General features: G+C 75.0%; 118 protein-coding genes (2 of these 118 only partly in view). 64 read left to right on the top strand and 54 right to left on the bottom strand.

Features of this window, described 5'->3' with window-relative positions; translation table 11 throughout:
- Positions 1-268, bottom strand: partial view of a DUF3093 domain-containing protein gene (locus tag ACFPK1_RS14375; protein ID WP_378021614.1) — the 5' portion only. It extends 224 nt beyond the left edge of the window; 268 of the gene's 492 nt are visible here — the first part of the coding sequence; the start codon lies at positions 266-268; its stop codon lies off the left edge, out of view.
- 25 nt (positions 269-293) lie between these two features.
- Here ACFPK1_RS14375 and dut point away from each other — a divergent pair, with 25 nt between their 5' ends.
- From dut to ACFPK1_RS14355, 4 genes are all read left to right on the top strand, one after another.
- Positions 294-797, top strand: coding sequence for a dUTP diphosphatase (gene dut / locus ACFPK1_RS14370; RefSeq protein WP_378021613.1), 504 nt, complete (start codon positions 294-296; stop codon positions 795-797).
- Complete coding sequence (locus ACFPK1_RS14365; protein WP_378021612.1) at positions 794-1,516, top strand: DUF3710 domain-containing protein; 723 nt, start codon at positions 794-796, stop codon at positions 1,514-1,516. The genes dut and ACFPK1_RS14365 overlap by 4 nt, the downstream gene beginning before the upstream one ends.
- A 112-nt stretch (positions 1,517-1,628) precedes the next feature.
- Positions 1,629-2,003 (top strand): OB-fold nucleic acid binding domain-containing protein, encoded by a 375-nt coding sequence (locus ACFPK1_RS14360; protein WP_378021611.1) that lies wholly within the window; start codon positions 1,629-1,631, stop codon positions 2,001-2,003.
- A gap of 193 nt (positions 2,004-2,196) precedes the next feature.
- The gene (locus tag ACFPK1_RS14355; RefSeq protein ID WP_378021610.1) at positions 2,197-2,907 is read left to right on the top strand and encodes a DUF3159 domain-containing protein; all 711 of its coding nucleotides are present in this window, start codon (positions 2,197-2,199) and stop codon (positions 2,905-2,907) included.
- 42 nt (positions 2,908-2,949) lie between these two features.
- On the opposite strand, the gene ACFPK1_RS14350 is transcribed toward ACFPK1_RS14355, so the two are convergent.
- Together ACFPK1_RS14350 and ACFPK1_RS14345 are read right to left on the bottom strand one after the other, a co-directional pair.
- Complete coding sequence (locus ACFPK1_RS14350) at positions 2,950-3,618, bottom strand: potassium channel family protein (protein ID WP_337699654.1); 669 nt, start codon at positions 3,616-3,618, stop codon at positions 2,950-2,952.
- A 22-nt stretch (positions 3,619-3,640) separates the two neighbouring features.
- Positions 3,641-4,309, bottom strand: coding sequence for a potassium channel family protein (locus tag ACFPK1_RS14345; protein ID WP_378021609.1), 669 nt, complete (start codon positions 4,307-4,309; stop codon positions 3,641-3,643).
- A gap of 140 nt (positions 4,310-4,449) precedes the next feature.
- Between ACFPK1_RS14345 and ACFPK1_RS14340 the strand changes: the two genes are divergently transcribed.
- The 8 genes from ACFPK1_RS14340 to ACFPK1_RS14305 all read left to right on the top strand — a co-directional run bounded on the left by ACFPK1_RS14340 (position 4,450) and on the right by ACFPK1_RS14305 (position 14,939).
- Positions 4,450-6,555 (top strand): APC family permease, encoded by a 2,106-nt coding sequence (locus ACFPK1_RS14340; protein WP_378021608.1) that lies wholly within the window; start codon positions 4,450-4,452, stop codon positions 6,553-6,555.
- Positions 6,552-7,760, top strand: a complete 1,209-nt coding sequence (locus tag ACFPK1_RS14335; RefSeq protein WP_378021607.1) for a class I SAM-dependent RNA methyltransferase — start codon at positions 6,552-6,554, stop codon at positions 7,758-7,760. The genes ACFPK1_RS14340 and ACFPK1_RS14335 overlap by 4 nt, the downstream gene beginning before the upstream one ends.
- A 56-nt stretch (positions 7,761-7,816) precedes the next feature.
- The gene (locus tag ACFPK1_RS14330) at positions 7,817-8,998 is read left to right on the top strand and encodes an amidohydrolase family protein (RefSeq protein WP_378021606.1); all 1,182 of its coding nucleotides are present in this window, start codon (positions 7,817-7,819) and stop codon (positions 8,996-8,998) included.
- A complete protein-coding gene (locus tag ACFPK1_RS14325; protein ID WP_378021605.1) occupies positions 8,995-10,317 on the top strand; it encodes a M20 metallopeptidase family protein in 1,323 nt (440 codons plus the stop codon). The genes ACFPK1_RS14330 and ACFPK1_RS14325 overlap by 4 nt, the downstream gene beginning before the upstream one ends.
- A gap of 45 nt (positions 10,318-10,362) precedes the next feature.
- On the top strand, positions 10,363-10,950 hold the full coding sequence (locus tag ACFPK1_RS14320; RefSeq protein WP_378021604.1) for a class I SAM-dependent methyltransferase: 588 nt from the start codon (positions 10,363-10,365) through the stop codon (positions 10,948-10,950).
- A gap of 83 nt (positions 10,951-11,033) precedes the next feature.
- Positions 11,034-13,022 (top strand): 1-deoxy-D-xylulose-5-phosphate synthase, encoded by a 1,989-nt coding sequence (gene dxs / locus ACFPK1_RS14315; protein WP_378021603.1) that lies wholly within the window; start codon positions 11,034-11,036, stop codon positions 13,020-13,022.
- Between the two features lie 51 nt (positions 13,023-13,073).
- Positions 13,074-13,745: a response regulator transcription factor gene (locus ACFPK1_RS14310; protein ID WP_378021602.1), complete on the top strand. Its 672-nt coding sequence runs from the start codon at positions 13,074-13,076 to the stop codon at positions 13,743-13,745.
- 111 nt (positions 13,746-13,856) lie between these two features.
- Entirely contained in the window at positions 13,857-14,939 is a 1,083-nt protein-coding gene (locus ACFPK1_RS14305; RefSeq protein ID WP_378021647.1) for a sensor histidine kinase, read from the top strand.
- Here the strand turns inward: ACFPK1_RS14305 and ACFPK1_RS14300 are convergent.
- The 3 genes from ACFPK1_RS14300 to ACFPK1_RS14290 all read right to left on the bottom strand — a co-directional run bounded on the left by ACFPK1_RS14300 (position 14,927) and on the right by ACFPK1_RS14290 (position 18,187).
- Positions 14,927-16,213, bottom strand: coding sequence for an HRDC domain-containing protein (locus tag ACFPK1_RS14300; RefSeq protein WP_378021601.1), 1,287 nt, complete (start codon positions 16,211-16,213; stop codon positions 14,927-14,929). The genes ACFPK1_RS14305 and ACFPK1_RS14300 overlap by 13 nt on opposite strands.
- Before the next feature lie 203 nt (positions 16,214-16,416).
- On the bottom strand, positions 16,417-17,112 hold the full coding sequence (locus ACFPK1_RS14295) for a response regulator (RefSeq protein WP_116706142.1): 696 nt from the start codon (positions 17,110-17,112) through the stop codon (positions 16,417-16,419).
- A gap of 469 nt (positions 17,113-17,581) precedes the next feature.
- Positions 17,582-18,187 carry a DUF3000 domain-containing protein gene (locus tag ACFPK1_RS14290; protein ID WP_378021600.1) on the bottom strand — a complete coding sequence of 202 codons (606 nt, stop codon included), beginning with the start codon at positions 18,185-18,187 and terminating at the stop codon, positions 17,582-17,584.
- Between the two features lie 96 nt (positions 18,188-18,283).
- Here ACFPK1_RS14290 and hemE point away from each other — a divergent pair, with 96 nt between their 5' ends.
- From hemE to ACFPK1_RS14265, 5 genes are all read left to right on the top strand, one after another.
- Positions 18,284-19,348 carry a uroporphyrinogen decarboxylase gene (hemE, locus tag ACFPK1_RS14285; RefSeq protein WP_378021599.1) on the top strand — a complete coding sequence of 355 codons (1,065 nt, stop codon included), beginning with the start codon at positions 18,284-18,286 and terminating at the stop codon, positions 19,346-19,348.
- Positions 19,345-20,781, top strand: a complete 1,437-nt coding sequence (hemG, locus tag ACFPK1_RS14280) for a protoporphyrinogen oxidase (protein ID WP_378021598.1) — start codon at positions 19,345-19,347, stop codon at positions 20,779-20,781. The genes hemE and hemG overlap by 4 nt, the downstream gene beginning before the upstream one ends.
- A 19-nt stretch (positions 20,782-20,800) precedes the next feature.
- Positions 20,801-22,153 (top strand): DUF2252 domain-containing protein, encoded by a 1,353-nt coding sequence (locus tag ACFPK1_RS14275; RefSeq protein WP_378021597.1) that lies wholly within the window; start codon positions 20,801-20,803, stop codon positions 22,151-22,153.
- Positions 22,154-22,170: 17 nt separating this feature from the next.
- Positions 22,171-22,863: a hydrogen peroxide-dependent heme synthase gene (hemQ, locus tag ACFPK1_RS14270; protein ID WP_378021596.1), complete on the top strand. Its 693-nt coding sequence runs from the start codon at positions 22,171-22,173 to the stop codon at positions 22,861-22,863.
- 82 nt (positions 22,864-22,945) lie between these two features.
- The gene (locus ACFPK1_RS14265; RefSeq protein WP_378021595.1) at positions 22,946-23,260 is read left to right on the top strand and encodes a hypothetical protein; all 315 of its coding nucleotides are present in this window, start codon (positions 22,946-22,948) and stop codon (positions 23,258-23,260) included.
- Here the strand turns inward: ACFPK1_RS14265 and ACFPK1_RS14260 are convergent.
- The 4 genes from ACFPK1_RS14260 to ACFPK1_RS14245 form a co-directional block, all read right to left on the bottom strand.
- Positions 23,250-23,672, bottom strand: coding sequence for a PH domain-containing protein (locus tag ACFPK1_RS14260; RefSeq protein WP_133825183.1), 423 nt, complete (start codon positions 23,670-23,672; stop codon positions 23,250-23,252). The two genes, ACFPK1_RS14265 and ACFPK1_RS14260, sit on opposite strands and share 11 nt — an antisense overlap.
- A gap of 167 nt (positions 23,673-23,839) precedes the next feature.
- Entirely contained in the window at positions 23,840-24,580 is a 741-nt protein-coding gene (locus tag ACFPK1_RS14255) for a class I SAM-dependent methyltransferase (protein WP_378021594.1), read from the bottom strand.
- Between the two features lie 58 nt (positions 24,581-24,638).
- Positions 24,639-25,064, bottom strand: a complete 426-nt coding sequence (msrB, locus tag ACFPK1_RS14250; protein ID WP_274278975.1) for a peptide-methionine (R)-S-oxide reductase MsrB — start codon at positions 25,062-25,064, stop codon at positions 24,639-24,641.
- Positions 25,065-25,092: 28 nt separating this feature from the next.
- Complete coding sequence (locus ACFPK1_RS14245) at positions 25,093-25,440, bottom strand: hypothetical protein (protein ID WP_378021593.1); 348 nt, start codon at positions 25,438-25,440, stop codon at positions 25,093-25,095.
- A 48-nt stretch (positions 25,441-25,488) separates the two neighbouring features.
- On the opposite strand from ACFPK1_RS14245, the gene ACFPK1_RS14240 reads away from it, so the two are divergent.
- From ACFPK1_RS14240 to ACFPK1_RS14190, 11 genes are all read left to right on the top strand, one after another.
- The gene (locus tag ACFPK1_RS14240; protein WP_378021592.1) at positions 25,489-25,971 is read left to right on the top strand and encodes a MarR family winged helix-turn-helix transcriptional regulator; all 483 of its coding nucleotides are present in this window, start codon (positions 25,489-25,491) and stop codon (positions 25,969-25,971) included.
- Positions 25,972-25,983: 12 nt separating this feature from the next.
- Positions 25,984-27,015 carry a non-homologous end-joining DNA ligase gene (ligD, locus tag ACFPK1_RS14235; protein WP_378021591.1) on the top strand — a complete coding sequence of 344 codons (1,032 nt, stop codon included), beginning with the start codon at positions 25,984-25,986 and terminating at the stop codon, positions 27,013-27,015.
- 40 nt (positions 27,016-27,055) lie between these two features.
- Complete coding sequence (locus ACFPK1_RS14230; protein WP_378021590.1) at positions 27,056-27,403, top strand: phage integrase N-terminal SAM-like domain-containing protein; 348 nt, start codon at positions 27,056-27,058, stop codon at positions 27,401-27,403.
- A gap of 403 nt (positions 27,404-27,806) precedes the next feature.
- The gene (locus ACFPK1_RS14225) at positions 27,807-28,223 is read left to right on the top strand and encodes a pentapeptide repeat-containing protein (RefSeq protein ID WP_378021589.1); all 417 of its coding nucleotides are present in this window, start codon (positions 27,807-27,809) and stop codon (positions 28,221-28,223) included.
- Between the two features lie 698 nt (positions 28,224-28,921).
- Positions 28,922-29,197, top strand: a complete 276-nt coding sequence (locus ACFPK1_RS14220) for a LytR C-terminal domain-containing protein (RefSeq protein ID WP_378021588.1) — start codon at positions 28,922-28,924, stop codon at positions 29,195-29,197.
- A gap of 717 nt (positions 29,198-29,914) precedes the next feature.
- Positions 29,915-30,943 (top strand): VOC family protein, encoded by a 1,029-nt coding sequence (locus ACFPK1_RS14215; RefSeq protein WP_378021587.1) that lies wholly within the window; start codon positions 29,915-29,917, stop codon positions 30,941-30,943.
- Positions 30,940-32,136 carry a cytochrome P450 gene (locus ACFPK1_RS14210; RefSeq protein ID WP_378021586.1) on the top strand — a complete coding sequence of 399 codons (1,197 nt, stop codon included), beginning with the start codon at positions 30,940-30,942 and terminating at the stop codon, positions 32,134-32,136. The genes ACFPK1_RS14215 and ACFPK1_RS14210 overlap by 4 nt, the downstream gene beginning before the upstream one ends.
- Before the next feature lie 85 nt (positions 32,137-32,221).
- Positions 32,222-33,145, top strand: coding sequence for a LysR family transcriptional regulator (locus ACFPK1_RS14205; protein WP_378021585.1), 924 nt, complete (start codon positions 32,222-32,224; stop codon positions 33,143-33,145).
- A 113-nt stretch (positions 33,146-33,258) separates the two neighbouring features.
- Positions 33,259-34,374, top strand: a complete 1,116-nt coding sequence (locus tag ACFPK1_RS14200; protein ID WP_378021584.1) for an FAD-dependent monooxygenase — start codon at positions 33,259-33,261, stop codon at positions 34,372-34,374.
- On the top strand, positions 34,374-35,396 hold the full coding sequence (locus tag ACFPK1_RS14195) for an SMP-30/gluconolactonase/LRE family protein (RefSeq protein WP_378021583.1): 1,023 nt from the start codon (positions 34,374-34,376) through the stop codon (positions 35,394-35,396). Before ACFPK1_RS14200 ends, ACFPK1_RS14195 begins: the two co-directional genes overlap by 1 nt.
- 19 nt (positions 35,397-35,415) lie before the next feature.
- Entirely contained in the window at positions 35,416-36,555 is a 1,140-nt protein-coding gene (locus ACFPK1_RS14190) for an alpha/beta hydrolase family protein (protein ID WP_378021582.1), read from the top strand.
- 42 nt (positions 36,556-36,597) lie between these two features.
- Here ACFPK1_RS14190 and ACFPK1_RS14185 read toward each other — a convergent pair whose 3' ends face one another.
- Positions 36,598-37,593, bottom strand: a complete 996-nt coding sequence (locus ACFPK1_RS14185; protein ID WP_378021581.1) for an LLM class flavin-dependent oxidoreductase — start codon at positions 37,591-37,593, stop codon at positions 36,598-36,600.
- 216 nt (positions 37,594-37,809) lie between these two features.
- Here ACFPK1_RS14185 and ACFPK1_RS14180 point away from each other — a divergent pair, with 216 nt between their 5' ends.
- The 7 genes from ACFPK1_RS14180 (at position 37,810) to ACFPK1_RS14150 (ending at position 44,338) form a co-directional block, all read left to right on the top strand.
- Positions 37,810-38,643: an SDR family NAD(P)-dependent oxidoreductase gene (locus tag ACFPK1_RS14180; RefSeq protein WP_378021580.1), complete on the top strand. Its 834-nt coding sequence runs from the start codon at positions 37,810-37,812 to the stop codon at positions 38,641-38,643.
- Between the two features lie 71 nt (positions 38,644-38,714).
- Entirely contained in the window at positions 38,715-39,389 is a 675-nt protein-coding gene (locus ACFPK1_RS14175) for a GntR family transcriptional regulator (protein ID WP_378021579.1), read from the top strand.
- A gap of 104 nt (positions 39,390-39,493) precedes the next feature.
- Complete coding sequence (locus tag ACFPK1_RS14170; RefSeq protein ID WP_378021578.1) at positions 39,494-40,399, top strand: SMP-30/gluconolactonase/LRE family protein; 906 nt, start codon at positions 39,494-39,496, stop codon at positions 40,397-40,399.
- Positions 40,396-41,988 carry a class I adenylate-forming enzyme family protein gene (locus ACFPK1_RS14165; protein ID WP_378021577.1) on the top strand — a complete coding sequence of 531 codons (1,593 nt, stop codon included), beginning with the start codon at positions 40,396-40,398 and terminating at the stop codon, positions 41,986-41,988. Before ACFPK1_RS14170 ends, ACFPK1_RS14165 begins: the two co-directional genes overlap by 4 nt.
- Positions 41,985-42,449, top strand: coding sequence for a MaoC family dehydratase (locus tag ACFPK1_RS14160; protein WP_378021576.1), 465 nt, complete (start codon positions 41,985-41,987; stop codon positions 42,447-42,449). The genes ACFPK1_RS14165 and ACFPK1_RS14160 overlap by 4 nt, the downstream gene beginning before the upstream one ends.
- On the top strand, positions 42,446-42,973 hold the full coding sequence (locus tag ACFPK1_RS14155) for a MaoC family dehydratase (protein ID WP_378021575.1): 528 nt from the start codon (positions 42,446-42,448) through the stop codon (positions 42,971-42,973). The genes ACFPK1_RS14160 and ACFPK1_RS14155 overlap by 4 nt, the downstream gene beginning before the upstream one ends.
- A gap of 39 nt (positions 42,974-43,012) precedes the next feature.
- Complete coding sequence (locus ACFPK1_RS14150) at positions 43,013-44,338, top strand: MFS transporter (RefSeq protein ID WP_378021574.1); 1,326 nt, start codon at positions 43,013-43,015, stop codon at positions 44,336-44,338.
- A 22-nt stretch (positions 44,339-44,360) separates the two neighbouring features.
- On the opposite strand, the gene ACFPK1_RS14145 is transcribed toward ACFPK1_RS14150, so the two are convergent.
- Together ACFPK1_RS14145 and ACFPK1_RS14140 are read right to left on the bottom strand one after the other, a co-directional pair.
- Positions 44,361-44,684 (bottom strand): rhodanese-like domain-containing protein, encoded by a 324-nt coding sequence (locus ACFPK1_RS14145; protein WP_378021573.1) that lies wholly within the window; start codon positions 44,682-44,684, stop codon positions 44,361-44,363.
- 37 nt (positions 44,685-44,721) lie between these two features.
- Positions 44,722-45,021, bottom strand: a complete 300-nt coding sequence (locus tag ACFPK1_RS14140) for a hypothetical protein (protein WP_378021572.1) — start codon at positions 45,019-45,021, stop codon at positions 44,722-44,724.
- Between the two features lie 76 nt (positions 45,022-45,097).
- Here ACFPK1_RS14140 and ACFPK1_RS14135 point away from each other — a divergent pair, with 76 nt between their 5' ends.
- The 4 genes from ACFPK1_RS14135 to ACFPK1_RS14120 all read left to right on the top strand — a co-directional run bounded on the left by ACFPK1_RS14135 (position 45,098) and on the right by ACFPK1_RS14120 (position 50,103).
- Entirely contained in the window at positions 45,098-45,550 is a 453-nt protein-coding gene (locus ACFPK1_RS14135; protein ID WP_378021571.1) for a BLUF domain-containing protein, read from the top strand.
- Between the two features lie 259 nt (positions 45,551-45,809).
- Positions 45,810-47,387 carry an HNH endonuclease signature motif containing protein gene (locus ACFPK1_RS14130; protein ID WP_378021570.1) on the top strand — a complete coding sequence of 526 codons (1,578 nt, stop codon included), beginning with the start codon at positions 45,810-45,812 and terminating at the stop codon, positions 47,385-47,387.
- 60 nt (positions 47,388-47,447) lie between these two features.
- Complete coding sequence (locus ACFPK1_RS14125) at positions 47,448-49,025, top strand: fatty acyl-CoA synthetase (RefSeq protein WP_378021569.1); 1,578 nt, start codon at positions 47,448-47,450, stop codon at positions 49,023-49,025.
- A 13-nt stretch (positions 49,026-49,038) separates the two neighbouring features.
- Positions 49,039-50,103 carry a hypothetical protein gene (locus ACFPK1_RS14120; RefSeq protein ID WP_378021568.1) on the top strand — a complete coding sequence of 355 codons (1,065 nt, stop codon included), beginning with the start codon at positions 49,039-49,041 and terminating at the stop codon, positions 50,101-50,103.
- Here the strand turns inward: ACFPK1_RS14120 and ACFPK1_RS14115 are convergent.
- Positions 50,093-50,842 carry a hypothetical protein gene (locus ACFPK1_RS14115; RefSeq protein WP_378021567.1) on the bottom strand — a complete coding sequence of 250 codons (750 nt, stop codon included), beginning with the start codon at positions 50,840-50,842 and terminating at the stop codon, positions 50,093-50,095. The two genes, ACFPK1_RS14120 and ACFPK1_RS14115, sit on opposite strands and share 11 nt — an antisense overlap.
- 50 nt (positions 50,843-50,892) lie before the next feature.
- Here ACFPK1_RS14115 and ACFPK1_RS14110 point away from each other — a divergent pair, with 50 nt between their 5' ends.
- Positions 50,893-51,333, top strand: coding sequence for a nitroreductase family deazaflavin-dependent oxidoreductase (locus ACFPK1_RS14110; protein ID WP_378021566.1), 441 nt, complete (start codon positions 50,893-50,895; stop codon positions 51,331-51,333).
- A 4-nt stretch (positions 51,334-51,337) separates the two neighbouring features.
- Here ACFPK1_RS14110 and ACFPK1_RS14105 read toward each other — a convergent pair whose 3' ends face one another.
- The 5 genes from ACFPK1_RS14105 to ACFPK1_RS14085 all read right to left on the bottom strand — a co-directional run bounded on the left by ACFPK1_RS14105 (position 51,338) and on the right by ACFPK1_RS14085 (position 56,211).
- On the bottom strand, positions 51,338-52,081 hold the full coding sequence (locus ACFPK1_RS14105; RefSeq protein ID WP_378021565.1) for a TetR family transcriptional regulator: 744 nt from the start codon (positions 52,079-52,081) through the stop codon (positions 51,338-51,340).
- A 74-nt stretch (positions 52,082-52,155) separates the two neighbouring features.
- Entirely contained in the window at positions 52,156-52,995 is an 840-nt protein-coding gene (locus tag ACFPK1_RS14100) for an SAM-dependent methyltransferase (RefSeq protein WP_378021564.1), read from the bottom strand.
- A 64-nt stretch (positions 52,996-53,059) separates the two neighbouring features.
- Complete coding sequence (locus ACFPK1_RS14095; protein ID WP_378021563.1) at positions 53,060-54,451, bottom strand: DNA-binding protein; 1,392 nt, start codon at positions 54,449-54,451, stop codon at positions 53,060-53,062.
- A complete protein-coding gene (locus tag ACFPK1_RS14090; protein ID WP_378021562.1) occupies positions 54,448-55,752 on the bottom strand; it encodes an acyl-CoA dehydrogenase family protein in 1,305 nt (434 codons plus the stop codon). The genes ACFPK1_RS14095 and ACFPK1_RS14090 overlap by 4 nt, the downstream gene beginning before the upstream one ends.
- A gap of 18 nt (positions 55,753-55,770) precedes the next feature.
- Positions 55,771-56,211 (bottom strand): RrF2 family transcriptional regulator, encoded by a 441-nt coding sequence (locus ACFPK1_RS14085; RefSeq protein ID WP_378021561.1) that lies wholly within the window; start codon positions 56,209-56,211, stop codon positions 55,771-55,773.
- Between the two features lie 200 nt (positions 56,212-56,411).
- Between ACFPK1_RS14085 and ACFPK1_RS14080 the strand changes: the two genes are divergently transcribed.
- Entirely contained in the window at positions 56,412-57,722 is a 1,311-nt protein-coding gene (locus tag ACFPK1_RS14080) for an acyl-CoA dehydrogenase family protein (protein WP_378021560.1), read from the top strand.
- Positions 57,723-57,743: 21 nt separating this feature from the next.
- Here the strand turns inward: ACFPK1_RS14080 and ACFPK1_RS14075 are convergent, their stop codons facing one another.
- From ACFPK1_RS14075 to ACFPK1_RS14065, 3 genes are read right to left on the bottom strand one after another with little or no spacing between them, the layout of a single operon-like run.
- Positions 57,744-58,436 (bottom strand): L-2-amino-thiazoline-4-carboxylic acid hydrolase, encoded by a 693-nt coding sequence (locus tag ACFPK1_RS14075; RefSeq protein WP_378021559.1) that lies wholly within the window; start codon positions 58,434-58,436, stop codon positions 57,744-57,746.
- A 13-nt stretch (positions 58,437-58,449) separates the two neighbouring features.
- On the bottom strand, positions 58,450-58,806 hold the full coding sequence (locus tag ACFPK1_RS14070; protein WP_274278993.1) for a Rieske (2Fe-2S) protein: 357 nt from the start codon (positions 58,804-58,806) through the stop codon (positions 58,450-58,452).
- 27 nt (positions 58,807-58,833) lie between these two features.
- Positions 58,834-59,757, bottom strand: a complete 924-nt coding sequence (locus tag ACFPK1_RS14065) for a Rieske (2Fe-2S) protein (protein ID WP_378021558.1) — start codon at positions 59,755-59,757, stop codon at positions 58,834-58,836.
- A 129-nt stretch (positions 59,758-59,886) separates the two neighbouring features.
- Here ACFPK1_RS14065 and ACFPK1_RS14060 point away from each other — a divergent pair, with 129 nt between their 5' ends.
- The 4 genes from ACFPK1_RS14060 to ACFPK1_RS14045 are packed head-to-tail and all read left to right on the top strand — an operon-like array spanning position 59,887 to position 62,826.
- Positions 59,887-60,636 (top strand): IclR family transcriptional regulator, encoded by a 750-nt coding sequence (locus ACFPK1_RS14060; RefSeq protein WP_378021557.1) that lies wholly within the window; start codon positions 59,887-59,889, stop codon positions 60,634-60,636.
- Positions 60,637-60,685: 49 nt separating this feature from the next.
- Positions 60,686-61,630, top strand: a complete 945-nt coding sequence (locus ACFPK1_RS14055; protein WP_378021556.1) for a PDR/VanB family oxidoreductase — start codon at positions 60,686-60,688, stop codon at positions 61,628-61,630.
- Between the two features lie 18 nt (positions 61,631-61,648).
- Complete coding sequence (locus tag ACFPK1_RS14050) at positions 61,649-62,035, top strand: hypothetical protein (protein WP_378021555.1); 387 nt, start codon at positions 61,649-61,651, stop codon at positions 62,033-62,035.
- Positions 62,032-62,826, top strand: coding sequence for a cytochrome P450 (locus tag ACFPK1_RS14045; RefSeq protein ID WP_378021646.1), 795 nt, complete (start codon positions 62,032-62,034; stop codon positions 62,824-62,826). The genes ACFPK1_RS14050 and ACFPK1_RS14045 overlap by 4 nt, the downstream gene beginning before the upstream one ends.
- On the opposite strand, the gene ACFPK1_RS14040 is transcribed toward ACFPK1_RS14045, so the two are convergent.
- From ACFPK1_RS14040 to ACFPK1_RS14030, 3 genes are all read right to left on the bottom strand, one after another.
- Positions 62,807-64,567: a CocE/NonD family hydrolase gene (locus ACFPK1_RS14040; protein WP_378021554.1), complete on the bottom strand. Its 1,761-nt coding sequence runs from the start codon at positions 64,565-64,567 to the stop codon at positions 62,807-62,809. The genes ACFPK1_RS14045 and ACFPK1_RS14040 overlap by 20 nt on opposite strands.
- Entirely contained in the window at positions 64,564-65,127 is a 564-nt protein-coding gene (locus ACFPK1_RS14035; RefSeq protein ID WP_378021553.1) for a TetR/AcrR family transcriptional regulator, read from the bottom strand. Before ACFPK1_RS14035 ends, ACFPK1_RS14040 begins: the two co-directional genes overlap by 4 nt.
- A gap of 87 nt (positions 65,128-65,214) precedes the next feature.
- A complete protein-coding gene (locus ACFPK1_RS14030; RefSeq protein ID WP_378021552.1) occupies positions 65,215-65,943 on the bottom strand; it encodes an AfsR/SARP family transcriptional regulator in 729 nt (242 codons plus the stop codon).
- Positions 65,944-66,349: 406 nt separating this feature from the next.
- Here ACFPK1_RS14030 and ACFPK1_RS14025 point away from each other — a divergent pair, with 406 nt between their 5' ends.
- The 5 genes from ACFPK1_RS14025 to ACFPK1_RS14005 all read left to right on the top strand — a co-directional run bounded on the left by ACFPK1_RS14025 (position 66,350) and on the right by ACFPK1_RS14005 (position 69,812).
- Positions 66,350-67,294 carry a manganese catalase family protein gene (locus tag ACFPK1_RS14025; protein ID WP_378021551.1) on the top strand — a complete coding sequence of 315 codons (945 nt, stop codon included), beginning with the start codon at positions 66,350-66,352 and terminating at the stop codon, positions 67,292-67,294.
- 232 nt (positions 67,295-67,526) lie between these two features.
- A complete protein-coding gene (locus tag ACFPK1_RS14020; RefSeq protein ID WP_378021550.1) occupies positions 67,527-67,736 on the top strand; it encodes an HAD family hydrolase in 210 nt (69 codons plus the stop codon).
- Between the two features lie 149 nt (positions 67,737-67,885).
- Entirely contained in the window at positions 67,886-68,317 is a 432-nt protein-coding gene (locus ACFPK1_RS14015; RefSeq protein ID WP_378021549.1) for a PASTA domain-containing protein, read from the top strand.
- Between the two features lie 100 nt (positions 68,318-68,417).
- A complete protein-coding gene (locus tag ACFPK1_RS14010) occupies positions 68,418-68,657 on the top strand; it encodes a hypothetical protein (protein WP_378021548.1) in 240 nt (79 codons plus the stop codon).
- 21 nt (positions 68,658-68,678) lie between these two features.
- Positions 68,679-69,812, top strand: a complete 1,134-nt coding sequence (locus ACFPK1_RS14005) for a serine hydrolase domain-containing protein (protein WP_378021547.1) — start codon at positions 68,679-68,681, stop codon at positions 69,810-69,812.
- Here ACFPK1_RS14005 and ACFPK1_RS14000 read toward each other — a convergent pair.
- Both ACFPK1_RS14000 and ACFPK1_RS13995 read right to left on the bottom strand, forming a co-directional pair.
- Positions 69,806-70,711: a hypothetical protein gene (locus tag ACFPK1_RS14000; RefSeq protein ID WP_378021546.1), complete on the bottom strand. Its 906-nt coding sequence runs from the start codon at positions 70,709-70,711 to the stop codon at positions 69,806-69,808. The two genes, ACFPK1_RS14005 and ACFPK1_RS14000, sit on opposite strands and share 7 nt — an antisense overlap.
- 153 nt (positions 70,712-70,864) lie before the next feature.
- Positions 70,865-71,530, bottom strand: coding sequence for a GNAT family N-acetyltransferase (locus tag ACFPK1_RS13995; RefSeq protein WP_378021545.1), 666 nt, complete (start codon positions 71,528-71,530; stop codon positions 70,865-70,867).
- A gap of 71 nt (positions 71,531-71,601) precedes the next feature.
- Here ACFPK1_RS13995 and ACFPK1_RS13990 point away from each other — a divergent pair, with 71 nt between their 5' ends.
- Positions 71,602-73,962 (top strand): phosphoribosyltransferase domain-containing protein, encoded by a 2,361-nt coding sequence (locus tag ACFPK1_RS13990; RefSeq protein ID WP_378021544.1) that lies wholly within the window; start codon positions 71,602-71,604, stop codon positions 73,960-73,962.
- Positions 73,959-74,717 (top strand): HAD family hydrolase, encoded by a 759-nt coding sequence (locus ACFPK1_RS13985; protein WP_378021543.1) that lies wholly within the window; start codon positions 73,959-73,961, stop codon positions 74,715-74,717. The genes ACFPK1_RS13990 and ACFPK1_RS13985 overlap by 4 nt, the downstream gene beginning before the upstream one ends.
- Positions 74,718-74,769: 52 nt before the next feature.
- On the opposite strand, the gene ACFPK1_RS13980 is transcribed toward ACFPK1_RS13985, so the two are convergent.
- Genes ACFPK1_RS13980 through ACFPK1_RS13965 form a run of 4 tightly spaced genes read right to left on the bottom strand, consistent with a single transcriptional unit; the run spans position 74,770 to position 77,491 of the window.
- The gene (locus tag ACFPK1_RS13980; protein WP_378021542.1) at positions 74,770-75,441 is read right to left on the bottom strand and encodes a DUF427 domain-containing protein; all 672 of its coding nucleotides are present in this window, start codon (positions 75,439-75,441) and stop codon (positions 74,770-74,772) included.
- Positions 75,438-76,151 carry a 2-keto-4-pentenoate hydratase gene (locus ACFPK1_RS13975; protein ID WP_378021541.1) on the bottom strand — a complete coding sequence of 238 codons (714 nt, stop codon included), beginning with the start codon at positions 76,149-76,151 and terminating at the stop codon, positions 75,438-75,440. The genes ACFPK1_RS13980 and ACFPK1_RS13975 overlap by 4 nt, the downstream gene beginning before the upstream one ends.
- Before the next feature lie 22 nt (positions 76,152-76,173).
- Positions 76,174-76,788: a histidine phosphatase family protein gene (locus ACFPK1_RS13970; RefSeq protein WP_378021540.1), complete on the bottom strand. Its 615-nt coding sequence runs from the start codon at positions 76,786-76,788 to the stop codon at positions 76,174-76,176.
- Positions 76,789-76,810: 22 nt separating this feature from the next.
- A complete protein-coding gene (locus ACFPK1_RS13965) occupies positions 76,811-77,491 on the bottom strand; it encodes an SMP-30/gluconolactonase/LRE family protein (protein WP_378021539.1) in 681 nt (226 codons plus the stop codon).
- Positions 77,492-77,648: 157 nt separating this feature from the next.
- Between ACFPK1_RS13965 and ACFPK1_RS13960 the strand changes: the two genes are divergently transcribed.
- On the top strand, positions 77,649-78,209 hold the full coding sequence (locus ACFPK1_RS13960) for an RNA polymerase sigma factor (RefSeq protein WP_378021538.1): 561 nt from the start codon (positions 77,649-77,651) through the stop codon (positions 78,207-78,209).
- Positions 78,206-78,820: an Asp23/Gls24 family envelope stress response protein gene (locus ACFPK1_RS13955; protein ID WP_378021537.1), complete on the top strand. Its 615-nt coding sequence runs from the start codon at positions 78,206-78,208 to the stop codon at positions 78,818-78,820. The genes ACFPK1_RS13960 and ACFPK1_RS13955 overlap by 4 nt, the downstream gene beginning before the upstream one ends.
- Before the next feature lie 168 nt (positions 78,821-78,988).
- Here the strand turns inward: ACFPK1_RS13955 and tsaA are convergent, their stop codons facing one another.
- Positions 78,989-79,435: a tRNA (N6-threonylcarbamoyladenosine(37)-N6)-methyltransferase TrmO gene (tsaA, locus tag ACFPK1_RS13950; protein WP_378021536.1), complete on the bottom strand. Its 447-nt coding sequence runs from the start codon at positions 79,433-79,435 to the stop codon at positions 78,989-78,991.
- Positions 79,436-79,466: 31 nt separating this feature from the next.
- Here tsaA and ACFPK1_RS13945 point away from each other — a divergent pair, with 31 nt between their 5' ends.
- A complete protein-coding gene (locus ACFPK1_RS13945) occupies positions 79,467-80,072 on the top strand; it encodes a TetR/AcrR family transcriptional regulator (RefSeq protein ID WP_378021535.1) in 606 nt (201 codons plus the stop codon).
- Here the strand turns inward: ACFPK1_RS13945 and ACFPK1_RS13940 are convergent.
- The 4 genes from ACFPK1_RS13940 to ACFPK1_RS13925 form a co-directional block, all read right to left on the bottom strand.
- The gene (locus tag ACFPK1_RS13940) at positions 80,069-80,488 is read right to left on the bottom strand and encodes an ATP-binding protein (protein ID WP_378021534.1); all 420 of its coding nucleotides are present in this window, start codon (positions 80,486-80,488) and stop codon (positions 80,069-80,071) included. The two genes, ACFPK1_RS13945 and ACFPK1_RS13940, sit on opposite strands and share 4 nt — an antisense overlap.
- Positions 80,489-80,745: 257 nt before the next feature.
- Positions 80,746-81,966, bottom strand: a complete 1,221-nt coding sequence (locus tag ACFPK1_RS13935; protein ID WP_378021533.1) for an acyl-CoA dehydrogenase family protein — start codon at positions 81,964-81,966, stop codon at positions 80,746-80,748.
- Entirely contained in the window at positions 81,963-82,934 is a 972-nt protein-coding gene (locus ACFPK1_RS13930) for an SDR family NAD(P)-dependent oxidoreductase (RefSeq protein WP_378021532.1), read from the bottom strand. The genes ACFPK1_RS13935 and ACFPK1_RS13930 overlap by 4 nt, the downstream gene beginning before the upstream one ends.
- Before the next feature lie 57 nt (positions 82,935-82,991).
- Positions 82,992-84,563: an alpha/beta hydrolase gene (locus ACFPK1_RS13925; protein WP_378021531.1), complete on the bottom strand. Its 1,572-nt coding sequence runs from the start codon at positions 84,561-84,563 to the stop codon at positions 82,992-82,994.
- A 95-nt stretch (positions 84,564-84,658) separates the two neighbouring features.
- Between ACFPK1_RS13925 and ACFPK1_RS13920 the strand changes: the two genes are divergently transcribed.
- Complete coding sequence (locus ACFPK1_RS13920) at positions 84,659-85,729, top strand: ATP-dependent DNA ligase (protein WP_378021530.1); 1,071 nt, start codon at positions 84,659-84,661, stop codon at positions 85,727-85,729.
- Positions 85,730-85,734: 5 nt separating this feature from the next.
- Here the strand turns inward: ACFPK1_RS13920 and amaP are convergent, their stop codons facing one another.
- From amaP to ACFPK1_RS13875, 9 genes are all read right to left on the bottom strand, one after another.
- A complete protein-coding gene (amaP, locus tag ACFPK1_RS13915; RefSeq protein WP_378021529.1) occupies positions 85,735-86,340 on the bottom strand; it encodes an alkaline shock response membrane anchor protein AmaP in 606 nt (201 codons plus the stop codon).
- Entirely contained in the window at positions 86,337-86,870 is a 534-nt protein-coding gene (locus ACFPK1_RS13910) for a DUF6286 domain-containing protein (protein ID WP_378021528.1), read from the bottom strand. Before ACFPK1_RS13910 ends, amaP begins: the two co-directional genes overlap by 4 nt.
- A 3-nt stretch (positions 86,871-86,873) precedes the next feature.
- Entirely contained in the window at positions 86,874-87,341 is a 468-nt protein-coding gene (locus ACFPK1_RS13905) for an Asp23/Gls24 family envelope stress response protein (protein WP_378021527.1), read from the bottom strand.
- Positions 87,338-87,517 carry a hypothetical protein gene (locus tag ACFPK1_RS13900; protein WP_133825242.1) on the bottom strand — a complete coding sequence of 60 codons (180 nt, stop codon included), beginning with the start codon at positions 87,515-87,517 and terminating at the stop codon, positions 87,338-87,340. The genes ACFPK1_RS13905 and ACFPK1_RS13900 overlap by 4 nt, the downstream gene beginning before the upstream one ends.
- Before the next feature lie 54 nt (positions 87,518-87,571).
- Entirely contained in the window at positions 87,572-87,859 is a 288-nt protein-coding gene (locus tag ACFPK1_RS13895; RefSeq protein ID WP_378021526.1) for a hypothetical protein, read from the bottom strand.
- Positions 87,849-88,226: a hypothetical protein gene (locus ACFPK1_RS13890; RefSeq protein WP_378021525.1), complete on the bottom strand. Its 378-nt coding sequence runs from the start codon at positions 88,224-88,226 to the stop codon at positions 87,849-87,851. The genes ACFPK1_RS13895 and ACFPK1_RS13890 overlap by 11 nt, the downstream gene beginning before the upstream one ends.
- Entirely contained in the window at positions 88,223-88,726 is a 504-nt protein-coding gene (locus tag ACFPK1_RS13885) for an Asp23/Gls24 family envelope stress response protein (RefSeq protein WP_378021524.1), read from the bottom strand. The genes ACFPK1_RS13890 and ACFPK1_RS13885 overlap by 4 nt, the downstream gene beginning before the upstream one ends.
- A gap of 118 nt (positions 88,727-88,844) precedes the next feature.
- A complete protein-coding gene (locus tag ACFPK1_RS13880) occupies positions 88,845-89,618 on the bottom strand; it encodes a pyrimidine reductase family protein (protein ID WP_378021523.1) in 774 nt (257 codons plus the stop codon).
- The gene (locus tag ACFPK1_RS13875; protein WP_378021522.1) at positions 89,615-90,142 is read right to left on the bottom strand and encodes a DUF3072 domain-containing protein; all 528 of its coding nucleotides are present in this window, start codon (positions 90,140-90,142) and stop codon (positions 89,615-89,617) included. The genes ACFPK1_RS13880 and ACFPK1_RS13875 overlap by 4 nt, the downstream gene beginning before the upstream one ends.
- A gap of 396 nt (positions 90,143-90,538) precedes the next feature.
- On the opposite strand from ACFPK1_RS13875, the gene gltB reads away from it, so the two are divergent.
- Together gltB and ACFPK1_RS13865 are read left to right on the top strand one after the other, a co-directional pair.
- The gene (gene gltB / locus ACFPK1_RS13870) at positions 90,539-95,146 is read left to right on the top strand and encodes a glutamate synthase large subunit (RefSeq protein WP_378021521.1); all 4,608 of its coding nucleotides are present in this window, start codon (positions 90,539-90,541) and stop codon (positions 95,144-95,146) included.
- Positions 95,139-96,602, top strand: a complete 1,464-nt coding sequence (locus ACFPK1_RS13865; protein WP_378021520.1) for a glutamate synthase subunit beta — start codon at positions 95,139-95,141, stop codon at positions 96,600-96,602. Before gltB ends, ACFPK1_RS13865 begins: the two co-directional genes overlap by 8 nt.
- Positions 96,603-96,770: 168 nt before the next feature.
- On the opposite strand, the gene ACFPK1_RS13860 is transcribed toward ACFPK1_RS13865, so the two are convergent.
- Positions 96,771-97,613, bottom strand: coding sequence for an esterase/lipase family protein (locus ACFPK1_RS13860; RefSeq protein WP_378021519.1), 843 nt, complete (start codon positions 97,611-97,613; stop codon positions 96,771-96,773).
- A gap of 145 nt (positions 97,614-97,758) precedes the next feature.
- Here ACFPK1_RS13860 and ACFPK1_RS13855 point away from each other — a divergent pair, with 145 nt between their 5' ends.
- The gene (locus ACFPK1_RS13855; RefSeq protein ID WP_378021518.1) at positions 97,759-98,481 is read left to right on the top strand and encodes a GNAT family N-acetyltransferase; all 723 of its coding nucleotides are present in this window, start codon (positions 97,759-97,761) and stop codon (positions 98,479-98,481) included.
- Here ACFPK1_RS13855 and ACFPK1_RS13850 read toward each other — a convergent pair.
- The gene (locus ACFPK1_RS13850) at positions 98,478-98,774 is read right to left on the bottom strand and encodes a hypothetical protein (protein WP_378021517.1); all 297 of its coding nucleotides are present in this window, start codon (positions 98,772-98,774) and stop codon (positions 98,478-98,480) included. The genes ACFPK1_RS13855 and ACFPK1_RS13850 overlap by 4 nt on opposite strands.
- 851 nt (positions 98,775-99,625) lie before the next feature.
- On the opposite strand from ACFPK1_RS13850, the gene ACFPK1_RS13845 reads away from it, so the two are divergent.
- Entirely contained in the window at positions 99,626-100,423 is a 798-nt protein-coding gene (locus tag ACFPK1_RS13845; protein ID WP_378021516.1) for a collagen-like domain-containing protein, read from the top strand.
- Between the two features lie 66 nt (positions 100,424-100,489).
- Here ACFPK1_RS13845 and ppc read toward each other — a convergent pair whose 3' ends face one another.
- Positions 100,490-103,267 (bottom strand): phosphoenolpyruvate carboxylase, encoded by a 2,778-nt coding sequence (gene ppc / locus ACFPK1_RS13840; RefSeq protein WP_378021515.1) that lies wholly within the window; start codon positions 103,265-103,267, stop codon positions 100,490-100,492.
- 116 nt (positions 103,268-103,383) lie between these two features.
- Positions 103,384-103,851, bottom strand: coding sequence for an ester cyclase (locus ACFPK1_RS13835; RefSeq protein ID WP_378021514.1), 468 nt, complete (start codon positions 103,849-103,851; stop codon positions 103,384-103,386).
- Positions 103,852-103,906: 55 nt separating this feature from the next.
- On the opposite strand from ACFPK1_RS13835, the gene ACFPK1_RS13830 reads away from it, so the two are divergent.
- Together ACFPK1_RS13830 and ACFPK1_RS13825 are read left to right on the top strand one after the other, a co-directional pair.
- Complete coding sequence (locus ACFPK1_RS13830) at positions 103,907-104,782, top strand: alpha/beta hydrolase (protein ID WP_378021513.1); 876 nt, start codon at positions 103,907-103,909, stop codon at positions 104,780-104,782.
- Positions 104,779-105,345 (top strand): dihydrofolate reductase family protein, encoded by a 567-nt coding sequence (locus ACFPK1_RS13825; protein ID WP_378021512.1) that lies wholly within the window; start codon positions 104,779-104,781, stop codon positions 105,343-105,345. The genes ACFPK1_RS13830 and ACFPK1_RS13825 overlap by 4 nt, the downstream gene beginning before the upstream one ends.
- A 3-nt stretch (positions 105,346-105,348) precedes the next feature.
- Here the strand turns inward: ACFPK1_RS13825 and ACFPK1_RS13820 are convergent, their stop codons facing one another.
- From ACFPK1_RS13820 to ACFPK1_RS13800, 5 genes are read right to left on the bottom strand one after another with little or no spacing between them, the layout of a single operon-like run.
- Positions 105,349-106,575 (bottom strand): RNA polymerase sigma factor, encoded by a 1,227-nt coding sequence (locus tag ACFPK1_RS13820; protein ID WP_378021511.1) that lies wholly within the window; start codon positions 106,573-106,575, stop codon positions 105,349-105,351.
- A gap of 4 nt (positions 106,576-106,579) precedes the next feature.
- Positions 106,580-106,957 (bottom strand): YciI family protein, encoded by a 378-nt coding sequence (locus ACFPK1_RS13815; protein WP_378021510.1) that lies wholly within the window; start codon positions 106,955-106,957, stop codon positions 106,580-106,582.
- A 43-nt stretch (positions 106,958-107,000) separates the two neighbouring features.
- Positions 107,001-107,615 carry a dihydrofolate reductase family protein gene (locus ACFPK1_RS13810; RefSeq protein ID WP_378021509.1) on the bottom strand — a complete coding sequence of 205 codons (615 nt, stop codon included), beginning with the start codon at positions 107,613-107,615 and terminating at the stop codon, positions 107,001-107,003.
- Entirely contained in the window at positions 107,615-108,208 is a 594-nt protein-coding gene (locus tag ACFPK1_RS13805) for a dihydrofolate reductase family protein (RefSeq protein WP_378021508.1), read from the bottom strand. The genes ACFPK1_RS13810 and ACFPK1_RS13805 overlap by 1 nt, the downstream gene beginning before the upstream one ends.
- Positions 108,209-108,235: 27 nt before the next feature.
- On the bottom strand, positions 108,236-108,811 hold the full coding sequence (locus tag ACFPK1_RS13800) for a dihydrofolate reductase family protein (protein ID WP_378021507.1): 576 nt from the start codon (positions 108,809-108,811) through the stop codon (positions 108,236-108,238).
- 245 nt (positions 108,812-109,056) lie between these two features.
- Here ACFPK1_RS13800 and ACFPK1_RS13795 point away from each other — a divergent pair, with 245 nt between their 5' ends.
- Together ACFPK1_RS13795 and ACFPK1_RS13790 are read left to right on the top strand one after the other, a co-directional pair.
- Positions 109,057-110,082, top strand: coding sequence for a glutathione S-transferase family protein (locus ACFPK1_RS13795; RefSeq protein ID WP_378021645.1), 1,026 nt, complete (start codon positions 109,057-109,059; stop codon positions 110,080-110,082).
- Positions 110,083-110,110: 28 nt separating this feature from the next.
- A protein-coding gene (locus ACFPK1_RS13790) for a thiamine pyrophosphate-requiring protein (protein ID WP_378021506.1) crosses the window boundary here: on the top strand, positions 110,111-110,556 show its 5' end (the start). 1,366 nt of this gene lie beyond the right edge of the window; only the first 446 of its 1,812 coding nucleotides appear in the window; its start codon is at positions 110,111-110,113; its stop codon lies beyond the right edge, outside the window.

Here is a 110,556-nt window from a genome sequence, read left to right as displayed (position 1 = left end):
CGGCGCGCAGCTCGGGCGCCTCCCCGGCGTCCACCTGCACGCGCACGCGTCCGAGCCAGATCAGCAGGACCACGGCGAGCGGCAGCAGCAGGACGTAGGGCAGCCAGGCCCGCAGGCCCGGGTGGCCCATGTGGAGCTCCGCCGCGAGCAGGCCGGCCATCAGCAGCGCCGGCGGCCACCACCACCACGGCACGACCAGGCGCTCGGCGAACGCGGCCGGTCCGCGCGGGGCCGTGTCGGATCCCGGTGAGGGGCGCGGGGTGCTCACGACACCCAGAGTAGTCTCGCTCCCCGTGTCGGAGGGTGTGGTGCAGGTCGACCTCGTCCGCCTCGACGCCGGACTCCCCGTCCCGGCGCGGGCCCGCCCCGGCGACGCCGGCGCGGATCTCTGCGCGGCCCGTGACGTCACGCTCGCCCCCGGCGAGCGGGCCCTGGTGGGCACGGGCGTGGCGGTGGTCCTCCCCGCCGGCTATGCGGCGTTCGTGATGCCGCGCTCGGGGCTGGCGGTGCGCGAGGGCCTCGGCCTGCTGAACTCGCCGGGCACGGTCGACGCCGGCTACCGGGGTGAGATCCAGGTCTGCCTGGTCAACCACGACCCGTCGCGCACCGTGGCGCTCCGCCGCGGCGACCGCGTGGCCCAGCTGGTGGTCCAGCGGGTCGAGGAGACCGTGTTCCGGGTGCTCGAGGGCGTCGACGACCTCGAGACGCTCGCGGCCGTCGCGCCGACGGCCCGGGGGGCGGGGGGATTCGGGTCGACCGGGACGAGCGGCACGAGCGAAGGGGAGGAGCAGGCGTGAGCGAGGGACGGCACCGGCATCGCGCCGGGCGCGTCGCGCAGGTGTCGGTGGCCGCCGAGCCCGCGGGCCGGCGCCACCACCAGCGGCAGGGCCCGTGGGACGCCGAGGACGCGCCGCGCGACGGCCGCCTGCGCCTGGACCTGGGATCGGTGCAGCTCCCGATCCCCCGCGGGGCACGCCTCAAGGCCGAGCCCGACCCGTCCGGCCCGTTGCGGGCCGTGCACGCGCTGGTCCCCGAGGGCCGGCTGACGGTCAGCGCCTTCGCCGCGCCGCGCACCGGCGGGCTCTGGCCCGAGCTCGTCGAGGAGCTCGCCGCCCAGCTGCAGAAGGAGGGCGCTACGATCCGGCGCGACCGGGGGGAGTGGGGCCGCGAGCTGGTGGCCCGCAACGGCAACACCGTGGCCCGCGTCGTCGGCGTCGAGGGCCCGCGCTGGATGCTGCGCGGGGTCGGCACCGGCCCCGTGGAGCACGCCCTCAAGCTGCACGGGATGCTGCGCGAGATGCTGCGCGGCACCGTCGTGGCGCGGTCGTCGGACCCGCTGCCCGTGCGCTCGCTGCTGCCCCTCGAGGTCCCCGAGGAGGTGCCCGAGGAGTTCGCCGACTCGCTGGTCGAGTCGATGCCCACGAAGCCCCGCCAGATCACCCGGCCCGAGGGCCCGGTGATCCCGATGATGCTGCCCCAGCGCGCCGGGGCGGGGACCTCGCCGGGGCGCAGCTGACGGGCTCCCGACGGGGCATACCGGCGGGGCGCAACTCGTTTACTCTTCAGGTGTCCGCGGCCGAGGGTGCCCGCTCGGGGTGCCCTCCGCGGAGTGGGTACGGGAGCGATCGATGAGTGCCGAGACCGGTTTCCTGCGCCGCATGGTCCGTCGGCTCACCTCCGACGTCGGCGACCTCGACGCGGACGACCTGTCCGCCGAGGCCGTCCGGTCGGGGTGCGACCGGGCGTGCGACTCGGCCACGGGCGAGGCGGTCACCGTCAAGGGACGCCTGCGCTCGGTGGAGATCTGTCCGCGCGGCTCGGTCGCCACCCTCGAGGCGGAGCTCTTCGACGGCACCGACGGGGTCACGCTGGTGTGGATGGGCCGTCGCCGCATCCCGGGCATCGAGCCGGGCCGCACGGTGCGGGCGAGCGGGCGCGTCGCCGTCCGCGACGGCCGCAAGGTCATCTACAACCCGTACTACGAGCTGCAGCGCGCGCACTGACCGCGCGGGCGGGGCGTGCGCGGCCCGGCCGGGGTCGTACCGTGGCGGTACCGGCCGCCGGCCGGCGCGGGTCCGCCCGCCGTCCCCCCGGGAGACCGCCATCCGACCCGAGACGCGCTCCACCGGCGATCCCGTCGACCCGCCCACCGGGCCGGTCGACCTGAGCCGTGCCGACCCGCCCACGGAGTCGTTCGTGCCCGGGCCCGACGCGGATCGCGACGAGGTCGGGGAGGACGCGCCGGCCCCCCGCACGCCGACGCTGCTGGACCAGATGGGCGGCGTCTCCGGGATCATCGCCTCGGGCGTGCCCGTCGTGGTGTTCGTGGTGGCCCAGGCGCTGTTCGGCAACCTCCTCGCCTCGATCGCCGCGGCGGTCGGGTCGGCGGTGGCCGTGGCGATCTGGCGGTTCGTGCGCGGCGACGCCGTGCAGCCCGCGCTGTCGGGCCTGCTGGGCGTCGCGGTGTGCGCCTTCATCGCCTGGCGCACCGGCGAGGCGCGGGGCTTCTTCCTGCTCGGGATCTGGACGAGCCTCGCCTACGGCGGGGTCTTCCTGCTGTCGGTGATCGCCCGACGCCCGCTGGTCGGCGTGATCTGGCACCTCGTCAACGGCGAGGGCCAGGACTGGCGCCGCGACCCGCGGGTCCTGCGCGGCTACGACATCGCCTCGCTGGCCTGGGTCGTCGTGTTCGGGGCGCGGTTCGTGGTTCAGCGCTGGCTCTACGACTCGGTGTACGCCGACACGTGGCTGGGCTGGGTCCGCATCGCCATGGGTGTGCCGCTCGCCGCGCTCGCCGCCGCCGTGACGGTGTGGGCCATCCGGCGCAGCCGCCAAGCCGCGCACGGCGAAGCGGACCCGGCGCCGAGGCCCCGGGGCAAGAGATCAACGGGGACTTCGCGCGCGTAGAAGCAGCGAACAGCACGTTCGCTGCAGAACCCCGGGCGCCGATCACTCCTCCGGCTCGCCCCGCAGGACGCGCTGGATCTCCTCCTCGACGTCCTCGCCGGCGACGAACATCATCTCGTCGCCCGGTTCGATGGGGTCGTCCGGCTGCGGGACGATGACGCGCCCGCCCCGCAGGATGGCCACGAGGGCGGCCTCGCGGGGCAGGGGCACCTCGCGGACGGCGCGGCCGGCGAGCGGGGTGTTGGCGGGCAGGGTGACCTCGACGAGGTTCGCGGTGCCCTGGCGCAGCGTCAGCAGGCGTACGAGGTCGCCGACGGTCACGGCCTCCTCGACCATGGCGGCGAGCATGCGCGGGGTGGACACGGCCACGTCGACGCCCCAGGCGTCGTTGAAGAGCCACTCGTTGCGGGGGTCGTTGACCCGGGCGACGACGCGGCGCACCGCGAACTCGGTCTTGGCGAGCAGCGAGACGACGAGGTTGACCTTGTCGTCGCCGGTGGCCGCGATGACGACGTCGCAGCCCTGCAGGCGCGCCTCCTCGAGCGAGGCGAGCTCGCAGGCGTCGGCGTGCACCCACTCGGCCTGCGGGACGGCCTCGGGCTCGACGTGGGCGAGGTCGCGCTCGATGAGCATGACCTCGTGGTCGGCCTCGACGAGCTCGGCGGCGATGGAGCGGCCGACCGCGCCGGCCCCGGCCACGGTCACACGCATCGGTCGTACCTCCCGGGCACCCTCACGACTCGCCCCTCTCCGGGGCGGCCGCCGCGGCGGCGGTGACGGCGGCGACGGTGCCGCTCACGGCCGCGGCGTACACGACGTCCTCGGCCTGCAGGACGGTGTCGGCGGTGGGCAGCAGGCCGGTGCCGAACCGGACGATGAACGCCACCCGGCTGCCGGTGGCCTCCTCGATCTCGGTGACCAGCCGGCCCGACCAGTCCTCCTGGAAGTGCAGCTGCATGATCGCGACGGTGCCCGAGGGGTCACGCCATGCGGTGGCCACGCCGTCGGGCAGCAGCATGCGCAGCAGACGGTCGGTGGTCCACGGGACGGTCGCGACGGTCGGGATGCCGAGCCGCTCGTAGACCGCGGCGCGCTTGGCGTCGTAGATCCGGGCGACGACGTGGGAGACGCCGAAGGTCTCGCGGGCCACGCGCGCGGCGATGATGTTCGAGTTGTCGCCGGACGAGACCGCCGCGAACGCCTCGGCGCGGTGGATGCCCGCGGTCGTCAACGTCTCGCGGTCGAAGCCGACCCCGACGATCTCCTGGCCGTGGAAGTCGCTGCCGAGGCGCCGGAACGCCTGCGGGTCGCGGTCGACCACGGCCACGTCGTGGCCCAGCCGCTCGAGCGCCAGCGCGAGGGACGACCCCACCCGCCCGCAGCCCATCACGACGATGTGCACGCCCGCGGCCTCCCGACTCCTGGCTCCCCGACTGCTCCCCGACCCGCCGACCCATGCTGCCCGTCGGCGGTGCGCACCGTATCGCCCGCACCACCTCACCGGGACGCGCCCGCGCGCGTGGACGCGCCTACGCTTTCCGCGTGTCCAAGCTCGCGACGGCGACCAAGCGCCTGCTGCTGGGTCTGCCGTTCCGCAGCGACGCACTGCAGGGCACCCTGCTGCGCAAGCGCATCGCCCTGCCGGTGTTCGCCTCCGACGCCCTGTCGTCGGTGGCGTACGCCCCGCAGGAGGTCCTGATCACCCTGTCGCTGGCGGGGCTGGGCGCCTACGCGCTCTCGCCCTGGGTGGGCGTGGCGGTGATCGTCGTCCTGATCACCGTGGTCGTCAGCTACCGCCAGAACGTGCACGCCTACCCCTCGGGCGGCGGCGACTACGAGATCGCGACGGTGAACCTGGGCCGCTACGCCGGCCTCACCGTGGCGAGCGCCCTGCTCGTGGACTACACGCTGACGGTGGCCGTGTCGGTGTCCTCGGCGGCGGACAACCTCGGCGCGCTCGTGCCGTTCGTCGGCGACCACAAGGTGCTCTTCGCCGTCGCCGCGATCCTCGTCCTCACCGCCGTCAACCTGCGCGGGGTCCGCGAGTCGGGCGTCACGTTCGCCGTCCCCGTCTACTGCTTCATCGTCTGCATGGTCGGCATGATCGTCGTCGGCGTGGTGCGGCTGGCCCTGGGCCAGGACCTGGTCGCCCCCAGCGCCGGGTTCGGCGTGCTGCCCGAGGGCGGGGGCGACTCCACCGACGACCTCACCCAGCTCGCGCTCGTCTTCCTGGTGCTGCGCTCGTTCACCCAGGGCTGCGCGGCGCTCACCGGCGTCGAGGCCATCAGCAACGGCGTGCCGGCGTTCCGCAAGCCCAAGTCGCGCAACGCCGCCACCACGCTCGCGCTGCTCGGGCTGATCTCGGTGTTCCTGTTCTCCGGGATGATCGCGCTGGCCCGCTCGTCCGGCGTGGTCATGGCCGAGCGGCCCGGCGAGCAGCTGGTGGGCGCCCCGGCGGGCTACCGCCAGGAGACGCTGATCGCGCAGCTCGCGCGCTCCGTGTTCAGTGGCTTCCCGCCCGGCTTCTGGGCTGTGACGATCTTCACGGCCCTCATCCTCGTGCTGGCCGCCAACACCGCCTTCAACGGCTTCCCGGTGCTGGGCTCGATCCTCGCCCAGGACCGCTACCTGCCCCGCCAGCTGCACACGCGCGGCGACCGGCTGGCGTTCTCGAACGGCATCCTGTTCCTGGCGTTCTTCGCGATCGTGCTGGTGGTGGGGTTCGGCGCCGAGGTCACCGCGCTCATCCCGCTCTACACGGTCGGGGTGTTCGTGTCGTTCACGCTCTCCCAGACCGGGATGGTCCGGCACTGGACGCGGCTGCTGGCCACCGAGCGGGACGCGGGGGAGCTGGCGCGGCTGCGGCGCTCCCGGTGGATCAGCGGCTTCGGCACGGCGATGACCGGCACCGTGCTGCTCGTCGTGCTCGTGACCAAGTTCGTGGTCGGCGCCTGGATCGCGATCGTGGCCGGGGTGCTGGCGTTCCTCATGATGCTGTCGATCCGCAAGCACTACGACCGGGTCAGCGAGGAGATCGCCGCCCCCGAGGTCATGACCTCGACGCTGCCCAGCCGCAACCACGCGATCGTGCTGGTCTCGCGGCTGCACATGCCCACGCTGCGGGCCGTGGCCTACGCCCGCGCGACGCGCCCCGACGTACTCGAGGCGCTGACGGTCAACGTCGACGACGCCGACACCCGCACGCTCGTCGCGGAGTGGGAGTCGCGCGACATCCCGGTGCCGCTCAAGGTCGTCGAGTCGCCCTACCGCGAGATCACCAAGCCGATCCTGCAGTACGTCAAGCGGATCCGGACCGACAACCCGCGGGACGTGGTCACCGTGTTCATCCCCGAGTACGTCCTCGGGCGCTGGTGGGAGCAGCTGCTGCACAACCAGAGCGCGCTGCGCCTCAAGGGCCGGCTGCTGTTCCAGCCCGGCGTCATGGTGGTCAGCGTGCCCTGGCAGCTGGAGTCCTCGAAGCGCGCCGCGGCCCGCAGGCCCCCGGGTGCCCCTGGTTCGGCGCGCCGCGGCTACGAGCCGCCGCCGGGCGCCGGCGCCACCGGCTCCGCCCCGCCCGACGCCGCCCCGGCGCCCCCGCCGCGGGGGTCGCGGGGGTCGCGGCCCGAGCCGGCCGGGCCGTCGCGGTGAGCGGCGCCGGCACCGGGGCCGTCGACTGGACCGACCGCCTCCTCGAGGTCGACGTCGGCGCCGTCGCCCACGGCGGGCACTGCGTGGCGCGCCACGAGGGCCGGGTCGTGTTCGTGCGCCACGCCCTGCCCGGCGAGCGGGTGCGCGCCGTCGTCACCGAGGACGGCGGCGGCTCGTTCTGCCGGGCCGACGCCGTGGCGGTCCTGCACGAGTCGCCGGACCGTGTCGAGCCCGCGTGCGCCTGGGCCGGGCCCGGCGGCTGCGGCGGCTGCGACTGGCAGCACGCGACACCCGCGGCCCAGCGGGGCCTCAAGGCCACGGTGGTCGCCGAGCAGCTCGCGCGCCTGGCCGGCGTCGAGCGCGACGTGGTGGTCGAGGAGCTGCCCGGGGGTGCGCTGGACTGGCGCACCCGGATGCGGATGGCGGTCACCGACGACGGGCGCCCGGGCCTGCGGGCACACCGCAGCCACGAGGTGCTGCCCGTCGGCGACTGCCCGATCGCCGCGCCGGGCGCGCTGCTGCCGGTGCTGGAGCGGGAGTGGACGCCGACCGCCGAGGTCGAGATCGTCCGCGACGCGGCGGGCGAGGTGCACGCCACCGAGCTGTTCGAGGGCGCCCGGCACCCCGAGCTCGGCAGCGGCACCGCGCACGAGCGCGCGGCGGGCCGGTCGTGGGCGCTGCCCCCCGAGGCGTTCTGGCAGGTCCACCCGCACGCCGCCGACGCCGTGGTCGACGCCGTGCTCGAGGGCGTCGGCGAGCTCACCCCGGGCGCGTGCGCCTGGGACCTCTACGGCGGCGCCGGGCTCATCGCCGCCCCGCTGGCCGGGCGCGTGGGCGACGGCGGGCGCGTGGTGCTCGTCGAGAACGACCCGGCGGCCACCGCGGCGGCGGGGGAGTGCCTGGCCGACCTGCCCGCGGTGCAGGTGGTGCGCGGGCGGGTGGAGAAGGTCCTGGGCGGGCTGCCCGGCCCGCCCGACGTCATCGTCGCCGACCCGCCGCGCAAGGGGCTCGGGCGCGGCCTGGCCGGCGAGCTCGCGCAGCGCGGGGCCGCGCGGATCGTGCTCGTGGCCTGCGATCCCGCCGCGCTGGCCCGCGACGTGGCGGCCCTCGCCGAGCACGGCTACCGGCTCGAGGGACTGCGTGCCTTCGACGCCTTCCCGATGACCCACCACGTCGAATGTGTCGCAACCCTCCTCGCGTCGTGACCGGCTCCGGTACGAAGAGCACAGCAGCGTCGGGGGGATCGTCGAGGGGATCACCGGTGAGCGGCAGCCTGGTCAGCGCAGGACTGGTGCCGGCCGGACCCGTGAGCTTCCTCGACGGCGTCCGGCTCGTCGACCACCACTGCCACAGCGTCGTCTCCGGTCCGCTCGACCGCCCCGGCTTCGAGGCCCTGCTCACCGAGGGCGCCGGCCCGGCCGCGGGCACCAGCAGCTTCGACTCGGCGCTGGGGTTCTCGGTGCGCCGCTGGTGCGCCCCCGCCCTCGACCTGCCCGCCCACACCGCGCCCGACGACTACCTGGCGCGCCGCGCCGAGCTCGGCCCGGACGAGGTCAACCGGCGCTTCCTCGGCGGCGCGGGGGTGGGCGCGGTGCTCGTCGACCACGGGCTCGCGCCCGGCACCCTGCTGCCCCCCGCGGCGCTCGGCGCGGCCGCCGGTGCGTCGGTGGGGGAGGTCGTGCGCCTGGAGGCGGTCGCGGAGGCCCTCGCGGACACCGGCGTCGGCGCCGCCGACTACGGCGACGCGCTGGTCGAGGCCGTCGCGGCGCGCACCGCCGACGGCGGCCACCCGGTGCCCGTGGCCTGCAAGAGCGTGCTCGCCTACCGGGCCGGGCTCGACGTCGACCCGACGCGCCCGGAGGCCGACGAGGTGCAGAAGGCCGCCGACGGGTGGCTGCGCCGCCGCGAGCGGACCGGCGAGCCGCTGCGCGACCCGGTGCTGCTGCGCCACGGGCTGTGGACCGGGATCGACACCGGGCTGCCGCTCCAGCTGCACACGGGATTCGGCGACGCCGACGAGGACCTGCACCGGTCGAACCCGGCGCTGCTGGTGGGGCTGGCGCGCCTCGTCGAGCCGCTGGGCGTCCCGCTGATGCTGCTGCACTGCTACCCGTACCACCGCGAGGCCGCGTGGCTCGCCCAGGTGTTCTCGGTGGTGCACGTCGACGTGGGCCTGGCGGTGCCCTACGTCGGCCCCCGGGCGGCCACGATCATCGCCGAGCTGCTCGAGCTGGCGCCCTACGGCAAGGTGCTCTACTCCTCGGACGCCTTCGGGCTGCCCGAGCTGCACCTGCTGGGGGCGCTGCGCTTCCGGTCGGCGCTGGGTGGTCTGCTGGAGCACCTCTGCGCGACCGACGAGCTCGCGCCCGCCGACGCCGAACGGGTGGCCACCATGATCGGGACCGACAACGCACGCCGGGTCTACGGGCGGATGCCGGTGTGAGCAGGCCCGGCTCCGGGGGCACGGTCCCCGCCGATCCGCCCCGCGTCGACCCCGCCCTGAAGGCGGCCCTCGAGGCCGAGCTGGACGCCGCCGTCGCGCTGCGCCACGCCCTGCACCGCGACCCGCGGCTCTCCGGTGACGAGGCCGACAGCCGCGACCTCGTGCTGGCCGCGCTCGCCGACGTCACGACCGCGCCCGAGCTCGTCGCCGACACCGGCGCGATGGTGCGCCTGGGCGCGCCGGCGCGGGACGGGCGGCCGGCGGTCGCCGTGCGCGCCGAGCTCGACGCCCTGCCCGTCGTCGAGCGCACGGGCCTGCCCTACAGCGCCACCGGGCCCGCGGCGCACGTGTGCGGCCACGACGTGCACGTCGCCGCGCTGGTCGCGGTGGTGCGGGCGATGGCGCGCGTCGGCCCCGAGCACCGCGGCCCGGCCCCGCTGCTCGCCGTGTTCCAGCCCCGCGAGGAGAAGGCGCCGTCGGGGGCGTCCGACGTCGCCACCGACCCGCGGTTCGCCGCCCACGAGGTCGGGGCGATGCTCGGTGTGCACGTCCAGCCGGAGCTGCCGCGCGGCACGGTCTCGGTGCGTGGCGGGCCGGTGAACGCCTCGGCGGACGAGATCGAGATCGAGGTGCACGGCCGCGGCGGGCACGGCGGCTACCCGCACCGCACCCGCGACCCCGTGCTGGCGCTGGCCCAGATCGTCGCCGGCGTGCACCACATCGTGTCCCGCCGCGTCGACCCCATGGTCGCGGGCGTCATCACGCTCGGGCAGATGGAGGCCGGCTCGGCGCCCAACGTCGTCCCCGAGACCGCCACGGCGCGGGGCACGGTCCGGGCCCTGGACGCCGACCGCGACGAGCTGCTCGCCGCCCTGCGCGAGGTCGTCGAGGGCACCGCCCGCGCCTACGGCTGCACGGCGACGCTGACGGTGGTGCCCAACGAGCCGGCGGTGGTCAACGACGAGGCGCTGGCCCGCACGGTGGCGCGGGCGCTGGGCTCGCGCCGCTCGACCGACGCCGGGGCCGACGACGGCGGCGCCGGGATCGGCGGGCTCGTGCTCGACACCACCTTCCGGTCCTGCGGCGCCGACGACTTCTCCCACTACGGTGAGGTCCTGCCGTCGCTGATGCTGTTCGTCGGCACCGCCGCCGCCGGGACCACCCCCGGCGCCGGCCCGGGGCTGCACCACCCGGAGTTCTCGCCGGACGACGCGATGGTCGGCGAGGTCGCCCGGGCGCTGCTCGCCGCCGCGATCGCCGCGGGTGCCGCGCTGGCGCCCGCCGCGGACCCGGTGACGGCGGCGGCCCCGAACGGGTAGTACCCCCGCTCCCCGACCGCGCTGATCCCCACCGGAGTACGAGTCGTGACCGAGATCCAGGCGTTCGCCCGCGAGTTCCTGCGCGACCCCCTCAACGTCGCCGCCCTGGTCCCCAGCTTCGCCCCGCTCTGCCGCCAGGCGGCCGCGCCGCTGCCCGAGACCGGCGACCCGGTCGTCCTCGACCTCGGGGCGGGCACCGGCCAGGTCACCGACGTGATCCAGGAGAAGCTCGGCGGCCGGGGGCGGCACATCGCCGTCGAGTTCAACCCGCGGATGGCCGCGATCCTCGCCGAGCGCCACCCGAAGGTCGAGGTGCTCTGCGACGACGCCCACGCGGTGGTCGAGCGCCTGCTCGCCGAGGGCGTGCGCAGCGACCTCACCGTCTCCGGTCTGCCGTGGCTCGCGACCGCGCCGCGGCGGGGCCGCTCGATCTTCGAGCCGCTGGCGCGGCTGGCCGCCCCGGGCGGGGCCGTGACGCAGCTCGCGCACGCGTGGATCCGCTTCTTCCCGGACGCGCGGAAGGTGCAGCGCAACCTCGAGGCGAACTTCGAGGAGGTCGTGGTCACGCGCACGGTGCTCGCCAACATCCCGCCGGCGGTCGTCTACGTGGCGCGGCGGCCCCGCGTCCGGTGACGAGCGCGACCTGCGGCTCCTGCCCGCGTCCGTAGACTGGCGTGCCGAAGCGCCGTGTCCGATTTCGCCAGCCGAGGTGACCCGTGACGTTGCTCGACCGTGTCCGCACCCCCGCGGACCTGCGGGGTCTCGACGCGGACGAGGTCGTGGCCCTCGCCGCGGAGATCCGTGCGTTCCTGGTGGAGAAGGTGTGCCGCACGGGCGGGCACCTGGGACCCAACCTGGGTGTGGTCGAGCTGACGCTGGCGCTGCACCGGGTGTTCGACTCCCCGCGTGACGCGCTGATCTTCGACACGGGCCACCAGAGCTACGTCCACAAGATCCTCACCGGGCGCTCCGGCGACTTCGACGGGCTGCGCCAGGGCGGGGGGCTCTCGGGCTACCCCAGCCGCGCCGAGAGCGAGCACGACCTCGTCGAGAACTCCCACGCCTCGACCGCGCTGTCGTGGGCGGACGGCCTGGCCAAGGCCGACGCGCTCACCGGGCGCGACCGCGCGGTCGTGGCGGTCGTCGGCGACGGCGCGCTCACCGGCGGCATGTGCTGGGAGGCGCTCAACAACATCGCCGCCGCGCCGGACCGGCCGGTCGTCATCGTCGTCAACGACAACGGGCGCTCCTACTCGCCGACGATCGGCGGGCTGTCGCGCAAGCTGACCTCGCTGCGCCTGCTCCCGCGCTACGAGCAGGTGCTCGAGCACGGCAAGCGCGCGGTGCAGCGGGTGCCCGTCGTCGGCTCGACGCTGTACTCGGCGCTGCACGCGGCGAAGGCCGGCGTCAAGGACGCGCTGAGCCCGCAGCCGCTGTTCGCCGACCTCGGGCTGAAGTACCTCGGCCCCGTCGACGGCCACGACGTCGGGGCCCTGGAGCACGCCCTGGCGGTGGCCCGCGACTTCGGGGGGCCGGTCGTCGTGCACGCGGTCACCGCCAAGGGCCGCGGGTTCGCCCCCGCCGAGGCCGACGAGGCCGACCTCATGCACTCCACCGGCGTGCTCGACCCGCAGACCGGCCTGCCCGTGGGCCCGAGCGCGCGTGACTGGACGACGGTCTTCACCGAGTCGATGCTCGAGCTCGGCCGGGAGCGCTCCGACATCGTGGCGATCACCGCGGCGATGCCGGGCCCGACGGGGCTCTCGGCGTTCGGCGCGGCCTACCCCGAGCGGCTCTTCGACGTCGGTATCGCCGAGCAGCACGCCATGACCTCGGCGGCCGGGCTCGCCGCGGGCGGGCTGCACCCCGTCGTCGCGATCTACTCGACGTTCCTCAACCGCGCGTTCGACCAGCTGCTCATGGACGTGGCGCTGCACCGCGCGCCGGTGACGATCGCGCTCGACCGCGCCGGGGTCACCGGCAGCGACGGCGCGAGCCACAACGGCATGTGGGACCTGTCGATCCTCGGGATCGTGCCGGGCCTGCGGGTGGCGGCGCCGCGCGACGCGGTGACGCTGCGCGAGGAGCTGCGCGAGGCCGTGGCCATCGGCGACGGCCCCACGGCGCTGCGCTGGTCGAAGGGCGCGGTCCCCGCCTCGGTGCCCGCGATCCGCACCCTCGGGCCGGCGAGCGGGCCGGGGCGCGTCGACGTGCTCGCCGAGCCCCAGCGTCCCTCGCGCGCCGCCCCGCGCCCCACCGCCGTCGAGCGCCTCGGCGAGGCCGCGCTGCCGGAGGTCCCGGACGTGCTGCTGGTCTGCGTCGGCGGGTTCGGCGAGCTCGGGGTGCAGGCCGCGGAGCGCCTCACCGCCCAGGGGATCGGCGTCACCGTGGTCGACCCGCGCTGGGTGCAGCCGGTGCCCGAGGCGCTGGCGACCCTCGCCGGCGAGCACCGCCTCGTGGTCACCGTCGAGGACGGCGGGCGCCACGGCGGCGTGGGCTCGGCGCTGTCCGAGGTGCTCTCGGCCGCCGGCGTCGACGTGCCGGTGCGGCGCCTCGGGCTCGACCAGGAGTTCCTCGCGCACGCCTCGCGCGGCCAGGTGCTCGCCGCGGCCGGGCTCACCGACGCCGACGTCGCCCGCCGCGTCACCGAGTGGGTCTCGGGACGCGAGGCGCTCACCGTCCCGGACGCGGATCTCGCACGCTGACCTGGGGTTCTTCTCAGCCACTGCTCAGGTGAGCTGTGGCACCGTGGAGACGTGCGAGTACTGATCGTGGAGGACGAGCAGGCCCTGGCCGACGCCCTGGCGCGTGGGCTCCGGCGCGAGGGGATGGCCGTCGACGTCGCGTACGACGGCGACGAGGGCAGCGAGAAGGTCGGCGTCACGCGCTACGACGTCGTCGTGCTCGACCGCGACCTGCCCGGGCGCTCGGGCGACGACCTGTGCGCCGAGATCGTCGGCGGGGTCACCCGCGTCATCATGCTCACGGCGAGCGGCACGCTGCGCGACAAGGTCGAGGGCCTCGCGCTCGGCGCGGACGACTACCTGCCCAAGCCCTTCGACTTCCCCGAGCTCGTCGCCCGCGTGCGCGCCCTCGGCCGGCGGGCCACCCCCGCCGTGCCGCCGGTGCTGCGCTCCGCCGACGTCGTGCTCGACCCGGCGAAGCGCACGGTCACCCGCCGCGACACGGTGCTCGAGCTGACCCGCAAGGAGTTCGGGGTGCTCGAGGTGCTCATGGCCGCCGGCGGCGCCGTCGTCAGCTCCGAGGAGCTGCTCGAGCGGGTCTGGGACGAGAACGCCGACCCGTTCACCACCACCGTGCGGGTCACGGTCATGACGCTGCGCAAGAAGCTCGGCGAGCCCGGCATCATCGACACCGTCGTGGGCTCGGGCTACCGGGTGCCCGCGGGGACTCCTGCGGTCGTCTAGCCGGCCTTCACCAGGTGCTGCGGCCCGCCCCGTAGCGTCACCGGCGTGACCGCCGGATCGGCTGGATCGTCAGCCCTGCGCCGTGGCCCCGGGCTGCGCGTCCGGCTGACGATGCTCGCCACCGGGCTCGTCGCCCTGGTGGCGGTGCTGCTCGTGTGGCTCGGCTGGGTCCTGGTCGGCGAGGTCGCCGCCGGCGTCCCGCAGCTCCCGCCCGACACGCCGGTGATCGTCGACGGGGTGAGCGTCCCCGCCGGGCAGCTGGCGGACGCGCTCACGAAGTCGGCGCGCGTCGAGGTGCTGCGCCTCGGCTCGGTGGCGTTCGCGATGGTCGTCGTGGCGGCGGCGATCGTGTCCTGGGTGCTGGTGCGCCGGGTCCTGCGCCCGCTGCACGACGTCACGGCCACCGCGCGGCGCCTGTCGGCGGAGTCCCTCGACGCCCGCATCGGGGTCACCGGCCCCCGTGACGAGGTCGCCGAGCTCGCCGCCACCTTCGACGCCATGCTCGACCGGCTGCAGGCGGCGTTCGACGCCCAGCGCCGCTTCGTGGCCAACGCCAGCCACGAGCTGCGCACGCCGCTGGCGGTCCTGCGCACCGAGGTCGACGTGACCCTCGCCGACCCCGACGCCGACGTCACCGAGCTGCGCCGCATGGGCGAGGTGATCCGCGACGCCACCCGCCGCGCCGAGGACCTCGTCGCCGGGCTGCTGCTGCTCGCCCGCACCGAGGCCGCCGAGACCGTGGCCGCCGACCCGGTCGACCTCGCCGAGACCGTGCCCGGCGCGCTCGACGCCGTCCGCGCCGAGGCCCGCGACCGCGGCCTGACCGTGCGCACCGACCTCGCGCCCGCCGCGGTCGCCGGCGATGCCGCCCTGCTGGGGCGCGTGGCCGGCAACTTGCTCGAGAACGCCGTGCGCCACAACGTCGAGGGCGGCTGGCTCGCGGTGCGCACCGGCGTCGAGGACGGGCACGCGGTGCTCGCGGTGGCCTCGTCGGGGCCCGTGGTCGCGCCCGCGATGGTCGCCGAGCTCTTCGAGCCCTTCCGCCGCGGCGCCGGGCGCACCGGCAGCGGCACCGGGCTGGGCCTGTCGATCGTGCGGGCCGTGGCCCAGGCGCACGGGGGCCGGGCACAGGCCGAGCCCGTGGAGGGCGGCGGCCTGGCGGTCAGCGTGCTGCTGCCGTCTCAGGACTCCTGAGGGTCCGGCTCCGGCTCCGGGACCGGGGTCTGCAGCGCCTCCGCGAGCAGGGGCGCGGCCAGCTCGGCCTGCCACGGGCGGGCGCCGAGCTCGGCCAGCGCCGCCGCGACGCCCTCGGCGTCGGCCTGCTCCGGGGGCGCCCAGCACAGGCGGCGCACGAGGTCGGGGGTCACGAGGTTCTCCACCGGCGTGCCGGTGCGCTCCGAGAGCCCGGCCAGGGCGGCGCGCGCCGCGGCGAGGCGCGCGGCCGCCGCGGGGTCCTTGTCGCCCCAGCGGTGCGCGGGCGGCGGGCCGTCGGGCGGCGGGGCGCTGGCCGGCCACCCCGAGCGCGGCAGCGCGCGGGCCCGCTCGATCGCCGACCACCAGCGGTCGGCGAGGCGGCGCTGCGCGCGGCCCCGGAACACGGGCATGGCGACGAGCTCGTCGCGGCGCGCGGGCTCGCGCAGCGCGGCGTCGACGATCGCCGCGTCGGGCAGGAGCCGGCCGGGGGCGACGTCGCGGGCGGCGGCGAGCTCGTCGCGCGACTCCCAGAGCTCGCGCACCACCGCGAGCGCGCCGGGCCGGCGGACCTTGTGCACCCCGGAGGTGCGGCGCCAGGGCTCGGCGCGCGGCAGCGGGGGAGGGGCGAGGCGCACGGCCTCGAACTCCTGCTGCGCCCAGGCCGTCTTGTGCTGGCGCTCGAGGTCGGCGGCCACCGCGTCGCGGAGCTCGACGAGCAGCTCGACGTCGAGGGCGGCGTAGGTCAGCCAGTCGTCGGGCAGGGGGCGGCGCGACCAGTCGGCGGCGCCGTGGCCCTTCTGCAGCCGCACGCCCAGCAGGTGCTCGGTGAGCGGGCCGAGCCCGACACGCGGGTAGCCGACGAGGCGCCCGGCGAGCTCGGTGTCGAACAGGGAGTCCGGCCGCATGCCGACCTCGGCGAGGCAGGCCAGGTCCTGGGACGCGGCGTGCAGCACCCACTCGACGCCGCGCAGGGCCTCGCCGAGCACGGAGAGGTCGCCGCCGCAGGCGATGGGGTCGACGAGGAAGCTGCCGGCGCCGTCGCGGCGCAGCTGCACCAGATAGGCGCGGGCGGAGTAGCGGTACCCCGACGCCCGCTCGGCGTCGACCGCGACCGGGCCGTGACCCGAGGCCAGCGCAGCGGCGGCGTCCGAGAGCGCGGCACGGTCCGCGACGAGTGGGGGCACACCTTCGGCCGGCTCGAGCAGGTCGACGACGGTCTCGTCGCCCGGCGGGTCGTCCTGCCCGCTCTGCGCGGGGTCCGTGTCTGCCGTCACGAAGGACGCAGTCTGCCGCGCGTCGCCCGTCTCCGCGGGAGATACGGCGGAACGCGTGGGCGTGTCGCCGTCCCCGGGGTCCCCGGGCGTGCGGATCGAGGTCGGGTCACGGACCCCGCCGGCGTCACCGGCGGGGTCCGTGGACCGCAGGACCCAGGCCGACCGCCCCGCAGCGGCGGTGGTCGACCTGCGTGCCCTCCCGCTCAGCGGATGACGCCGGCCCGCATGGCCAGCGCGACCATCTGCGCACGGTCGCCCGTGCCGAGCTTGCGCCCGATCCGCGAGAGGTGACTCTTCACCGTCAGCGCCGAGAGGCTCAGCGCGTCACCGATCTCCTTGTTGGAGCGGCCGTCGGCGACCAGCTGGAGCACCTCGACCTCGCGGGCCGAGAGCTCCCGCGGGGTGTTGTCGGTCGCCGGCACGCGGGTGCCCGCCGCGAGCAGGGGAGCGACGGACGGGTCGGCGTACAGGCCGCCCTCGAGGACCCGGCGCACGCCGTCGGTGACGACACCGGGCGACGCCGACTTGAGCAGGTAGGCCTGGGCGCCCGCCTGGAAGGCCGCACGGACCGCCGACGGGTCGTCGGAGGCCGCCAGCACGACGACGCGGTTCCAGCCCTGGGCGCGGAGCTCCGCGATCAGGTCCAGGCCGCTGCCGTCCGGCAGTCCGAGGTCGAGGATCGCGAGATCACACGGCCCGGAGGCCAGTGCCCGCGTGCGGGCCTCGGAGATCGAGGCCGCCTCGTGGACGGTGCCCGCGCCCATCGAGGAGAGCCGCTGTGCGATCGCCTCGCGCAGCAGCGGGTGGTCGTCGACCACCAGCACGGTGAACATCTCTTCCCGCGGATGCGGGACCATGGCCGGCGGCAGCAGTCCGCTCGCGACGCCGCGAAGGGCCATGCCTGGGCCCACGGTTGCCACGTCGAGTACCTCCTAGAAGTCGGTCTTGCCCCCCGACATTCACGCACCGGGCCCCCGAACCATCGACCGCGCCGCCGATCGGACGAGGAAGTGCGTGCGAGAGAAGATATCCCCCCGGGCGAGTTAACGAGAGCATCAGGGCCAACTTCGCTCGGTGGAGTTTCGCGCGTTACGCGGTCGCGGTCACCCTTTGGAGTGGACAGACTCCACGAAATCGTCTCGCAGTAACACTCGGTGTAACTGCGACTACACAGAGTGCCGGGTGGCGCCGACCGTCCCAGGGCGGCTGCAACCAACGCCCCAACCGGTAGGCGTGACGGACGCAGCGACACCGGGCTGATCGGTCGTCACCCTGTGCATCCCTGCGAGCCCGCGCGAGGGCGCATCAGGACCTGCGGAAGTGCGAAAAAAATTCCGACATCGATACCGGTGGTACCGGGAGAATGTGTCAGCCGGAACGGCCCGCGCGCCGGGCGCCGAGCGTCGTGACGCCCTCGGGCGGAAGTCCGGCGGCGATGGCCAGCACACCCGCGAACGCGTCACCGTGCGCTGTCAAGATCTCTTCGGTCGGTGTCCAGGACGCGCGCAGCTCGAGGTCGGTCGCGTGGGTCGGTCCGCTGATGTCGCCGAAGCGCACCGAGGCGGTCTGGGTCACCGTGCCGCCCAGCGCGGTCCACGCCGCGCCGGAGTCGTCGAGCGCGCCCGTGAGCCACGACCACGCCACCTCGGGCAGCATCGGGTCGCCCGCGTGCTCGGGGTCGAGCTCGGCGCGCACGAACGACACCACGCGCAGCGTGCCGTCCCAGGCGTCCTGGCCCTCCGGGTCGTGCAGGAGCACCAGACGGCCCGTCACCACGACCTCGGCGTCGTCGACCTCGCCCGTGCCCGGCGGCAGGGGGGTCGCCAGCACCTCGGCGCTCCACGCCGCCGAGTACGGCGCCAGGCGCTGCGGCGGGCGCATCGTGCGGAGCTCGATCTCCGCGCGCGTCTCCAGCTCGGCGAGGGAGTCCACCGCGCGCCGGAACGTCTCGGGGTGGGTGGTGGGCGCCGTCACCTCGATGACAGTAGGCCGAACGGGTTCCGACGTGTACCTCCCACGCCGAGTGCTCCCCGCTCCCGTCCCCGCGTCCCGTGGGAGGATGGACCCATCATGAGCAGGGCAGGGGTCGTGGGCACCGATCAGCACCGTCGCGACCTCTCGGGGTCGCCCTTCCTGGCCGCGGCGCGCGGCGAGCGGCCGTCGCGCCACCCCGTGTGGTTCATGCGCCAGGCCGGGCGCTCGCTGCCCGAGTACCGCGAGGTGCGCCGGGACACCGGGATGCTCGAGGCCTGCCTGACCCCGGAGCTCGCCTGCGAGATCACGCTCCAGCCGGTGCGGCGCTACGGCGTCGACGCGGCGATCCTCTTCTCCGACATCGTCGTGCCGCTGCGGGCCGCCGGCGTCGGGGTCGACATCGTCGCCGGCACCGGGCCGGTCGTGGAGCACCCGGTGCGCTCGGCCGCCGACGTGGCCGCGCTGCCCGCGCTCGACGCCGACGGGGTCGCCCCGGTCGCCGAGGCGGTGCGCCTGCTGGTCCGCGAGCTCGGCGACACCCCGCTCATCGGGTTCGCCGGCGCCCCGTTCACGCTCGCCTCGTACCTCGTCGAGGGCGGCCCCAGCCGCAACCACGAGCGCACCAAGGCGCTGATGCACGCCGAGCCCGACACCTGGCACGCGCTGTGCTCCGCGCTCGCCGACACCACGCTGACCTTCCTGCGCGCGCAGATCGCCGCCGGGGTGGACGCCGTGCAGCTCTTCGACTCCTGGGCCGGGGCGCTGTCCGAGCGCGACTACCGCGAGCTGGTCATGCCGCACTCGGCGCGGGTGCTGGCGGGCCTCGCCGACGCCGGCGTGCCGCGCATCCACTTCGGGGTCGGCACCGGCGAGCTCCTGGGCGCGATGGGCGAGGCGGGTGCCGACGTCGTCGGGGTCGACTGGCGGGTGCCGCTCGACGTCGCCGCCCGCCGCGTCCCGCCCGGCACGGCCCTGCAGGGCAACCTCGACCCCGCGCTGCTCTTCGCCGGTCCCGACGTCGTCGAGCGCGAGGTCCGGCGCATCCTCGCCGAGGGTGCGGCCGCCGAGGGGCACGTCTTCAACCTCGGGCACGGCGTCCTGCCCGAGACCGACCCCGACGCGCTGGCGCGGGTCGTCGACCTGGTCCACGCCGGTCCGTGACCCGCGTCCTCGTCGTCGGCGGCGGGGTGTCCGGGCTCGCCGCGGCCCACCGCCTGCGCACGCTGCTCGGGCCGGACGCCGACCTCGTCGTCGTCGAGTCCGCCCGCGCGCTCGGCGGCAAGCTCGCCGCCCTCGAGATCGGCGGGCGCCGGGTCGACGTCGGCGCCGAGGCGTTCCTGGCGCGCCGCCCCGAGGCCGCGCAGCGCATCGCCGAGCTCGGCCTGGGCGACCAGCTCGTGCACCCCGGCCGCGCCGCGTCGTCGCTGCAGGTCGGCGGGCGCCGGGTCGCCCTGCCCCCGCGCACGGTCATGGGCGTGCCCGGCGACCCCGACGTCGCCGCCGACGCGCTCTCGCCCGCCGGGCTCGCCGCGCTGCGCGAGGACCGCCCCGGCGCGTGGGAGCCCGGCGGGGACGTCGCGGTGGGCGCGCTGGTGCGGCAGCGGCTGGGCGACGAGGTCGCCGACCGGCTCGTCGACCCCCTGCTCGGCGGCGTCTACGCCGGGCACGCCGACGGGCTGGGCCTGCGCGCCACCGTGCCCGCGCTGGCCGCCGCGCTCGACGCCGACCCGCGCTCGCTGCTCGCCGCCGCCCGCTCCTGCCTGCCCGCCCCGCCGGCGGAGGGCGCGCCGCCGGTCCCGGTGTTCGGCACCCTGCGCGGGGGCCTCGCCGACCTGCCCGCGACCCTCGCGCTCGCCGCCCGCGCGGACCTGCGCCTGGGCCGGACCGTGACGGGCCTGGAGCGCACGCCGACGGGCTGGCGCGCGACGATCACCGACGACGGCCCCGTGGACGCCGACGCCGTCGTGCTCGCCGTGCCCGCACCGGGGCTGCGCCGCCTGCTCGCCGACCACGCCCCGGACGCCGCGCGCGCCGCCGGCGAGATCGAGCTCGCGTCCACCGCGCTCGTGGTCCTCGCCCTGCCCGCCGCCGCCGCGGCGCCGCTGGCCGGGCGCTCCGGGGTGCTCGTCGGCGCGGGGGAGCGGCGCCCCGACGGCCTGCCCTGGACGATCAAGGCGGCCACGTTCAGCTCCGAGAAGTGGCCCCACCTCGCAGCCGGTGACGACCCCGACGACACCGCGGTCCTCCGCCTGTCGATCGGGCGCCACGGCGACGCGGCCTCGCTCGCCGCCCTGCGCCGCGACGACGACGACCTCGTCAGCGCCGCCCGCAGCGACCTCGCCGCGCTCACCGGCATCGAGGAGGTGCCCGTCGAGAGCGCGGTCGTGCGCTGGCCCGGCGGGCTGCCCCAGTACGGCGTCGGGCACCTCGACCGCGTCGCCGCCCTCGAGGACGGGGTGGCCGCCCTGCCCGGGCTCGCGGTCGCCGGGGCCACGCTGCACGGGGTCGGCGTCCCGGCGTGCCTGGCCACCGCCGACGCCGCCGCCCGGCGCGTCGCCGACCACCTGGCGGCGGGGTCGCGGCCGCGGTCGTGACCCGGGGCACACTGCGCCCATGACCGATCTCGCCGCCCACCTCGGGGCGCACGACGACGAGGAGCGCACCCGCGTCGTCGTCGACACGCTCGCCCAGGCGTTCGCCGACCTGATGACCGAGGCGCCCGCGGCGTTCCGGAACAAGTTCCGCAAGATGGCCGCCGAGCCGTTCGCGTTCTACCGGGGCAGCGCGGCGCTCTACTACGCCGACGTCGCCCGCCTCGACGACCCGTGGGTCGACGAGCGCACGCGGCGCGTGTGGATCCAGGGTGACCTGCACGCCGAGAACTTCGGCACCTACCTCGACGGCGACGGCGTGCTCGTGTTCGACGTCAACGACTTCGACGAGGCCTACGTCGCCCCGTGGACGTGGGACCTGCGCCGGCTGGTCGCGAGCGTCGCCCTGCTGGGCTGGTCGAAGGCGTTCTCCGACGCCGACATCGACGCGCTGAACGCCGCCTACCTGCGGGCCTACCTCGAGGCGGTGCGCTCGTTCTCCGGCGGGTCGGGCGAGCACGAGTTCGCGCTCACCCGCCGCAACACCGACGGCCCGATCCGCCAGGCCCTGCAGCGCTCGCGGGAGAGCAGCCGCCGGGCCCTGCTCGACGGGCTCACCGAGATCGAGGGCGAGGACCGGGTGTTCCGCGCCGGTCCCGGGGTGCGCCGCCTCGACGACGACGAGCGCGCCGAGGTCGTCGCCGCCTACGAGGCCTACCTCGACACGATCCCGCCCGCCAAGCGCTGGCCCGCGCCGGCCTACGCCGTGCACGACGTCGTCGGGCGCAGCGGCTTCGGCATCGGTAGCGCGGGCCTGCCCGCCTACAACGTGCTCATCGAGGGGCCGAACGAGGCGCTCGACAACGACATCGTCCTGTCGATGAAGCAGGCGGTCCGCGCCGCGCCGAGCCGCGTCGTCGACGACCCCGAGATCGCGGCCTCGTTCGAGCACCACGGGCACCGCACCGCCCTGTCGCGCCGGGCGCTGCAGGCCCACGCCGACCGGCTGCTGGGCTGGACCGAGATGCGCGGCGTGGGCTACGCCGTCAGCGAGCTCTCGCCCTACGAGAACGACCTCGACTGGGACGACCTCACCGAGCCCCGCGAGCTGCGCGACGTCCTGCAGCACCTGGGACGGGCGACCGCGCGGGCGCACTGCGTCTCCGACGCGGACGCCGAGCTGGGCCTGGTCACCGCGCAGGTCGAGGACGCGGTCCTCGCCGTGGTGGGCGACCGGGAGGACGCGTTCGTCGACGACCTCGTCGCGTTCGGGCGGGCCTACGCGGCCGTGGTGCGCGACGACCACCGCCGCTTCGTCGAGGCGTTCCGCGCCGACCGCGTGCCGGGCGTCTCCAGCACGGAGGAGTCCCTGTAGATGGCACGATGGACGGCGTGGCCAGGCTGAACTACGACGAGCTGAACTCGACGATCCGCTACGCCATGTGGTCGGTGTTCCGCACCGACCCGGCGCGGCTGCCCGAGGACCGCGCGGCCCTCGGCGAGGAGGTCGCCGGCGTGGTCGAGCAGGCCGAGGGCAAGGGCGTCGCCGTGCGCGGGCTCTACGACCTCGCGGGCATGCGCGCCGACGCCGACTGGATGGTCTGGACCCACGCCCCGGACATCGAGTCGCTGCAGGCCACCTACACCGCGCTGCGGCGCACCGCGCTCGGGCGCGCGTCGACGCCGGTGTGGTCGTCGACGGCGCTGCACCGGCCCGCGGAGTTCAACAAGAGCCACCTGCCGGCGTTCGTCGCGGGGGAGGAGCCCAAGGGCTACCTGTGCCTCTACCCGTTCGTGCGCTCGCTGGACTGGTACCTGCTCCCCGACGAGGAGCGGCGCACCATGCTCGCCGACCACGGCAAGGCCGCCCGTGGCTACGCCGACGTGCGCGCCAACACCGTCCCCGCCTTCGCGCTCGGCGACTACGAGTGGATCCTCGCCTTCGAGTCCGACCAGCTCGACCGGATCGTCGACCTCATGCGCGACCTGCGGGCGACCGAGGCGCGGCGCCACGTGCGCGAGGAGGTCCCGTTCTTCACGGGCCCGCGCGTCTCACCGGAGCAGCTCGTCACCTCTCTGCCGTAACGCCCCACCGTCCGGCGTACCGGACGAGCCGTACATCGATCAAGTTCTCGCCTCACGCAACGCGACATGACATATTCCGTGTGTGGCGACCGTCGGCTTCCTGCACGTGGCGGCCGAGCACGTCCGTGAGGCGCGCCGCCTCCTGGCCGAGCACGCGCCGGGTGTCGTCGATGTCCACCTGGTCGACCGCACCCTCCTGCGCCCCGGCCCCGACATCGCCACCCGGGTGGCCGCCCGGGTGGGCGAGCTCGTGGGGCGCGACGTCGACGCCGTGGTGTGCACCTGGCCCTACCTGACCGACCTCGTCGTGCGCGTCGCGCGCGAGCGCGGCATCGCCGCGTGCGGGGTCGAGGAGCTGATGGCCCCGGCCGGTGGGATGCTCGCCCTCAGTCGATGAGGTGCCAGGTGATGAGGTCGTGGATCTCCGCGGCCTGCTCCTCGCCGCGGCAGGTCACCTCGTAGAACGTCCGCCCGACCTGGATGGCCACGGTGCGGGAGAAGATCGGCTCGTCCTCCGACGAGACGTACGAGACCGTCGTGATGCGGCTGTAGGGCGCCGTGATCAGCGCGGCGCGGCCGCCGGGGAAGGCGGTGTCGAGCAGGATGACGCGGCGGTTGGTGATGCCGCACAGCGCGATCCCGGCGCTCTCGCTGGAGTAGACGCCGTCGATCTGCTCCTCGGGCATGAGGCAGTCGCGGATGACGTCGTACTGGACCGTCTCGTCGAAGCGCGGCAGACGGGCGGAGAGCGGGTGCGGGCGGCGCGGGTGGTGGTCCTGTGCGTTACCGGGTCGGAGCGGGTGGCCCATCGACGGCTTCGTCCTCTCTGCACGCGGTGGCTCGGGCGCGAGGCGGGGTGGCCGTCTCCCGACGGTAGTGATCCTGCCGGTCCGTGCCCGCCGTCGGTGGCGTCGGACACCGGTGCCGGCGCCGAAAACCTCGCTGCGGACCCGTTGGCTGCTCCGTTCGGACCAGTTCAGGGGCGGCGGTACTCCAGGAGCAGGTGCTGACCCCAGCGTGCCATCGACAGCGGGCGCACCGTCTCCGGGTGCGCGTCGACCCACTCCCAGACCGCGCGCAGCTCGGCGTCGTGGTCGAAGAGGTCGTCGAAGTAGACGAGCGTGCCGGGCCGCAGGTGGTCCTCGAGCCAGTCGAGGACCTCGCGCGTGCTCGAGTAGAGGTCGCAGTCGACGTTGACCACCAGCTCGTCGTGCGGCGGCAGCTCCCGGCCGGGCAGCGTGTCGGAGAACCACCCGGGCACGATCTCGACCCGCGGGTCGTCGATCCGCGGGACGCGCCCGGTGGCGAAGCTGCCGGCCGGGGCGTCGGCGTGCCAGTCGCCGGGCAGGCCGTCGAAGCTGTCGAAGCCGATCATGCGGGCGCCGGGCGCGGTGAGGTGCTCGCTCCACCAGCGCAGCGTCCGGCCCTCGTGCACGCCGAACTCGAGGTACAGCGGGCGCGGCGAGCCCAGCCGCTCGACGATCTCGCCGAACACCGCGAACCGGTCGCCGCGGTTGGGGACGTGCGCCTCCAGGCCCCCCATCCAGCTGCCCTGCTCGAGGGCGCCGAGCGCGGTGCGCAGCCCCGTCAGCCGGCGGGGCGAGAGCCGCCGGCCGGCGGCCACGAGCAGCCGGCGGGGCTGGACCGGGGCGAGGTGGCGGGCGAGGGCCCGCAGCATCCGGCGGGGACGGTCGCGGGACGTGAGCGCGGCAGTCATCGGCCGGTCACCGTAACGATCGCCCGGGCCGCGGCCACACCCCCGTCGGGCGGGCGCCTCAGGCGGTCGGCTCGAGGCGCAGGCTCACCGAGTTCATGCAGTAGCGCTGGTCGGTGGGCGTGCCGTAGCCCTCGCCGCTGAACACGTGGCCCAGGTGCGAGTGGCAGGTCGCGCACAGGACCTCGACGCGGGTCATGCCCATCGAGCTGTCCTCGCGCAGGATCACGTTGTCGTCGGCGGACGGCGCGTAGAACGACGGCCACCCGCAGTGCGAGGCGAACTTGGTCTCGGAACGGAAGAGCTCGGCGCCGCAGGCACGGCAGGAGTACACGCCCTCGGTGAAGACCTCGTCGTACTCGCCGGTGAACGGGCGCTCGGTCCCGGCCCGGCGCAGCACCTGGTACTCCTCGGGCGTGAGCTGCTCGCGCCACTCCGCGTCGGACTTGCTGACCTTCGGGGTGCCGATCGAGGCGTCACTGCTCATGCATCCAGGCTAATACGGCGCGCACGTCCTAGAGGGCCGTGCCGAAGACCACCTCGAGCACCTCGAAGATCACGAAACCGGTGCCGAGGAGCACGAGCGCCACGAGGACGATCGCCGCGAGGCGACGGGGGCCGTCCGCACGATTGGCGGAGTCGGCGAAGTCGCGGACCCCGGCCAGCTGCCCCTCCACGGTGAACGCGGCCGGTCCGACGTGCTCCATCCGGTCGAGGTGGGCGGCGAAGGCGCGGGCCTCGGGATCGTCCGGATCCAGGCCGACGAGGTCGTCGGCGAAGCGCCCGGGCGGGCCCGGGGGCTCGTCGGCTCCCGACCCGGATGTCCCGGAAACGCCCCCACCTGGGCCTTTCGACGCACTCATCACCCCACGGTAACCCGCACCACTTCCCGTCGGGCCTACCCTGGTGCCATGAGCACGGAGACCCCGGCGACTTCCGCGGCGCCCACGAAGCTCGACGCACAGCTGTGCTTCGCGCTGCACGACGCCTCGCGCGCGATCGCGGCGTCGTTCCGCCGCGGGCTCGCCCCCCTCGGGCTGACGTACAGCCAGTACGTCGTCCTGCTGGTCCTGTGGGAGAACGGCCCCACCACCATGGGCCGGTTGTGCCGCGAGCTGCACCTCGACAGCGGCACCCTCTCGCCGCTGCTGCAGCGCCTCGAGGAGCGCGGCCGCGTCGTGCGGCGCCGCCGCCCCGAGGACGAGCGCACGGTCGAGGTCACCTGCACCCCCGAGGGCGACGCGCTGCGCGACCCCGTGCTGGCGATCCAGCGCCGCGTGGCGGCCGAGACGGGCATGGTCGACGGCGAGATCGACCGGCTGCGCGGCGAGCTCCAGGCGCTGGCCGACCGGCTGCGCACCGCCGACGAGACCGGCGTCACCGGCGAGGACTAGTAGATTGCCGCCGTGGCGAAGTCCCCGGCGGAGGAGATCGACGTCGACGGTCTGACCGTGCGCGTCAGCAATCCCGACAAGGTCTACTTCCCGGACCGCGGGATCACCAAGCGGCAGGTCGTCGAGCACTACGTGGCGGTCCGCGAGCCGCTGCTCGCCGTGCTGTACGAGCGCCCGACGCACCTCAAGAGGTTCGTCGACGGGGTGACCGGCGAGTTCTTCTACCAGAAGCGCGTGCCCAAGGGCGCCCCCGAGTGGGTCGACACCGTCGAGGTGCGCTTCCCCAGTGGCCGCCCCGCGACGGAGATCTGCCCGACCCGCACCGCCGTGCTCCCGTGGGCGGCGAACCTCGGCACCTTCGACTTCCACCCCTGGCCGGTGCGCCGCGGGCAGGTCGACCAGCCCGACGAGCTGCGCATCGACCTCGACCCGCAGCCGGGCACCGACTTCGCCGACGCCGTGCGCGTCGCCGGGGTGCTGCGCGAGGTCCTCGCCGACGCCGGCCTGCACGGGCGCCCGAAGACCTCGGGCGGGCGCGGCATCCACGTGCTGGTGCCCGTGCGCCCCGAGTGGGACTTCGTCGGGGTCCGCCGCGCGGTGATCGCGCTGGCCCGCGAGGTCTGCCGGCGCATCCCGTCGGAGGCCACCGTGGACTGGTGGAAGGAGGAGCGCGGCGAGCGCGTCTTCCTCGACTACAACCAGGCCGCCCGCGACCGCACCATCGCCTCGGCGTGGTCGGTGCGCGGCACCCCGCGCGCGACGGTGTCGATGCCGCTGCGCTGGGAGGACCTCCCCGACGTCGACCCCGACGACTTCGACGTCCTCACCGCCGCGGGCGTGCTGGCCGAGCACGGCGACGCGCTCGCGGGCCTGCACGACGACCCGGGCAGCCTCGAGACCGCTCTGGAGTGGGTGGAGCGCGACCAGCGCGACCACGACCTCGGCGACCTGCCCTATCCGCCCGAGTACCCCAAGATGCCCGGCGAGCCCAAGCGCGTGCAGCCGTCGCGCGCGAACCCTCTGACCAGCGGGAAAGAGGCCTGACAGATGATCGGGTGGCCCGACCATAGCGCTAGCCCACCCGATGACCGGCCCGGTGTCCGATGATGTCGACGCCCTCGCAGCGTCCTTCTGGCGGCACTTCCGGGCCGAGGGGAAGTCGGATCGCACCGCGGCCACCTACCTGCAGACTGTGCGGTTCTTCGCTCGGTGGTGTCGGGAGCAGGGCGACGCACCGACCGTCGAGGCGCTGACGCGCGACCGCATTCGCAACTGGCTGGCGAGCCTCGCTCATCGAGATGGTGATGCGGTGGGCGGTTCGTCGTCGTTGGTCCCCCTGGTCGTAGATCACGTTCGGGTTGTCGATGGCGTTGTGCAGGCCGTTCCGGGTCCACGAGGCCACCTCTTCACCATCACCGGGTGCCGGCATTGAGCGCCCGCTCACTCCGCGAGCGTCCACGCGTCTGATCGAGCGCGACAGCGTGCGCGCGCGGCGCGTCGTCTCGATCCGGAGTCCCACTAGTGCTCTCATGCCCCAGTCTCGACACACGATCGAGTGAACGCGAGGTCGAGGCCCGTCGTCAGGGGGAGCAGGAGAATGACAGGACCCGGGAAACCCGCCCCTTCGCGCCTGCGGACTGCGGGCATCGTTCTCGCCGTCGCCACCGGGGTCGCCGCCGTCGCGGTCTTGATTGCGGTCGGCGGCGGCGGGGGCCCGGTGCCCCCCAGTGCGACACCGTCCAGCTCGCCCGGGACGACGCCCGGCTTGACCTCCTCGACCGGCCCGGTACCCGGCCCGTCGCCAGGAACCGTTCAGCCCGGCGCAGTTCCGCCCGGTGCCGGCAACCCGGGCGCCCTGCCGCCCGGCCCCGAACCCGTCCCCGAGGGCACTGGTGTGCCCGGTGGTGTGCCCAGTGGGGTGCCCGGTGGTGTGCCCGGTGGTGCGCCGGGCACCCCTCCGGCCGGCGGGCCGCTGGCGGGCGGGTCGATCGCGCCAGGCGGTGCCCCGGGCGCGGTTGGCCCGGGCGCGGTTGGCCCGGGCGCGGTTGGCCCGGGCGCGGTTGCCCCGGGCGCGGTTGCCCCGGGCGCGGTTGGCCCGGGCGCGGTTGCCCCGGGCGCGGTTGCCCCGGGCGCAGTTGCCCTGGGTGTGGGCGGTCCGGCCGCCGCGGTCGCCCCCGGCGCGGGCGATCCCGGTGGGACGGGAGGTCCGGGCGGCGGCGGCACAGGTGTCGGCCCCGGTGGAGGCGGGCTGAGGTTCTCCCCCCCGGTATTTCGTGCGACCTTCGAAAACACGAGCGCCGGGACTGACTCGCCTGACCTCACGATACGAAGGATCCTCAACGATTGCGGTGGGGGAGCAGAGTGTGTGCAGGGGGCCGTCCAGCTCTTCCTCTTTGCCGATGTTCGGAGTGGTCGCGAGGAGACCACTTGTCCCGGACCTGACCAGACCTCCAAGAGGACGGGCTGGGGCGGCTGGGTCGACACGCGCGGGGTGGTGGCGTGCCTGCCCGGCCGGACCGATTTGAGGATGAACCCCGGTGGCATAAAGGAATTCCTGACGGGCCTCACCTCCGATGGCCAGCCCGTCACGCCTCCCGTGCCCTGCGGAGCGCGGCCAGTCTTCTACTACGACCCCATGGAGCAGCCGGGGTGGGCCGACGCCGGCGGTCCCGGGAGTCCACAACGCGTTAACGCGTTAGTGCGCTCGGTAGGTGCTCAGTACCCGCCAGGCCTGGAGTGGAGCGATGAGCGCCCCGCCCTGAACACGCAGGCGCGGTACAACCCGGACCAATCGACGCCGGAGACGGAAAGTGCGTTCCTTCAGGGGCTGTTGCAGGCGGGAGTCACGCGTCCGCAACTACAGAAGGCTGCGGAGGGCACATCTGTGGAGAGGGATGTTGTCGAATCGGTACTTGCGCCTCCGTCAGCGCCGCCACCGTGCATCGCCCGCGTGTACAACAACTCGACGATCCCCGGTCTGGCAGACCGCGCGGCCGACGAGCTGCGCCAGCGGGGCTGGAACGTCCCAGTGGTCAGCAACTACAACGCCGTCGACGTCCCCGAGAGCGCTGTCTATTTCCGCCCCGGTACCCAGGAGGAGGGCGCCGCCAGGGCGCTCGCGGCGCAGCTCGGGGTGCGCGCGCTGCCGCGATTCGAGGGTATCCAGAACGCCTCGCCCGGCGTGATCGTCATGACCAGGGGAGAACTGAGGCCGAACGTGAATTAGCACGCTCGCTGGTCGTTGACCCTTGGATCACCTCCCGGGCATGAAACGCCGTCGCGGCCCCCATCGCCGGCCAACCCTCAATCGGGCCGCGGGGCGCATCGAGGTCCCCTCCGCCATCCCGTTGATCTTGCCGGACGTTGCGCCCCCCTTCACCGGCTCGTTGTCGGAGGCTCGGTGGTCATCTCGGCCCGACTGCATGCCATGCCTCGCTGCTCGGAGCGATGATCATCGTCTGGGGTGCCAGCTCAGTACAGGAACACCCGGAGCATTGACCTCGCGCTGGCCTGCTCGCGGCCGCGCGGGCGGTGCCGGTGGCGTCGCTGCGCGGGGTGGTACTGCTCGGCGAGCTGGCCCTCGACGGGCGGGTGAGCGGGGGTGCGGGGCGTGCTGCCCGCCGCCCGGCGGCTCGGGGTCCGTCCTGCCGGCGGCGGCTGATGGGCTTACTGATCGACAACTCGCCCGACAACTTCCGCCGCAGCGCTCCGTCGGTACCTGGTCAAACTGCGGTGACCACAGCGCTCACACGAGGGAGGCACCCCCAAGATGCCCGGCGAGCCCAAGCGGGTGCAGCCCAGCCGCTGACAATTCATCGACAACGCTGATGGCACACATCGACAGCAATTCCTTCCGGTGATCTGAACGGCGACCTAGCGTTCTCCGCGGACGACCCGGCCGGCACCGCGCCGGGCCGCGCACGCACGCACGGGAGGACACGGCATGCCCCGGTTGCTCAGTCACCTGGTCTCTCTCGAGATCACCACCCCGGACGTCGCGTCCTCGGTCGCCTTCTACGTGGAGCGCTTCGGGCTGCGGGTGATCGACCGGGCCGACGGGAAGGTCTACCTGCGCTGCTGGGGCGACCACCAGCGCCACAGCCTGGTCGTGGCCCCGGGGCCGGACGCGGGGCTCGCCGCGATGACGTGGCGCACGGAGGGGCCCGACGCGCTCGAGGAGCTCGTCGGGCGCGTGGAGGCGGCGGGCGTGACGGGGGAGTGGCGCGACGACCTGCCCGCCCAGGGCCGGACCTTCACGTTCGTCGGACCCTTCGGGCACCGGATGAGCCTGGTCTGGGACCTGCCGCCGTTCGTGGCTGAGGAGGGCTACGCGTCCACCTACCCGGACCGGCCGGAGCGTCGCAGCAGCCACGGCGCCGCCCCACGCTTCCTCGACCACGTCACGATCGCGGCGTCCGACGTGCGCGGCTTCGCGCAGTGGTACGCCGACGTCCTGGGCTTCCGGGTCATGGCCTTCACCGACCTCGAAGACGCCCCCGTGACGGTGTTCTCGGTCCTCACCACCAACGAGAAGTCCCACGACCTCGGCATCGTGATCGACACGTCCCCGACCGCGGGCCGGGTGCACCACGTCGCGTTCTGGGCCGACCACCCCGAGGATCTCGTCCGCACCGCGGACCTGCTCATCGAGAACGGCACGCCGATCGAGTACGGGCCGTCGGTGCACGGCATCGGGGAACAGCACTTCCTGTACTTCCGCGAACCCAGCGGGCTGCGCGTCGAGCTCAACTCCGGCGGCTACCGCAACTACGTGCCGGACTGGCGGGCCCGGACGTGGCGGCCCTCTCAGGGGTCGAACGACTTCTACCGCAACTGGCACATGCCCGACTCGATGATGGAGGCCTTCCCCTCCGCGGACGGGCGGGCGGGCACCGAGGACGGGGTGGCGCCGCAGCTGGCCGAGGACCTGACGAACCCGTGGGCCGCGCGCACGCCGGAGGTGCCGCGGTGACGACGACGTCGGGCCGCACGGACTGGTCCACCTTCGACCCCTTCGCGCCGGGCCAGCGTGACGATCCGTACCCGGCCTTCGCCGCCCTGCGGGACGAGGCCCCCTGCGCCCACCTCGACCGCTACGGCGTCTGGCTCGTCTCCCGGTACGACGACGTCACCGCCGTGCTGCGCGACTGGGAGACGTTCTCGTCGGCCCAGGGCGCCGGGCTCGAACCGGTCGGCACGCCCGAGGAGGGCGGGGTGATCCTCTCGACCGACCCGCCCGAGCACACGCGGGTGCGCCGCGCGGTCGCCCGGGACTTCACGCCGAAGGCCATCGCCGCCCTCGAGCCGCGGGTGCGGGAGCTGGTCCGCGACGCGCTCGGGCCGGCCCTGGCCGAGGGCGGGGTCGACTGGGTCGCGCAGGTCGCCCAGCCGGTGCCGACGACGGTGATGGCCGAGCTGATGGGCTACCCCGACCGCCACCGCGAGGAGTACTGCCGGTGGGCGGCGACGATCTTCGACTCCATGGGGTGCCCGGCGGGCGGCGAGTCCGCGACCCTCGGCGAGGCCACCGGCGGGCTGTTCGGTCTCGTCGCCCGGATCGCGGCCGACGGGGAATATGCCCCCGACGGGTGGGCCGACCGGATCGTGCAGGCCGGCGGGCGCGGCGAGCTCGGGCAGTCCGAGGTCGTCTCCCTGCTCGGCGGGATCCTCGTCGCCGCGATGGACACGACGGTCAACATGCTCGGCAACCTCGCGCACGCCCTCGCGACGCACCCCGAGCAGTGGGCGCGCCTGGTCGAGCGGCCCGAGCTGGTGCCCGCGGCCGTCGAGGAGTCGCTGCGCTTCGAGGCGCCCGTGCAGCCCGGCTTCTTCCGGGTGACCACCACCGACACCACCGTCGCCGGCGTCGCCGTCCCGGCCGGGGCCCGCGTCATGGTGGCCTTCGGCAGCGCCAACCGGGATCCCCGCCGGTTCGCGGACCCGGACCTCTTCCTCGTCGACCGGGAGCCCAACGACCACGTGTCCTTCGGGCGCGGCGTGCACTTCTGCCTCGGTGCGCCGGTGGCCCGGCTGATCGGGCGGGTGGTCCTCGGCGAGCTCGTCACGAGCGCGTCGGGCATCGGGCTCGCCGGGTCGCCCGCGCGCAAGGCGAACCGGATGCTGCGCGGGTTCGACCGGCTCCCGCTGACCGTCCGGGCCCGCTGACCTTTCGGGCCCGCTGATCGATGGCATCGATGATCGGGCCGCCCACCCGCTAGCATCGGCTCCCGCCCGGAGGTGGTGCCGACCGATGGACCGCGACTCCCTGCTCCAGCAGCTGGACCTCAACCTGCTCGTCGCCTTCGACGCCCTGATCACCGAGTGCAACGTGACGCGGGCGGCCGAGCGGCTCTCGGTGGGCCAGCCGGCCATGAGCGCGTCGCTGGCGCGCATGCGGAGGTTCTTCGACGATCCGCTGCTGGTGCGCGAGGGGCGCACACTGCGCCCGACGCCGACCGCGCTCGAGCTCATCGCGCCCATCCGCGACGCCCTGGACACGATCGAGTCGACGGTGCGCGCGACGCGCGAGTTCGACCCGCACACGGCACGGCGCACCTTCACGGTGATGGCCAGCGACTACGTGCTCCTCGTCCTGCTCCGGCCGCTGCTGGTCGAGCTGGAGACCGAGGCGCCGAACCTGCGCCTCAACGTCCGCCCGGCCGCGACCGACGCGATCGAGCGGCTCGGGCGCTCGGAGTTCGACCTGCTCGTGCTGCCCACCGAGCTCGCGAGCCGGGGCTCCGACGCCCGCTCGGCGCCCCTGTTCACCGAGCGGTTCGTGGTCGCCGTCGACCGCGACCACCCGGAGATCGGCGACCACATCACCGAGGAGCAGTTCCGCACGCTCCCGTACCTCGCCTACGACGGCACCCCCGGCCTGACCATCAGCGACCTGCGGCTGCGGCGCCTCGGCATCGACCGGCACATCGACGTGTCCACCCAGAGCTTCGTCATCCAGCCGCTGATGCTGCCGGGGACGCGCCTGGTGGCGCTGCTGCACGAGCGCCTCGCGGCCGCCTTCGTGCCCCACCTGCCGATCCGCGTGCTCGACCCGCCCTTCGACCTCCCGCCGATGACCGAGGCGATGTTCTGGTCGCCGCGCACCGACGCCGACCCCGCCCACCGCTGGCTGCGCGAGCGGGTCCGGCGGGCCGCGGCGGCCATGGACCGCTGACGCAAGTGCTTCCAGAGCATCGACGCCGTCGATGACTCGCATCGACACGCGTCGCTAACCGGCGCCCGCGCCACGCCCCTAACGTCGTCGGCACCTGCGGAGGAGGTTGCACCATGACGAGGGCACTGGTCGTCGGCGCCGGGATCGGCGGGCTGGCCACGGCCGGCGCGCTCGCCTCCCGCGGCGTCGACGTGGAGCTCGTCGAGCGCGAGGCCGAGGTCCACGCGCTCGGCAGCGGCATCACGCTGATCGGGGCGGCGCTGCGGGCGCTCGAGCGGCTCGGGGTCTACGACGAGTGCCTCGCGCACGGCTACGCCATGGACGACTTCGAGCTGTTCGACCCGCAGGGGCACCACCTCACCCGCTTCCCGCTGCCGAAGGCGGTGGGGACCGACCAACCCGGCATGGTGGGGATGATGCGCCCCGAGCTGCACCGCATCCTGCTCGACCGCGCCCGCGGCCTCGGGGTCACGGTGCGCACCGGGAGCGCGCTCACGGGCATCGAGCACCACGGCGGCGCGGCGACGGCGACGTTCGCCGACGGCGCGGGGGCGCGCTACGACCTCGTGGTGGGCGCGGACGGGCTGCGCTCGACCGTGCGCGAGCTGGTGTTCGGCGCGGTCGACATCCGCTTCCTGGGGCAGGGCATCTACCGCGTCGTGCTGCCGCGCCCGGCGGCGCTGACCACCGAGTGCCAGATCGTCGGCGGCGAGGAGACCACGATCGGCTTCACCCCGACCGGCCCGGAGAGCATGTACATGTACGTGCTCTTCCCGGTCGACGCGGACTCGCGGCCCCCCGAGGACATGGCCGCCGCGGTGCGCGCCCGCCTGGCGCCCTTCGGCGGGTTCGCCGCGACCGCCCGCGCCGCGGTCGACGGCACGACGCCGATCAACTACACCCACTTCGAGAACCTCATCCTGCCGGCACCGTGGCACCGCGACCGGGTGCTCGTGCTGGGCGACGCCGCACACGCTACGACGCCGCACCTCGCGTCCGGCGCGGCGATGTGTCTGGAGGACGCGGTCGCCCTCGGCGAGGAGCTGGAGGCCGCCGGCGACCTCGACGACGCCCTGCGCAAGGTCGCGGACCGCCGCTTCGAGCGCTGCCGCTACGTCGTCGAGACCTCGGCGCAGATCAGCTGGTGGGAGACCCACCCGGGCACGCCCGGGGCCGACCACGCCGGGCTGATGGGCGAGGCGTTCACGCAGCTCGCCCAGCCGTTCTGATGCCGACCGGCCCGAACCCGCTGGTGGGCTGGGAGTTCGACCCCGCCGCGGTCCGGACCGTCGGGGCCGGCCTCCAGCGCCCCGAGTGCATCCTCGCCGAGCGCGACGGCACCCTGTGGACCGCCGACGCGCGGGGCGGCGTCGTCCGGATCCGGCCGGACGGCACGCAGGACCTCGTCGCCGCCCGCCCGTCCGCGCACTTCGACACGGAACGTGACATGGCGGGCAGCCTGCTGTCGGGCACGCTGCCCAACGGCCTGGCCTTCGCCGAGGACGGCGACATCCTCGTCGCCAACTTCGGCACCGACGCGCTCGAGGTGATGGACCGCGAGGGCCGGGTCCGCACCCTGCACGACACGATCGACGGCCACCCCCTCGGCAAGGTCAACTTCGTGCTGCGCGACCGGCGCGGCCGGATCTGGATCACGGTGTCGACGATGCTCGACCCGTGGAGCGACGCCATCGGGCGGCACGTGGCCGACGGGTACGTCGCCGTGCTCGACGGGCACGGCCTGCGGGTCGTCGCCGACGGCTTCGCCTTCACCAACGAGATCCGCTTCGACGCCGAGGAGCGGTGGCTCTACGTCGCCGAGACCACCGCCAAGCGCGTGACCCGGATGCGCATCGCCGACGACGCCTCGGTCCTCGAGCGCGAGGTCTTCGGCCCCGGCTCGCTGGGCGCCGGCCTCGTCGACGGCATCACCTTCGACGCCTACGGCAACCTCTGGGCGACGATGATCTTCGCGGACCGCCTGGTCGCGCTCACCCCCGACGGCGACCTGCTCGAGCTCTTCTGCGACGGCGACCCCGAGGCCACCGCGCGCTTCGAGGAGGCGTTCGCGGCCGGCGGGCCCGTCCCCTTCGAGACGCTGGCGCGCACCGGCGGCACCCTCGCCCCCTGGCTCGCCAGCGTCACCTTCGGCGGGCCGGACCTCGACCGGGTCCACCTCGGGAGCCTGCGCGGCTCGACCGTGCCGGTGTTCCCCTCGCCGGTGCCCGGCCTGCCCCCGATCCACTGGTGACCGGCGAGGAGCCGCCCCGATGTTCGAGATCTTCCCCGGCAACTACGTCTGGAACCTGTCGGTCAACATCGCCCTGAACACCGGTGCCCACATCGAGGAGGTCATGCAGGCCTGCGCGCCGGTCCTCGACGCGGCCCGGGACGGCGACGACGCGGGCACCGAGCTGTTCTTCCGCTCGTGGACCGCGGTCGCGGACCGCCTCCTCGACCTCGCGCGCGAGGACGAGGCCGCGGGCCACCCCCTCAGCGCCGCGGCCCGGTACCGCCGCGCCGCGGTGCACCTGCTCACCGCGGAACGCCTGCAGAGCCGGCACCACACGCCGCGGTGGACGGCCTACCGCGCGATGCTCGACGCCTTCGAGCGGGCGCTCACGCTCGACGGCGACCCCACCGGGCGGGTCGAGATCCCGTACGGCGACGCGGCCTTCCCGGGGCTCTTCGTGCCCGCGGCGACGGCGGGGCCGGCGCCCTGCATGGTGTTCACCAACGGCCTGGACAGCACCAAGGAGATGGTGCACGGCTCGGGGATCGCCCAGGAGCTCGCGCGGCGGGGCGTCGCGACCCTCATCGTGGACCACCCCGGCAGCGGTGAGGCGCTGCGGCTGCGCGGGCTGACCGGGCGGCACGACAGCGAGGCCTGGGCCGGGCCGTGCGTCGACTGGCTCGAGACGCGCGACGACATCGCGCACGACCGCGTCGGCATCATGGGGTGGTCGCTCGGGGGCTACTACGCGCCGCGCGCCGCGGCGTTCGAGGAGCGCTTCCGCCTCTGCGTCGCCTGGGGCGCCAACTACGACTGGGGCGCGCTGCAGGAGCGTCGCCTGGCACGCGAGGGCGACCGCCCCGTGCCGCACTACTGGGACCACGTCCAGTGGGTGTTCGGCAAGGAGACCCTCGAGGAGTTCATGGCGTGGGCGCCCGCGATGAGCCTCGCCGGGGTCACCGAGAAGATCACCGTGCCGTTCCTCGTCACCCACGGCACGAACGATCGTCAGATCCCGGGTGAGTACGCGACCGCCCAGTACGAGACCGCGGTGAACAGTCCGCAGCGCGAGCTCAAGTGGTTCACCCCGCGGGAGGGCGGCGTCGAGCACGTGAGCGCCGACAACATCCCCGCCGCCACCGGCTTCATCGCCGACTGGATCCGGGACCGGCTCTGAGGCCCCGCGGCGGCCCGGGCCGGGCCGCCGCGGGGAGGACGACTACGCCGCCTCGACCTTCGGCATGATGTCGTTCTTGATCCGCTTGAGGTCGTCGAGCGTCTTCGACACCGGCACGTCGGTGAACGGCGGCCAGATCAGCGGCATCGTCAGCCCCGCGTCCTTGTAGGCCTTGAGCCGGTCGGTGAGCTGCTTCTCGGTGCCGACCAGCAGGTTCGACGCGACACCGCCCGCGGTGCTCTGGTCGGTCTCCTCCTCGGTGATGACCGTCCAGATCATGCTGCAGATCTCGAGGTCCTTCGACCGCTTCGGGCTGCCGATCTCCTCGAACTGCTGGTCGATCGCGGTGAGCCACTTCGCGAGGCCCTCCGGCGAGTCCTGGATGCCGATCCAGCCGTCGAGGTCGTACTTCGTGATGCGCTTCGCCGAGCGCAGCGGGTCCTTGAGCCCGCTCATGAAGATCGGCGGGCGCGGCTGCTGCAGCGGCTTGGCGCCGAACCCGCAGCGGTCGAAGTCGGCGAACTCGCCGTGGTACTCGAACAGGTCGTTGCCCCAGACGCCCTGCAGGACCTCGATCGTCTCGCGGACGTGCTTGTGCCGCTTCGGGAAGATGTCCGTCGCGCTCGCGGCGGCGAACTCCTCGGGCATCCAGCCGGCGCCGAGGCCCACGTTGAGGCGCCCGCCCGACAGGTGGTCGATGGTGGCCAGCTCCGCGGCGAGGACGCCCGGCGCGCGGAACGGGGTGTCGATGATGCTCTGCCCGATGCGGACCCTCGACGTGCGCGCCGCGAGCCACGGGAGCAGCGGGTAGCCCTGGAACCACTGGCCGCGCGCCTGCACGGGCAGGGCGTGCGGCAGGTTGTCCATCATGCCGAACGTGTACTGGAGCTCCTCGCGGTCCGAGGCCTCCGGGACCACGATGCGGTCCAGCGTCCAGACCGAGTCGAAGTCGAGCTCCTCGGCGAGATCGGTGAGGTCCTCGAGCTCCTTGATCGTCACCTCGGTGCGGAAGTTCGGCAGGTAGAGAGCGAGCTTCATCGGGGAACGGCCTCCTCGCCGTGCGTGTCAGGCGGGTCACATCGCGCTGGGTGAACGCTCCCGCACCCGTTGATCAGAAGCAAGCAGGTCGCGCGCAACCGGTTGTAGCGGATGCCCCGTTCGTCCGCCTCGCGCCGCCGGGTCTTGACGAAGCACACCGCCGCCCGCATCCTGATGACAGATCATACATATTTGATCCAATCTGAGGAGGAACTCATGCCGGACATCCGAGGGCTGGGCGGCAAGGTCGCGCTGATCACCGGCGCGGGCCGGGGGCAGGGGGCGAGCCACGCCCGGGCGCTGGCTGCGGCCGGCGTCGACATCGCGGCGCTCGACATCTGCGAGCCGATCCCGAACCTGTACGCCACGGCCACCGAGGGCGATCTCGAGCGGACGGTCAAGGAGGTCGAGGCGGCAGGTGCGCGCGCGATCGGCGTCAAGGCCGACGTGCGCGACGAGGCCGCCGTGAAGGCCGCCGTGGAGCAGACGCTCGAGACGTTCGGGCGGATCGACATCCTGGTCAACAACGCGGGGATGGCCGCGCTCGACCCCATCCACGAGATGCGCAGCGACGTCCTCGACGCGCTGATCGACATCAACCTCAAGGGCCCGATGTGGGCCGCGAAGTACGTGGTCCCGGACATGATCGGCCGTCGCTCCGGCAAGATCATCAACATCTCGTCGGCGGTCATCGGCAGCGGGCACGCGATGCTGTCGCACTACGTCGCGGCCAAGCACGGCGTCACCGGGCTGACCCGCGCGTGGGCCACCGAGCTCGCCGAGTTCGGCATCAACGTCAACGCGATCGCGCCCGCCACCATCAAGCCCGAGCCCGACCACGGCTCCTACATGGTGATCGGCCTCGGCCAGGCCCTCGAGCTGAGCGACGACGACGCGGCGTACCGGCACTTCTCCGACCTCGTGAACCTGCCCGGCTTCTACGCCGAGGCCTCGGACATCACCGACGCCGTCCTGTTCCTCGCCGCCGAGAACTCGCGGGTGATCACCGGGCACACCCTGCACGTCGACTGCGGCCAGGCGACGCGCTGACGGCCCGGGAGACGACCTCCGGGCGTCGCGGAGTGCAGGATGGGCGTTGTCCGTCGACAGGGAGGGTGGCCGTGGCACGAGCGACCCGACGGATCAGCAGGCAGAGCGTCTCGTTCCAGGTCGCCGAGCACATCCGCGAGCAGATCTTCGCGGGCGAGCTCGGGTTCGGCAGCAAGGTGCCCCAGGACGCGATCGCCGAGGAGCTGGGCGTCAGCAGGCTCCCCGTCCGCGAGGCGCTCGTCGCCCTCGAGTCCGACGGCATGGTCACCACCGAGCCGCACCGGGGCACCTTCGTCGCCGACATCTCGCCCGAGGACCTCCTCGACCACTACGGCATCTGCGGCGTCATCCACGGCATGGCCGCGAGCCGGGCGGCGGAGACCATCACCGCCGAGCAGCTCGACGAGCTCACCGCCGTCAACGACGCGATGGTGGGAGAGTCCGACGCGGCCCGCGCCTACGAGCTGCACTGGACGTTCCACCAGACGATCAACCGCATCGGGGGGTCCCGCCGGCTGCGGGCGGTCCTCCTGCAGCTGTCGCACCAGCTGCCGGGAAGCCTCTTCACGAGCGTCTCGCCCACCGACATCGACGCCGCCACCGCCCACGCCGCCATCCTCGATGCGCTGCGCGCGGGCGACGGCGCGGCCGCGGCCGCGCTCTGCCGCGACCACCTGGCGCGCGAGGGGCAGCTGGTGATCGACCGGCTCCGCGCCCAGGGCCTCTGGGCGTCGACCGGGGCCTGAGGTCCCTTCCCGACCGGCCCGCACCGGTCCACCTCCGCGCATCGCCGCGACCCCGACGGGTCGCCGTGCCGTGCGCGCCACCTCCGCACGAGAGGAGACCTGTCATGTCCGCCGCGAGCACGACGGTGGTGATGTCACCGCCCCGGACGCTGGCCCGCGACATCGGCTTCACCGAGGGCCCGATCTGGACCGGCACGCACGTCGTCGCCACCAGCATCACCCGCGGCCTGCTGTACCGGATGACCCTCGACGGCGGCGACGCCGTCGCGGTCGCCGAGACCGGCGGCGGCCCCAACGGTCTGGCCCACGACCCGGCGACCGGCACGGTGTGGATCGCCCAGAACGGGCGGGTGCACATGCCGGCGCGGGCGGGCGTCCCCGACCGGACCCCGGGGCTGCAGACCTGGCCGGGCACCGGGCCGGTCCGGACCCGGCTCGAGGTGCCGGGGTCGGCCCCCAACGACTGCGTCGTTGGGCCCGACGGCCGGCTCTGGTTCACCGACCCCTCCGGCGACCCGCACGAGGGCGAACCGCGGGAGGGCTCGGTGTGCGCCTTCGACCCCGCCACCGGCGAGGTCGAGGTGCTCTGGCGCACGGACGGCTACCCCAACGGTCTCGCCTTCGGCGTCGACCCCGGGCGGCTCTTCCTGGCCGAGACCCGCCACGCCCGCGTCGTCGAGCTCGAGCACACCGGCGGGCGGCTGCGCGCCACCGGCCGGGCGGTCACCCTCCCGTCCGGATACCCCGACGGGATGGCCGTCGCCGCCGACGGGCACCTCCTGGTGGCCGGCACGACCTCGGGCGCCCTCGAGGTCGTCGACCCCGAGCTGCGGCCCGCGGGCACGATCGACCTCGGGGCCGGGTCCATGCCGACGAACGTGTGCTTCGCCGGCGCCGGGCTCGACCAGGTCGTCGTGACGCTCGCCCGGGGCGGCCGCGTCGTCGCCCTGGAGTCCGACCTCCGCGGGCTGCCGGCGCGCGGGGGACTGCGTGAGGGGAGGAGCTCATGACCGTCCCCGCACCCGCTGCCGACACCCTCGGCGGGCTCGTCGCCGAGCTGGCCGCGCGCTGGCCCGGGCGTCCGGCCGTCGTCCACCAGGGGGTGGAGCTCACCTTCGCCGCCCTCGACGCCGAGGTCGACGCCTGGGCGCGGGCGCTGCTCGCGCTGGGCGTGCGGCACGGCGAGAGCGTCGCCGTCCTGATCGGCAACCGTCCCGAGTGGCTCGTCGCCACCGTCGCCGCCGCGCGGATCGGCGCGCTCGTGACGCCCGTCAACACCTGGTACCGGGAGGACGAGCTCACCTACGCCCTCGAGCACTCCCGGGCCGTCGTGCTGATCACCGCCGCCGGGCAGCTCAAGCAGGACTTCACCGCGCTGGTGTCGGCGGTCCGCCCCGGGCTGCCGTCGCTGCGGACCGTCGTCGGCATCGACGCCTCCCGGCCCGCGGACGCGCTCTCCCGGGCGGACTTCCTCACGCTCGGCGAGACCGTCACCGACGAGGACCTCGCTGCCGCCCGCGCGCGGGTCGGCGGCGGCGACGACCTCTTCCTGCTCTACACGTCGGGGTCGACGGCCCGTCCGAAGGGCGTGCTGCTCGGCCACCACGCGACCATTGCCAACGACTTCGCGATCGGCGAGCGCATGGGCCTCGACCCGACCGACCGCGCGTGGGTGGCGATCCCGCTGTTCTACGGGTTCGCGGCGGTCAACGCGGTCGTCGCCGTCTGGAGCCACGGCGGCGCGCTGGTGCTCCAGGAGTCGTTCGACGCCGACGCCGCGCTGGACCTCATCGCGTCGCAGCGGGCGACCGTCTACTACGGCCTCGGGAACATGACCCGGGCGCTGCTGGCCGCGAACGCCGCGCACCCCCGGGACATCTCGTCGCTGCGCAAGGGCCTGACCGGCTACTCGTACGAGGACAAGCGCCTCGTCGTCGAGGACCTCGGCGTCACGGGCTGCTGCAGCATCTACGGGCTCACCGAGTCGCACGGACTCGCGGCCATGACCGACCACCGCGACCCCGTCGAGGTCCGCCTCACCAGCGACGGCCGGGCGCTGCCGGGCTGGGAGCTCCGTGTGGTCGACCCGGTGACCGAGGAGCCGGTCGCGGTCGGGGAGACCGGCCACCTGCTGATCCGGGGCTTCCTGACCCGCGGCTACCTCGGCGATCCCGGGCTGACCGCCTCGGTGCTCACCGCCGACGGGTTCTTCCGCACCGGCGACCTGGTCCGTGTCGACGAGGGCGGGGCCCTCCACTTCCACTCGCGGCTCAAGGAGGTCATCAAGACCGGGGGCATCAACGTCTCCCCGCTCGAGGTGGAGCACGTCCTGGAGTCGCACCCCGCGGTGAGCCTGGCGCTGGCGTTCGGGGTCCCCGACGCGGAGCGCGGCGAGGCGGTGGTCGCGGTCGTGGCGCTCGCGGACGGGGCGTCGGTCACCGAGGAGGAGCTGCGCGCGCACGTCAAGGGCCGCGCGGCCGGGTTCAAGGTGCCCCGGCGCACGGTGTTCCGCTCCGCGGAGAGCCTGCCGCGGCTGGCGAGCGGGAAGGTCGCCCGAAGGGCGCTGCGCGACGAGGTCCTGGCGGTGACGGACCCGTGATCGCCGGAGACGAGGAACTCCTGGTCCTCGAGGACTTCGCGCCGGGCCGGGCCTTCGACCACCACTGGGGCCGCACGGTCACGGAGTCCGACGTCGTCCTGTGGGCCACGCAGACCCACCTCTACCAACCGGCGTACGTCAACGCCGAGCGCGCCCGGCACGACGGGCACGCGCACCGGCCCGTCCCGGCCGGTCTGGTGTTCGCGGTCGTCCTGGGCCTCACGGTGGAGGACCTCTCGGAGTCCGGCGGCAGCTTCCTCGGCGCCGACGCCGTCCGGTTCCCGACGCCCGTGCACGTCGGCGACACGCTCTACGCCTCCAGCGCCGTCGTCGAGCGGCGCACCTCGCGCAGCCGTCCGGGCTGGGGCGTGGTGACCTGGCGGACCGTCGGGACGAACCAGCACGCCGTCCCCGTCGTCGAGTACCGGCGCACCAGCATGGTGCCGGGGCGCCGGCCGTGACCCGCTACCACGAGGACCTCGTCGCCGGGCAGCGTCTCGCCCACCGCCGCGGGCACACGGTGTCCGAGAGCGACAACCAGTTCCTATCGCTGCTGACCATGAACACGGCCCAGACCCACTTCAACCACGAGTCGATGGCCACCTACATGGACGGGGCGTTCCCCCGCCCGCTGCTGAACGCCTGCGTCGCGCTCGGCCTCGCCGTGGGCCTGACCAGCGAGGACCTCACCGAGAACGCCCTGGCCGACCTCGCGATCGACGACGTCCGCATGCCCGCGCCGGTGTTCGTGGGCGACACCCTGCACGTCGAGAGCGAGATCCTCGCGACCGACGGGCCCAGCCCGCGACCCGACGCCGGGGTGCTCGTCTACGCCCTGCGCGCCCACAAGACCGTCGACGGCACGCCCGTCACCGTCCTGCACGCCACCCGCACCGTCCTGGTCAAGCGCGCGGCGAGCTGGCGCGAGCGCGACGTCGCGCACCGCCGCGCCCGCCGTCCGCAGGACCACCCCCTGCCGAGCTGACCTCGGCCACTCCCTGCCTCGCTCGAGAGGAGCTCCGTCATGCCCTCGTCCGGTCCCGGCCGCGATCCCGCGACCGCCCGCAGGATCGTCCTGGCCATCGCGCTGTGCACGATCTTCGTGGACGGCTACGACCTGTTCGTCCACGGCACCGTCACCCCCGCCCTGCTGGCCTACCGCGAGTGGGGCCTCACGCCCCCGGACGTCGGGCTCATCGGCGCCGTCACCTTCGCCGGGATGCTCGTCGGCGCCCTGGGGGCCGGCGTCCTGACCGACGTCCTCGGCCGGCGCCGCATCCTCATCTGGGCCGTCGTCCTGTTCTCGGTCGCGATGGGGGTGAGCGCCGCCGCGCCCACCCCGCTCGTCTTCGGCGCCGCGCGCTTCGTGGCCGGCATCGGGCTCGGCGGCGTCACCCCGACGGCCATCGCCCTCGCGGTCGAGTTCGCGCCCGCCGGACGGCGGCAGATGTACAACGCCGTCGCCTGCTGCGGGGGAGCGTTCGGCGGGGTGATCGCGGCGCTGGTCGGGGTGGTCGTGATCCCGGCCCTCGGCTTCCGCGCGATGTTCTGGATCGGCACGCTGCCGTTGCTCGTGCTGCTGCCGCTCGCGCTGCGGCTCCTGCCCGAGTCCCCGTCCTACCTGCTCGCCCGGGGGCGTCCGGACGAGGCGCGGCGGATCGCCGAGCGTCACGGCCTCCTGCTCGAGGAGCCCGCCGAGGACCCGGGGTCCCCGCGCCGGTCGTTCGCCCGCCTGTTCGCCCGCCACCGGCTGCGCCCGACGCTCCTGTTCGCCGGCGCCAGCTTCTGCGGCCTGCTGCTGGCCTACGGCCTCGGGAGCTGGCTGCCGGCGATCATGGCGCGCGCGGGCTACGGCCTCGGCCCGTCGATCCTCTTCCTGCTCGCGCTCAACCTCGGCGCCATCGGCGGTGCCCTCGCCGGCGCGCGGCTCGCCGACCGCATCGGGTCGAAGCCGGTGGTGGTCAGCGCGTTCTGCGCGTCCGCGCTGGCGATCGGCCTGCTGGGCCTGCAGCCGCCCGTGGCCGTCAGCTACGTGCTCGTCGCCGTGGCGGGCATGGGCTCGATCGGCGCCCAGTTCCTCGTCAACGGCTACGTCGCCGCGCTCTACCCCGCCGCGGTCCGGGCGAGCGCGCTCGGGTGGGCCAACGGCATCGGCCGGCTCGGCGCCATCCTCGGCCCCTACCTCGGCGGGATCGTGCTGGGCGCGGCGCTCGGGCTGGCGTGGAACTTCTGGGTCTTCGCCGTGGTGGCGGCGCTCGGGGCGCTGGTCTGCTCGGCGCTCCCGGCGACCCGCCCGGCCGTGACGCCGCCCGTCGCGGTGATCGACGACGAGCAGCGGTCGACCGTCTGAGACGGTGCGGTGCCGGGCGCTGCTAGTCGAGGGCGCCCGGCGACCCGTCGTCGCGGACGATCGCGCCGCCCCGCTCCGCCCAGGCGCGGAGACCCCCGTCCAGGTTCGCGGCGTCGACGCCGGCCTCGGCGAGGGCCTCCGCGGCCCGGGTCCCGCGCCCGCCGCCGCGGCACGTGGTGATCACGGAGCGGCCCGCGAACTCGGCCGGGTCGAGGTCGGCCAGCGGGCGGTGCACGGCGTCCGGGGCGTGGCCGGCGGCCCACTCGTCGGGCTCGCGGACGTCGACGAGCACGGCCTCACCGGCCTCGAGGCGGCGGCGGGCGTCGGCGGGATCGATGGAGGCCACGGGACCAGCGTCGCACTGCGGTCGCGGTGGAGCGCTCCTAACCTCGCCGTTCCGGCGGGGCGATGAGGTAGTTGTGCACCTCGAACACGCGCACGTCCGGCGGCGCGATATCGAGGTGGCCGAGGACCGGCCCGAGGCGCTCGCGGACGAAGCGCTCGAACGCCTCGGTGGACTCCCAGACGTCCACCCCGCGGAACCCGTCCTCGGTGGGCGTCGTGAAGTGGAACAGGCAGCCCGGCTCCGACGGGCCGCCCGGCCGGAAGTCGAGACGCCCGAGCAGGTCGTCGTACATCGCCATCGAGACCCCGTGGAAGGTCGTCTCCACCGCCGTCGCCATCGCGCGCCCCCTCTGGACAGCTCCCGAGAGCCCAGCATAATGAGACGGCGATCACACTCCACCCCGAGGGGACACGATGGCCGACGCCGACGAGACCGGGCCGGTCTTCCGGTTGATCTACCAGAGCCACAGCCGCATCCCGAAGAACGAGCGCCCGACGGTCCTCGGTGAGATCTTCAGCCAGGCCCGCTCGAACAACAAGGGCGCCGATATCACGGGCGCCCTGCTGATCACCGACCACTACTTCGCCCAGGTCCTCGAAGGCCCCCAGGGCAACGTGGAGGAGCTCTACGGGCGGATCAGTGCCGACTCACGGCACGAGCGGCTCGCCGTGCTCGACTCCGGGACGGTCGACCACCGCGCGTTCGCCAAGTGGTCGATGGCCCAGGTCTCCGCGGCGGGGCACGCCGACATCCCGCTGCACACCGCCAACGGCGAGATCCACCCCGCCGCGCCGAACCACCTCACCGCGGAGCAGAGCAAGGTCTTCGCGACGATGCGCAACGCCATCGGCGCCGACACGGTCTGACGCTCGTTCGCCGGGCGACCCGTACGGGACGCTCACGTCCCGCGACACGACGCCGTGAGGGGGGGTCTGAGCGAGGGGCACCTTGGGTCGGGTAGATGGGTGAGGGGTGCCCTTCGCCGGATTGCGCTCGGCGTCGAGAGGCACGCTCGGCATGGTCGACAGGCTGGGCGGGCTGTTGACGGTGCCGCTCGGAATGTCGCCGTGGCGGCCTCGGCGAATCGGCCTCGGAGTGTCGGGGGTCGGCGGTAGGTTCGAACACATGAGCGAACACGGGGTGGGGGCGGGCGAGCGTGCGGCGCTCGAGCGCGCCCGCACCGACGTGCTCGCGCTGCGCCGGGCCTACTTCCGGCGGTTGCAGGGCATCGCCGCACTCGCCGACTCCGGTGTCGCGGCCGGCACCGGGTACCGGTCGGTGGAGTCGCTGGTCGCCGACCGCGACAACCTCGATCACGCCGAGGCGAAACGGCTGGTCGCCGAGGCGGCGGAGCTGTGCCCGCGGGCGTCGTTGCTGGGGGAGGTGCTCCCCGCGTTGCTGCCGTGCACCGGTCGTGGCGTGGCGGCGGGGGTGATCGATCCGGGGCATGTGCGGGTCATCCGGGAGACGATGACCCGGCTCTCCGGGCTGATGTCCCCGCCACCGCCGGAGGTGTGGGCGGGGGTCGAGCGGACGCTGGCCGAGCACGCGGAGTTGTTGCCGCCGCGGATGTTGCGGGTGCTGGCCGGGAAGTTCCTCGATGCCCACGACCCCGACGGCGCCGCCCCACCGCCGGAGGGGGAGGACGCCCGGGACGAGGTGGTGTTGTTGCGCCGCCGGGACGGGTCGCTGGTGTTCAAGGGCCGGTTGCACGACCCGTTGGACGCCGAGGCGGCGGTGGAGGTGTTCGGGGTGCTGTCCGTGCCGGCCGGGTCCGGGGACGAGCGGTCGCTGGAGCAGCGTCAGGCTGACGCGTTCAAGGACCTGGTCCAGGACGCCCGCGGCCCCCACGGTCTCGCGACCGACACCCGCCACGACACCGACGACGACGCGACCCGTGTTGACGCCACCGACGACGACGCGAGCAACGACGACGTGAGCGCCGGCGACGACGGCGATGACGCGTACGACGCGACCGACGCGACCGACGCGACCGACGCGACCGACGCGACCGACGCGACCGACGCTGACGATGCGGGCGACGGCGGCAACGCGGGCGACGGCGACGAGCCGGCCGACGACGAGCCCGCCGACGACGAGCCCCCCGACGACGAGCCCCCCGACGACAAGCCCGAGCCCGAGGCGCCGTGGGCGTTGATCCCCGAGCCGCGGCGAGCGGGCGACGCGAAGAGTTGGACCGAGCGCCCCGGCCGCGCGCTGCTCACGATCACGATCGATCACCGCTGGCTCTGCGCAGCCCTCAAAGACACCGGTGGCTTCGGGACGCTGGATTCCGGGCACCGCGTCGATGCCGCCACCGTGCGCCGCTGGGCCTGCGACGCCGAGATCCTCCCCATGATCCTGGGGTCGAAATCCGAACCGTTGGACGTCGGGCGCGCGCAGCGCACCGCGCCGGACGCGATCCGGCGGGCGCTGAACCTGCGCGACGGGGGGTGCGCGTTCCCCGGCTGCACCCGCCGCCCGCGGCGCTGCGCGGCCCACCACATCCAGGAGTGGTTCCGGGACCGCGGGGCGACCGCGGTGGACAACATGTGCCTGCTCTGCCGGTATCACCACCAGCTGGTCCACCACGGGCACTGGACGATCACCATGACCGACGGGCGGCCCTGGTTCACCCCGCCCTGGTACATCGACACCGCCCAACGACCACGCCCCGGCGGACGACCCCGCGCACCCACCTGATCGCCGGCGGGCGACCTCTGCCCATTGCCCCGAGCGGCGTTGATCGGTAGGAGCAGCGGGGTGGACGATCTCGACCGCTACCTCCCGCCCCTCACCGCGGACGTGGTGCGCGCCCGCCGGCAGACGATCGGGTCGCTGCTGGCGCGCACGGCGATCAAGTACCCGGACAAGCTCGCCGTCGTCCACCGGGAGACCCGCCGGACGTTCGCCGAGCTCGACGCCGACGCCAACCGCGTCGCGAACGCGCTCGCGGCCCGGGGCATCGTCCGGGACCAGCGCGTCGCGATCTTCTCGCACAACTCCTACGCCTTCGTGGTCGCCTACTTCGCGCTCGCGCGGCTCGGCGCCATCTCGGTGCCGGTCAACTTCAACTTCGTGGCGTCCGAGGTCCGCTACGTCCTCACCGACAGCGGGGCGACGGCGGCGATCGTCGAGGACGCGCTCGTCGACACGTTCGGGGCGGCCGAGGTCCCGACCGCGCTGGGGATCGTCATCGGCCACAGCCCGGGCTGGACCTCGTTCGACCGGCTGCTCGCGCACGAGGACGCGACGGAGCCGGACGTCGAGATCGGCGACGACGACCCGGTCCAGCTGCTCTACACCAGCGGCACCACGTCGGCGCCCAAGGGCGCGATCATGACCAGCCGCAACCTCATCGCCCAGTACGTCAGCGACATCGTCGACGGCGAGTACCACCGCGACGACGTGGAGCTGCACGCGCTGCCGCTCTACCACTGCGCGGCCCTGCACGACTTCCTCACGCCCGACGTCTACCTCGGCGCGACCAGCGTGGTCGTCGACTCCGCCGACCCCGAGACGATCCTGCGCACCGTCGAGGCCGAGCGGATCACGAAGATGTTCTGCCCCCCGACCGTCTGGATCCGTCTCCTGCGGTCGCCGGCGTTCGACCGGCACGACCTCTCGTCGCTGCGCAAGGGCTACTACGGGGCGGCGATCATGCCGGTGGCCGTGCTCGAGGAGCTGGGCCGGCGCCTGCCCGACATCCGTCTGTTCAACTACTACGGCCAGACCGAGCTCGCCCCCAACGCCACCGTGCTGTTCCCCGAGGAACAGATCACGAAGGCGGGCACGGCCGGGCGGGCGAGCCTCAACGTCGAGACCCGGCTGCACGACGAGGACGACCAGCCGGTGCCCGTGGGGCAGGTCGGCGAGATCGTGCACCGGACCCCGCACGCCATGCGCGGCTACTGGGGCAAGTCGGAGGCGACCGCCGAGGTGTTCAAGAACGGCTGGTTCCACAGCGGCGACCTCGGGGTGATGGACGCCGACGGCTACCTCACGATCGTCGACCGCAAGAAGGACATCATCATCACCGGCGGCGAGAACGTGGCCAGCCGCGAGGTGGAGGACGCGATCTACGACCACCCCGCGGTCAGCGAGGTCGCGGTGTTCGGCGTCGAGCACCCGGAGTGGATCGAGGCGGTCGCGGCCGCGGTCGTCCTGCGCGAGGGCCACACGGCCGAGCCCGCCGAGATCGTCGCCCACGCCCGCGAGCGCCTGGCGGGCTTGAAGGCCCCGAAGTACGTGGTCCTCGTCGACGAGCTGCCCAAGAACCCCAGCGGCAAGATCCTCAAGCGCGAGCTGCGGGAGACCCATGCGCGCCTCGCCCACGGCTGAGCAGGAGCCCCCGGTGGACACCGTCCGCGCCCACCGGGGCCCGGTACCGCGCGAGGACGCCGCGCGCAGCGTCCGGCTCGTGGCCGTGACGTTCGGCGTCACGGTGGTGGTCACGCGGCTCTACCTCGCGCTGACCGACTACCCGCAGATCGGCGGCGGCGAGTACCACCTCGCGCACGCGCTGTGGGGCGGGCTGCTGCTCCTCGTGGGCGGGCTGACCGCGCTGGCCTGGAGCAACCGCTGGGTCTCGACGGCGACCGCGGTGTGCGTGGGCGTCGGGTCGGGGCTCTTCGTCGACGAGGTCGGCAAGTTCATCACCGCCCGCAACGACTACTTCACCCCGCTGGCCGCGCCGATCATCTACGCGGTCTTCCTGGGGGTGCTCGGCCTCGCGATCCTGGCGCGCCGCGCCCGGCTGGACCGGCCGCGGGTGCTCGCGTACTCGGTCGCGGTCCGCTCGAAGGACCTCGCCGACGGGCCGCTGCGTCCCGCCGACCGCGCCGCCCTGCTCCGCGACCTCACCGCGCTGGCCACGCACACCTCCCGCCCGGACCTCGTCGCCTACGCCGCGGCCCTGCGTCCCGTCGTGGAGGCCGCGCCGGTCGAGGAACCACCGACGCGCACCCGGCCCGTCGTCGCCGGGCTCCGGCGCGCCGAGGCCGCGCTCGTGCCGCGCTGGGTGCACCGGGTCGTGCTGGTGGTGGGCTCGCTGCTGCTCGGGCTCGTGTCGCTGGTGGGCCTCGCGGTGCTGCTCGCGCTGTGGAGCAGCGACCCGGACGTGCAGATCGTCCTCGACGACCGGGCCCTCCTGCCCGGCAGCAGGCCGCCGGTGCTGGTCGTCGCCTCGGCCGGCGAGGCGGTCGTCGGGGTGCTCCTGCTCGTGGCGGCGGGAGCCCTGCTGCTGGGCCGCGACCGGCTCGGGGTGCGGCTCTGCCGGATCGGGCTGCTCGTGGCCCTGGCCGGCGTCAACGTCGCGCTGGGCTACCTCGACGCCGAGCTCGTGGTGGTCGCCGTCGTCGCGGAGCTGGCCCTGCTCGTGATCGCCGATCGCTTCCGCACACGGTTCCTCACTCCCTGACCCGGCGACCCTCCTGCTGCGCGTGCGGCAGCCGCAACGTCGTCGCCAGCCACAGCAGGACGTCGTGCAGGCGCAGGCGGGTCGGGACGCCGACCTCGCCGACGTCGCCGACGTCCGCGCGCACCGCCGCCTCCAGCTCGCCGAACGCGTCCTCGTTGGCCCGCAGCTCCCGGCGCACGACGGCCTCGACGCCGCTGTCGCCCTCCTCGAGGTGGGGCAGCAGCGCGCGCCGGGTGGTCCGGGTCAGGTGCGGGACGAGGGCGGGCCGGCGGTGGTGCAGCGCGGCGATGACGTGGCCGGCGTGGGCTCCGGCGTCCTCGCCGATCCGCCGCAGCAGCGCCCCGACCGTGCCGGGCTCGCCGAGCACCGAGAGCTCGTCGTCGGGCAGGTCCCAGAACGGGCGGCCGTCCGCGCGCGCCACCAGCGCCTCGTCGAGCGGGGCGAGCGAGTCCAGGGCGTCGTGGACCGCGTGCCAGCCGGCGGGGTCGAGGCGGCCGTGCAGTCCCTCGCCGAGCAGGACGTCGGCGTCGAGGTGCTCGCCGGCCGGGCACGCGTCGAACCGCGACCACCCGTAGGCGGGCACCTGCGCCCACCGGCCCTCGGGCACGCCGGGGGAGCGGAACCGCAGCCAGCGCGTCCCGCGGGCGTAGCCGACCACCGCGTCGCGCGCCGCGCCCAGCGCCAGCGGATCCGGCCCGACGCTGGGCAGGGACAGGACGGTCCGAGCCCTCGTCGTCACGCCCTCATGGTGCACGGAATGAGCCGGGACGGCGCCGGGTTCTCCCGGCTGTGAGCGATGACGGCGAGGGCCAGGTCGAGCTCAGTCCGACGGACTGGGTGCGGGGCCAGACGCAGACGATCCTGGAGACGGGCACCACCGCGGGCGTCGAGGTGCGTGGCGCACCGGTCGTGCTCCTGACGCTGCGCGGGGCGCGCACCGGCAAGCTCCGGTACACGCCCGTCATGCGCGTCGAGCACGACGGCAGCTACGCCGTCGTCGCCTCGAAGGGCGGGGCACCGGAGAACCCGGTGTGGTTCGAGAACATCCGGGCACACCCGGAGATCTCGCTGCAGGACGGCACCGAGACCCGGCCGTATACCGCGCGCGTGGTGACCGGCGAGGAGCGCGCGCGGTGGTGGGAGCGGGCCGTGGCGGCGTTCCCGAGCTACGCGGAGTACCAGGCCAACACCGACCGCGAGATCCCGGTGTTCGTGCTCGACCCGCGCTGAGGCCTCATCCCGCCACGGCGCCCTCGAGCCGTGCCCGCTCGAAGGTCGCGACGTCCGGCGCCGGGCGCCGCGACCACCCGGACGCCGTCCACCGCTCGAGCCAGTCCGGCGCCGCCAGCGTCGGCAGCAGCGCGACCCAGCTGTCGGACATGCGCTCCCAGAGCGTCGGGCCGTCGGGCTGGACCTCGGCGAGGTAGTGGTGCCCCACGACCGTCGAGAGCAGCGTGGAGCTCACCGCCGCCGGGTCGCTGCTCCCGCCGACCAGCCCGTCGGCGCGGGCCCCGGCGAGCAGGGCCTCGGTCTCGGCCCGCCAGCCCTCGACCCACTGGTGGCGGTCGGCCTGCATGCCCGGGTCCTCCCGCATCACGCGCAGGCCGCCCGTGACGATCGGGTCGAACATGAGCCGGGCGATCTGCGCGTCGTAGACGACCAGCAGCGCCGCCAGCGGGTCGAGACCGCGGGCGGTGATGCGTCGGGTGATGTCGTTCCAGGAGGCGTGCAGCTCCTCGACGACCGCCCAGCCCAGCGCCGACTTGTTCTCGAAGTGGAAGAACAGCGCGCCCTTCGTGCGCCCGCCGTCGGCGGCCACCTGGGACAGCGAGGTGCAGTGGTAGCCCTGGGCGGCGAACCGGCGCGCGGCGGCCAGCAGGAGCTCGCGGCGGGTCGCGCGCGCCCGCGCCTGGAGGGTCGCGGTGACGCCCTGGTCCGACCATCGGGACACCGGCAGGTCGAACCAGCCCGGCGTCATGCGGCGAGTATGCGGACCGGCGCCGTCTCCGGTCGGGAGACGCGGCGTCGGTGCGGTGGACGGCTCGTCGTCGATCAGTGGATCCGGGCGATCGCCGCATAACCCCCGGTGGGACGCTCGCCGGGGCTCGCCGTGGGCCAGTCGACGATGTCGACGAGGCCGGGCGCGACGAGCTCGGTGTCGCCCAGGAGGTCGCGGATCTCGGGCCGGGAGCGCAGCACGACCTCGGTGGCGCTGCCCCGGTAGCCGTCCTGGATGGCCCGCGTGCGGGCGGCGAGCTCGGGGTCGTCGTGGTCGGCGCTGCCGTGGCTCATGACGTGCGCGCTGCCCGACGTCATCGCGGCGCGGTAGCGGGCGAGGATCGCGGGCAGTTCGGGGTCGGGCACGAAGTGCAGCACCGCCACCGTGAGCAGCGCGATCGGGCGGTCGGGGTCGAGCAGGTCGCGGACGCCGGGCGCGGCGAGCACGCCGTGGGTGTCGCGCATGTCGGCGCGCGTGACGCTGACGTTCTCGAGCCCGCCGACGACCTCGTGCGCGTGCGCCACCGCGACGGGTTCGAAGTCGACGTACGCGACGCGCGCCTCGGGCCGGTGGGCCAGCGCGATCTCGTGGACGTTGCCCGCCGTCGGCACCCCGGAGCCGAGGTCGAGGAACTGGGTGATGCCGTGGGCGAGGCACCATTCCACCGCACGGCGCAGGAAGTCGCGGTTCGCGCGGCACACGTCGGCCATGTCCGGGTTCTGGGCGAGGATCCTGGCGGCCTGCTCGCGGTCGACCGCGAAGTTGCAGGCCCCGCCCAGCAGGTAGTCGTAGATCCGGGCGGCGTTGGCGCGCTCGAAGTCGATGCCGGCCTCCAGGGCCCGCTCGGACTCGCGCCACCTCCCGCCTGCTGGTCCGCCCGACTGCGCCGTCACGCCGCTCTCCCCGCTCCCGTGCGTGGGGACGATCTTCTCATCCCGCGAGGTCCCGTGGAACGGATCACGCCATCCCGAGCGCGCGCCGCACGGCCGGCACGTAGCGGCGCGCCACCGGGATGCGGTCGTCGTCGCCCGGGCCGGTGCTGATCACCAGGCGGTCGCCGTCGCGGGCGACGTCGCGGACCCGCGCGACGTTGACGAGGTGGCTGCGGTGCACGCGCAGGAAGCCGGCGTCGGCGAGGTCCCGCTCCACCTGGTCGATGCCGCGCCGGGTCGCCCGCCGGGGTCCGTGGTCGGTCGCGAGCCACACCGCGTGCCCGTCGGCCCGCGCGGAGCGGATCTCCTGGGGCCGCAGGACGACGATCTGCCCGCCGGCGCCGACCGCCGGGACGCGGCAGGGCGCGCGGCGCGGACGAGGCGTCCGGTCGTCGAGGGGCTCGCCCGCCCCGGCGCGCGCGTCGGTGCAAGCCAGGAACGCGATCGGGTGCGTCCCCGCGACGACCGGGATGACCCGGTAGGTCTCGGCGTCGTCGGTGACCGCCGACCAGAGCGACACCGTGCCGCGCCAGCCCGGATCGTCGCGGGTGCGGTCACGGACGTCCGGGACGACGCCGCCGAGGCTCCGGATGCCGCGGCGTGGCCCGGCCGGGTCGTCCGTCGCGTACTCGCCGGGCACCGCGCCGCGCCGGCGGGCGGCCGGGTTGGCCGCGACGATGCGCCCGGCGAGGTCCAGGGCGACGAGCGCCCCCGAGGTGCGCCGCTCCAGGTCGGCGAAGGCCGCCGCGATCCGCCGGGCGTGCCGCGCCGCGGTGCCCTGCAGGACGGCGGCCACCGGTTCGGTCGCCACGAGCAGGTCGATCGGCCGGATCGGCACCATCTCCCGCCAGCTCGAGAGCGTCAGGGTCGCGAGCGGCGAGGACGTGACGGGGTCGCAGAACGCCACGCCGGTGCAGCTCCACTGGTGCAGCGCCGCGCTCCAGTGCTCGGGGCCGCGCACCGAGCACACCCGGCGCGCCACGAGCGACGTGCCGACACCGTTGGTGCCGGTGACCGGCTCCGACCACGCCATCGCGGGGTCGAGCCCGGCGTCCGGGGCCCGGCGGCGCGCGGGCCCGTCGCCCCACACGGCCAGGACGGTGCCCCGGCCGTCGGTCACCGTGGCGACGCGGTTGCCGGCGTGCGCCGCGAGCGCGGCCCCGATCGCGCCGAGCTGGGCGAGCACCCCGCCGTGGAGGTGCCGGGCGGCCGGGTCGTCGGGGTCGTCGACCGCCTCCGGGGACGCGCGCGCGGGGTCGATCCGGTAGACGTCGCGACACCGGTGCCAGGACTGTGCGATCGCCAGGGGGACGTCGCGGGCGTCATCCGCGCCGGCGGCGAACCGCTCCCAGGCCGCGTGCGTGCGGGCGAACGCGCGGTCGAACGGCGAGCGTGCGCAGGTCTCCACGGCGGTCACCCGATCTCCGAGGTGACGCCGTACCCCTCCATCGCCTTCGTGAACGGGATCCGCTCGCCGTCGACGAAGGTGTCCGGGGTGAACGCCGCGTCGGCCATGACGCCCCAGGCGCGGCGCCGCTGCATCGCCAGGTTCCCCGCGTCGTAGAGGGGGAAGACCATCGCCTCGCGGTAGAGGCGCGCCAGCGGGAACTTCCGGTCCAGCGCGTTGACGCCGACGATCCGCATGCAGTCGACCACCACGCTCTGCATGAGGTCGCCGCAGAACGTCTTGTTCATCCCCGCCAGCGCGTGCGCCTCGCCGTCGCTGGCGTCGAGGTAGTGCGCGGCCTTCCAGCACAGGTAGCGCCCGGCCTCGATCTTCGCCGCGATCTCGGTGAGCAGGTGCCCGACCGCCTGGTGCTCGATGATCGGGCCGGCGCCGCCGCCGGTGTAGGTCCGCGCCCACTTCAGCGCGAAGTCGTAGGCGCCGCGCGCGACCGCGACCGCCGCCATGGCGGCGATCGGCGCCGACCACGTGAAGTTCCGGTTGACCAGCAGGTCGCCGTCGCCGGGCGCGAGCAGGTTCTCCTCCGGCACGCGCGCCCCGCGGAAGGTCATCGTGACGTTCTGGCAGGTCCGGTGCGCCATCGTGTCGATGACCTCGTAGCGGACGCCGGGCGTGCCGCGCTCGACGAGGACCGCCGAGAGGGCCTCCTTGCCGCCGGCGCGCCGGTCGGTGCGGACCACGCAGAGGTTGACGTCGGCGCCCCCGAGGTCCCAGCCGCCGGCGTTGCAGGGCCAGTGCTTCTCGCCGTGCAGGACGTACTCGCCGCGCGCCCGGTCGTGGTCGGCGACGAGCTGGATGCCGGCCTGCGGGCTCGGGTGGTCGAAGTTCGCGGTGCCCCCGCGCTCACTGACGACCCACCCGGCGAGGAAGTCGCCGCGCACGTCCGCGGCCGCGGCACCGATCCAGCGCTCGCGCTGCGCCTCGGTACCCCACTGCAGCAGCGGCATGAGCGCGAGGCCGTTGACGAGCAGGGTCGTCGGGAAGCCCGGATCGACCGCACAGAGCTCCTCGATGGCGATGAGGAAGTCGACGGTCGACGCCCCGCCGCCGCCGTACTCGGCCGGCAGGAACATCGCCGGGTAGCCGAGCGCGGCCGCCTGCTCGTAGACCGGCTTCGTCGCGCGGAACGCGTCCTGCGGGTCGGGTAGCGCGTCCGCGCGGTCGGCCACGGGGCGCAGGACCTCCTGCGCGAACTCCCGCGCCTGGTCCTTGATCTTCCTCTGGTCGTCGGTCAGCTCGAAGTCGATGGCCACGGTGCGTCCTCCGGCCGGCTACCCGGCGGTCGTCAGCCCGAGCGCACCCCTGAGCCCGAGATCGTTGGCAGCGATGTCCTCGAGCGAGGCCTCATCGAGGACCGCGAAATAGGCGTCCAGCGCGCGCGAGAACACGCTGCGCGCGCCGCAGACGCCGGCGACCCGGCAGAAGCGGGCGGCGCCCAGGCACTCGACGACGGCGAAGTCCTTCTCCATCGCCCGCATCACCGCGCCCACGGTGATCGTCGAGGGGTCGCGCGCCAACCGGACGCCACCGCCGCGGCCCCGGGCCGTCTCGACGATCCCGGCGCCCGCCAGCCCTTGCACGACCTTCACGAGGTGGTGCCGCGAGACCGCGTGCGCCTCGGCGATGTCCGCGACCGAGCCCTGCCGCCCCGGCGCCACCCGCAGGTAGAGCAGGACCCGCAGGGCGTAGTCGGCGTGGCTCGTGTGCCTCATGACCTGCTCGTCTCGTTCGGACGTCCAAATCGGTACGCCGAATGCTACTTAACCACCGGCGGGTGGGGAAGCCGCTCGTGCCGGGCCCCGCCGCTCGTGCCCGATGTCGTGCCGCTCGTGCCGCAGCGCTTCCGCCGGGCTCGCCGACCGCCCCACTCTCCGGGCTCATCAGTGCAGGGATGACCGCAGAGGAGACCGCTGTGACCGTCAACTTCACGATGTCCGACGAGCAGAAGAAGCTGCAGCACGAGGTCCGCGCGTTCGCCGAGAACGTCCTGAAGCCCGTCGTCGCCGAGGCCGACGCGGAGCCGGACCCGCTCAAGGGTTTCCAGAAGACCAAGCCGGCCTACGTCGAGTCCTACAAGGCGGGCATCGCGATGTGCATGCTGCCCGCCGAGTACGGCGGCGGCGGGGTGTCGTGCGTCGACCTCGTCATCGCGGCCGAGGAGATCTGCGTCGTCGACCCGGGCTTCGCGTGCACGGTGCTGTGCAACGGGCTCGGGCTCATGCCGGTGGCCTGGTACGGCTCCGACGAGCAGAAGGACCGCTTCCTGCGCGCGGCGACCTCCGACCCGACCGGCGAGTACCTCGGTGGGTGGACCGCGAGCGAGCCGCCCGGCAACCCCTCGGGCACGGCGAACTTCGACATCCCGCTGCCGCGTCCCGCGGGCGTCGGCCTCACCGCCGTGCGCGACGGCGACGACTACGTCGTCAACGGCCGAAAGTACTGGCCGTCGTCGGCGGGCTGGGACGAGCAGGGCGTCAACGCGGGCACGTTGATCGTGCGCACCGACTCGGAGAAGGGCGGCACCGAGGGCCTCTCGGCGCTCGTCCTCGAGCGCGGCCTGCCGGGCGTGACCTACCGGCACCTCGACAAGGTCGGGCACCGGCTCGCGTCCAACGCCGAGATCGTCTTCGAGAACGCCCGCATCCCGGCGGCCAACCTCCTGCCGGGCGCGGTCGGCAACGGCGACCTCGTCATCAACCGGAACTTCGCCTGGTCCGGGCCGGTCGCGGCGATCGCGGCCGTCGGCATGGCGCGCGCGGCCTACGAGATGGCGCTCGAGTTCGCGCGCGGCAACACCGCCGGCGCGCTGCGCCCGATCATCGGGTTCCAGAACGTCGGTTACGTGCTCGGCGACGTCGCGGCGAAGATCGAGATGGGCCGGTACTTCTCGTGGCGGGCCGCGGACTACCTGGACAAGCACGACCAGCACGCCGAGCTGGTCGGCGCGATGAACAAGATCCAGGTCACCGAGCTGATGTTCGAGTGCGTCTACAAGTGCATGCAGATCGTCGGCGTCAACAGCCTCGAGACCAAGAACGGCTTCGGCAAGATCCTGCGTGAGGCCGCGGTCCTGCCGATCTACGACGGCGGCAACATGGGCATGCAGCGCCGCCGCGTCCACGGCATCCTCGCCGACCCCCTGTTCAACCCGCGGGCGATCATGGAGGACGACTACGTGAAGTTCGAGAAGCACCACGAGGCCATCGACACGATGGTCGGCTAGGGAGGTCGCCCGGGGACGGCGTCAGCCGATCACGTCCGTGAACGCCGCGTGCGGGTCGTCGGTGCGCACGAGACGGAACCGGCACGCGTCGTCCCCGAGCGACATCGCGGACGTCCGCTCGCCGCGCAGTCCGCTCACCGCGGGGTCCACGGCGCGCAGCCAGTGCGCGTCCCAGGCACACATCACCGTCGTCACCTCGCGGACGCCGTGCCGGTCGAAGAAGTCGAGGAAGGCGCAGCGCTCGACCCGCATCTCCAGGGCGTCCGGGTGCGAGCGGTCCCAGCGGACGTCGAAGTGCTCGCCGTACGCCGGGGACCTCGCCCGGCACGCGTCCTCGATGGCGCCGAAGGGGTCCTCCCGCCGGCCCAGCGCGCCGAAGGGGATGTCGCGCGGGCGGCGCAGCGCCGCGCCCAGGGCCTCCCGCAGGAAGCGGGTCGTCGCCCGCCCGTCGCCGTCGAAGGCCTCGAGCAGCGTCTCGTGCGCGGCGAGCACCGTCGCCGACAGCGCCAGCGCGGCCTGCGCGGGCTCGTCGACGGGCAGGTCGGCGTCCTCCTCCCGCATCTCCTCGGCGCGCCGGCGGATGACGGCCAGCAGGTAGGCCCGCCGGGTGGGGTGCGCGCGATGGAGGTACGCGCCGACGACGGCGAGCAGGTCGCGCGGCACGACCCGTCCCATCGTCCAGCGGCTCTCCTGCTCCCACTGCCTCTCGGTCACGGCGGCACGACGATCAGTGGTAGGGCTTGTGCGGGATCGCGGCGTCGTTGGTCTGCTGCTCGAAGTCGACCCAGATCGCGCCGTCCTCGATCTTGCAGGCGTAGGTCGGGATCGGGTCGACCGCGGGGACGCCGGTGGGGACGCCGGTGTGCAGGTCGAACCGGGAGTTGTGGGCCGGGCAGATGAGGGAGTCGTCCTCCTGGAGGTAGCCCTCGTTGAGCGGCTGCTGCTGGTGGGTGCACGTGTTGTGCACCGCCACCGCCTCGTCCTCGTAGAGCCGGACGACGCAGATCGGCTCGCCACCCATGTGGCAGAGCATCATGTCGCCTTCCTCGAGCTGGTCGACGTCGGCAACGGCTTCCCAGGCCATGGTGGTGGTTCCTCTCGGTGGGCCGGACTAACCGGAGCGGCGCGACCGGGGGGCCGGCGCGGAGCCGCGGACCTCGATCCAGCCGTTGCGCACGCGCGCGGGCAGGACGGGCTGGGGGTGGTGCGCCGGGCCGCGCACGATGCGGCCGTCGCGCAGGTCGAACACCGAGTAGTGCAGCGGGCAGACGACCGTGCAGCCCTCGACCTCGCCGCGGTGCAGCAGGGCGCCGGCGTGGCTGCACACGTCGTCGATGGCGTGCACCTCGCCGTCGCTGCGGTGCAGCAGGACGTGGCGGCCCTCGACCTCGACGCCGGCGACCGCGCCGTCGGCCAGGTCGTCGTCGGCGACGGCCCTGACCCAGCGCTGCGGCCCGGTGTTGGTGGCGACCCGGTTGACCATCACCGCGCGGCCCTGCACGAGGTGCCCGCCGATGTAGGCCGCGGCCACGGTGACCGTGAGGCTCGCGGCGCCGAGCGCGCGCCCGGTCCGGCGGTGACCGGACAGGCGCGCGGCCAGCGAGACACCCTGCAGGACGGTGCCCGCCCCGTTGAGCAGGCCGTGGAAGAGCCCGACCCGCCGGTCCTCGTTGTCGCTGACGCTCCAGTCGGCGACCCCGGTGGCGGCGGTGGCCGCCGCCGCCGCGATCCCGGCCGCGGACAGCGTCGACGACGGGTCGAGCCGGGAGCCGTTCGCCGGCACGTCCTGCCCGGCCATGTCGAGCAGCAGCGTCGCCGACCAGAACCCGATCGGCAGATCCGACAGCGCGGGGTGCAGGGAGTGCCCGAGCCAGCGGCCGCCGTGCATGAGCTCGACGACGGGGTTGGCGCGGAACCGGTCGTAGAGCGGGTCGACCGCGGCGGTCGCCTGGTCGTTCAGCCGCTGCAGCCAGGGCCAGCGGGTGATCTCCGCGACGGCGCGCTGGTGCCAGGCCGTCGCTCCGGAGTCCGCCATCCGCCGCCCCCTGCGATCCGCTCGGTGGACCGGTCGCCCGGTCCCGCGTGGAGGAGCCTGGCACCTCGCTGTGATCTCCGCCATATCCCTCGTGGACGAGGACTGTCCCAGATCGGCACACTCGCGACGGTGGCGCGGTCGTCGTCGGGGGAGTCGGTCCTCGAGCGGGTGGTGCGCATCCTCGAGGCCTTCACGCCGTCCGACCGGGCGCTGACGGTCGGGGAGGTGTCCCGGCGCGCGGGGCTGCCGCCGGCCACGGGCTCGCGGATGGTCGCCGACCTGGTCGCCCACGGGCTGCTCGCCCGCGACGCCGACCGGCGCGTGCGCGTCGGCACCCGGCTCTGGGAGCTGGCCTCCCGGGCGTCGCCGACGCTCTCGCTGCGCGAGCTCGCCATGCCGGTGCTCGAGGAGCTGCACGGCCACGTCGGGCACCACGTCCAGCTCGGGGTGCTCGACGGCGAGCAGGTGCTCTTCGTCGAGCGCCTCTCGGCCGACCAGGCCGTCATCAACTACACGCGCATCGCCGCGCGCCTGCCCCTGCACGCCTCGTCCTCGGGCCTGGTGCTGCTGGCCCACGCGCCGGGCGACCTGCAGGAGCGCGTGCTCGCGGGCCCGCTGGCGCGCTTCACGCCGTTCACGATCACCGACCCGGACGACCTGCGCCGCCGGCTCGCCGACATCCGGCGCGACGGCTTCGTGGTGTGCGGCGGCTTCCTGCACCCCGAGGCCACCGGGATCGCGGTGCCCGTGCGCGACGAGCACCGGCAGGTCGCCGCGGCGGTGTCGGTGATCGTCCCGAACGACGAGCGCGCCCGGGACCGCGTGGCGCCGCTGGCCGCGGCCGCACGTCACATCGAGCAGCGGCTCGCCGCCCATTGAACGGGAACGCCGTTCCTCGGGCGGTGGGCGTCCCCGCATCCTCCTGCGCATGGACAGCGCCGACCGGCTCGTGGTGCGGGAGAAGACATGCGTGGCGCAGGACGTCGTCGCGCTGAGCCTGGCGCGTCCCGACGGCGGGCGCCTGCCCGACTGGGCGCCGGGCGCGCACGTCGACCTGACCTTCGCGACCGGCGCCACCCGCCAGTACTCGCTGTGCGGCGACCGGTGGGACGCGCACACCTACCGCGTCGCGGTGCTGCGCGAGCCCGACGGCCGCGGCGGCTCGGCCCACGTGCACGACGAGCTCGCCGCCGGCGACACGGTCGGGTTCGGGGGTCCGCGCAACCACTTCGCGCTGGTGCCCTCGACGCGCTACCTGTTCGTCGCGGGCGGCATCGGGATCACGCCGCTGCTGCCGATGGTGCACCAGGCCGACCTCGTCGGCGCGGAGTGGGCGCTGCTCTACGGCGGGCGCTCGCGGGCCACGATGGCGTTCACCGACGAGCTCGCCCGCCGCGGCGGCCGGGTCACCCTGCACCCGCAGGACGAGGCCGGGCTGCTGCCGCTCGCGGCGTTCCTCGCCGGCGTGGACGACGACACCGTCGTCTACTGCTGCGGCCCGGCGCCCCTGCTCGCCGCGATCGAGGACGCCACGGCGCACCGGCCGCGCCACCTGCTGCGCACCGAGCGCTTCGTCGCCGCCGAGCTCGGCGCCCCGGTGCGCGACGAGCCGTTCGTCCTCGAGCTCGCCCGCACCGGCGCCGCCGTCACCGTGCCGCCGGGGCTCTCCGTGCTCGAGGCGGCGCGGCGCGCGGGCGCGACGGCGCTGTCGTCGTGCGAGCAGGGCACCTGCGGCACGTGCGAGACACCGGTGCTCGCCGGCGTGCCCGACCACCGCGACTCGATCCTCGCCGACCACGAGCGCGCCGCCGGGGACTGCCTGTTCCCGTGCGTCTCGCGCTCGTGCACCGACCGCCTCGTGCTGGACCTGTAGGGGACCACCATGACCGCCGTGACCGCCGTGACCGGCGCAGCCACCACCGTGCCGTCGCTCGACGTCGACCCGTTCTCGCACGAGACCCTCGAGAACCCGCTGCCGATGCAGGCGGCCCTGCGCGACGCCGGGCCCGTCGTGCACCTCCCGCGCTACGACCTCTACGCCGTCGCCCGCTACGCGGAGGTCCGCGCGGCGCTCGTCGACTGGCAGCGGTTCCCCTCGAGCGCCGGGGTCGGGATGTCGAACTTCCGCCCCACCACGACGCGCCGCGGGCCGTGCTCTCGGCGATCCTCGGGCCGCGGGCGCTGCGCCGGCTCGCCGACCGGTGGTTCGCCGACGCCGAGGACCTGGTCGCGGGCCTGCTGGACGGGCGCGGCGACGTCGTCGAGCTCGACGGGATGACCGCGCTGGCCGAGGCGTTCCCGCTGCGCGTCTTCCCCGACGCGGTGGGTCTGCCGCCGGAGGGGCGCGAGCACCTGCTGCCCTACGGCGACCACGCGTTCAACGCCTTCGGCCCGTCCAACGACCTCGTCGCGAAGGGCGCCCCGCGCGTCGCCGAGCTCTCCGCGTGGGTGGCGGCGCAGTGCGCGCGCGAGGTGCTGACCGACGACGGGTTCGGCGCGGCGATCTGGGCGGCGTCGGACCGGGGCGACATCACCCCGGCGCAGGCCCCGCTGATCGTGCGCTCGCTGCTCACGGCCGGGGTGGACACCACCGTGCACGGCCTCGGCGCGGTCCTGCACGGGCTCGCGACCCACCCCGAGGCCTGGGCGACCCTGCGCGCGCGTCCCGAGCGGGCGCGCGTCGCGTTCGACGAGGCGGTGCGCTGGCAGTCGCCGGTGCAGACGTTCTTCCGGACCGCCGACGTCGACGTGCCCATCGGCGGCACGGTGGTGCCCGCCGACCGCAAGATCCTGATGTTCCTGGGCGCCGCCAACCGCGACCCGCGGCACTGGGACGACCCCGACCGCTTCGACCTCGACCGCGACCCCTCGGGCCACGTGGGCTACGGCATGGGCCTGCACCAGTGCGTCGGCCAGCACGTCGCGCGCCTCGAGGGCGCGGCCGTGCTGTCGGCCCTCGCGCGGCGGGTGGAACGCCTCGAGCCGGCCGCCGCGCCGACGAGGCACCACAACAACACGATGCGCGCCTTCGCCTCGCTGCCGTTGCGGCTCACCCTGGCACGCGCGTGACCTCGATCCAGCTCTCGCCGCCGAAGTGCACCGTGTTGCGGCACAGGTACGGCGGGACGGGCAGGTCGAACTGGACGTAGCCCTGGCCCGGGTCCTTGCGCAGCAGGTCCGTGCGGCTCCCGAGGTCGAGGCGCAGGCGCTCGCCGGGGCGCAGCACGACCGGGAACGGGGTCAGGCTGAAGCGCAGCACCACCGGCTCGCCGGGGGTGAGGGGGTCGCGGCGTCCGGCGTCGATCGCGATCTCGGTGGCGGTGCTGCGGTCCGCGTCCTCGGTGCGGGCGACCGGGCGGATCGCGCCCATCGAGAGCTGGTGGAGCGCGCCGCCGGTGTCGACGCGGGTCAGGCGGGCGATGACGTACGAGTCGATCTCGTTGGCGCTGAAGCCCAGGCGGGCGGTGACCGGGCCGGCGAGCCGCAGCTCCTCGGTGACCGGCAGCTCGAAGCTCAGCAGCTGGTTGGCGAGCTCGTCGAGCCCGCCGACCACCGGCACCCCGCGGGGCACCGCGGCCCAGGAGTTCGCGCCCGCCGCGGCGTCGCCGCACGTCAGCCGGTGGGTCTCGTGGTCGGCGCCCGCGGACTCCAGTCCGAGGCGCACGACCTCGCCGTCGGGCGGCGGGAAGTCGGTGGTGGCGGAGAACCCGTCGTCCCCGTCGACCCAGTAGCGCACGTGCGGCTGCTCGGCGTAGCCGTTGTCGAGCCCGTGCAGGACGTGGTCGAAGAACGCCAGCGCCTCGCCCTGCCAGGCGTACACCGGCAGGTCGTACTCGGGTGGCCCGAGGATCAGCCACTTGCGGTCCGCCGGGGTGCCCGCGTGCTCGAACAGGTCGTAGGCGCCGAACTGGTGCAGGTTGAAGTAGCCGATGTTCTGCACGACCGCGAACGGGACCTCGATCTCGCCGAGCACCCGCGTCGGGCCCTCCGGGATGGTCGACTGCTCGCGGGTCTTCTCGTCGAACATCCAGTGGGCGTAGATCTCCCGGACGAACTCGTCCGGCGTCGCCGTCATGAACCTCTCGAACATCGTGGGGACGTTGCGGTGGACCAGCTTCTCGAGCAGCGGGTGCAGCGGCCCGTTGGTGAGGTGGCTGATCAGCGCGCGCCGGTCCGGGGCGAGGCGGGCGGCGTGGCGGGCGTCGGTGAAGTTCGCGCCCATCCACAGCGCGAAGAAGAAGCTGCCCGGGACACCACCGAAGTGGACGAGGTGGCGGAAGTAGTCGGTGCAGACCTCGTTGGCGAAGAACGCCCGCAGCGCCGGGGGCCGCCGGGCGGCCACCTGGAGCTGGGTCATGCCGTAGTACGAGGTCCCGAAGAGCACGACCTCGCCGGTGCACCAGGGCTGCTCGGCGGCCCAGGCGATGACCTTCTCGTGGTCGTCGACGTCCTGGTCGGCGAAGTACATGACCTGCTCGCCGCCGGAACGACCCATGCCCCGGCGCTCGACGATCACCGGGCAGTAGCCGCGGTCGGTGAACACGGGCGGCGACCCGATCTCGTTGGAGCCGGTCGGGATGCCCGCGGTGTGCATCTCGGTGCTGTACGCGGCGAACGAGACGACCGCGGGGTACCGGCCCGGCGTCGCGGGTGTGTAGACGTCGGCGTGCAGGGTGACGTCGTCGGCGACCGGGATCCGCTGGTCGGCGAGGACGCGGTTCCCGAGCCCCTCGGTGGCCAGGGCCCGGGGCGTCCACCCCGCGTACTGGCGTCCGGCGGTGGAGCCCTTCAGGGGGATCTGCGGGGTCACGGCGGTGCCTCTCGGGAGTCGGGGGTGACGGACAGGCCGGTGAGCAGGGCCCGGAGCACGGCCTCGGCGCGCGGACGGAACTCCTCGCCGCCCTGGGCCAGCGCGAGGACGGCGACGCCGGTGGACGTGGTCTGCACGGCGTCGAGCGCGCCCCGGGTGACCGGGACGCCGAACGCCGCGAGCAGCGAGGCCCCGAGCGGGGCGACCAGGCGGCCGAGCTCGGCCATGCTCGTGCGGACGGCGTCGTCGAGCTCGGCGGTCTGGATCAGGGCGAGGAAGACGCGGGTCTGCTCGGGGGCGACGAGGACGTCGAGCAGGGCCACCAGCTTCTCCTCGGCCCCGGCGGCGTCGGCGATCGGGGCGAGGGCGGCGACGCGCTGCCGCACCGCCTCCTGCGCCACGGCGGCGAGCAGGTCGTCGCGGGTCGGGAAGTAGTAGGTCAGGTGGCTCTGGCGCAGCCCGGCGCGGCGCGCCACCCGGGGCTGCGTGAACGACCCGAGCCCGCCCTCGCGGACGACCTCCAGCGCGGCGCGCACGATCTCGCCCCGTCGGTCCGCCATGCCGCACCGCCCTGGTTGGTTTTCCTACCAAGGAGGAGTGAAGCGCCGACGGGGCGCCGCGTCAAGCAGCGGGGGCCGGTCGAGGTGTCAGTCGGCCGGCCGCCCGAGCAGCGGGCGCACGAGGGCGCGGATGGCGGGGGAGGGCGCCAGGCCGAGATCGGCGCGCAGGAGCGTCCGGAAGCTCTCGTACTGGGCCAGCGCCTCGGCGCTGTTGCCCTCGGTGAGGTGGACCTCGATGACGCGGCGGTGGGCGCTCTCGCGCAGCGGCTCCTGGGCGACCGCCTCGAGCCCGGCGAGCAGCGCGTCGGTGTAGCGGCCCTGCGCGCACGCCCGGGCGCACCGGTCCTCGAGCGCGTGCAGCCGCAGCTGGCGGTGGCGCTCCCGCTCGACCAGCACCCACTCCTCGCACCAGCCCGGGAGCAGCTCGCCGCGCGCGATCGCCGGCTCGGCCTCGGTGTGCGTGGTCCCCGCGCCGCCGGCGGGGGCGGGCTCGTCGAGCGCGTAGAGGTCCACCGCCGCCTCGCGGTGCAGCGCCACGGTGGTCGCGTCGGCCTCGACGAGCGAGGCCCGGACCGCGGCCGGGACCTTCCAGAGCGCCGAGCGCAGGCGGGTGAGCGCCTGGCTGTCGGTGACGTCGGGCCACAGGGTACCGGCGAGCTGGTGGCGGCGGACGGGTCGCCGGGCGAGGGCGAGGAAGGCGAGGACCCGTTCGGTCGTCGGGGTCAGCCGCACGTCGTCCTGTCCGACGCGGCACGCGAAGCGACCCACGAGGAAGAGGTGCGCCGCCGCGAGGGGCGCGGGCGGGTCCATCGTCATCGCCGCCGTTCCCGCCGGACCCGCCCGTGGCGCGGCCCGGCTGCTCCGTGTCGGGAGGACGGTCCCGCGGGACCGGTCCGGGGCGGCGCGACTGACGGTTTCAACGCGCACGGCCCACCGCGGGGCGGCCGGCCGGCGCAGCGACTCGGACGGGCACCAGGGGTGGACAGGGCGGGGGTGCCCACCGGCGGCCTGATCGAGACACGGGGGCGGAGATCGTCGGGGGACGGCGCGGAGACGGCGCGGAGACGGCGCGGAGACGGCACGGGGACGGTGCCGGTGACGGCGTGACGCACGCCGGGCGCACGGGCGGCGCGGAGGGTGGCGCCACGTCCGGTCGTGGGGCGCGGGGACGCCCTCGCGCCCGGCCCGGGTGCCCCCGTCGGCGACGAGAGGAATCGACCGCGTGTTCTTCCACGTGCAGCGCCTGATCAACGAGATCGTCCCGGACGAGCCGGACCCGGCGGCCGCGAACGCCCTGCAGGAGGGGCTGGGCGGTCAGTTCGGCGAGATGCGCACGATGATGCAGTACCTGTTCCAGAGCTTCAATTTCCGTGGCGCGACGGCCAAGCCGTTCCGCGACCTGCTCTACGGCGTCGGCACCGAGGAGATCGGCCACGTCGAGCTCATCGCCACGACGATCGCCCGTCTCGTCGACGGCTCGCCGCGCTACCAGGGCAACCCCACGCACCTCGACGAGCCCGGCGAGGGCGGCGCGACGCCGCTGGCGATGGCCCTCGACCACGGCAACATCCACCACTTCCTGGTGGGTGCGCAGGGCGCGCTGCCGGTGGACGCCGCGGGGGACCCGTGGACGGGCAAGTACGTCTACGACAGCGGCAACCTGCCGCTGAACCTGCTCTACAACCTCATGCTCGAGTCCACCGGGCGCCTGCAGAAGTGCCGGCTCTACGAGATGACCGCCAACAAGACGGCGCGCTCGACGATCGCCTACCTGATCGTGCGGGACCAGGCGCACGAGAACGCCTACGCCAAGGCCCTCGAGAAGCTCGGTGTGGAGTGGAACAAGCTCCTGCCGATCCCGAAGACGAACGCCGAGCGCTTCCCGGAGGTCGCGACGCTGCTCGAGCAGGGCCTGCAGAGCAAGCAGTACACCTTCAACATCGACCAGCAGAACGAGGCCTCGAAGGTCTACAACGGCCCGTCGCCGTCGAAGGACGGCACGGACCTCACCACCGAGCAGGCCCCGGAGGGCGCGCCGATGGAGATCGCCGTCGAGCGCCCGGAGGAGTTCGGGCCCGGTCTCGACAGCGAGCTCATGGAGCTGATCCAGGCCACCGGCGAGATGGAGAACGCCACCCCGCCCGGGCAGTACGGCCCGACCGGCTGACGCGGACGTCCGACCCGGCCGTCGCCGGGCCGACCGTGCCCCCCCTCGGGGTCCCGGTCGGCCCGGCGGCCGGTCACGTCCCGTCCCCGACCGGAGAGCCGATGACCGCCGCTCCTCCCTCCGAGAGCGCCACCCGGGTCCTCGGGGTCGCCCCGGCGTCCCCCGCGACGGCCCGTGCTGATCCCGGTGCTCGACCTCGTCCCGGCGGTGCTCCCGTGAGGGCGGTGTCCGCGTGACCGCCGGGCCGCCCGGCGCGGTGCTGCTCCTGTCCGCGTGGGTCGACGGGGGCGCGCTGCGCGTGCGGCTGAGCGCGTCCGACGACCTCGCCGGCCCGACCCGCCCGCTCGGTGTCGCGGGCGACGTGGACGGGGCGTGCGAGCTCGTGCGGCGATGGTTGCAGAACGTGGTCGAGTCCGGCACCCCGCCGCCGGACGGCCCGTGAGACCCCCCTGAGACGAGGCCCACACCGCGGGGCCGTGGGCGCCCGCGGCCCCGGCCAGGGGCGGTGCGGTGACCCCTGGTGACGGCCCGGTACCCCGGGTGATGCCCGACGCGGCTTCGGGCCCCGGGCAGGATGGGTAGGGATCCGTCATGAGCGGTACGCCGGAGGAGGCGACGATGGACACCGGGACGAGCACGACGAAGGGGACGACCGAGGACATGGCCCAGGACACCGCCGAGAAGGCTCCGGACCTGCCCGACGGGATGACCACCGTGCCCGAGCTCGTGGGCCTGCCCGCCGCCGACGCGCATGACCGCGCCCTGGACGCCGGGGTGCTCGCCGTCGGCCGCAACGCGGTCCACACCGGCGCCGGCCGGGGGCACGTGGAGGACCAGGAGCCCGCGGCCGGGGAGCAGCGCGAGCGCGGCACCGAGGTCGGCATCTGGATCCAGGGCGGCGCGGCCCGCACGCCGACGGGCCCGGACCCCGACGACGGGCAGGACGGCTCGGGCGGCGGCGGGGGCGGCGTGCGCCCCGAGCCGAGCCCGGTCGGTCCGGCCGGCGGCGGCACCAACGGCTGACCGCGCGGGCCTCATAGAGGGCCCGGGCGCCGGCGGCGGCGCGGTGTGATCCGCGTCGATCCGCTGGCGCCCGCACGGCAGCGTGGTTGACGATTCAATCGTGTACCACGTGTCGTTGCACTACCTCGGACGCCCGGCCTTCGGGGCCTTCGTGAGCCCCGAGGACCTCGAGCGCATCCGGTCCCTGCGCGCCACCGGGCGGGCCGGGACGGTCGCGGTGCTCGACGCCCGCGCCCGCCGGATCGTCGTCCACCCCGGGCGTCTCGTCGTCGATCCGCAGGTCCTCGGCTACGGTGCGGATCCGCTGGGCGACCACCGGAGGACCGCCGGGGTGGCCTGAGGCCCGACCGCGGAGGCGCCCGTGCACGCCGAGGACGTACTCGCGGGCCTCGGTGCCGCCGTCGCCGACGTGCCGGGCGTGATCGTCGGTGTCCGCCGCCGCGGCGTCACCGACCTGGCGGCGAGCGGCGTGACCGAGCCGGGCGGCGACGTCGCGCTGCGGCCCGACGCCGTGGTCCGGCTCAGCTCGAACACGAAACCCCTGGTGGCCGCCCTGGCGCTCTGCCTCGTGGCCGACGGGCTCCTGGCGCTCGACGAACCGATCGACCGGCTCGTCCCGGAGCTCGCCGACCGCCGGGTGCTGGTGCGCCTCGACGGCCCCGCGATCGACCCCGACACCGTCCCCGCCGCCCGTCCGATCACCGTCGAGGACCTGCTCACCATGCGGATGGGCTTCGGCCACGTCGTCGACGAGGGCCCGTGCCCGACGGTCGAGCGCGCCGTGGCCCTCGGGCTCGGCTTCGGGCCGCCCGATCCCCACGGGCTGCCCGGCCCCGACGAGTGGATCGCGCGCTTCGCCGGGCTCCCGCTGCTGGACCAACCCGGCGCCGCGTGGCGCTACGAGCTCTCCTTCGCGGTGCTCGGCGTGGTGGTCGCGCGCGCCGCGGGCTGCGGGCTGGCGGAGGTGCTGACCGCCCGGATCCTCGCCCCGCTCGGCATGGACGCCACCGGCTTCGTCGCCGACCCGGCCCGGCTCGTCCCGGCGTACCTGCGCGACGACGCCGGCCTGCGGCCCTTCGACGGCGTGGCCGACAGCCGCTGGCTCTCCCCGCCCGCGTTCCCCGACGCCCGCGGCGGGCTGGCGGGCACCGCGGAGGACCTGCTGCGCTTCGCCGGCATGCTCCTCGACGACGGCGGCGGGCTCCTCGACCCGGCGGCCGTCGCCGCGATGACCACCGACCGGCTCACGCCGGCCCAGCGCGCCGCGCCGGGTGCCGCGGCGTTCCTCGACGGCGGCGGGTGGGGGTTCGGCGTCGGCGTGGTGCCGACGGCCGCCGGGCCCCGCTACGGCTGGGCGGGCGGGCTGGGCACGCTCTGGTACTCGTGGCCCGAGCACGACCTCGCCGCGGTGCTCGTGACGCAGGTGATGCCGCCGACGGCGTCGGTGTTCGCGGCGTTCACGCGGACGATCGAGGACGCGCTCGCCGGTCAGTGAGCCAGGGCCGGCACCGGGTTGCGCCACGGCACCGGGTCGGGCCGCGCCGGGCGCCAGCCCCAGGGGCCGCTGCCGCGCCGGGTCGCGCGCTTCGGCCCGTCGCCGCCGTCGCGGGGGACGGGAGAGGGACGGCGCGGGGCCGCGGGCACGGCGGGCACAGCGGGTGCCTCGGGGACCACCGGGTCGAGCTCGGTGACGGGGTCGAGCGGCACGGGGGCCTCCAGAACGGGCTCGGGTGCCGGGTCGGCCTCGAGGGCAGGCGTGGGTGCGGGTGCGGGTGCGGGATCGCGGGCGGGTTCCGGCGGCGGCACGTACTCGCGCCACGCGGTGCCGGGGCGGGGGAAGGGCGCGTAGGTGGTGCCGGGCAGCGGGCGTCCGGGGACGCTGCGCAGGGCGGTCCCGTCCTCGAGGGCGGGGCCCGCCGACGCGGCGGGCGCGGTGGCCCGCAGCGGGACGGTGCGCCGCACCTCCCGGGCGCCGCCGGGGACGACGCCGGGGTCCGAGCGGGTGCTCAGCCGCCGGCGGGTCTCGGCCGGCGAGGGCGCCGCCATGCCGTCCCACGTCGCGGTGGTGAGGAAGACCAGCCCGTTGGCCAGCCCGAGCACGAGCAGGCCGAGACCGAGCAGCCCGCCCGGGCCGAGCAGGTCGTCGGGGCCGGGGGGCCGCTGCAGCGCCCCGCCGTAGGGCAGGGGCAGGACGGGGGTGGCCTCCGGGGCGCCGGGCAGCAGGAGCTCGCCGGCCGTGCGGCGCGGGTCCGGCTCGGCGACCGCGGTCTCGAGCAGGACGAGGAAGATCCCGGCGAGGAGCCCGGTGAGGAGCACGGACACGAGCGTGCGGCCCGCACGGCGCACGCCCCGGGCAGCGCCGGGCGCGGCCTCGAGCGGCGCGGCGTACGACATCGGTTCCCCCCGGGACGGTGTTGATCGAGGTCTACCCCCTCCGGGGCCGTGCGCGAATCCCCCGAGTGTCGGTAATCCCCGAAGGTGTGCGGCGTGTCGCCTGGACGTGGCCGGTTCGGGGCCCCCGGATCGAGCCCCGCGGCCCGCTCACCGTCACACCGGCGACCCCAGCAGGTCCCGGCACGGGTCCAGGCCCTCGACGTCCGGACTCCACGCCGGGCGCCGCCAGCTCCCGGGGACGAGGCGGCTGCGCAGCAGCAGCGCCGGGCGCCCCCGGCGGACGTGGCGCTCGATGCCGTCGGGGGTGTAGCCGAGGCGGTCGGAGACCCGCCGCGAGGCGCTGTTGTCGGCGAACGCGCTGGTCCGGGCCGCGCGGGCGCCGAGGTGGTCGAAGGCGAGGGCGACGACGGCGTGCCGCATCTCGGTGCCCAGCCCGCGGCCCTGCGCCGCCCGGGTCAGCCACGACCCGCTGCGCACCTCGCCGAGCACGCCGAAGTCGGTCGCGGCCAGCGTCTGCATCCCCAGCACCCGCCCGCCCTCGCGGACCAGGAAGTTCACCGTCCACCGCCCCGGCCCCAGCTCGGCGCGGCAGCCCCAGGCGTACTGCATGACCCCGCGGGCGAAGCCCGGGTCGCCGGCGCCGTCGGTCCACGGCTCGAGGAACGGCATCTCCTCGGCGGGGTGGACACCCTCGAGCGCGCGGTCGGCGAGCGCGGCGAGGCCGACGTCGTCGTCGGGCCGCAGCTCCAGGCGCGGCGTGCGCAGCACGAGCCCGGCGAGCGGCCAGTGCCGCAGCGGGTCGGCGGGGTCGCGGGCCATGCACGCTCATCCTGGTGCCTCTTCCTGCGGACGGTGGTGCTCCGTGCGCGCGTCTGGCATCAAGGACCCCCGTGGGTGACGCGAGCTGGCCCGGCGAGGTCGTCCACGACGCCCTCGGTCTCGTGCTCGGTCCCGACGAGGAGGCGGTGCCGGCGCGGGAGGTCATCGGCCTGGCGCTGCGCCGCAACCCGCGCCGCGCGCACCTCCCGGTCGCCCGCCTGCTCGGCAAGCACCTCCCGGTGGCGCCCGCGCGCGTGCGCGGGGCGGCCGAGGCGCTCGCGGACCGCGTGCGGCGCGCGCTCCCGGAGCACGGGGCGGCGCCGGTGGTGGTCGGGTTCGCCGAGAACGCGACCGCGCTCGCCCACCTCGTCGCCGACGCCCTCGACGCCGAGCACGTCGTGCACACCACCCGCCGGGTGGTCCCGGGCGCGGCCGTGCTCGTCGCGTTCGACGAGGCGCACAGCCACGCCCCGCGCCACGTGCTGGTGCCCGACGACCCGGGCGGCTGGACCCCGGACCGCACCCTCGTCCTCGTCGACGACGAGCTCTCCACCGGCCGCACGGTCGCGGCCACCGTGCGCCTCCTGCACCGGCGCCTGCCGCGCTCGCGCTACGTCGTCGCGACGCTGGCCGACCTGCGGGGGCCCGGCGACGACGCGATCCCGCGGGTCGCCGACGAGCTCGGGGTCCGGGTGGAGGTCGTCGCCGTCGCGCGGGCCGCGCTGACCGTCCCCGACGGCGTCCTCGACCGGGCCGCGCGCCTGATCGCCGGCGAGCCGGACACGACGTCGCGGCCCGCGCCCGGGGTCGCCGCGGTGCCCGTCGCCCTGCCCCTCGCCGGCGCGGCCGAGGGCGCGCGCCACGGGCTCGACCGCGCCCGGCGGGCCGCGCTCGGCGCCGCGGTGCCGGGTGCCGCGGCGGCGCTGGCCGCGGCGCTGGGGCCCCGCCCCGGGCGCGTGCTCGTGCTGGGCTGCGAGGAGCTGCACTACCTGCCGGTCCGCCTGGCCGAGGCGCTCGCCGGGCGCGGGCTCGACGTCGAGGTCGGGGCCACGAGCCGCTCGCCGCTGGTGGCGCGCGACGTCCCCGGCTACCCCGTGCGCTCGGCGCTCGCGTACGCGGCGCACGACCACGCGCTGGGGCACGCGCCGGAGCGCTACGTCTACGGGGTGGGGGCCGGGCACTACGACACGGTCGTCGTGGTGGTCGACGCCGCCGCGCGGACCCCGGCGCTGCGCCGCCCCGACGGCCTGCTCCCGCGCCTCGGCGCGCTGGCCGGGTGCGTCGTGGAGGCGGTGGTGCCCTGCCGCCCGCCGCGGCCGGCGGCCGGCCCGGTCGTCGCCACGCGCCGCGGGCCCGGGTTCGGCACGTTCGCCCCCGACGAGGTGGGCTGGCTGCTCAGCGACCTCGCGGGGCACGCGCTGGAGACGCCCACGGCCGCGCGGGAGGCCGCGATCGCCGCCGGGACGTCCTACGCCGCGACGCTGCCCGTCGAGCGCGTGCCGAGCCCGCGGTACGCGCGGGTGGTGGCGCGGGCGCTCGAGCGCTCGGCCGAGCCGGTGGCCGCGGCGGTGGGGGTGCTCGCCGACCGGGTGCTCGCCCGCCACGGCCCGGGGGCGGTGCTGGTGTCGCTGGCGCGGGCGGGCACGCCGGTCGGGGTGCTGGTGCGGCGGTGGGCGGCCCGGGTGCGGGGGATCGCGCTGCCGCACTACGCGATGAGCGTGGTCCGCGGCCGCGGGCTCGACCGCGCGGCGCTGGACGCCCTCGTCGCCGCCCACGACCCCGCCGCGCTCGTCCTGGTGGACGGGTGGACGGGCGCGGGCGGGATCGTCGACGAGATCCGCGCCGACCTCGCCCGCTACGCCGGCGAGACGGGCACCGTCGTCGACCCGACCGTCGCGGTGCTCGCCGACCCCGCCCACCGCAGCGCCCTGTACGGCACCCGCGACGACCTGCTCGTGCCCCAGGCCTGCCTCAACGCGACCGTCTCCGGGCTCGTGTCCCGGACGGTCGCGCGCGCCGACCTGCTCGGGCCCGGCGCCTACGACGGCGCCCGGTTCTACGCCGGGCTCGCGGCCGGCGACCGGACCGCCGCGTTCCTCGACGTCGTCAGCGACCGGTTCCCGGGCTCGGCGCCGCCGGTGCCGCCCGCGACCGCCCCCGACCGGCGCGGCGCCCGCTTCCTCGCCGCGCTGGCCGCGGACGCCGACCTCGGCGGGGGCGAGCGGCGGCTGCGGGGCGGCGTCGGCGAGACGCTGCGAGTGCTCCTGCGCCGCGACCCCGCGGTGGTGCTCCTCGCCCGCGACGCCGGGCCGGACCTCGACCCCGTGCGCCGGCTCTGCGCCGAGCGCGGCGTGACCACCCGCCCGCTGCCGGCCCACGCCGGCGGGATCGCGTCGCCGTACCGCTGCGTCGGCGTCCTGCGCACTCGATGATCATCGCAGCGACCGACCTCGACCGGACGCTGGTGCACTCGGCCCGGGCGGCGGGCCCCGTCGTGCCCGAGTCCGTCGTGTGTCTCGAGCGCCGCGGCGACGTGCCCACCGCGATGCTGACCCCGCGCACCGCCGCGGACCTGGTGACCCTCGACCGGCACGCGACCTGGGTCCCCGCCACCGCCCGCACGGTCGCCGAGTACCGGCGTCTCGACCTGCCGAGCCGGCTCGGCGTTGCCCCGCGCTTCGCGGTCTGCGCGGGCGGCGGGGTGCTGCTGGTGGACGGGGAGCCCGACGCCTCCTGGGCGCGGGAGGTCCGGCGGCGCCTGGCCGTGTCGGCGCCCCCGGCCGAGGTCGCGCGGCGCCTCGGGACGGCACGGGACGCGGACGGGTGCTTCCTGGTGGCGCGGCGGGCGCAGGTCCGGCTCGACGGGCTCGCGGCGTGGTGCGCGGAGCGCGGCTGGCGGGTCGACGTCGACCGCGCCAAGGTGCACGTCCTGCCGGTGGCGCTGACGAAGAGCGCGGCGGTCGCCGAGGTCCGGCGCCGCACGGGGGCGGCGCACCTCCTGGCCGCCGGCGACTCCCCGCTCGACGCCGACCTCCTCGCCGCCGCCGACGCGGGCATCCAGCCGGTGGACGGGCGCCTGCACGCGTCGGGCTGGCGCGCCGACCACGTCGCCGTCACCACCGGGTCCGGGCTGGCGGCGGGGGAGGAGATCGCGGCCTGGCTGGTGAGGGGCCTGCGGCCCACGTGAGTGATATGGGTGGCCAGGACGACCCAGATCACTCACGTGGGCCGCAGGCCCCTCAGACCAGGTGAGTGCGCGGGCGCTCCTGCCGCACGCCGTCGACGACCACGTCGACGCGCTCGTCGTAGAACGCGACGAGCCCGGCGATGCGGGCCACCGCGGGGGCCGGATGGTCGTAGGACCAGGCGAGGTCCTCGTACCGCCCGGCCGGGGTCACCACCGCCCAGTACCGGCTGGTCACGCCCTTGTACGGGCACGCCGTGCGCGTCGCGGTGAGCTCGAGGCGGGTGGGGTCGACGGCGGTCGGGTCGAGGTAGGCGCGGGTCGGCAGGCCGGTCTCGAACAGCAGGACCGGGGCGTCGGACCCGGCGAGCACGACCCCGTCGAGCTCGACGCGCACCCGGCGCCGCGAGCGCAGCGCGTCGACGCGGACGTAGGGGCTGCGCGGGTGGACGTGGACCTCCTCGTCCTCCTCGAACCACGCGTCGAACGCCGACCACGTGAGCGCGAGGTACCCGTCGTCGTGCCGGCGGTGCCCGGGGTCGGCGGCCAGGGCGGCGGGGTCGACGTCGCCGGCCGGGACCAGCCAGCGCGGGTACCAGGGGTGCTCCCACAGGTACCGGGCGCCGATGGTGTCGACGACGACCCGTCCGCCGAGGCGGGCGCGCACCCGGCGCGGGCAGGGCTCGACGTGGCCGACGGGGACGGCGGGGCCGGGGACGCCGCTCATCGGCGCACCGCGAGCGTCGTCCCGGGGAACCGGGCCTCCACGACGCCGCCCGCCGGCAGCTCGATCGCCCGGGTGAGGCCGCCGGTGATCACCAGGTCACCCGCGCGCAGCGCGTCGCCGCGGGCGGCGAGCTCGTCGCGCAGCCAGTCGAGGGCGCGGTGCGGGTGGCCCATCGCGGCGTCGCCGGTGCCGGTGGCCTCGGGCACGCCGTCGCGGCGGAGCTCGACGGTCAGGGCGGCGAGGTCGCCGTCGAGGGCGTCGCCGATCACGACCCCGGCGGCCGAGGACCCGTCGGCGGTGTTGGACGCGAGCGTGAAGCGGTAGTCGCGCCACACCGAGTCGACGACCTCGAGCACGGCGCGCGCGCCGGCGGGCCGCCCGTCGGCGTCGACCACGATCCCGATCTCGGGCTCCACGCGCGGCTGGACGAGCGACACGGGCACCGCGCCGCCCGGCGGCACGATCATCGTGTCGAGCAGCGGGCCGAGGTTGGGGGAGCCGACACCCATCTGCGCACGCATCACCGCCGACGTGTACCCGAGCTTCCACCCGATCCGCCGCGCCCCACGGGCCTCCCGCCGGGCCGTGAGCGCGCGCTGCACGGCGTAGGCGCCGGCGAGGTCGAGGTCGTCGAGGTCGGCGGCCGCGTCGAGCAGGCGACGGTCCTCGTGGGCCGCGTCGATCCACGCGGCCCGGGCCTCGACGTCCATGCCGCTGATCCTGGCAGCCCGCTCAGCCCGCGGAGCAGGGCACGTTGAGCGCGACGAGCGCCGCGGGGCCGTGCTCGGCCGGCCGCACGACGGTGCGCGCGGCGCCCTCGAGGCGGGGGAAGACCGCGCGGTAGTGGTCGAGCGGGAGCCCCAGCAGGTGGCAGAGCAGCAGGCGCAGCAGGGTCTGGTGGGCGACGACCAGCACGCGGCCCCCGGGGTGGGCCGCCCGTGCCTCGGTGAGCACCGGCAGCGCCCGCCCGACCGCCTCGGGACCCGTCTCGCCGCCGGGCAGCGGAGAGCTCGCGGGCGCCGCCAGGAATGCGGCGAGCGCGTCCGGGAAGAGCGTCTCCATCTCCTCGCGGGTGTGGCCGTCGCCCAGCCCGAAGTCGACCTCGACCAGGCGGGGGTCGGTGCGCAGGCGCAGCCCGGCGGCCGCGGCGGCCGGCGATGCGGTGTGGACGGCGCGCTGCAACGGCGAGGCGATCACCGCGTCGAGGCGGGCGTCGGCGGCCCAGCGGGCGAGCGCCTCGGCCTGCCGGTGCCCGCCCGGGGCGAGCGCGACGTCGGACCGTCCGGCGTAGCGGTTCTCGGCGTGCCAGCGCGTCTCGCCGTGGCGCGCCAGGACCAGTTCGGTCACGGCGCCCACTATCCCGTCCGGCTCAGGGGCGACCCGCGCGCGGGGCCGGGGCCGGGATCGTCAGGACGCGGCCGGTGGCGGGGCCGCCGAACGGGTCCTGCGGGTCGAACCGGGCGGCCATGACGTGGAGGGTGCGGCCGTCCTCGCCGCCGAGCATGCAGGCGAACGGGTTGCGGTCGATCTCGACGCGGTGGGTGATCTCCCCGCCGTCGCGGACCCGCACCAGGATGCCGTCGGGCATCTCCATCCCGCCGGTCGAGGTCCAGACCGCGCCCTCGTCGTCGATCGTGATCCCGTCGGGGCTGAGACCCTCGGCCCACAGGCGGCGGCCGGTCAGCGAGCCGTCGGGCTCGATGTCGAACGCGATGAGCGTGCCGGCGAAGGAGTCGGCGACCACGAGGGTCCGGCCGTCGGGGGTGATCACCATGCCGTTGCCGAACCGGATGTGGTCGGCGACCTCGCGCACGTCGCCGTCCGGGGTCACGAGCGCGATCACGCCCGGGACGAACTCGGCCTCGCCGCGGAGCCAGCCGAGGAAGTCGACGTCGGAGCCGTTGACGTAGATCGAGCCGTCGGGGTGGACGACGATCTCGTTGACGCCGCCCGCGACCGCCCTCAGGTCGGCGTGGACGACGACGGAGCCGTCGGGCTCCCGGCGCAGCAGCCGGCCGGCCCAGCGCTGCGCGCGCGGGACGATGAGCATGCGGCCGTCGGGCAGCCAGTCGGTTCATGCCCCACCACGGACGGGCTCGCCCGCCGGTCGACAGGGTGCTGGTGTGACCGTGGTCACCACGACGGGTGTTCGCCCACGCGGGCGTCCTTGATCGGTTGCCTGCGTCCGGACGTGGGAAGCTCGCGCGGTGAGCGCGCCGGGGCGGGAGCCCGGCCTCGACGACGAGGCCGATCGCTGGCTGGTGGGCCGGGCCCGCGCCGGCGACCGCGGCGCGTACGAGGAGCTGGTGCGCCGGCACCGCGACCGCATCTACCGGATCGCGCTGCGGATGCTCGGCAGCCCCGCCGACGCGGACGACGTCGCCCAGGAGGTCGTCATCCAGCTCTGGACGGCGATGTCGGGCTTCGCGGGCACGTCGGCGTTCACGACGTGGCTGTACCGGATCGTCGTCAACCGCTGCCTGAACCACCGCCGCGGCCAGCGCCCCCACGCCGAGCTCGCCGACACCGACCACCCGCCGGTGGCCGGCCCGGAGAGCCGGGTGGTCGCGGGAGAGGAGCTGCAGGCCGGGATGCGGGCGATCAGCAGGTTGCCCGAGGATCAACGCGTGTCCCTGGTGCTGGTGCAGCTGGAGGGCCTGTCGTACCGCGAGGCGGCGACGGTCACGAAGACCAGCGAGGCGACGGTGCGCGGGCGGCTCGCGCGCGCCCGCGCCACCCTGATGTCCGAGATGAAGGACTGGACATGACCGACGAGCGCACCCACGACGCGCGCACCGACGGGCGGCTGCCGTGCGGTCGCGACACCGACGCGCTCGTCGCGCAGGTCGCCGACGGTGTGGCGGAGCCCCGGGACGCCCACCAGCGCGAGTGCCCCTACTGCCAGGCCGCGCTCGCCGAGTTCGACCGGCTGTGGGCCCCGGTGCGTGCCGTCGCGGACCACCGCCCCCGGGCTCCCGAGGGCCTGCTCGACGAGGCGTTGCGCCGCATCCGCGGGGTCGCCGCCGACCCCGAGTTCGGGACCATCTCCGACGTCCGCGGCCGCACGCGGATCAGCGCGCACGCCGTCGAGTCGCTGGCCCGGCACCTCGCCTCGCGGGTGCCGGGCGTGCGGGTGGCGCTGAGCCGGCTCGTCGCCGCGGGCGGCGGACCCGAGACGAGCCTCATCGGCGACCCCGAGGTCACGGCCGGCGTGGCGGGCTCGTCCACGGTCGTCTCGATCACCCTGGCCGCCGACCTCGGCGAGGACCTGATCGCCCTCGGCGACCGGATCCGGGCGACCGTCGCCGACGGCATCCGCGCCTCGACGGGCCTCGAACCGGTGGCGGTGCTCGTGCACGTCGACGACGTGCTGCTGTAGGCCGCGGGGGCCCGGGCCTCCCGGAGGTGGCGGCCGCGTGGCCGCCAGGCTGACGCGACCCCGCGCCACGCCCGCCCTGGCGTGTCGCGCCGGCGAGCGTGTGGCAATCCTGGCGTCACACGCCAGCAACGCCGCATCGCTCGCACCACCGGACGCACACCACACGGCTCAGGACGACCCCGCGGCGCCCGGGTCGTGGCAGCGTTCGCCGACCGGGCCGAGGACCGGCTTGATGTCGACCACCGGCGTCCCGTCCACGGCCTCGAGGTCCGAGACGCGCACCGTGGTGCCGTCGAGCCCGAGGACACGGACGTGGTGCAGGCCCAGCGGGTTGGGGCGGTCGGGGGAGCGGGTGGCGAAGACGCCGGTCTCGGGGAGGGTGAGGTCGTTGCGCGGGTGCACGCGCAGCACCGAGCGGTCCGCGCGGTCGAGCCAGGTGATCAGGAGGACCTCGTCGCCGACGGACAGGTCGGCCAGCGCCGGGGCGAGGTCCGCGTCGAGGTGCAGGACGGCGTCGGGCCCGCCCTCGTCGCCCTGGCGCGGCGCCTGCGACCGGTCGACCAGGGGCGAGGACACGTACCCCAGCACGCGCAGGACGGGCGGGGATTCGGCCATCCGGTCACCGTAGGGGACGTACCCTTCGCCCGTGCCCCGCGTGACGTCCCCCCGCGCCGAGGCCACGGCCGCGACCCGCGCCGGGCTGGTGGAGGCGGCGACCGCCCTCTTCGCCGAGCGGGGCTTCGCCGAGACCTCCATCGACGACGTCGCCGCCGTCGCCGGCATGACCAAGGGCGCGGTCTACCACCACTTCGCCGGCAAGGCGGCCCTGTTCGAGGCCGTGTTCTCCGCGCGCGAGACCGAGGTGCACGAGCGCCTCACCCAGGCGCTGGAGGACGCCCCGGACCTCGTCACCGGCGCCCGCACCGCGCTCGCGACCTTCCTCGAGGCCTGCAGCGAGCCCCGCTACGGGCGCATCGTGTTCCGCGACGGGCCGCTGGCGCTGGGGTGGGAGCGCTGGCGGGAGTGCGAGCGCGACTACGCCTACGCCTTCATCGCCCGCGTGCTCGACGGGCTGGCCCGCGAGGGGAGCCTCGTGCGCGCGCCCGGCCCGTCCTATCCGACGCTCGTGCTCGGCATGCTCTCCAGCGCCGGCCAGCTGCTGGGCCAGGCGCCCCCCGAGCAGCACCCCGCGCTGCGCGAGGAGCTGCTCGGCTTCTTCGACCAGGTCATCGCCGGGATGACCCGGACCTAGGGGGCCGGCTCCCGGTGCTGGCGCAGCGCCACGGTGGTGCCCCCGGCGCTGTGCCGGATCGCCACGCTGTCGACGCTGCGGTGCATGAGCACGAAGCCGCGCCCGCGCCGCGCGTGCGAGCCCGGCCCGGCCGGCGCCGAGCCCTCCGACCACTGCCCGTTGTCGGTGACCCGGACGTTCACGGCGTCCTTCTCGCACCACAGCGTGAGCTCCACCGTGCCCTCGGTGTCCTCGCCGGGGTAGGCGTGCTCGCAGGCGTTCTCGACGGCCTCGGAGACCGCCGTCAGCACCCGCTCGCGGGCGTCCTGGTCGATGTCGAGCCCGGCCAGCCAGTCCCGGGCCTCGTGCCGCATCCGCTGGGCCTCGTCCGCCCGCGCGGGGTGCACCGCCCGCGCGAACTCCACTGCGTCCGTCATGTCTCCCCGTCCCCCGCCCCGGATCGTCACGTGCTGGGGCATCCTTCCCGTGACCGCGGGGGTCACGGTCCGGTCACGCCCCGGCACCGCATGCCCACCGTGCGCGTCCGGTACCGGAGAGGTCGACCACCGAGGACGCGAACGGTCCGTCCCGCGCGATCGGCGGGTGAACGGTCGGGGACCGCGCGCGGACCAGGTCCGACCGGGTGAACGACAACCGTCGCATCCGGGCGAACGAGATCTCCCCCGGACGGTGGTCAGGCCAGGAGCGCGTCCGAGATGATCTTCCGTTGGATCTCCGAGGTGCCCTCGAAGATCGTCGTGAGGCGGGCGTCGCGCCAGTAGCGCTCCACCGAGTGCTCGGTGGTGTAGCCGTTGCCGCCGAAGATCTGCAGGGCGTCGCTCGTGACCCGCTCCGCGGTCTCCGAGGCGAACAGCTTCGCCGACGACGCCGCGACGTCCCCGCCGGGTGCGCCCTCGTCGAGCAGCCACGCCGCGTGCCACCACAGCGCGCGGGCGGCGTCGACGGCCGCGGCCATGTCGGCGAGCTTGTGGCGCAGGGCCTGCTGGTCGGCGATCGGGTGGCCGAACTGCTCGCGGCGGCGGCTGTAGGCCACCGCGTCCTCCAGGGCCCCGCGGGCGAGCCCGACGGCGCGGGCGGCGGTCTGGACCCGCGCGGTGCCCAGCCAGCGCAGGCTGTCCTTGAAGCCCTGGCCCTCGGCCTGCCCGGTGTCCTGCAGGGCGTCGGCGGGCAGGCGCAGGCCGTCGAGCGTCAGCTCCCAGGTCGTCAGCCCGAAGTAACCGATCTTGTCGATGGGCGTGCCGGTGACCCCGTCCGGGAAGCGCCCGCGCTCCTTGGGGACCAGGAAGAGCTCGAGGCCGTCGGAGCGGCTCTCGCCCTCGCCGGGCGGGCGGGTGCGCGCCAGGAGGTGCAGGAAGTCCGCGGACAGTGCGTGGCCCACCCATCGCTTGGTGCCCTCCACCACCCACTCGGAGCCGTCACGACGCGCCGTGCACCCGACCCCGGCGAGGTCGGATCCCGCGTGCGGCTCGGAGAACGCGATCGCGCCGACCCACCGGCCCGCGGCGCTCGCCCGGAGCAGCTCCGCGCGGCGGTCGGGGTCCGGCGAGGCGCAGCCGGTGCCGTTGCCGCGGGCGATGATGCTGCCGACGCTCATCCAGGCGCGGGCGAGCTCCTCGGAGACGAGGCAGTACTCGAACACCCCGAGCCCCTGCCCGCCGTGCTCGGCGTCGACGAGCAGCCCGAAGAACCCGAGCTCGCCGAGGCGGTCGAGCAGCGCGGCCGGGATGTCCTCGCGCCTCGGGTCGAGCTCGTCGGCGACCGGCAGGACCTCCTCCATCGCGAAGGCCCGCGCGGTGGCCTGCAGCGCCCGGCGCTCGGGGGACAGGGCCAGCGCGTCGGCCGGGGCGGCGGTGGTGACCTCACCGAGGCCGCGGCGCTTCCAGGTCTCGCTCACGCCGTCTCCCCGGTCGCGTCGACGCACAGCGTCCACAGCGCGGCGCGCGCCTGGGGCGTCTCGGCCCCGCGCGGCAGGTAGTGGGTGGGGCGTGGCGCCCGGTCGTGCCAGAACACCCCGGTGCTGTGCCCGGCCTCGGCGGCGGCCTGCAGCCACACGGCGGTGTCGGCGCCCTGCTCGTCGGTGCGCAGCAGGGGACCGGTGACGCGGCGGAAGGCGGGCATCGAGCTCGCGACGCCGGGGGTGTCGGCCCACCCGGGGTGCATGCTGTGGACGACGATGCCGTCGCTCGCGAGGTCGTCGGCGAGCAGCTCGGCGAGCACCACCTGCATCCGCTTCGTGCGCGCGTAGGCCGCCCCGCCCGAGTACGTCCCGGCGCGGAACTCGGGGTCGTCGGTGGGCAGCGACGCGGTGTACATGCCGCCGGAGGAGACGAACACGACCCGCGACGGCGACGTCGGCGACGCCCCGGCACGCAGCACCGGGCGCAGCTCGCGGGTCAGCAGGAACGGGCCCAGCACGTGGGTGGCGAGCGCCAGCTCGTGGCCCTCGGCGGTCTCGGTGCGCTCGGGCGGCATGACGCCGGCGTTGTGGACGAGGCCGTGCACCGCCGCCTCCCGGTCGCGGACCTCGGCGGCGTAGCGGCGCACGTCGGCCAGCGAGGAGACGTCGCACACGGCGACCCCGACCGCCGCGCCCGGGTGCTCGGCGCGCAGCGCGTCCGCCGCCTGATCGCCGCGCCCGCGGTCGCGCACGACGAGCTCGACCCGGGCGCCGAGCGCCGCCAGCCCCCGCGCGGTCGCGGCCCCGAGCCCGCCGGAGGCGCCGGTGACGAGGACCGTGCGGCCCTCGAGGCTCCCGGGCCGCAGCGCCTGCCACCCGGCACGCCGGGCGGCGTACCCCAATCGGGAGTAGCCGGGGACGACCAGACGGTCGAACGCGGCGTCGACCAGGCGCGGAAGCTGCACGAGCCGCAGGCTACGCAGGACCGCCGTGCGCGGCTTCCCGGGTGGGTCGGACGAAGATCACGGCGGGCACACCGTGCCCTGCTGGGGCAGCGTCCCGTCGCGCAGGTAACCGGCGACCGCGGTGCGGATGCACGGGGTGCCGGGGTAGGCGCCGTGGCCCGCGCCGAGCCAGGTCACGAGGCTCGCGGTGCCCAGCTGGCCCGCGAGCCGCTCGCTGCCCGGGAGCGGGGTGAACGGGTCGCCGCGCGTGCCGAGCACCAGCGACGGCGGGCCCGTGGCGGGGCCGGGCGGGGGCGGGTCGGTCGGCACGGGCCACGAGCTGCACAGCAGCGCGTCGTGCGCGAAGTACGCCCCGAACACCGGATCGGCGGCCCGGGCCTGGGCCGCGTCCCGGGCGACCTGGTCGGGCGTCGGCCGCTCGAGGGTGTCGTTGCAGGTCAGCAGGATGCTCGCGTCGAACCCGCCGCCGTCGGCCTCGGCCGGTTCCAGCAGGTCGAGGACGCCCTGCGGGTCGCCCTGGCCGGCGCCGGCGATCGCGGCGGCGAGCGCGGGCCAGCGGGCGGGCTCGCCGAGCCCGGTGACGAGCGCGCGGGTGGCGGTGCCGTCGGTGACGGCCCGGCCCCGGGGCCCCGCGAGGGGTGCCGCGTGCAGGTTGGTGAGGATGCCGGTCACCGCGCCGGCCGGGTCGGGGCCCAGCGGGCAGTCGGGACGGGCGGTGCAGTCGGCCGCGAAGGCGTCGAGCGCCGCCCGGGCCGCGGTCGCGCGCTCCCGGGCGCGCTGCGCGAACGAGGTCGTCGCGTCCGGGGCGCCGTCGAGCACCGTGCGGCCCACCGCCGACGGGTGGCGCCGGACCCACGTTGCGACGACCCCGGCGCCCTCGCCGACCCCCACCACGTGCATCCGCTCGACCCCGAGCGTCGCGCGGACCTCCTCGAGGTCCTCGGCGTCCACGGCGGTGCGGAAGTCGGTGAGGGCGGTCTCGAGCACCTGGGTGCACGTACGCGCCGCGGCGGCCGCGGCGTCGCGCAGCCCGGTGAGCGCCACCGGATCGGCCGCGACCGGGTCGGCGTCGACCAGCGCCTCGCGCACGGAGGGCGTGATGCAGTCGACCGGCTCGGAGTTGCCGGTGCCGCGCAGGTCGACGCCGTAGAGCGCGGTGCCCGCGAGCAGCGCCTCGGGCGCGGTGGCGGCGAGCCGGATGGCGCGGTCGCTGCCGGTCGGGCCGCCGGCCTCGCCCACGACGGCGATCGGGATCGGGCCGCCGGGCGGCAGCGGCCCGACGCTGACCTGCAGCACGCCGACCTCGGCCCGCGACGACCCGCCCCCGCCGACCGCGACGCTCTGGCAGCCGAAGCGCAGGTCGCGCCCGCCCAGGTCGGCGGGGGCGACCGTGCCCCGCACCTGGGCGGTGCAGTCGGTGAACCCCGCCCCCGCCCCCGGTGCCGGCACGAGCGGGGGGAGCAGCGAGGGCGCCGGACCCGGCGCGGCGCCCTCGGGCGCGGGCTCCGCCGTCGGCGGCTCGTCGACCACGGTGGCCACCGGCGGTCGCTGCGAGGGCCCCACCGCGCACGCGCCCAGCAGGACGGCGCCCAGGACGAGCACCAGGGCCGCTCGGACGGGTCGGGGCACGCAGCGCTCCTACAGGGAGATCGTTCGGGTGGGTCCACCCCGGAGTCTGACCGCCACGGGTGGCGTCACCGTGAGGGGGCGGCAGGATGCTCACCGTGGACCTGCCCGTGATGCCGCCCGTCGCCCCGATGCTGGCCAAGGCCGTCCCGGAGATCCCCGCCGGGCAGCACTACGAGCCCAAGTGGGACGGCTTCCGCTCGGTCGTCTTCCGCGACGGCGACGAGGTCGAGATCGGCAGCCGCAACGAGAAGCCGATGACCCGCTACTTCCCGGAGCTCGTCGCGGCGTTCACCGACGCGCTGCCGCCGCGCTGCGTGATCGACGGGGAGATCGTCGTCGTGGACGGCGAGGGCACCGGGCTCGACTTCGAGGCGCTCCTGCAGCGCGTGCACCCGGCCGCGTCGCGGGTGAGGAAGCTGGCGGTGGAGACCCCGGCCCACTTCGTCGCGTTCGACCTGCTGGCCCTCGGCGACGACGACCTCACCGCGCTGCCCTTCACCGAGCGCCGTGCCCGCCTGGCCGAGGTCGTCGGCGGCCTCGAGCGCCCCGACGTCCACCTGACCCCGATGACCGAGGACCTCGACACCGCGCGGGACTGGTTCGACCGCTTCGAGGGCGCCGGGCTCGACGGGCTGATCGCCAAGAAGGCCGACCTGACCTACCAGCCCGACAAGCGGGTCATGAGCAAGATCAAGCACGAGCGCACGGCCGACTGCGTGGTCGCGGGGTACCGGGTGCACAAGTCCGGCTCCGACGCCGTGGGCTCGCTGCTGCTCGGGCTCCACACCGAGGACGGCTCCCTGCAGAGCATCGGCGTGATCGGCGCCTTCCCGATGGCCCGCCGCAAGGAGCTGTTCGCCGAGCTCCAGCCGCTGGTCACGTCCTTCGAGGGCCACCCCTGGGCCTGGGCCGCGCAGGAGGAGGGCACCCGCACGCCGCGCGAGGCCGAGCACAGCCGCTGGAACGCGCAGAAGGACCTGTCGTTCGTGCCGCTGCGCCCGGAGCGCGTCGTCGAGGTCAAGTACGACCACATGGAGGGCGTGCGCTTCCGGCACACCGCGCAGTTCAAGCGCTGGCGCCCGGACCGCGACCCGGCGTCGTGCACGTTCTCCCAGCTCGACCGCCCGGTGCGCTTCGACCTGGCCGAGGTGCTGACGGCGCGGTAGTCAGATCACTCCACCCGCGCCGGCGTCGGCGCCGAGCTGGCGTCGAGCTCGAGGCGCACGGCCGTGGGCAGGGCGGACACCGCGAACGCCTCGCGGGCGCGGGCGAGGACCCGGCCGTCGAGGTCGGCCCAGACGTCGCGGACGTCGGTGCCCTCGACCAGGGTCAGCGCGATCCGCAGCGCCGGCTTCTGCGCGGTCCCGACGAGCCGGACGCGGGCCCGGCTCACCCCGTCGATCGTCTCGGCGTCGTGGCGTACGGCGTCGCAGATCGCGGCGTGCTCGACGGTCAGCCGCTCGCCCGGCAGCTCGGAGAGCGAGACGTCGGGGCGCGGCTCGGGCCGCAGGGACCGCAGCGTCCACCAGATCCCGATGAGGAAGAGCAGGAGCCCGACGCCGATGAGGATCCACCGGGTCGCGGTGACGTGGGTGGACACCCAGGCCACGGCGATCGGGTCGATCACCGGGCGCGCGGCGCGGTTGGCCCCGAACACCCCGTAGCCGACGAGGAGCGCGAGCACCGACGCGGCGACGAGGACGAGACCGAGGAGCGTGGTGAGCGTGCGGTCGCCCCCGGCGGAGCGGGCGACGGCGGCGCGGGAGCGGCGGCTCACTTGACCCCCTTGGTGGTGGTGACGGACACCGCGATGCGGGGGCGGCGCGCCAGCGGCAGCCGGACGAGCATCTCGGTCACCCGGTCGCGGATGGCGGCGCGGACCTCCTCGGCGGGGTCGAGGGTGGCCGCCTTGACGGTGATCTTCGAGGACGAGGCGACGACCGAGGCCGACACGACGTCGTCGTGCGAGCGGACCTCGTGGCCCACGGCGCGGGCCAGCGACCGGGGCGAGGTGGTGACGGTGACCTCGGGGACCGGGTCGGCCAGGAACACGTCGTGGCGCCGCGCGACCAGGCCCAGGATCAGCACGAACAGCCCGACCACGCCGACGACGATCGCGACGGCGCGCACCGAGCCGGACTGCCAGGTCAGGCCCTCGATCGCCGAGCGCCACGCCGGCCACGGCACGACCAGCGGGCTCGAGGCGGGCGCGACCCAGGCCGTCACCGTCTCGACCACCAGGGCGAGGCCGGCGACGGCCAGCAGGAGGGCGAGCAGCGGCGCGAGCACGCGCAGCAGGAGGCGCACTTCTCACTCCGTCCGGGAGGCGGGGGTCCGGGACGTGGCGGCCCGGAGCGCGGGGTCGGTCAGCGCGGAGACGCCGATGTCGAGCGTGCGCACGCGGTAGGGCGTGAGCTCCTGCACGCGCTCGCGGACGGCGTCGCGCACGGCGGCGGCGCTGTCGGCGATCCGTGCCGGGTAGGCCAGCGGGACCTCGAGGCGCAGGTCGACCTGCTCGCCGTAGCCCGAGACCTTGGCGCTGGTCCCGGACTCGCCGAGGTCGAGCCCGGCCAGGCGGCGCTGGGAGCGGACGGTGCCCGCCGTGTGGTCCGCGGCGTACTCCGCGATCTTGCGGACCACGGAGAGCGCCACGTCCAGGCGGCCCCGCTCGGCGGCCTCGTCGGCACCGGGGTCGGGTGCGGGGTCGGGTGCGGGGACGCCGACGGGGTCCACGGCGGGCACGCCCGTCGGCGCGGTGGCGTCGGTCGGGGAGCTCATTTGTCGCGGCCGCGCCCGACGAACTGGTTGACGTCGAGCTCGCCGTCGAGCACGCGCCCGACGACGAAGCCCAGCACGCCGAGGACCAGGGCGATGAAGAAGCCCTGGAGTCCGCCGGCGGCGGCCGCCACGCCCAGGATGAGGCCGACGAACATGCCGGCACGGGTGGCGCTCATGACCACTACCTCCACGGTGTGCAGGCCCCGCACGGGTCGGCGGGGCCGGACGTTCTAGATCACGCGGGCGGTGCCGCGGCGGGGGTCGTACCGGCGGGCCAGGCGACGCCCGAACCGTCCGAGCCGGGCGAGACCGCCGCCGGGGACGGCGACGACCGGGGCGTCGAGCCGCGGGTCGTCCGCCGCGATCCACGCCCCGGCGCGGGACGGGCGCGGCGCCTCCGACCAGGCCGCGGCCCGGTGGGCCGCCAGGCCCTCGCGGAAGGCGACCGGGTCGCCGCCGACGTCGGGGTGGTGGGCCCGGACGAACGCGCGCAGCGCCGCCCGTGCCTCACCGGTCATGCGTCACCGGCGCCGGGAGCTCCAGGTCGGTGACGGTGACGTCGACGCGCCGGTTGCCCGACGCGCCCGCCACGATCCGCCGCAGCTCGGCGGCCGTCGCGGTCACCGGGGCGCCGAAGTGCAGCACCACGGCGATCCGGTCGGGCTCCCCGCCGTCACCGAGCACGACGCCCGGCAGACGGCGACCCGGCAGGTAGGTCGCGACCGTGCCGAACGGGCCGCCCGACAGGGCCGCCACCGCGGGGTGGGCGAGCAGCGCCTCGGCGATCCGTTCGGGCAGCGGGCCGAGACCCGGGGCCTCCGGCGCCCCCGGGGCCACGGCGGCCCCGGGCGGCCGGGTCCCCGCAGCGGGGTGGGGCGTGCTCACTCGACGCGGGTCGAGGGCTGGCTCGGCGCCGCCTCGCCGTTGTCGTCGTCGTCGCCCGGCATGTGGATGTCGTTGACGGCGATGTTGACCTCGATGACCTCGAGGCCGGTCATCTGCTCGACCGCGGCGATGACGTTGCGGCGCACGGCGCGGGCGAGCTCGACGATCCCGGCGCCGTACTCGACGACGATGTCGAGGTCGATCGCGGCCTGCTTCTCGCCGACCTCGACCTGGACGCCGGCGGCCTGCGAGGTGCCGCTGCCGCCGGGGATGCGCTCGCGGATGGCGCCGAAGGCGCGCGAGACGCCGCCGCCCATCGAGTACACGCCCGAGACGTCACGGGCGGCGATGCCGGCGATCTTCTGGACCACGCCCGAGGCGATGGTGGTCTTGCCCTGCCCCGTGTCGTCGGCGAGGCGGGCCGGGGTGGCACCCGCGGTCCGTCCGCTCGACACGGCTGCGGCCTCGGAGCCGGTGGCGGTGCTGGGGCTCTGCGTCATGGTGTGGCGCTCCCTGTGCGCGTCGCTGGGTGGTGCTGGGTGCTGGGACGGCACCGCTGGTGCCGGTTGCCGACCCGGTACCCGTGGGACACGGGCCCCGCCGATTCGTCATGCGGTGTCACCCGAAAGAACCAACAGAATGACCGGGATCACTCGTGCGGTACCGCAGGAGCAGCCCGTCCTCGTGCGCGAGCACGCCGGCCAGGCGCAGCGGGCGCGGGCCGTCGAGGGCGGGGCCGGCGACGATCCGGTCGATGCCCCCGCCCGCCAGCTGGGGCGCGAGGCTCAGGCACAGCTCGTCGACGCGCCCGGCGGCGAGCAGCGAGCCGAACAGCGCCGGCCCGCCCTCGCAGAGCACCCGGGTCAGGCCGCGCGCGGCGAGCGCGGCCAGCACCGCGCCGGGGTCGGTGGCCGACGGGTCGTCCCCGCTGGCTCCGACCACCTCGGCGCGCCCCCCGAGCCGGGCGGCGGCGTCCTGCGCGTGCGCCGCGGCGACGAGGACCAGCGGCGGCACCGACGTGTCGGTGAACAGCCCCGACCCGGGGTCGAGGTCGCCGCGGGTGCTGACGACGGCGATCGGCGGCACGGGCGCCCGGCCCCGCGCGCGCCGCCGATCCTCGCGCTCCGGGGTGGTGCGCGCCCCCCGGTAGCGCTCGGCGCGCGCCGTGCCCGCCCCGACGAGGACGACGTCGGCGAGCTCGCGCAGCACGCCGAACAGCTCCTTGTCCCCGGGGGCGTGCAGGCCGGTCGAGAGCCCGCCGACCGCGACGGCCCCGTCCACGCTGGCGACGAAGTTGACGCGCACCCACGAGGGGTCGGGGGAGGCGTACAGCGCGAGGAGGTCGTCGCGGTCGAGCTCGGCCCCGTCGGCCGCCGGCCAGAGCTGCCTCAAGAAGAGGCCTTCTGGCGGAGGTCGTCGATCGCCCGCGAGGCCTGCGACTTGGTGAGCCCGGTCGGCGGCTCCTCGCCGGCCTGCTGCGCCAGGGTCTCGAGGTAGCTCGCCTGCGGACCCGTCATCGGCTCGTCGCCCGTCACCCATTCGGTGGTCGGACGCTCCTGGCGCGAGAGGTCCGGACCGTCGCCGGAGTCTCCGTCGCCGCCGCCCCCGCCCGGTGTCACGGCGCCCTGCAGGCGCTCGATCTCGTCGGACGCCTGCGCCTTCGTGAGGCCGGACGGCGGAGCCTCCCCGGCCTGGTGGGCGAGGGTCTCGAGGTAGCTGGCCTGGGGCCCGGTCATCGGCTCGTCGCCCGTGACCCAGGCGCTGTTGTCCTTGGCCGCGGGTGAGTCGTCACCGGGGGTCTTGACGGCGTGCGGATCGGGCGCCGCGCCGGTCGTGTCCCCGTACCCTGCGGTAGCGGCCTCTTGGCCCGACCGTGTGTCGTCGGTCAGACTGTTCGGCGTGTCGGGATCGGTCATGAGCACTCCTCGCTCGTCGGGCGACGTCGCCGCGGCCGGGCTCCCCGGCCGCGATCCGTACGGCGATACCTCCGGGCCATCGAACAGACGTTCGAGACACTGACGCGGTTACCCCCTCAACGGCGAGGGACACCTGCCGACCGCGGACGCCCCCGACAGGGGCTGTCGCCCTATGGCGATCAGCACTCTTTCGGAGGCGTCAGCACGGTGCGCTGCGACGGCCGCGGAGGTTAACGTCAGATTGCCCCTCCGGTCGTCCACCACGGACACCCGACCGGTGCGCCGGGGCCTGTCCCCCCGGCGAGCGCCGCGACGCCGAGCGCTCCCGGGGACCCACGACCACCACGCCGGACCCCGGCACCACCACCTGCACGGAAGTCACGATCGGAGGCGCACGTGGAGAACCGCCGGAAGGGCGAAGGCCTCTACGACCCGGCCTACGAGCACGACGCCTGCGGCGTCGCGTTCGTCGCCGACATCGCCGGGCGTCGTGATCACCGCACCGTCAGCCGCGGCCTGACCGCGCTGCTGAACCTCGAGCACCGCGGCGCCCGCGGGGCCGAGCCCTCCACCGGCGACGGCGCCGGCATCCTCCTGCAGGTCCCGGACGGGCTCTACCGGCCGGTCCTGGCCGAGGCCGGGGTCGAGCTGCCCGAGGCCGGCCGGTACGCGGTCGGCAACGGCTTCCTGCCCGCGGACACCGACCCGGCCGAGGTCGAGGACATCGTCGCGCGCGTCGCCGCCGAGGAGGGCCTGGAGGTCCTGGCCTGGCGCGAGCTGCCCGTCGACCCCGACGGTGCCGGCATCGGCCACACCGCCCGCGCGGTCATGCCGCGTTTCCGCCAGCTCTTCCTGGGCCTGCCGGCCGGGGTCACCGAGGTCGTCGACACGCCGAACGCGGGGGACGACGACGCCGGCATCGTCATGACCCTCGAGCGCCGCGCCTTCGCGGCGCGCAAGCGGATCGAGCACGAGACCCGCGCCGCGGGCGTCGAGACCTACTTCCCGAGCCTGTCCGGGCGCACCGTCGTCTACAAGGGCATGCTCGCCGAGGAGCAGGTCGAGCCGTTCTTCGCCGACCTCGCCGACGAGCGCACCACCAGCTCGATCGCGCTGGTGCACAGCCGCTTCTCCACCAACACGTTCCCGGCGTGGAGCCTCGCGCACCCGTACCGCTACCTCGCGCACAACGGCGAGATCAACACGCTGCGCGGCAACCGCAACTGGATGGCCGCGCGCGAGTCGATGCTCGCCACCGGCGCGTTCGGCGAGGCCGAGCTCGACCGGCTGTTCCCGATCGTCACGCCCGACGCCAGCGACTCGGCGACGTTCGACGAGGTGCTCGAGCTGCTGCACCTCGGCGGGCGCACGCTGCCGCACGCGGTGCTGATGATGATCCCGGAGGCGTGGGAGAACCACACCGAGATGGACCCGGCCCGCCGGGCCTTCTACCGGTACCACTCCACGCTGATGGAGGCCTGGGACGGCCCGGCGCTCGCGGCGTTCACCGACGGCTCGGTGATCGGCGCGGTGCTCGACCGCAACGGCCTGCGCCCCGCGCGCTACTGGGTCACCGAGGACGGCCTGGTCGTGCTCGGCTCCGAGGTCGGCGTGCTCGACATCGACCCCACCACGATCGTCCGCAAGGGCCGCCTCGAGCCCGGCCGCATGTTCCTGGTCGACACCGTCGGTCGGCGCATCGTCGACGACGACGAGATCAAGGGCGAGCTGGCCGCCGAGCACCCCTACGACGAGTGGCTGCACGCCGGGATGGTCGAGCTCGCCGACCTGCCGGTGCGCGAGCGGATCCCGTTCAAGCACGAGACGCTCGTGCGCCGCCAGCAGTCCTTCGGCTACACCGGCGAGGAGGTCTCGCTGCTGCTGCGGCCGATGGCGACCACCGGCGCCGAGGCCACCGGCTCGATGGGCAACGACGCGCCGCTCGCGCCGTTCTCGTCGCGCAGCCGCGTGCTGTTCGACTACTTCGTGCAGCTGTTCGCGCAGGTCACCAACCCGCCGCTGGACGCCTACCGCGAGGAGCTCGTCACCTCGCTGCAGGTGCACCTGGGCTCGGAGACCAACCTGCTCGACGCCTCGCCGGCCTCGGCCCGGCGCGTCGTGCTCCCGCTGCCGGTGCTCGACGACGACGAGCTCGCCCAGCTCGTCGGGATCAACGACGACGGCGACATGCCCGGCTTCGCGCCGTACGTCGTCTCGGGGCTCTACCACCACGCCGGCGGCGGCGAGGCGCTGCGCAGCCGGCTGGCCGAGATCCGCGACGAGGTCTCGACGGCGGTCGCCGGCGGCGCGAGGATCATCATCCTGTCCGACCGCGACTCCGACGCCGAGCACGCGCCGATCCCGTCGCTCCTGCTCACGGGCGCGGTGCACCACCACCTCGTGCGCGAGAAGACCCGCACCCGCGTCGACCTGGTCGTCGAGGCCGGCGACGTCCGCGAGACCCACCACGTCGCGCTGCTGCTGGGCTACGGCGCGAGCGCGGTGAACCCGTACCTCGCGCTCGACACGGTCGACGACCTCATCGACCGCGGCGTCATCACCGGCGTCACCTCCGGCACCGCCACCCGCAACGTGGTCGAGGCGCTGGCCAAGGGCGTCCGCAAGGTCATGAGCAAGATGGGCATCTCGACGGTCGCGTCCTACATGGGCGCCCAGGTGTTCGAGGCCATCGGCCTGGGCACCGAGGTCGTCGACGAGTGCTTCGCCGGCACCACCTCGCGGCTCGGCGGCGTCGGCTACGACGTCCTCGCCGAGGAGGTCGCCCTGCGCCACCGCCAGGCCTGGCCCGCGGACGGCGTCAAGCCCGACCACCGCGAGCTCGCGGTCGGCGGCGAGTACCAGTGGCGCCGCGAGGGCGAGCTGCACGTCTTCAACCCGCACACGGTGTTCAAGCTGCAGCACTCCACCCGCACCCAGAACTACGACACGTTCAAGGAGTACACGCGGGCCGTCGACGAGCAGAGCTCGTCGCTGCTGACGCTGCGCGGCCTGTTCGGGTTCCGCGACGGCGAGCGCACGCCGGTCCCGATCGACGAGGTCGAGCCGGTCGCCGAGATCGTCAAGCGGTTCAACACCGGCGCCATCTCCTACGGGTCGATCTCCCAGGAGATGCACGAGGTGCTGGCGATCGCCATGAACCGCCTCGGCGGGCGCTCGAACACCGGCGAGGGCGGCGAGGACCCCGACCGCTTCACCCGCGACGCCGGCGGCGACTCGCGGCGCTCGGCGGTCAAGCAGGTCGCGTCCGGGCGCTTCGGGGTGACCAGCGAGTACCTGGTCAACTCCGACGACATCCAGATCAAGATCGCGCAGGGCGCCAAGCCCGGCGAGGGCGGGCAGCTGCCCGGCCACAAGGTCTACCCGTGGATCGCGAAGACCCGGTACTCCACGCCGGGCGTCGGGCTGATCTCGCCGCCGCCGCACCACGACATCTACTCGATCGAGGACATCGCCCAGCTCATCCACGACCTCAAGAACGCCAACCCGCGGGCGCGCGTGCACGTCAAGCTCGTGTCGCAGGTCGGGGTGGGCACGGTCGCGGCGGGCGTGGCGAAGGCGCACGCCGACGTCGTCCTGATCTCCGGGCACGACGGCGGCACCGGTGCCTCGCCGCTGAGCTCGATCAAGCACGCAGGCGGGCCCTGGGAGCTCGGCCTCGCCGAGACCCAGCAGACGCTGCTGGCCAACGGCCTGCGCGACCGGATCGTCGTGCAGACCGACGGGCAGCTCAAGACCGGCCGCGACGTCGTCATCGCCGCCCTGCTGGGCGCCGAGGAGTTCGGCTTCGCGACCGCCCCGCTGGTCGTCAGCGGCTGCATCATGATGCGCGTCTGCCACCTCGACACGTGTCCGGTCGGCGTCGCGACCCAGAACCCCGTGCTGCGCCAGAAGTTCGACGGCAAGGCCGAGTACGTCGTCGCGTTCATGGAGTTCGTCGCCCAGGAGGTACGCGAGCACCTCGCGGCGCTGGGCTTCCGGTCGATCGAGGAGGCCATCGGGCACACCGAGGTCCTCGACACCCGCGCCGCGGAGTCCCACTGGAAGGCCGAGGGCCTCGACCTCTCGCCGGTGCTGCACCGGCCGGACCCGCCGGAGAACTTCGCCGGCCAGGCCCTGCACCAGACGAAGGCGCAGGACCACGGCCTGGAGAAGGCGCTGGACCACACGCTGATCCAGCTCGCCGAGGGCGCGATCGCCGACGGCACCCCGGTGCGCCTCGAGCTGCCCGTGCGCAACGTCAACCGCACCGTCGGCACGATGCTGGGCTCCGAGGTCACCCGCCGCTGGGGCGGCAAGGGCCTGCCCGACGACACGATCGACATCACGTTCACCGGGTCCGGCGGCCAGTCGTTCGGCGCCTTCCTGCCGCACGGCGTGACCATGCGGCTCATCGGCGACACCAACGACTACTTCGGCAAGGGCCTGTCCGGCGGGCGGCTCTCGGTGCGCCCGCACCCGCAGGCCCCGTTCGTCGCCGAGCAGAACATCGTGGCCGGCAACGTCATCCTCTACGGCGCCACCGCCGGCGAGGTGTTCCTGCGCGGCAAGGTCGGCGAGCGCTTCTGCGTGCGCAACTCCGGCGCGCTGGCCGTCGTCGAGGGCGTCGGCGACCACGGCTGCGAGTACATGACCGGCGGCCGTGCGGTCATCCTCGGTCCCACCGGGCGCAACTTCGCGGCGGGCATGTCCGGCGGCGTGGCCTACGTGCTCGACCTGCAGGAGAGCCGGGTCAACCACCAGATGGTCGAGCTCGAGGTCGTCGGCCCCGACGACGTCGAGGAGCTGCGCTCCTTCGTCGAGCGCCACTACGCCGCCACCGACTCGGCGGTGGCGCACGACCTGCTCACCGACTGGGAGGCCGCCCTGCCGCGGTTCACCAAGGTGATGCCCACCGACTTCAAGCGGGTGCTGCAGGCGACCGCCGACGCGGAGCGCAACGGCCGCGACGTGAACGAAGCGATCATGGAGGCTGCTCGTGGCTGACCCACGGGGTTTCATGACCACCGGCCGGGAGCTCCCGCGGCGCCGGCCCGTCGACATCCGCATCCGCGACTGGCACGAGGTCTACGAGGAGTTCAACCCGGCCACGCTGCGCAAGCAGGCCGGGCGCTGCATGGACTGCGGCATCCCGTTCTGCCACCAGGGCTGCCCGCTCGGGAACATGATCCCCGAGTGGAACGACCTGGTTTGGCGCGACGACTGGGCCGAGGCGATCGAGCGCCTGCACGCGACCAACAACTTCCCGGAGTTCACGGGGACGCTGTGCCCGGCGCCGTGCGAGTCCGCCTGCGTGCTCGGGATCAACTCCGACCCGGTGACGATCAAGCAGGTCGAGATCGAGATCATCGACCGCGCCTGGGACGAGGGCTTCGTGCGCCCGGAGCTCCCCGAGTCGAAGACCGGGAAGTCGGTCGCCGTCGTCGGCTCCGGGCCCGCGGGGCTCGCCGCCGCCCAGCAGCTCACGCGCGCCGGGCACGACGTCACCGTCTACGAGCGGGCCGACCGCATCGGCGGGCTCCTGCGCTACGGCATCCCCGAGTTCAAGATGGAGAAGAAGCGCCTCGACCGCCGTCTCGAGCAGATGGTGGCCGAGGGGACCCGGTTCTTCGCGGGCGTCGAGGTCGGCGGCCCGGCCGACACCGACCTCTCGATCGAGAAGCTGCGCGCCGACCACGACGCCGTCGTCCTCGCCGTCGGCGCCACGGCCTGGCGCGACCTGCCGATCACCGGCCGCGAGCTCGCGGGGATCTACCAGGCGATGGAGTACCTGCCGCCGTCGAACAAGGTGCAGCAGGGTGACTACGAGCGCTCGTTCATCGACGTCGAGGGCAAGGACGTCGTGGTGATCGGCGGCGGCGACACCGGCGCCGACTGCGTCGGGACCGCCCACCGGCAGGGCGCGAGGTCGGTGACCCAGCTCGAGATCATGCCGATCCCGCCGTCGGAGCGCCCGGGCACCAACCCCTGGCCGACCTACCCGATGATCTTCCGGATCTCCTCGGCGCACGAGGAGGGCGGCGAGCGGCTGTTCTCGGTCAACACCGACGAGTTCCTCGGCGACGAGCACGGCCACCTGCGCGCGCTGCGCCTGGTGGACGTCGAGCGCGTCGACGGGAAGTTCGTGCCGGTCGAGGGCAGCGAGCGCGAGATCCCGGCCGACTTCGTCTTCCTCGCGATGGGCTTCCTCGGCCCGCAGAAGGAAGGGCTGCTCGACAGCCTCGGCGTCGAGTACGACGACCGCGGCAACGTGCAGCGCGGCGACGACTACCAGAGCTCGGTGCCGGGCGTCTTCGCCGCCGGCGATGCCGGGCGCGGGCAGTCGCTGATCGTCTGGGCGATCGCCGAGGGCCGCTCGGCCGCCGCCGGCGTCGACCGGTTCCTCACCGGTCGCGACGTCCTCCCGCGCCCGATCAACCCGACGGACCGCGCGCTGGCCTGAGCCGCGGGGTCCGCAGCGAACGCGCTGTTCGCTGCTTCTACGCGTCGAAAGTCCCCGTTCGCTCCGGGGTGACGGTCCGCTCGGCACCTGCGACGGCCGTGCTCGCGAAGATCAGGGGCACCGGGTGCACCTGGGGGCGCGTGCCGAGGTGCACCCGGTGCCCCTGATCTACGCGACGAGCGTGAGGGCGGGGCGCACGGCCGTCGTCTGCATGATCAACGGGGACTTCGCGCGCATAGAAGCAGCGAACAGCGCGTTCGCTGCATCACGGCGGGCGGGACGGACGGGGCGGGCGGGGCGCGCGAGGCCGGCGATGCGGGCGACGACGCCGGTGTCGCTCAGCAGGCCGCAGTGCCCGACGCCGTCGACGACGACCGCCTCGGTGCCCTCGAGCGCCGCGGCGTCCGTGGCGACGACGACGTCGGCGCGGGAGGCCAGCGCGGTCCAGGGCGTGCCGGCCGTGACGGGGACGTCGGCGAGCGAGCGCAGGACGGGGGAGCCGGCGCGCAGGTCGCGGACCGCGCCGACCGGGAACAGGTGTGCCCACCGGGTGCCGCGCAGCGGGGCGGCGACGGTGACGACACGGGTGACGACGCCGGCGAGGCGCCCGCCGGCCAGGCTCGCCGCGACGACCACCCCGCCGAGGCTGTGCCCGACGAGGGTCACCGAGCGGGCGCCGCTGCGGCGGGCGAGATCGCGGACCTCGTCGGCCAGGCGCGCGCCGAGCTCCGGCACGCCGGTGGTCCACGTGTAGCGGTGGGTGACCACGGCGACGCCCGGTCCGCCCAGCGCGTCGGCCACGGTGTCCCAGCAGTCGGGGCCGGCCCCGAAACCGTGCACCAGGACGACGAGCGAGCGCGCGTCGGCGACCTGGGTCGTGAGCTCCGGGGTACGGACCCGTCCGGCGTGCAGCGCGGCGAGCACGAGCGTGGCGAGCACGCCGAGCACGACCCGCAGCGCCGCGCGCACCTCGCGGAGGTGGCGGCGCACCGTCGTCGACGTGGTGTCCACCGTCCACCTCCTTGACCGGGAGCCGGGCCTGGTGCCCGGCGTCTGCGCTGGTCACGAGCCTGCCCGGGGCGCGGACCCGTGTCGGGTGGGCACGCCCGCCGATCGGGTAGGGTGCGCCCCCGCATTCACCCGGAAGGGGAGAACAGTGGACGTCCAGGGTCTCGGTGCCACGGTGGCGCGCTACGCCCGGGCCGCGCGCTACACGGTCGAGTCGGGCACGTACAAGGACACCGCGAAGCGGCTGGGTCAGCGGGTGTCGTCGTCCCACCACGCCTACGGGCTCAAGCGCGACCTGACGCTGCCCCACGAGACGCCGGTCGCGAAGATCCCGATCGCGGTCCGCCCGCTCACCGACGCCGACGTCCCCCGCATCCTCGACGAGCACGCCGAGGTCGACGAGGCGGAGCGCTGGGAGCGCCACACGCGGGTGCGGCTCCTCGAGCGAGGGATCGGCTCGCCGTACGTCGCCGTCGACCCCGACGACGACCCCTGCTACGTGCAGTGGCTGTTCGGGCCGCGCGAGAACGACGAGGTCCGCGAGTTCTTCCACGGCATCTTCCCCGAGCTCGGCGCCGACGAGGCGCTGCTCGAGGGGGCCTTCACGCCGACGCGCCACCAGGGCAAGCGGATCATGAGCGCCGGGATGTCGATGATCGCGGAGAAGGCGGCGGACCTCGGGGCCCGCCACGTCCTCACGTTCGTCGGGGTCGAGAACATCGCGAGCCTCAAGGGCTGCGAGCGGGCGGGCTTCCTGCCCGCGATCGACCGCTGGGAGACGCGGCGCCTGGGGCGGCTGCGCGTCGAGTTCCGCCCGATGGACGCCGACGAGGTCGAGCGGGCCCGCGTCCTGAAGCCGAGCTCCTCCTAGGCGGGGCGCGGCTGGCGGTGGCCGGCGATCGCCGGCACGGTCACGCGCAGGCGGTGCGGGGCGACCTGCCAGTAGCGGCGCTCCGGGTCGGCGAGGCGCCAGCGCTCGGCGAGCTCGGTGACCCGGTGCTCGTCCACCGCCGTCGCCCGCGCGCGCCAGCGGCGCGAGCGCCCGCGGACGAGGACGTCGAGAGCGCCCCAGGCGTCCTCGGCCGAGCCGTGCACGGTGACGGTGGTCGGGGACTCGCCGTCCCCGAACAGCACCGTGTAGGCACTGACCGCGTCGTAGGTCACCGGTTCTCCTCCCGCCGGTCCTCCGGCGCCGCGGACGCAGCACCCGGGTCGGGCCGACGCCTCCAGTGAAGCCGTCCGGGCGTCCTCCCGACGAGCGGCACACGCCGGTCCGCGCCGAGCTGAACCGATCCCGCGGCGGGTGGTCCGCCCGCTCGTGTGTCGCCCGTCCGGTGGTGCCGTCTGCCGCAGCGGGAGCACGGGTGGCCCGTCTGCGACGCGGGGTGTTCGCCGTTGCGGGCGTCCGCGGGGCGCTCCTCGAGGAACTCGGCACGGGCGAGCTGGAGGTCGAGCTCCGCAGCGGCCCCTCGCTCGACGTCGGCGGGAACCGGCGAACGGCTCGCACCCCTGATCGGTAAATGGCGCTGCCCGTGGGACTCGTCATGGGCGGATCGGTGTCCGCGAGCGCCCGCGAGGCCTACCGTCGTCGGGGAGGGGCGGTCTCTAACAGCTGGACCGCCCGACGTCGATCGCGGTCCCGCGCTGACATCTCGCGCGGCGGACCGCCCACGTCAGTGGTCGCCGTGGCGCGGCGGCCCCGCCGATGCCCGGTCCGACACCTGGCGCCGGCGAGCGAACAGCCGGCGCATCGGCCCCCAACGATCGGACGCGGTCGCGACGGCCACGGTCCGCACGAGGAGATCTCTTGGCACAGACAGAAAACCGCTCGGCCACCACGCAGCGCGAGAAGCGCACCGACCGGCCGGCGCGCGACAAGCGCACCGACGCGTCGGCGTCCGACGGCTCCACCACCCAGCGGACGGCGCGCACCGCTCGCGACGATCGCCCGCAGGGGCGGCCGGGGCCGCAAGGGCCCGCCGGGGAGAAGGGACCGACCGGCGACAAGGGTCCTCGTGGCGACCAGGGGGAGCACGGCGAGCACGGCGAGCAGGGCCCTGCACGGCGAGCAGGGCGAGCAGGGCCTGCACGGCGAGCAGGGCGAGCAGGGCCTGGAGGGTGAGCAGGGCGAGCAGGGCCGCAAGGGTGAGCGGGGTGAGCATGGCGAGCAGGGGCTGAAGGGTCCCCGCGGTGACCAGGGTGCTCCCGGTGAGCAGGGTCCCCAGGGCGAGCAGGGGGTCCACGGCTTCCCCGGCCAGCAGGGCGCGCAGGGCGAGCAGGGCCTCCAGGGTGCGCAGGGACGCCAGGGCGAGCAGGGCCTGCGCGGCGAGCAGGGCCTGCGCGGCGAGCAAGGCCTGCGCGGCGAGCAAGGCCTGCAGGGCGAGCAGGGCGAGCAGGGCCTGACGGGTGAGCGCGGGGCACCCGGTCCGCAGGGCATGCCCGGGCCCCGCGGCGAGCAGGGCCCGCAGGGTGAGCCCGGACCGGCCGGCCCCCAGGGGCCCCCGGGGCCGCAGGGCCAGCCCGGTCCCGCCGGCCCGCCCGGGCCGCAGGGTGCCCCGGGTCCGCAGGGTGCGCCGGGACCTCAGGGTCAGCAAGGGTGGGCCTCCGAGCCGGTGCGGTCCGCCGGGACCCGGCACACCGACGGGGACCGGGACACCGACGGGGACCGGCACCGCGCCGAGGCACCGCGCTCCGGCGTGACGGTGGGGAACCTCGTCACGTCCACGCTGCTCTTCCCGCTGCGCGCGACGGACGCGACCGTCCGCTTCGGCCTCCGGACGCTCAACCTGCTCGTGCCGGGCGGCCGTTCCTGATCCGGCGAGTGCGATGACGGGGGCCGGCCGATCCGGGCGGCCCCCGTCCGCGCGTCCCGGTGACCCCTAACCGGTGTTGCGCATCCCGGCCGAGATGCCGTTGACGGTGAGCAGCAGGGCGCGCTGCAGGTCGGGGTCGGGCTCGGAGACCTGGCGCCGCGCAGCGAGCGTGTGGACCTGCAGGTGGTGCAGCGGCTCGAGGTAGCCCTCGCGGATGTCGAGCGTGCGGCGCAACAGCGGGTTGCCGCCGAGCAGCGTGCCGCCCGGGGTGAGCTTGAGGACCTCGCGCTCGGTCACCCGGTGCTCGGCCTTGATGATCTCGAAGACCTCCTGCAGCTCCGGGTCGACGAGCTCGGAGACGTAGAACCCGGCGATGCGCATGTCGGTCTTCGCGAGCGTCATCTCGACGTTGGAGATCAGGTTCGCGAAGAAGGCCCAGTCGCGCATCTCGTCGACGACCTCGGAGTAGCCCGCGTCGTGCGCGGCCTTCAGCCCGGTGCCCAGGCCGAACCAGCCGGGCACGATCATCCGGGTCTGCGTCCAGCCGAACACCCACGGGATCGCGCGCAGGTCCGACAGCGAGGTCTGCCCGCCCGCGCCGGGACGCTTGCCGGGCCGCGAGCCGACGTTGAGCATCGAGAGCTCGTCGACCGGCGTGGCCTGGGTGAAGAAGTCCGGCAGCGACTCGTGGGAGATCAGCTGTTCGTAGGCCTGCTGGGCGGCGTCGGAGATGACGTCCATCGCCTCGTCCCAGCGCTTGAGCGTCGCCGCCTCCACCCGCGAGGTCTGGTGCAGCAGGGTCGCCTCGAGCACCGCCGAGAGCATGATCTCCAGGTTGTCGCGGGCCAGCGCGGGCAGCGAGTACTTGTCGGAGATGACCTCGCCCTGCTCGGTCACCTTCATCACCGCGTCGACGACGCCGTGGGGCTGGGCGGCGATCGCCTCGCCCGCGGGCCCGCCGCCGCGCCCGACCGACCCGCCGCGGCCGTGGAAGAGGCGCAGGCGCACCCCGTGCTTGGCGGCGACGTCGCGCAGCTGGCGCTGGGCGCGGTGGATCGACCACTGCGACGTGGTGAGCCCGGCGCCCTTGTTGGAGTCCGAGTAGCCCAGCATCATCTCCTGCACGTCACCCCGGGCGGCCACCAGCGCCCGGTAGGACGGGTCGGAGAGCATGCCGTCGAGCAGGTCGCCGGAGATCCGCAGCTCGGTCGCGGTCTCGAACAGCGGCACGATGTCGAGGCAGGACACGGCGCCGTCGGCGGTGAGCTCCACCAGCCCCGCCTCCCGCGCCAGCACGGCGACGGCGAGGATGTCGTCGACGTTCTGGGCCATCGAGATGACGTAGGTGTGCAGCGCCTCCTGCCCGTAGGTCTCCTGCACGGTGCGGATGCAGTCGAACACCTCGAGGGTCTCGGTCACCGAGTCGCCGAAGGGCCGGTCGCGCCGCGGGCTCAGGGTCCGGCGCCCCGCGAGCTCGCGCGACAGCACCTCCCGGCGCGCGTCCCGGTCGAGCTCGTCGTAGGGCGTGTCGAGCTCGCCGAGCCGGTCGAACAGCGCCGCCAGCGCCGCGTGGTGGTAGCTGGAGTGCTCGCGGACGTCGACGCTCGCGAGGTGCAGCCCGACGGCGTTCGCGCTGCGCATGACGTCGCGCAGGCCGCCGTCGGCGATCCGTTCGCCCTGGTGGCCGCGCAGCGAGACGTCCATGACCTCGAGGTCGCGCAGGTACTCGTCGGCACCGAGGTAGTCGCGGCCCGGCCGGTGGGGCGTGCCCTCGGCGTAGCGCCGGCGGGTGTTCTCCAGGCGCGCGTGGATGTAGGAGCACTTGAGCCGGTAGGGCTCCTCGGCGTTGAGCCGCACGAAGCGGTCGTAGATCTCGGGCAGGGCCCGGCGGTCGCGGGCGAGGCTGCGGCGCAGGTCCTCGCTGACACCGACCAGGCGCGTCGAGAGCGACAGCTCCTGCACGAGCTCCTCGAGCAGCTCGCTCTGGATGCGCACGCCCCGCTCGCCGTAGATCCGCATCGTCTCGAGCGTCAGGTCGGCGGTGACGTTCGGGTTGCCGTCGCGGTCGCCCCCGACCCAGCACCCGAGCACCAGCGGCCGCGAGTGCTCGGGCAGGCGCAGGTCGACGCGGTCGAGCTCCTCGTCGAGCGCGGTGAGGACCTCGGGGACCGTGCGGCGCCCGAGCTGCTCGAGGTAGTAGGCGACCGAGCGGGCCTCGTCGAGCACGGTCGGACGCTCGGGGCGGATCTCGTCGGTCTGCCAGATGAGGTCGACGAGCCGGTGCAGCCGGGTCTCGGCGATCTCCTCTCCCACGTCCTCCGCGAGCACGGTGGCGATCGCGCGCAGCTTGCCCAGCACCGACTGGCGCTGGGCCTCGGTCGGGTGGGCGGTGAACACCGGCTCGAGCTGGAGGCGCGACAGCGCGGTGGCGAGCTCGTCGGGGTCGGCGTCGCTGGCGAGCCGGTCGACGAGGGTGTGCAGCGGCCCCGAGCCCTCGGCGTGCACCGCGGCGCGCTCCTGGCTGCGGTGCAGCTGCTCGGCGAGGTTGGCGAGGTGGAAGTAGGTGGCGAACGCGCGGCCGAGCACCGCGGCCGTGCCCGGGTCGAGCTCGGCGAGCACGTCGCGGATCGCGGTGTCGCCCCGTTCCGGGACCTCGCGGACCAGGCGGCGGACCTTCTCGACCAGCTCGAGCATGTCGTCGCCGTGCTGCGCGGCCACGGTGCGCCCGAGCAGCGTCGAGAGGCGGCGGATGTCGGCCCGCAGCGCCGAGTGCTCGGACTCCGAGGCGACGGTGCCCTCGGTGGGGACGCGGTCGGCCCGGGCGGGTCGCTGGCTCTCGCTCATGGGACGTCCTCCTGGTCGGCGTGCCCGCGGTGGGTTCGAGCGGGTGGGGTCCGCGACGGTGGGGACGCGACGCGATTGTGCCCCCGATCCGGCCGCGGAACACCTGGCGGGACCGCTCAGCCGGTGCCGGCCGCGAGGGGCAGGAGCCCGAGCTGGTCGAGCAGGCCGTGGTGGTCCCAGAGGGTGCGGTGCTCGGTGATCCGCTCGCGGCGCACGGCGACCACGGTGATCGCCAGCACCTCGACCGCCCGGCCCGTCGGCGCGACACCGGGCAGCAGCCAGGGCAGCTCGCGGTCGTGGGTGAACGCGACCCGTGCCTCGTCGACGACCCGCCACCGGTCGCCGGTGCGCGAGACCCGGGTGGTGGTGAGGTCCGCGGGCCGGTGCGGCAGCACGTCGTCGGCGAGGTGGCGGCGCAGCGCCTCGGCCCCGCGGGCGCCGAGCCCCGTGGGCAGGTGCGTGAGCACCACGTCGTCGGTGACCAGCGCCAGCGCCGCGTCGAGGTCGCCGGCGCGGACCGCCGCGTCGAACGCGTCCCGGGTGCGCTCGACCGCGACCATCATGTCCTGGACCGCCTTGGTCATCGTCCGATGCTCGCACCCACGCCGCGCCCACGCGACGGTTCGTAGGGTGATCACCGTGGACTACGCGGCCCACTACCCGGCCCAGCTCCGCTCCGGACCGCCGGCCACCGGCGAGTGGTGGCGGTGGGGCCCGCACGACGTGCGGCTGCACCGCCTACCCGCCCCCGACGCGCCGGTGGTGGCGATCCTCCTGCACGGCGCCGGCGGCCACGGGGCGATGCTCGCGCCCTACGGCCGGCTCGCCGCCGGGGGCGCCGAGGTGATCGCCCCCGACCTGCCCGGCTACGGCGACACCCGGGTCGGCGGACCGGTGACCTGGTCGGACTGGATCGCCTGCGTCGCCGACCTGGTCCGCGCCCAGACCCGGCCGGTCGTGCTGATCGGCGCGAGCCTGGGCGGGATGCTCGCCTACGAGGCGGCGGCAGCCGTCGGGCGCACGGTGCGCCACGTCGTCGCCACCTGCCTCGCCGACCCGTCCGACCGGCGTGTCCGCCGCGCGGCGGCCCGGTGGCCGGTGCTCGGCGAGCACGGCCCCGCGCTGCTCGCTGCCGCGCAGGTCGCCGACGGCGTGCGGGTGCCGGTCCGCTGGCTCACCCGCATGACGGCGATGTCCGCCGACCCCGCGCTCACCGCCCTGGTGTGCCGCGACCCGCGTGGTGGCGGCGGGCGGGTGTCGCTGCGGTTCCTGCGCACGTGGATGACCTCGCGGCCCACCGTCGCACCCGAGGACTTCACCGTCTGCCCGGTGACGCTCGCCCACCCGGCGGCGGACACCTGGACCCCGCCCGAGCTCAGCGTCCGGTTCCTGCGGCGGATCGCCGCGCCCACCGAGCTGGTGATGCTGGAGGGCGCCGGCCACCTCCCCGTCGAGCAGCCCGGGCTCGACCAGCTGCGGGACACGCTGCACCGGGTCCTGGAGGGAGCCCGGTGAACCGTCGCGTCGTCGCCCAGCAGTGGATCTCGGTCGACGGGTTCGCCGCCGGCCCGTCCGGTGAGGGCGACATCTTCGCCGGCGTGCCCGCGGCGTCGGACCGCCGGAGCATGGAGCTCAACGAGGCCCTGATCCCCGAGGTCGAGACCGTCCTGCTCGGCCGGCGCAGCTACGAGTCCTTCGTGCGCTTCTGGCCCACCGACCTCGCTCGCGACGTGCCGGTCGCCCCGCTGGTCAACGCCGTGCCCAAGCTCGTCGCGTCGACCACGCTGACCGGGGCGCCGTGGGGCGGGCACCCACCCGCGGAGGTGGTGCCCGACGCCGTCGAGCGCGTCCGGGCCCTGCGCGGCGAGCCGGGCGGGATCGTGCTGGTGTGGGGCTCGCTGGCCCTCATGCGCACGCTGATCGACGCCGGCCAGGTCGACGAGCTGGACCTGTTCGTCGCCCCGATCGCCCTCGGCGCGGGGACGCCGCTGGCCGGTCGGCCGCTGGGCCTGCGCCAGATCGCGGGGGAGATCTTCCCCGAGGGCGGGGCGCACCTGCGCTTCGCGGTGACGGAGTGACGGTCAGCCCTCGAGCGCGGTCAGGCGATCGGCGAGCAGCTCGCGCTCGACGTCGTTACCGGTGAGCAGCGCGGCCTCCTCGAGCGCCGTCCGGGCCTCCTCGTGACGGCCGGCGCGGCGCAGCAGCTCCCCGCGCGCCGCGGCCAGGTAGCCGTAGCCGGCGAGGCGGGGGTCGTCGCCCAGGCCCTCCAGCGCCGCGAGCCCGGCGTCGGGCCCGTCGGCGAACCCGACCGCGACCGCCCGGTTCAGGGTGACGACGGGGGAGGGCCAGCGGTCGGCGAGGACGTCGTAGAGCCCGACGATCTCGGGCCAGTCGGTGTCGGCGAGCGTCGGGGCGTCGGCGTGGACGGCGGCGATCGCGGCGAGCACGGCATAGCGGCTCAGCGGACGGGCCGTCAGCGCCTCGAGGACCAGGGCGCGGCCCTCGGCGATCATCGTGCCGTCCCAGAGGGCGCGGTCCTGGTCGGCGAGCAGGACGAGCTCGCCGGATCGACCGGTGCGCGCCGCCCGGCGGGCGTCGGTGAGGAGGACCAGGGCGAGCAGGCCCGCGACGCCGGGGTCGTCGGGGAAGCGCGAGCGCAGGAGGCGCGCCAGGTCGAGGGCCCGGTCGACGAGGTCGTCGCGCACGAGCACGGCCCCCGTCGGCGCGGTGTGGCCCGTGGTCAGCACGAGGTGCACCACGGCGAGCACGCTGCCGAGCCGGCGCGGCAGCTCTCGCGGGGTCGGGACGCGGAACGGCACCCCGGCGGCCGCGATCTTCTTCTTGGCGCGGGTGAGGCGGGCGGCCATGGTGGCCTCGCCGACGAGGAAGGCCCGCGCGATCTCCGGGGTCGAGAGTCCACCGAGCAGGCGCAGGGTGAGCGCGACCCGCGCCTCGGCGGTCAGGGCGGGGTGGCAGCAGGTGAACAGCAGCGCCAGCAGGTCGTCGGGCTGCGCTCCGCCCCACGGTTCGGGGGCGACCTCGTCCACCACCAGCAGCGGGAGCGCCCGCTGCGCCACCGCCGCGCGGCGGTGGGCGTCGAGGGCCCGGCGGCGCGCGGCGGTCGTCAGCCACGCGCCCGGGCTCGCGGGGACGCCGTCCCGCCACGCCGTCAGGGCCTGCGCGTAGGCCTCCTGGACGCACTCCTCGGCCTGGTCGAGGTCGCGCGTCACGCGCACCGTCGCGGCGAGCACGGCGGCCCACTCGCGACGGTGCGCGTCGGCGACGGCCCGGCCGACGGGATCGGTCATCGAGCTACGTCGAGGTGGGCCGCAGCGGCCGGACCTCGACGCCGCCGAAGGGCTCGGGCACGTCCCGGGCCACGGCGAGCGCGGTGTCGAGGTCGGGCACCTCGATGACGTAGTAGCCGCCCAGGGCCTCCTTGGTCTCGACGTAGGGGCCGTCGGTGACCAGGGCGTCCTCGCCCGCGGTGAGGTCGTCGCGCGCGGGGCCGTCCGGACGCCGCACGGTCGTGGCCGTCGCGGTCGGGTGCAGCCACCCGCCGCCCCGCAGCACCGCACCGTGCTGCTCACCGAAGCGCCCGTGCGCGGCCATCACGGCTCCGGCCTCCGCCTCACCGATCGCGGCCCAGGACGGCTCGTCGGTGTAGATCAGGATCAGGTACTGGCCCATCGTCGTCTCCTCGGACTCATGGGACCCCTCGCCGGGGCCCTCATCATGTCGTCGCGGGACCGACGCGGGAATCGACAGGTCGACGGACCCGGTAGCGGAGATGGGTCACCTGCCGGTGCAGGTCCTCGGTGGCCGGCGTGCTCAGCCGGCGCACGAGCTCGAGCTCGACGTGGTCGGGCGGGAGGTGGTCGAACAGCCGCCGGCCCCGACCGAGCAGGACCGCGACGAGGTGCAGCTCCATCTCGTCGAGCTCGCCGGCCCGCAGCAGGGCCCGGGCCGCGCCGGTCCCGTGCACGAGGACGTCGCCGTCCCCGGCCGCCGCCCGCGCCCGGGCGGCGGCCTCGCGGACGTCGGTGGCGTAGGAGACGCTGCCGGGCGGGGGCTCGGCGGGGACGTCGTGGGTGAGGACGACGATCGGGACGCCGTCGTGGTGGTCGCCGCCCCAGCGCCCGGCCAGCTCGTAGGTGCGGCGCCCGGCCAGCACCGCGCGGGTGGCCATGGCCTCGGCGAACACCTCGCCGCTGGGCCCCGGGTCGTGGCGGCGGTCGAGCCAGTCGAACAGCCGGAACCCGCCGCGGCCCATCGGGGCGTCCGGACCGTCGTCGGGTCCGGCGACGAAGCCGTCGAGCGAGATCGAGTGATAGAGCCGGATCGCCATCACCGCTCACCCCGCAGCACGCGGTAGCGCAGGTGCACCATGCCGGGCCCGTCGAGGCCGTGCACCAGCTCGAGCTCGACCTGGTCGGGCGGTAGGTCGTCGAACAGGCGGCGCCCCTGCCCCAGCAGGACGGGCACGATCTGCAGCGCCATCTCGTCGAGCTCGCCGGCCGCGAGGAACGCGCGGGCCGCCGAGGCGCCGTGCAGCAGGACGTCCTTGCCGCCCGCGGAGCGCCGCGCCAGTGCGGCCGCCTCCCGGACGTCGGCGACGGGGTGGACCAGCCCCGCGGCGGGGCCGGGCGAGCGCGTCAGCACGATGATCGGGACGCCGTCGTGGTGGTCGCCGCCCCAGCCGCCGGCGAGGTCGAAGGTGCGCCGCCCGGTGAGCACCGCGCCGGTCGTCATCAGGTCGGCCATGACGGCGGCACCGACCTCGTCGTGGCTGCGGGCCGACGTCGGGTGGTCCTCGCCGGTGAAGGTGAGGAAGTCGTGCAGCCGCTCGCCCCCGATCCCCAGCCCCCGGTCCGGACCGTCCTCGGGCCCGGCGATGAAGCCGTCGAGGGACATCCACATGCACAGCACGATCTTGCTCATGGCGGTTCCTCTCCGTGGTCGTCGCGGTCAGGCGCGGTGCAGCAGGCTGACGACGGCGCCGGTCGGGATCGTCTGGATCTCCTCCGTCGTCCAGGTGGAGCGGGGGAGCGCACCGTCCCAGAACGGGACGCCCGCGCCCAGCACCGTCGGGATCCGCGTGATGCGCAGTTCGTCGAGCAGGTCGGCGGCGAGCAGGGTGCGGATGACGCTGATGCTCGAGAACACCGAGATGGTGCGGCCCGGCGCCTCCCGCAGCTCCTCCACGGTGGCCTCGGGATCGCGCGCCACCCGGGCGTTCGACCAGGTCGCGTCGGTGAGCGTGCGGGAGAACACGACCTTCTCCACCGCGTCGAACCACCGTGAGACGTCGCGGCTGCGGGGGTCGGCGGCCGGGTCATCGGCGACGGCGGGCCACCAGCCGTGGAAGCCCTCGTAGTTGGTGCGGCCGAGCAGCACGGTGTCGACGCCGCGGTAGTAGCCGGCGAAGCCCGCGGCGCACCGCTCGTGGAGCGCGGTCTCCAGGAGCCACGACATGTCGTTGTCGGGGCCGGCGGCGAAGCCGTCGAGGGACAGGGTGATGTTGGCGCTGACGGTGCGGGTCATGACGACTCCTCAGGGTGCTGGTGGGTCACCCCGACGTCGGTCGGCGTCGGCGGGCTCCGTCACGGACGCGGCATCCCCGGACGGACGAGCAGGATCAAGACTCTTCTCGTGCCGGATCGTCCAGGTGAGATCGTCAACCTGCTGATCGCGGAGTGGTGGATCCTGCGCTCACGGCGCCGCGTCACGTTGCCCGACGCCGATCAGGGGGCACCCGGTCGGGCGTGAGCACCTCGACGACCACCTCGGTGGGCAACAGCCCCTCCGCCGACAGCAGCGGGTCCTACCGGCGGCACGGCCCGCAGTTCACCGACCGCATCGTGGCCGAGCCCTCGGGGGAGACCGAGTGGACGGTCGAGCCGGGGCGCTACCGCCTCGTCGTGTCGCTGGCGTGCCCCTGGGCGCACCGCTCGCTCATCGTGCGCCGCCTCATGGGGCTCGAGGACGCGATCTCCCTGGCGATCGTCGACCCGCTGCAGGACGACCGGTCGTGGCGCTTCTCGCTCGACGAGGACGGCGTCGACCCGGTGCTGCGCCAGCGCCACCTCGAGGAGGCCTACCTCGCGCGCGACCCGGAGCACGGCACCGACAACGGCGTCAGCGTGCCGGCGCTCGTCGAGGAGTCGACGGGGCGGCTCGTCACCAACGACTTCCCGCACATCACCGTCGACCTCGGGATCGAGTGGGCGAAGTACCAGCGCCCCGGCGCGCCGACCCTCTACCCGCCGGAGCTGCGCGCGGAGATCGACGCCGTGAACGAGGGCGTCTTCCACGACGTCAACAACGGCGTCTACAAGGCCGGGTTCGCCACGAGGCAGAGCCGCTACGAGGAGGCGTACACCGCCCTGTTCGCCCGGCTCGACGAGCTCGACGAGCGGCTCGCCGACCAGCGCTACCTCGTCGGCGACCACATCACCGAGGCCGACATCCGGCTGTTCACCACGCTGGTGCGCTTCGACGCCGTCTACCACGGCCACTTCAAGTGCAACCGGCAGAAGCTCGCGGAGTTCGAGCACCTCTGGCCCTACGCCCGCGACCTCTACCAGACCCCCGGGTTCGGCGACACGGTCGACTTCGACCACATCAAGCGGCACTACTACCAGGTGCACACGAGCATCAACCCGACGCAGATCGTGCCCCTGGGCCCCGAGCCGGCGGCCTGGCTCGAGCCGCACCGCCGCGAGGACCTCGGCGGCTCGCCGTTCGGCCCGGACGGCACCCCGCCCGCACCGCTCGACGGCCCGCTGCGCCCGCTGCCCCCGCTGGACATGTGAGCGCCGGGGTCGTGGGTAGCCGGGCCCGGTGAGTGGACCGAAGAACGTTGCCCAGCACGTCCTCGCCCGCCTCGCGCAGTGGGGCGTGCACCGGTTCTACGGCTACCCCGGCGACGGCGTCGGCGGCATCTTCACGGCTCTGCCCGAGCAGGAGGACGCGCAGTTCTTCCAGGTCCGGCACGAGGAGACCGCCGCCTTCGCCGCCTGCGCCGACGTGAAGTACGGCGGGTCGCCGATCGGCTGCTGCGCGGTCACCAGCGGGCCCGGGGCGGTGCACGCCCTCAACGGCCTCTACGACGCGAAGCTCGACCACCAGCCCGTCGTGGCGCTCGTCGGGCACACCGCCCAGACCGCCCAGGGCGGTGGCTACTACCAGGAGCTGGACCTCTCCGGGCTCTTCTCGGACGTCGCGGGCTACCTCGCCGAGGTCAAGGACCCCAGCCAGGTCCGGCACGTCGTCGACCGCGCGTGCCG

Origin of the sequence: Actinomycetospora rhizophila (assembly GCF_042657905.1) — a bacterium.
GTDB lineage: Bacteria > Actinomycetota > Actinomycetes > Mycobacteriales > Pseudonocardiaceae > Actinomycetospora > Actinomycetospora rhizophila.
This window is presented reverse-complemented; position numbering and strand designations above follow the sequence as displayed.

Excerpts from the sequence above, each read along its gene's own strand:
- ACFPK1_RS14360 (WP_378021611.1), top strand. The coding sequence starts at position 1,629 with ATGAGTGCCGAGACCGGTTTCCTGCGCCGCATGGTCCGTCGGCTCACC.
- ACFPK1_RS14350 (WP_337699654.1), bottom strand. The coding sequence starts at position 3,618 with ATGCGTGTGACCGTGGCCGGGGCCGGCGCGGTCGGCCGCTCCATCGCC.
- ACFPK1_RS14305 (WP_378021647.1), top strand. The coding sequence starts at position 13,857 with ATGCTCGCCACCGGGCTCGTCGCCCTGGTGGCGGTGCTGCTCGTGTGG.
- ACFPK1_RS14295 (WP_116706142.1), bottom strand. The coding sequence starts at position 17,112 with ATGGCCCTTCGCGGCGTCGCGAGCGGACTGCTGCCGCCGGCCATGGTC.
- hemE (WP_378021599.1), top strand. The coding sequence starts at position 18,284 with ATGAGCAGGGCAGGGGTCGTGGGCACCGATCAGCACCGTCGCGACCTC.
- ACFPK1_RS14275 (WP_378021597.1), top strand. The coding sequence starts at position 20,801 with ATGACCGATCTCGCCGCCCACCTCGGGGCGCACGACGACGAGGAGCGC.
- ACFPK1_RS14260 (WP_133825183.1), bottom strand. The coding sequence starts at position 23,672 with ATGGGCCACCCGCTCCGACCCGGTAACGCACAGGACCACCACCCGCGC.
- ACFPK1_RS14255 (WP_378021594.1), bottom strand. The coding sequence starts at position 24,580 with ATGACTGCCGCGCTCACGTCCCGCGACCGTCCCCGCCGGATGCTGCGG.
- msrB (WP_274278975.1), bottom strand. The coding sequence starts at position 25,064 with ATGAGCAGTGACGCCTCGATCGGCACCCCGAAGGTCAGCAAGTCCGAC.
- ACFPK1_RS14245 (WP_378021593.1), bottom strand. The coding sequence starts at position 25,440 with ATGAGTGCGTCGAAAGGCCCAGGTGGGGGCGTTTCCGGGACATCCGGG.
- ACFPK1_RS14240 (WP_378021592.1), top strand. The coding sequence starts at position 25,489 with ATGAGCACGGAGACCCCGGCGACTTCCGCGGCGCCCACGAAGCTCGAC.
- ACFPK1_RS14230 (WP_378021590.1), top strand. The coding sequence starts at position 27,056 with ATGACCGGCCCGGTGTCCGATGATGTCGACGCCCTCGCAGCGTCCTTC.
- ACFPK1_RS14215 (WP_378021587.1), top strand. The coding sequence starts at position 29,915 with ATGCCCCGGTTGCTCAGTCACCTGGTCTCTCTCGAGATCACCACCCCG.
- ACFPK1_RS14205 (WP_378021585.1), top strand. The coding sequence starts at position 32,222 with ATGGACCGCGACTCCCTGCTCCAGCAGCTGGACCTCAACCTGCTCGTC.
- ACFPK1_RS14200 (WP_378021584.1), top strand. The coding sequence starts at position 33,259 with ATGACGAGGGCACTGGTCGTCGGCGCCGGGATCGGCGGGCTGGCCACG.
- ACFPK1_RS14195 (WP_378021583.1), top strand. The coding sequence starts at position 34,374 with ATGCCGACCGGCCCGAACCCGCTGGTGGGCTGGGAGTTCGACCCCGCC.
- ACFPK1_RS14190 (WP_378021582.1), top strand. The coding sequence starts at position 35,416 with ATGTTCGAGATCTTCCCCGGCAACTACGTCTGGAACCTGTCGGTCAAC.
- ACFPK1_RS14185 (WP_378021581.1), bottom strand. The coding sequence starts at position 37,593 with ATGAAGCTCGCTCTCTACCTGCCGAACTTCCGCACCGAGGTGACGATC.
- ACFPK1_RS14180 (WP_378021580.1), top strand. The coding sequence starts at position 37,810 with ATGCCGGACATCCGAGGGCTGGGCGGCAAGGTCGCGCTGATCACCGGC.
- ACFPK1_RS14170 (WP_378021578.1), top strand. The coding sequence starts at position 39,494 with ATGTCCGCCGCGAGCACGACGGTGGTGATGTCACCGCCCCGGACGCTG.
- ACFPK1_RS14165 (WP_378021577.1), top strand. The coding sequence starts at position 40,396 with ATGACCGTCCCCGCACCCGCTGCCGACACCCTCGGCGGGCTCGTCGCC.
- ACFPK1_RS14150 (WP_378021574.1), top strand. The coding sequence starts at position 43,013 with ATGCCCTCGTCCGGTCCCGGCCGCGATCCCGCGACCGCCCGCAGGATC.
- ACFPK1_RS14140 (WP_378021572.1), bottom strand. The coding sequence starts at position 45,021 with ATGGCGACGGCGGTGGAGACGACCTTCCACGGGGTCTCGATGGCGATG.
- ACFPK1_RS14135 (WP_378021571.1), top strand. The coding sequence starts at position 45,098 with ATGGCCGACGCCGACGAGACCGGGCCGGTCTTCCGGTTGATCTACCAG.
- ACFPK1_RS14130 (WP_378021570.1), top strand. The coding sequence starts at position 45,810 with ATGAGCGAACACGGGGTGGGGGCGGGCGAGCGTGCGGCGCTCGAGCGC.
- ACFPK1_RS14105 (WP_378021565.1), bottom strand. The coding sequence starts at position 52,081 with ATGACGCCGGGCTGGTTCGACCTGCCGGTGTCCCGATGGTCGGACCAG.
- ACFPK1_RS14085 (WP_378021561.1), bottom strand. The coding sequence starts at position 56,211 with ATGAGGCACACGAGCCACGCCGACTACGCCCTGCGGGTCCTGCTCTAC.
- ACFPK1_RS14070 (WP_274278993.1), bottom strand. The coding sequence starts at position 58,806 with ATGGCCTGGGAAGCCGTTGCCGACGTCGACCAGCTCGAGGAAGGCGAC.
- ACFPK1_RS14065 (WP_378021558.1), bottom strand. The coding sequence starts at position 59,757 with ATGGCGGACTCCGGAGCGACGGCCTGGCACCAGCGCGCCGTCGCGGAG.
- ACFPK1_RS14055 (WP_378021556.1), top strand. The coding sequence starts at position 60,686 with ATGGACAGCGCCGACCGGCTCGTGGTGCGGGAGAAGACATGCGTGGCG.
- ACFPK1_RS14045 (WP_378021646.1), top strand. The coding sequence starts at position 62,032 with ATGACCGCGCTGGCCGAGGCGTTCCCGCTGCGCGTCTTCCCCGACGCG.
- ACFPK1_RS14035 (WP_378021553.1), bottom strand. The coding sequence starts at position 65,127 with ATGGCGGACCGACGGGGCGAGATCGTGCGCGCCGCGCTGGAGGTCGTC.
- ACFPK1_RS14030 (WP_378021552.1), bottom strand. The coding sequence starts at position 65,943 with ATGACGATGGACCCGCCCGCGCCCCTCGCGGCGGCGCACCTCTTCCTC.
- ACFPK1_RS14015 (WP_378021549.1), top strand. The coding sequence starts at position 67,886 with ATGAGCGGTACGCCGGAGGAGGCGACGATGGACACCGGGACGAGCACG.
- ACFPK1_RS14000 (WP_378021546.1), bottom strand. The coding sequence starts at position 70,711 with ATGTCGTACGCCGCGCCGCTCGAGGCCGCGCCCGGCGCTGCCCGGGGC.
- ACFPK1_RS13995 (WP_378021545.1), bottom strand. The coding sequence starts at position 71,530 with ATGGCCCGCGACCCCGCCGACCCGCTGCGGCACTGGCCGCTCGCCGGG.
- ACFPK1_RS13985 (WP_378021543.1), top strand. The coding sequence starts at position 73,959 with ATGATCATCGCAGCGACCGACCTCGACCGGACGCTGGTGCACTCGGCC.
- ACFPK1_RS13980 (WP_378021542.1), bottom strand. The coding sequence starts at position 75,441 with ATGAGCGGCGTCCCCGGCCCCGCCGTCCCCGTCGGCCACGTCGAGCCC.
- ACFPK1_RS13975 (WP_378021541.1), bottom strand. The coding sequence starts at position 76,151 with ATGGACGTCGAGGCCCGGGCCGCGTGGATCGACGCGGCCCACGAGGAC.
- ACFPK1_RS13965 (WP_378021539.1), bottom strand. The coding sequence starts at position 77,491 with ATGCTCATCGTCCCGCGCGCGCAGCGCTGGGCCGGCCGGCTGCTGCGC.
- ACFPK1_RS13955 (WP_378021537.1), top strand. The coding sequence starts at position 78,206 with ATGACCGACGAGCGCACCCACGACGCGCGCACCGACGGGCGGCTGCCG.
- tsaA (WP_378021536.1), bottom strand. The coding sequence starts at position 79,435 with ATGGCCGAATCCCCGCCCGTCCTGCGCGTGCTGGGGTACGTGTCCTCG.
- ACFPK1_RS13940 (WP_378021534.1), bottom strand. The coding sequence starts at position 80,488 with ATGACGGACGCAGTGGAGTTCGCGCGGGCGGTGCACCCCGCGCGGGCG.
- ACFPK1_RS13905 (WP_378021527.1), bottom strand. The coding sequence starts at position 87,341 with ATGAGCTCCCCGACCGACGCCACCGCGCCGACGGGCGTGCCCGCCGTG.
- ACFPK1_RS13900 (WP_133825242.1), bottom strand. The coding sequence starts at position 87,517 with ATGAGCGCCACCCGTGCCGGCATGTTCGTCGGCCTCATCCTGGGCGTG.
- ACFPK1_RS13895 (WP_378021526.1), bottom strand. The coding sequence starts at position 87,859 with ATGACCGGTGAGGCACGGGCGGCGCTGCGCGCGTTCGTCCGGGCCCAC.
- ACFPK1_RS13885 (WP_378021524.1), bottom strand. The coding sequence starts at position 88,726 with ATGACGCAGAGCCCCAGCACCGCCACCGGCTCCGAGGCCGCAGCCGTG.
- ACFPK1_RS13875 (WP_378021522.1), bottom strand. The coding sequence starts at position 90,142 with ATGACCGATCCCGACACGCCGAACAGTCTGACCGACGACACACGGTCG.
- ppc (WP_378021515.1), bottom strand. The coding sequence starts at position 103,267 with ATGAGCGAGAGCCAGCGACCCGCCCGGGCCGACCGCGTCCCCACCGAG.
- ACFPK1_RS13835 (WP_378021514.1), bottom strand. The coding sequence starts at position 103,851 with ATGACCAAGGCGGTCCAGGACATGATGGTCGCGGTCGAGCGCACCCGG.
- ACFPK1_RS13820 (WP_378021511.1), bottom strand. The coding sequence starts at position 106,575 with ATGACCGATCCCGTCGGCCGGGCCGTCGCCGACGCGCACCGTCGCGAG.
- ACFPK1_RS13815 (WP_378021510.1), bottom strand. The coding sequence starts at position 106,957 with ATGGGCCAGTACCTGATCCTGATCTACACCGACGAGCCGTCCTGGGCC.
- ACFPK1_RS13810 (WP_378021509.1), bottom strand. The coding sequence starts at position 107,615 with ATGGCGATCCGGCTCTATCACTCGATCTCGCTCGACGGCTTCGTCGCC.
- ACFPK1_RS13805 (WP_378021508.1), bottom strand. The coding sequence starts at position 108,208 with ATGAGCAAGATCGTGCTGTGCATGTGGATGTCCCTCGACGGCTTCATC.
- ACFPK1_RS13800 (WP_378021507.1), bottom strand. The coding sequence starts at position 108,811 with ATGACCCGCACCGTCAGCGCCAACATCACCCTGTCCCTCGACGGCTTC.